Annotated in this window: 97 protein-coding genes, 1 tRNA gene, 5 pseudogenes, 3 riboswitches and 1 other annotated feature (1 of these 107 running past the window's edge); of the genes and pseudogenes, 15 read left to right on the forward strand and 88 right to left on the reverse strand. The window is 34.1% G+C overall.

From position 1 onward, the window contains the following. The 4 genes from HFD15_RS09355 to HFD15_RS09370 all read right to left on the reverse strand — a co-directional run. A partial coding sequence (locus HFD15_RS09355; RefSeq protein WP_167595008.1) for a bacteriocin occupies positions 1–170 on the reverse strand: 170 nt, incomplete at its 3' end. Between the two features lie 104 nt (positions 171–274). After that, positions 275–348: transfer RNA gene (locus HFD15_RS09360), tRNA-Met, on the reverse strand. Positions 349–918: 570 nt separating this feature from the next. After that, positions 919–1776 (reverse strand): aldo/keto reductase, encoded by an 858-nt coding sequence (locus tag HFD15_RS09365; RefSeq protein ID WP_023189246.1) that lies wholly within the window; start codon positions 1774–1776, stop codon positions 919–921. A gap of 16 nt (positions 1777–1792) precedes the next feature. Then, positions 1793–2266, reverse strand: a complete 474-nt coding sequence (locus tag HFD15_RS09370; protein ID WP_029343960.1) for a flavodoxin family protein — start codon at positions 2264–2266, stop codon at positions 1793–1795. A 215-nt stretch (positions 2267–2481) separates the two neighbouring features. Here HFD15_RS09370 and HFD15_RS09375 point away from each other — a divergent pair, with 215 nt between their 5' ends. The 3 genes from HFD15_RS09375 to HFD15_RS09385 all read left to right on the forward strand — a co-directional run bounded on the left by HFD15_RS09375 (position 2482) and on the right by HFD15_RS09385 (position 6110). Further along, a complete protein-coding gene (locus HFD15_RS09375; protein ID WP_023189244.1) occupies positions 2482–2883 on the forward strand; it encodes a MerR family transcriptional regulator in 402 nt (133 codons plus the stop codon). A 490-nt stretch (positions 2884–3373) separates the two neighbouring features. Beyond that, positions 3374–5131 (forward strand): CocE/NonD family hydrolase, encoded by a 1758-nt coding sequence (locus HFD15_RS09380; protein WP_167593605.1) that lies wholly within the window; start codon positions 3374–3376, stop codon positions 5129–5131. 67 nt (positions 5132–5198) lie between these two features. After that, positions 5199–6110: a LysR family transcriptional regulator gene (locus HFD15_RS09385; RefSeq protein ID WP_010905843.1), complete on the forward strand. Its 912-nt coding sequence runs from the start codon at positions 5199–5201 to the stop codon at positions 6108–6110. Between the two features lie 269 nt (positions 6111–6379). On the opposite strand, the gene HFD15_RS09390 is transcribed toward HFD15_RS09385, so the two are convergent. The 6 genes and pseudogenes from HFD15_RS09390 to HFD15_RS09415 form a co-directional block, all read right to left on the reverse strand. Next, complete coding sequence (locus HFD15_RS09390; RefSeq protein WP_023164174.1) at positions 6380–7309, reverse strand: N(5)-(carboxyethyl)ornithine synthase; 930 nt, start codon at positions 7307–7309, stop codon at positions 6380–6382. A gap of 38 nt (positions 7310–7347) precedes the next feature. After that, positions 7348–7551 (reverse strand): annotated as a pseudogene (locus tag HFD15_RS09395) (CorA family divalent cation transporter); the annotation flags it as partial. Between the two features lie 133 nt (positions 7552–7684). Beyond that, positions 7685–8236 carry an Asp23/Gls24 family envelope stress response protein gene (locus HFD15_RS09400; RefSeq protein ID WP_003131027.1) on the reverse strand — a complete coding sequence of 184 codons (552 nt, stop codon included), beginning with the start codon at positions 8234–8236 and terminating at the stop codon, positions 7685–7687. Between the two features lie 20 nt (positions 8237–8256). Next, the gene (locus tag HFD15_RS09405) at positions 8257–8445 is read right to left on the reverse strand and encodes a DUF2273 domain-containing protein (RefSeq protein WP_010905844.1); all 189 of its coding nucleotides are present in this window, start codon (positions 8443–8445) and stop codon (positions 8257–8259) included. A gap of 9 nt (positions 8446–8454) precedes the next feature. Continuing rightward, positions 8455–9015 (reverse strand): alkaline shock response membrane anchor protein AmaP, encoded by a 561-nt coding sequence (gene amaP / locus HFD15_RS09410; RefSeq protein WP_003131026.1) that lies wholly within the window; start codon positions 9013–9015, stop codon positions 8455–8457. Positions 9016–9049: 34 nt separating this feature from the next. Then, on the reverse strand, positions 9050–9292 hold the full coding sequence (locus HFD15_RS09415; protein WP_003131025.1) for a GlsB/YeaQ/YmgE family stress response membrane protein: 243 nt from the start codon (positions 9290–9292) through the stop codon (positions 9050–9052). 493 nt (positions 9293–9785) lie between these two features. Here HFD15_RS09415 and HFD15_RS09420 point away from each other — a divergent pair, with 493 nt between their 5' ends. After that, positions 9786–10628 (forward strand): aldo/keto reductase, encoded by an 843-nt coding sequence (locus tag HFD15_RS09420; RefSeq protein WP_003131024.1) that lies wholly within the window; start codon positions 9786–9788, stop codon positions 10626–10628. Positions 10629–11100: 472 nt separating this feature from the next. On the opposite strand, the pseudogene HFD15_RS09425 reads toward HFD15_RS09420, so the two are convergent. The 7 genes and pseudogenes from HFD15_RS09425 to HFD15_RS09455 form a co-directional block, all read right to left on the reverse strand. Continuing rightward, a pseudogene (locus HFD15_RS09425) lies at positions 11101–11837 on the reverse strand (MIP/aquaporin family protein). Positions 11838–11887: 50 nt separating this feature from the next. Further along, positions 11888–13717 (reverse strand): type 1 glycerol-3-phosphate oxidase, encoded by a 1830-nt coding sequence (gene glpO / locus HFD15_RS09430; protein ID WP_058208368.1) that lies wholly within the window; start codon positions 13715–13717, stop codon positions 11888–11890. Between the two features lie 36 nt (positions 13718–13753). Further along, entirely contained in the window at positions 13754–15250 is a 1497-nt protein-coding gene (gene glpK / locus HFD15_RS09435; protein WP_003131019.1) for a glycerol kinase GlpK, read from the reverse strand. 367 nt (positions 15251–15617) lie between these two features. Next, the gene (locus tag HFD15_RS09440; protein WP_025017083.1) at positions 15618–17084 is read right to left on the reverse strand and encodes a helix-turn-helix domain-containing protein; all 1467 of its coding nucleotides are present in this window, start codon (positions 17082–17084) and stop codon (positions 15618–15620) included. Between the two features lie 269 nt (positions 17085–17353). Continuing rightward, the gene (locus HFD15_RS09445) at positions 17354–18061 is read right to left on the reverse strand and encodes a hypothetical protein (protein WP_058208367.1); all 708 of its coding nucleotides are present in this window, start codon (positions 18059–18061) and stop codon (positions 17354–17356) included. A gap of 329 nt (positions 18062–18390) precedes the next feature. Beyond that, positions 18391–20340, reverse strand: coding sequence for a sodium:proton antiporter (locus HFD15_RS09450; protein WP_058208366.1), 1950 nt, complete (start codon positions 20338–20340; stop codon positions 18391–18393). 216 nt (positions 20341–20556) lie between these two features. Beyond that, complete coding sequence (locus tag HFD15_RS09455) at positions 20557–21459, reverse strand: hypothetical protein (RefSeq protein WP_058208365.1); 903 nt, start codon at positions 21457–21459, stop codon at positions 20557–20559. Between the two features lie 237 nt (positions 21460–21696). Between HFD15_RS09455 and HFD15_RS09460 the strand changes: the two genes are divergently transcribed. Continuing rightward, positions 21697–23172, forward strand: a complete 1476-nt coding sequence (locus HFD15_RS09460) for an alpha-amylase (RefSeq protein WP_017864530.1) — start codon at positions 21697–21699, stop codon at positions 23170–23172. A 60-nt stretch (positions 23173–23232) separates the two neighbouring features. Here HFD15_RS09460 and HFD15_RS09465 read toward each other — a convergent pair. The 16 genes and pseudogenes from HFD15_RS09465 to wecB form a co-directional block, all read right to left on the reverse strand. Beyond that, a pseudogene (locus tag HFD15_RS09465) lies at positions 23233–24333 on the reverse strand (lactate oxidase). Between the two features lie 261 nt (positions 24334–24594). Then, the gene (locus HFD15_RS09470; protein ID WP_017864532.1) at positions 24595–25617 is read right to left on the reverse strand and encodes a 3-deoxy-7-phosphoheptulonate synthase; all 1023 of its coding nucleotides are present in this window, start codon (positions 25615–25617) and stop codon (positions 24595–24597) included. 362 nt (positions 25618–25979) lie between these two features. Continuing rightward, entirely contained in the window at positions 25980–26831 is an 852-nt protein-coding gene (gene metF, locus HFD15_RS09475; protein ID WP_021723445.1) for a methylenetetrahydrofolate reductase [NAD(P)H], read from the reverse strand. Then, positions 26821–29094 (reverse strand): 5-methyltetrahydropteroyltriglutamate--homocysteine S-methyltransferase, encoded by a 2274-nt coding sequence (gene metE, locus HFD15_RS09480; RefSeq protein WP_058208364.1) that lies wholly within the window; start codon positions 29092–29094, stop codon positions 26821–26823. The genes metF and metE overlap by 11 nt, the downstream gene beginning before the upstream one ends. A 155-nt stretch (positions 29095–29249) precedes the next feature. Then, entirely contained in the window at positions 29250–29903 is a 654-nt protein-coding gene (locus HFD15_RS09485) for a metal-dependent transcriptional regulator (RefSeq protein WP_167593604.1), read from the reverse strand. Positions 29904–29996: 93 nt separating this feature from the next. After that, on the reverse strand, positions 29997–32729 hold the full coding sequence (gene mgtA, locus HFD15_RS09490) for a magnesium-translocating P-type ATPase (protein WP_081042654.1): 2733 nt from the start codon (positions 32727–32729) through the stop codon (positions 29997–29999). Positions 32730–32987: 258 nt separating this feature from the next. Continuing rightward, positions 32988–33148: riboswitch (M-box (ykoK) riboswitch) on the reverse strand. Between the two features lie 63 nt (positions 33149–33211). Next, complete coding sequence (gene dltD, locus HFD15_RS09495; protein WP_058208362.1) at positions 33212–34498, reverse strand: D-alanyl-lipoteichoic acid biosynthesis protein DltD; 1287 nt, start codon at positions 34496–34498, stop codon at positions 33212–33214. Beyond that, a complete protein-coding gene (gene dltC / locus HFD15_RS09500) occupies positions 34488–34727 on the reverse strand; it encodes a D-alanine--poly(phosphoribitol) ligase subunit DltC (protein WP_003130226.1) in 240 nt (79 codons plus the stop codon). Before dltC ends, dltD begins: the two co-directional genes overlap by 11 nt. A 42-nt stretch (positions 34728–34769) precedes the next feature. Beyond that, positions 34770–35993, reverse strand: a complete 1224-nt coding sequence (gene dltB / locus HFD15_RS09505; protein WP_029343965.1) for a D-alanyl-lipoteichoic acid biosynthesis protein DltB — start codon at positions 35991–35993, stop codon at positions 34770–34772. Then, a complete protein-coding gene (dltA, locus tag HFD15_RS09510; protein WP_017864536.1) occupies positions 35993–37492 on the reverse strand; it encodes a D-alanine--poly(phosphoribitol) ligase subunit DltA in 1500 nt (499 codons plus the stop codon). The genes dltB and dltA overlap by 1 nt, the downstream gene beginning before the upstream one ends. 24 nt (positions 37493–37516) lie before the next feature. Then, positions 37517–37648, reverse strand: coding sequence for a teichoic acid D-Ala incorporation-associated protein DltX (dltX, locus tag HFD15_RS09515; protein WP_003130223.1), 132 nt, complete (start codon positions 37646–37648; stop codon positions 37517–37519). Positions 37649–37837: 189 nt separating this feature from the next. Further along, a complete protein-coding gene (gene thiE / locus HFD15_RS09520; RefSeq protein ID WP_058217057.1) occupies positions 37838–38485 on the reverse strand; it encodes a thiamine phosphate synthase in 648 nt (215 codons plus the stop codon). After that, entirely contained in the window at positions 38475–39278 is an 804-nt protein-coding gene (thiD, locus tag HFD15_RS09525) for a bifunctional hydroxymethylpyrimidine kinase/phosphomethylpyrimidine kinase (RefSeq protein ID WP_167593603.1), read from the reverse strand. The genes thiE and thiD overlap by 11 nt, the downstream gene beginning before the upstream one ends. Before the next feature lie 13 nt (positions 39279–39291). Next, positions 39292–40044, reverse strand: coding sequence for a hydroxyethylthiazole kinase (thiM, locus tag HFD15_RS09530; RefSeq protein ID WP_058208360.1), 753 nt, complete (start codon positions 40042–40044; stop codon positions 39292–39294). 80 nt (positions 40045–40124) lie between these two features. Continuing rightward, positions 40125–40227: riboswitch (TPP riboswitch) on the reverse strand. A gap of 101 nt (positions 40228–40328) precedes the next feature. Beyond that, positions 40329–42803, reverse strand: a complete 2475-nt coding sequence (locus HFD15_RS09535) for a glycosyltransferase (RefSeq protein WP_167593602.1) — start codon at positions 42801–42803, stop codon at positions 40329–40331. Then, positions 42793–43881 carry a non-hydrolyzing UDP-N-acetylglucosamine 2-epimerase gene (gene wecB / locus HFD15_RS09540; protein WP_021722875.1) on the reverse strand — a complete coding sequence of 363 codons (1089 nt, stop codon included), beginning with the start codon at positions 43879–43881 and terminating at the stop codon, positions 42793–42795. Before wecB ends, HFD15_RS09535 begins: the two co-directional genes overlap by 11 nt. Positions 43882–44420: 539 nt before the next feature. On the opposite strand from wecB, the gene HFD15_RS09545 reads away from it, so the two are divergent. Beyond that, positions 44421–45098, forward strand: a complete 678-nt coding sequence (locus HFD15_RS09545; RefSeq protein WP_235586278.1) for a hypothetical protein — start codon at positions 44421–44423, stop codon at positions 45096–45098. 111 nt (positions 45099–45209) lie between these two features. Here the strand turns inward: HFD15_RS09545 and rplL are convergent, their stop codons facing one another. The 19 genes from rplL to gltB form a co-directional block, all read right to left on the reverse strand. After that, on the reverse strand, positions 45210–45575 hold the full coding sequence (gene rplL, locus HFD15_RS09550; protein ID WP_003130214.1) for a 50S ribosomal protein L7/L12: 366 nt from the start codon (positions 45573–45575) through the stop codon (positions 45210–45212). Between the two features lie 69 nt (positions 45576–45644). Continuing rightward, a complete protein-coding gene (gene rplJ, locus HFD15_RS09555; RefSeq protein ID WP_003130213.1) occupies positions 45645–46160 on the reverse strand; it encodes a 50S ribosomal protein L10 in 516 nt (171 codons plus the stop codon). 25 nt (positions 46161–46185) lie between these two features. After that, positions 46186–46311, reverse strand: a sequence feature (ribosomal protein L10 leader region). A gap of 70 nt (positions 46312–46381) precedes the next feature. After that, positions 46382–46570 carry a hypothetical protein gene (locus HFD15_RS09560; RefSeq protein ID WP_058208815.1) on the reverse strand — a complete coding sequence of 63 codons (189 nt, stop codon included), beginning with the start codon at positions 46568–46570 and terminating at the stop codon, positions 46382–46384. A gap of 15 nt (positions 46571–46585) precedes the next feature. Next, positions 46586–47341: a helix-turn-helix transcriptional regulator gene (locus HFD15_RS09565; RefSeq protein WP_058208816.1), complete on the reverse strand. Its 756-nt coding sequence runs from the start codon at positions 47339–47341 to the stop codon at positions 46586–46588. Between the two features lie 120 nt (positions 47342–47461). Continuing rightward, positions 47462–49288 carry an ABC transporter ATP-binding protein gene (locus HFD15_RS09570; protein WP_167593601.1) on the reverse strand — a complete coding sequence of 609 codons (1827 nt, stop codon included), beginning with the start codon at positions 49286–49288 and terminating at the stop codon, positions 47462–47464. Next, complete coding sequence (locus HFD15_RS09575) at positions 49272–51089, reverse strand: ABC transporter ATP-binding protein (protein ID WP_023189208.1); 1818 nt, start codon at positions 51087–51089, stop codon at positions 49272–49274. Before HFD15_RS09575 ends, HFD15_RS09570 begins: the two co-directional genes overlap by 17 nt. A 148-nt stretch (positions 51090–51237) precedes the next feature. Beyond that, complete coding sequence (locus tag HFD15_RS09580) at positions 51238–51858, reverse strand: ECF transporter S component (protein WP_003130203.1); 621 nt, start codon at positions 51856–51858, stop codon at positions 51238–51240. Between the two features lie 114 nt (positions 51859–51972). Continuing rightward, a riboswitch (FMN riboswitch) is annotated at positions 51973–52109 on the reverse strand. A gap of 97 nt (positions 52110–52206) precedes the next feature. Next, positions 52207–52926, reverse strand: coding sequence for a pseudouridine synthase (locus HFD15_RS09585; RefSeq protein WP_003130202.1), 720 nt, complete (start codon positions 52924–52926; stop codon positions 52207–52209). After that, the gene (gene scpB, locus HFD15_RS09590; protein ID WP_003130201.1) at positions 52913–53479 is read right to left on the reverse strand and encodes an SMC-Scp complex subunit ScpB; all 567 of its coding nucleotides are present in this window, start codon (positions 53477–53479) and stop codon (positions 52913–52915) included. The genes HFD15_RS09585 and scpB overlap by 14 nt, the downstream gene beginning before the upstream one ends. Further along, positions 53472–54200: a segregation/condensation protein A gene (locus HFD15_RS09595; RefSeq protein WP_029343969.1), complete on the reverse strand. Its 729-nt coding sequence runs from the start codon at positions 54198–54200 to the stop codon at positions 53472–53474. The genes scpB and HFD15_RS09595 overlap by 8 nt, the downstream gene beginning before the upstream one ends. 29 nt (positions 54201–54229) lie before the next feature. Continuing rightward, positions 54230–54946 carry a site-specific tyrosine recombinase XerD gene (xerD, locus tag HFD15_RS09600; RefSeq protein ID WP_058208818.1) on the reverse strand — a complete coding sequence of 239 codons (717 nt, stop codon included), beginning with the start codon at positions 54944–54946 and terminating at the stop codon, positions 54230–54232. Beyond that, positions 54924–55385 carry a cyclic-di-AMP-binding protein CbpB gene (gene cbpB, locus HFD15_RS09605; protein ID WP_010905865.1) on the reverse strand — a complete coding sequence of 154 codons (462 nt, stop codon included), beginning with the start codon at positions 55383–55385 and terminating at the stop codon, positions 54924–54926. Before cbpB ends, xerD begins: the two co-directional genes overlap by 23 nt. 30 nt (positions 55386–55415) lie before the next feature. Then, entirely contained in the window at positions 55416–55919 is a 504-nt protein-coding gene (locus HFD15_RS09610; RefSeq protein ID WP_058208819.1) for a metallophosphoesterase, read from the reverse strand. Between the two features lie 53 nt (positions 55920–55972). Next, positions 55973–56578: a nucleoside-triphosphate diphosphatase gene (locus HFD15_RS09615; protein WP_003130194.1), complete on the reverse strand. Its 606-nt coding sequence runs from the start codon at positions 56576–56578 to the stop codon at positions 55973–55975. Next, entirely contained in the window at positions 56579–57394 is an 816-nt protein-coding gene (gene racE, locus HFD15_RS09620) for a glutamate racemase (RefSeq protein WP_003130192.1), read from the reverse strand. Positions 57395–57548: 154 nt separating this feature from the next. Continuing rightward, positions 57549–57788, reverse strand: coding sequence for a YneF family protein (locus tag HFD15_RS09625; RefSeq protein WP_003130191.1), 240 nt, complete (start codon positions 57786–57788; stop codon positions 57549–57551). 151 nt (positions 57789–57939) lie between these two features. Beyond that, entirely contained in the window at positions 57940–59199 is a 1260-nt protein-coding gene (locus HFD15_RS09630; RefSeq protein ID WP_058208821.1) for a diaminopimelate decarboxylase, read from the reverse strand. 115 nt (positions 59200–59314) lie between these two features. Further along, on the reverse strand, positions 59315–60754 hold the full coding sequence (locus HFD15_RS09635) for a glutamate synthase subunit beta (RefSeq protein ID WP_167593600.1): 1440 nt from the start codon (positions 60752–60754) through the stop codon (positions 59315–59317). Further along, complete coding sequence (gene gltB, locus HFD15_RS09640) at positions 60754–65214, reverse strand: glutamate synthase large subunit (RefSeq protein WP_058208823.1); 4461 nt, start codon at positions 65212–65214, stop codon at positions 60754–60756. Before gltB ends, HFD15_RS09635 begins: the two co-directional genes overlap by 1 nt. Before the next feature lie 168 nt (positions 65215–65382). Between gltB and HFD15_RS09645 the strand changes: the two genes are divergently transcribed. Beyond that, a complete protein-coding gene (locus HFD15_RS09645) occupies positions 65383–65994 on the forward strand; it encodes a sugar O-acetyltransferase (RefSeq protein ID WP_058208824.1) in 612 nt (203 codons plus the stop codon). 32 nt (positions 65995–66026) lie between these two features. On the opposite strand, the gene HFD15_RS09650 is transcribed toward HFD15_RS09645, so the two are convergent. Beyond that, positions 66027–67049: a branched-chain amino acid aminotransferase gene (locus tag HFD15_RS09650; RefSeq protein ID WP_023189202.1), complete on the reverse strand. Its 1023-nt coding sequence runs from the start codon at positions 67047–67049 to the stop codon at positions 66027–66029. A 160-nt stretch (positions 67050–67209) separates the two neighbouring features. On the opposite strand from HFD15_RS09650, the gene HFD15_RS09655 reads away from it, so the two are divergent. After that, the gene (locus HFD15_RS09655) at positions 67210–67956 is read left to right on the forward strand and encodes a mechanosensitive ion channel family protein (protein WP_003130180.1); all 747 of its coding nucleotides are present in this window, start codon (positions 67210–67212) and stop codon (positions 67954–67956) included. A gap of 111 nt (positions 67957–68067) precedes the next feature. On the opposite strand, the gene HFD15_RS09660 is transcribed toward HFD15_RS09655, so the two are convergent. The 7 genes from HFD15_RS09660 to HFD15_RS09690 all read right to left on the reverse strand — a co-directional run bounded on the left by HFD15_RS09660 (position 68068) and on the right by HFD15_RS09690 (position 75860). Beyond that, positions 68068–69468, reverse strand: a complete 1401-nt coding sequence (locus HFD15_RS09660; RefSeq protein ID WP_058208825.1) for a glutamate decarboxylase — start codon at positions 69466–69468, stop codon at positions 68068–68070. 19 nt (positions 69469–69487) lie between these two features. After that, entirely contained in the window at positions 69488–70999 is a 1512-nt protein-coding gene (gene gadC / locus HFD15_RS09665) for a glutamate:gamma-aminobutyrate antiporter (protein WP_023189201.1), read from the reverse strand. A gap of 142 nt (positions 71000–71141) precedes the next feature. Next, on the reverse strand, positions 71142–71972 hold the full coding sequence (locus HFD15_RS09670; RefSeq protein ID WP_021722855.1) for an XRE/MutR family transcriptional regulator: 831 nt from the start codon (positions 71970–71972) through the stop codon (positions 71142–71144). Positions 71973–72523: 551 nt separating this feature from the next. Then, positions 72524–73300, reverse strand: a complete 777-nt coding sequence (locus tag HFD15_RS09675; RefSeq protein WP_058208201.1) for a ribonuclease HII — start codon at positions 73298–73300, stop codon at positions 72524–72526. A 119-nt stretch (positions 73301–73419) separates the two neighbouring features. Continuing rightward, positions 73420–74268, reverse strand: a complete 849-nt coding sequence (gene ylqF, locus HFD15_RS09680; protein WP_081042640.1) for a ribosome biogenesis GTPase YlqF — start codon at positions 74266–74268, stop codon at positions 73420–73422. Positions 74269–74490: 222 nt separating this feature from the next. Then, positions 74491–75036 (reverse strand): GNAT family N-acetyltransferase, encoded by a 546-nt coding sequence (locus tag HFD15_RS09685; protein ID WP_003130171.1) that lies wholly within the window; start codon positions 75034–75036, stop codon positions 74491–74493. Positions 75037–75128: 92 nt separating this feature from the next. Continuing rightward, the gene (locus HFD15_RS09690) at positions 75129–75860 is read right to left on the reverse strand and encodes an alpha/beta hydrolase (protein WP_058206445.1); all 732 of its coding nucleotides are present in this window, start codon (positions 75858–75860) and stop codon (positions 75129–75131) included. 195 nt (positions 75861–76055) lie between these two features. On the opposite strand from HFD15_RS09690, the gene HFD15_RS09695 reads away from it, so the two are divergent. Then, positions 76056–76817: a DeoR/GlpR family DNA-binding transcription regulator gene (locus HFD15_RS09695; RefSeq protein WP_058208741.1), complete on the forward strand. Its 762-nt coding sequence runs from the start codon at positions 76056–76058 to the stop codon at positions 76815–76817. Continuing rightward, a complete protein-coding gene (locus HFD15_RS09700) occupies positions 76810–78195 on the forward strand; it encodes a Xaa-Pro peptidase family protein (RefSeq protein ID WP_167593599.1) in 1386 nt (461 codons plus the stop codon). Before HFD15_RS09695 ends, HFD15_RS09700 begins: the two co-directional genes overlap by 8 nt. Positions 78196–78293: 98 nt before the next feature. Here the strand turns inward: HFD15_RS09700 and HFD15_RS09705 are convergent, their stop codons facing one another. From HFD15_RS09705 to HFD15_RS09780, 17 genes and pseudogenes are all read right to left on the reverse strand, one after another. Further along, positions 78294–79868: a zinc ABC transporter substrate-binding protein AdcA gene (locus HFD15_RS09705; RefSeq protein WP_167593598.1), complete on the reverse strand. Its 1575-nt coding sequence runs from the start codon at positions 79866–79868 to the stop codon at positions 78294–78296. Positions 79869–80107: 239 nt separating this feature from the next. Further along, positions 80108–80503: a hypothetical protein gene (locus HFD15_RS09710; protein ID WP_058208738.1), complete on the reverse strand. Its 396-nt coding sequence runs from the start codon at positions 80501–80503 to the stop codon at positions 80108–80110. 25 nt (positions 80504–80528) lie between these two features. Beyond that, complete coding sequence (locus HFD15_RS09715) at positions 80529–82277, reverse strand: metallophosphoesterase (RefSeq protein ID WP_167593597.1); 1749 nt, start codon at positions 82275–82277, stop codon at positions 80529–80531. Between the two features lie 206 nt (positions 82278–82483). Further along, the gene (locus tag HFD15_RS09720; RefSeq protein WP_167593596.1) at positions 82484–84478 is read right to left on the reverse strand and encodes an alpha-glucuronidase; all 1995 of its coding nucleotides are present in this window, start codon (positions 84476–84478) and stop codon (positions 82484–82486) included. Positions 84479–84506: 28 nt separating this feature from the next. Beyond that, positions 84507–85133 (reverse strand): polysaccharide deacetylase family protein, encoded by a 627-nt coding sequence (locus HFD15_RS09725; protein ID WP_167593595.1) that lies wholly within the window; start codon positions 85131–85133, stop codon positions 84507–84509. Positions 85134–85146: 13 nt separating this feature from the next. After that, positions 85147–86280, reverse strand: coding sequence for a glycosyl hydrolase family 8 (locus HFD15_RS09730; RefSeq protein ID WP_167593594.1), 1134 nt, complete (start codon positions 86278–86280; stop codon positions 85147–85149). A gap of 12 nt (positions 86281–86292) precedes the next feature. Then, entirely contained in the window at positions 86293–88707 is a 2415-nt protein-coding gene (locus HFD15_RS09735; RefSeq protein WP_167593593.1) for a glycosyl hydrolase 115 family protein, read from the reverse strand. A 22-nt stretch (positions 88708–88729) separates the two neighbouring features. Further along, positions 88730–89428 (reverse strand): DUF624 domain-containing protein, encoded by a 699-nt coding sequence (locus HFD15_RS09740; protein WP_167593592.1) that lies wholly within the window; start codon positions 89426–89428, stop codon positions 88730–88732. Between the two features lie 114 nt (positions 89429–89542). Then, positions 89543–90310: a hypothetical protein gene (locus HFD15_RS14530; protein WP_255457175.1), complete on the reverse strand. Its 768-nt coding sequence runs from the start codon at positions 90308–90310 to the stop codon at positions 89543–89545. 32 nt (positions 90311–90342) lie between these two features. Beyond that, positions 90343–91179, reverse strand: coding sequence for an extracellular solute-binding protein (locus HFD15_RS14535; RefSeq protein ID WP_255457176.1), 837 nt, complete (start codon positions 91177–91179; stop codon positions 90343–90345). 72 nt (positions 91180–91251) lie between these two features. Further along, positions 91252–92115 carry a carbohydrate ABC transporter permease gene (locus tag HFD15_RS09750; RefSeq protein ID WP_167593591.1) on the reverse strand — a complete coding sequence of 288 codons (864 nt, stop codon included), beginning with the start codon at positions 92113–92115 and terminating at the stop codon, positions 91252–91254. A 10-nt stretch (positions 92116–92125) separates the two neighbouring features. After that, positions 92126–93016 carry a sugar ABC transporter permease gene (locus HFD15_RS09755; RefSeq protein WP_167593590.1) on the reverse strand — a complete coding sequence of 297 codons (891 nt, stop codon included), beginning with the start codon at positions 93014–93016 and terminating at the stop codon, positions 92126–92128. Between the two features lie 63 nt (positions 93017–93079). After that, positions 93080–94933 (reverse strand): sialate O-acetylesterase, encoded by a 1854-nt coding sequence (locus HFD15_RS09760; RefSeq protein WP_167593589.1) that lies wholly within the window; start codon positions 94931–94933, stop codon positions 93080–93082. Positions 94934–95138: 205 nt separating this feature from the next. Next, a complete protein-coding gene (locus HFD15_RS09765; RefSeq protein ID WP_167593588.1) occupies positions 95139–98222 on the reverse strand; it encodes an HsdR family type I site-specific deoxyribonuclease in 3084 nt (1027 codons plus the stop codon). 16 nt (positions 98223–98238) lie between these two features. Then, on the reverse strand, positions 98239–99507 hold the full coding sequence (locus HFD15_RS09770; protein ID WP_167593587.1) for a restriction endonuclease subunit S: 1269 nt from the start codon (positions 99505–99507) through the stop codon (positions 98239–98241). After that, positions 99504–102019 (reverse strand): annotated as a pseudogene (locus tag HFD15_RS09775) (type I restriction-modification system subunit M). The gene HFD15_RS09770 and the pseudogene HFD15_RS09775 overlap by 4 nt, the downstream one beginning before the upstream one ends. Positions 102020–102078: 59 nt before the next feature. Next, positions 102079–102318 (reverse strand): helix-turn-helix transcriptional regulator, encoded by a 240-nt coding sequence (locus tag HFD15_RS09780; RefSeq protein ID WP_023164221.1) that lies wholly within the window; start codon positions 102316–102318, stop codon positions 102079–102081. Positions 102319–102605: 287 nt separating this feature from the next. Between HFD15_RS09780 and HFD15_RS09785 the strand changes: the two genes are divergently transcribed. Further along, positions 102606–103715, forward strand: coding sequence for an SLC13 family permease (locus HFD15_RS09785; RefSeq protein ID WP_058208047.1), 1110 nt, complete (start codon positions 102606–102608; stop codon positions 103713–103715). Between the two features lie 39 nt (positions 103716–103754). Here the strand turns inward: HFD15_RS09785 and HFD15_RS09790 are convergent, their stop codons facing one another. From HFD15_RS09790 to HFD15_RS09810, 5 genes are all read right to left on the reverse strand, one after another. Further along, entirely contained in the window at positions 103755–104351 is a 597-nt protein-coding gene (locus tag HFD15_RS09790; RefSeq protein ID WP_058208048.1) for a histidine phosphatase family protein, read from the reverse strand. Between the two features lie 199 nt (positions 104352–104550). Beyond that, positions 104551–105354 (reverse strand): HAD family hydrolase, encoded by an 804-nt coding sequence (locus HFD15_RS09795; RefSeq protein WP_058208049.1) that lies wholly within the window; start codon positions 105352–105354, stop codon positions 104551–104553. 270 nt (positions 105355–105624) lie between these two features. Beyond that, complete coding sequence (locus HFD15_RS09800) at positions 105625–106431, reverse strand: Cof-type HAD-IIB family hydrolase (RefSeq protein WP_058208050.1); 807 nt, start codon at positions 106429–106431, stop codon at positions 105625–105627. Between the two features lie 37 nt (positions 106432–106468). Beyond that, complete coding sequence (locus HFD15_RS09805; protein WP_152994062.1) at positions 106469–107095, reverse strand: sugar O-acetyltransferase; 627 nt, start codon at positions 107093–107095, stop codon at positions 106469–106471. 17 nt (positions 107096–107112) lie between these two features. Further along, complete coding sequence (locus HFD15_RS09810; protein ID WP_023164227.1) at positions 107113–107514, reverse strand: VOC family protein; 402 nt, start codon at positions 107512–107514, stop codon at positions 107113–107115. 233 nt (positions 107515–107747) lie between these two features. Between HFD15_RS09810 and HFD15_RS09815 the strand changes: the two genes are divergently transcribed. Next, positions 107748–108716, forward strand: coding sequence for an ROK family protein (locus HFD15_RS09815; RefSeq protein ID WP_167593586.1), 969 nt, complete (start codon positions 107748–107750; stop codon positions 108714–108716). Positions 108717–108795: 79 nt separating this feature from the next. Here the strand turns inward: HFD15_RS09815 and HFD15_RS09820 are convergent, their stop codons facing one another. Continuing rightward, the gene (locus HFD15_RS09820) at positions 108796–110442 is read right to left on the reverse strand and encodes an alpha-keto acid decarboxylase family protein (RefSeq protein WP_167593585.1); all 1647 of its coding nucleotides are present in this window, start codon (positions 110440–110442) and stop codon (positions 108796–108798) included. A gap of 134 nt (positions 110443–110576) precedes the next feature. Between HFD15_RS09820 and HFD15_RS09825 the strand changes: the two genes are divergently transcribed. Continuing rightward, a complete protein-coding gene (locus tag HFD15_RS09825; RefSeq protein ID WP_058208053.1) occupies positions 110577–111047 on the forward strand; it encodes a helix-turn-helix domain-containing protein in 471 nt (156 codons plus the stop codon). 50 nt (positions 111048–111097) lie between these two features. Further along, on the forward strand, positions 111098–111784 hold the full coding sequence (locus HFD15_RS09830; RefSeq protein WP_235586220.1) for a LysR family transcriptional regulator: 687 nt from the start codon (positions 111098–111100) through the stop codon (positions 111782–111784). Between the two features lie 174 nt (positions 111785–111958). Here HFD15_RS09830 and HFD15_RS09835 read toward each other — a convergent pair whose 3' ends face one another. Together HFD15_RS09835 and HFD15_RS09840 are read right to left on the reverse strand one after the other, a co-directional pair. Next, on the reverse strand, positions 111959–112732 hold the full coding sequence (locus HFD15_RS09835) for an alpha/beta hydrolase (RefSeq protein ID WP_058208054.1): 774 nt from the start codon (positions 112730–112732) through the stop codon (positions 111959–111961). A 106-nt stretch (positions 112733–112838) separates the two neighbouring features. After that, positions 112839–113036, reverse strand: a complete 198-nt coding sequence (locus tag HFD15_RS09840; RefSeq protein WP_012897925.1) for a hypothetical protein — start codon at positions 113034–113036, stop codon at positions 112839–112841. A gap of 203 nt (positions 113037–113239) precedes the next feature. On the opposite strand from HFD15_RS09840, the pseudogene HFD15_RS09845 reads away from it, so the two are divergent. After that, a pseudogene (locus HFD15_RS09845) lies at positions 113240–113775 on the forward strand (ClbS/DfsB family four-helix bundle protein). 55 nt (positions 113776–113830) lie between these two features. Here HFD15_RS09845 and HFD15_RS09850 read toward each other — a convergent pair. The 3 genes from HFD15_RS09850 to pabB form a co-directional block, all read right to left on the reverse strand. After that, the gene (locus tag HFD15_RS09850; RefSeq protein WP_033898988.1) at positions 113831–114154 is read right to left on the reverse strand and encodes an arsenic metallochaperone ArsD family protein; all 324 of its coding nucleotides are present in this window, start codon (positions 114152–114154) and stop codon (positions 113831–113833) included. Between the two features lie 58 nt (positions 114155–114212). Next, positions 114213–114584, reverse strand: coding sequence for an ArsC/Spx/MgsR family protein (locus HFD15_RS09855; RefSeq protein ID WP_017864571.1), 372 nt, complete (start codon positions 114582–114584; stop codon positions 114213–114215). 186 nt (positions 114585–114770) lie between these two features. Further along, positions 114771–115343 carry the 3' portion of an aminodeoxychorismate synthase component I gene (gene pabB / locus HFD15_RS09860; RefSeq protein ID WP_058208055.1) on the reverse strand. The gene runs 1314 nt beyond the window's last position, so 573 of the gene's 1887 nt are visible here — the last part of the coding sequence; the start codon falls outside the window, past its right edge; it ends in the stop codon at positions 114771–114773.

Consider the following 115343-nt stretch of genomic DNA (forward strand, 5'->3'; position numbering starts at 1 on the left):
AGATTTTCATGAGGATTTGCTTTAGCAAGTGTCAAGGTTTCTCTATCCACAACTCTGACATCATGGTTTTCTAATTCTACAATTAATGCATTCTTATAGAGATTAACATCTCCAGAAACGACTGTTGCTTGTTCCCCATTAGATAATGTAATTTTATCTCCTGTTTTCATTTTTCACTTCCAATCTAGGCTTTGCCTATTTAACGAAAAAATTTTACTACTTAAGGGTGAGTTCTATATAAGAAAAATAAGGGCTCCCTAAAGCCCTTAAAATATTGCGGGAACAGGATTTGAACCTATGACCTTCGGGTTATGAGCCCGACGAGCTACCTAACTGCTCCATCCCGCTTCGCAAGTATAACACTAATATCAGTTAAAGTCAATTTAACCCTTAAAGTTCAATAATTATTTAACTAAAAAGGATTTTTATGAACAGAACTCAAAATTTTTCTCACATCAGAAAACTTATTACTAGGTATATAACTAATATGCTTACTACAAACCCAAAAAATAGTAAGCTTATAATCGCTTTTTTCTCTTTATTTTTATTCGTTAGACATTCCTCACTCTTATTAGCGACTTAATTCTTTATCACTACACATTATTTTAAAAAAGCTACTCACAATTGAGCAGCTAATGATGAAGGTGTGGTGCTTTCGCTAAACCACCCATGAGCTAAGTATATCACTTTAATTCGAAATTACAATAGTAATCAAAAATAGAAACCAATTTTGGTTTCTATTCCACAACAGAGACTGTGATCTCATAAATTTAAGTATAGCACCATATAAAAGTTAATACTAACTATTAGTTTATTAATGAGTACAACTACAAGACTAACTACTGCAATAATATTGGAGACAATGCTTCCAATAAGTTCGATGAGTGTAAAAAATATATTTTTATATTGATTTATATATCAAATTTCTCGTTCTTTAACAAGTTTTTCAAAAAAGTCTACAGTCTTGGGATCATCATGATCAAAGAACTGGCTACCAGATGTTTGTAAAGTACCAATTTGTTCCTTATCTTCTGATGTTAAGCTGAAATTAAAGATATCAATATTTTGTTTCATGCGATCTTTCTTTACTGATTTAGCAAGACTGACAATCCCTCGTTCATATAACCAACGTAAAATGACTTGTGCGGGACTTTTGCCGTATTTTTTGCCAACAGCTAATAAAATTTCATTTTTAAAAATGCCATTTTTCCCCTCTGCAAATGGTGCCCATGCCTCTAATTGTACATTCCCACGTGATAAAGCGTTTTGCAAATCCTCCTCTCTTTGATGAAACGGATTGATTTCAATTTGATTTATCTGTGGTACAGTATCTTGAAAAGCAATAATATCTGCTAAACGTAGTTCATTAAAATTAGATACACCAATAGCTCGTATTTTACCTTCTTTTTGCAAATCTACAAGTGCTTTATAGCTCCCAAATACATCCCCAAAAGGTTGATGAAGTAATACTAAATCAAGATAATCAAGTTTCATTTTTTCTAGTGATATTTTAATAGAAGTTTTCGTATTCTCATATCCATAGTTACTGAGCCATACTTTAGTGGTGATAAATAAGTCTTCTCGAGGAACAATGGTTTCGGCAATAGCATCACCAACTTCTTCTTCATTAAAATAAGATTGAGCTGTATCAATGTGTCTATAACCTACCTCAATTGCATCTAATACAGCTTGTTTCGTTTGTTCCTGTGGAATTTGGAAGACTCCAAAACCCAATACAGGAATTTCTACCCCATTGTTTAATTTAAATGTTTTCATTTTTTATCTCACTTTCTTAAATTCTGTTATTTTTTTCAAATTTGACTTTTAATAGATGCAATTCTCTCTCATTAGTAGCTGCACCTTCCCAAATCATTTCTGTTTGAGTTGCAAATCTTCCCATAGTGTAGAGGATTAATTCCTTTGAAAGTTCAGTCGGAGCTGAACCTTGGAGGAAAAAGTATAGATGTTTCCCTTTGAAGGGATTTTCCAGACTGCTTTCAGAACTTCTATCTATGAACGTTTTTAATGCACCACTCATATAGTGCCAATAAACTGGAGTTCCAATGATTAGTACTTTACTATTTTTAATTTCAGTAAATATCTTGTCTAACTCATCATTATTATCACTTTGCCCTAAAAATCCGACTTTATAATTTATTAAGCTCAAAGTTTTGTAATCATATTTTTTTAGAAGTCTCATCCCCATCTGGACTGTATTTCCGTTCAGGTGCTGACTTGAATTAATAAACAATATTTGATTATTCACATCGCCCTCCGTTCATTTTGATTGACCTAATATAGCAAGCCACTTTACTTAATGTCCCCAAGCTGATGAGGTCATTATAATTAAAATACCTAATAATATAAATAAGTGTATATCACATCTCCTTGTTTATATTATTAATTTCTGGTACTATTTAAGTATACTACTCGTGTGTAACACCCGGTCAAGTAATAAATATTATTTTAGGAGATTTTTTTATGTATACTATGAAAGAAGTTTGTGATTTATGTGATATGACATATGATACACTCAAATTTTATTGCAACAAAGGATTGATTCCTAATGTTAAAAGAGATAAAAATAATTATAGAGTTTTTAGTAAGCATGATGTAGATTGGATTAATAGTCTTTCATGTTTAAAACAGTGCGGAATGTCAATTATAGAAATGCAACAATACTTGGAATACTGCCTTAAGGGACAAGATACAATTAATGAACGAAAAATTATGTTGGCTAAGAAAAAACAAGAGCTTTTGGCTAAACTTAAAACAGTTGAGGATTCAATAGAATATATTGATAATAAGCAAAAGTTCTATAATGATGTACTTAATGGTACTATAAGATATGAGAGCAATCTCATAGCCGAAAGTAAAGAGTAAAAAATTATATTTAAAAAAATGACTACAATTATGCAGTCATTTTTTAGTATTTTAAATTATTTAGATTTGTTGAATTTAATAAAAAATATAAATAGATTTTCTCTAAGTAGTTCTTTAAAGTACCAAAGATAGATTGGGACTTTCCGAGTACTTCCTTGATACGAAAGATTCTTATCTTATTTTTAACGATTAAAATAATAACGCTCTCTCATTTTTTGGTATATCTTTCCGAAAAAGTTTGCTTTTTCTCATATTAATTTGATTAATTTTTGTAGATACAATACCGACTCTAATACCGACCTTAATACTGACTTATTTTAGAGATTAAGTTTTTGTCAGAAAGTTTGAACCTTTTTCTGCAATTTTTCTTAGCACTATTCAAAAATTGAATACCGAGTTTATATTTACAAACATTATTCATAATTGGTATTTTACAAGTACCGGTACACCACTTATAATAAGCTTATAAAATAAAAGTTGGAGGCCAAATATGGTTGTGAAAATTACAGATAAAATGAAATTTAGTCGTTCTTTCGATTATGTCGATAATGGTATAGAACATGGTGTGTTAAGTAAGTTTGAACCTAAAGAAATTTTATTAAAGAAAGGAACGCTTATTGCTGAAGGTTTTAAACCGTTGGATTGTGATATCAAAATGCTTAAAGATGTCCCTGTGAAATTAAGAGACGGTGTAACAATTTATACAGACATATACTTACCAAATAACTGTAAAAAAGTTCCGACACTTATTGCTTGGAGTCCCTATGGTAAGAGTGCTGGGACTGCACCTCGCTATAAGAATCTCTTCAATATGCTTGGTATGGGAAATGCATGGAATTCTGGTCTAACAAAATTTGAAGCACCAGATCCTTCATATTGGTGTGCACATGGGTATGCTGTATGCAATCCGGATATGAGAGGGATTGCACATAGTGAAGGGAATACCACTATGGTAGGGTCTCAAGAAGCCCAAGATGGTTATGATTTAATTGAATGGATTGCTAGTCAAGAATGGAGTAATAGTAAAACAGCACTTACTGGCACCTCTTATCTTGCCTTTTCTCAATGGTATATAGCTGCTGAACAGCCTCCTCACCTTACTTGCATTAATCCTACTGAAGGACTCTCAGATGGTTATAGAGATTTGGCTTTTGTTGGAGGAATTCCCGATAAAAACTTCATTGAGAGATTACAAGTTAATCATGTAAGTGCAAAAGGAGCGAAGCGTGAAAATTTAGTAAAAGAGATGGACTGCTATCCTTTAGCCACTGCTGAAGTTTGGAAAGATAAAGTGGCTGATACATCAAAAATTACTGTACCTGCTTTTGTCATTGCAAGTTATTCTAATACACTTCATACGATGGGGACTTTCCGCTCTTGGAGAAACTTAGGTTCAAAAGAAAAATGGTTGAGAATTCACGATAAGCAAGAATGGCCATACTATTATGATAAAGATAATGTTGAAGAATTGCGTCGTTTCTTTGATTATTACTTATTAGATAAAGACAATGGTTGGAATAAAACTTCACAAGTTCGTTATTCATTAATAGATTTTCAAGGAAATAATACTAACGATATCTCAACGGGCACATTCCCACCCTCAGAAACCTCAAATACAAAATACTTCTTTAATCCACTTACTAGAACTCTGCAAGATAATGCGGGGAAAACGGATGTTGTATTACGATACGATACTCAAAGTTTGCCAGGAAAAATTTCCTTTCAGAAAACTTTTGATAAGAAAACTACGTTTGTAGGTTATCCTAAGCTCAAATTATACATGGAAGTTGAAAATTATAATGATATGGATGTTTTTGTGTGGCTACAAAAACTAGATAAATTTGGTAACGTACTAAGTGAATTTGTTGTACCTAATCACGGTGCAGTATTGCAAGACTTTACCCAAAATGGTGCCTCAGCACTCCGATATAAAGGTGCTTGGGGGAGGTTAAGAGCTTCAATGCGCCATCTTGATGTAGAACATTCAACTGACGAAATCCCTGCTTATAGTTTTGATCGAGTTGAAAAACTCTCTGAGAAACAAATAGTAGAACTTGATATTGTCTTAAGCCCAATCGGTCTTTCATATGATAAAGATGAAACGCTTAGAATCGTTATAAGTTCAAAGGATGAACTCGGCTCAGTAATGCCAGGCACACCTGGTTGCACACCTGATAATGGAGGGATTCACATTTTGCATACTGGAGGTATTACTACTTCTTATCTTCAACTTCCTCTTCTAAACTAATTATTCTGCCTTTTACCATATGACTTTAGGGATCATTTATGATATTCTAGTAATGATCGGAGGCCAGATGAAATTATCAACTCTACGATATTTTGTTGAGGTAGCAACTGAGAACAGCTTCACAAAAGCTTCACAAAATTTATTTATCTCTCAACCAACTTTAAGCAGAAGGATTCAAGAATTAGAGTCAGAGTTAGGGGTAACACTCTTTAACCGCAATAACACAAATAATATAATCCTTTCCCCAGAAGGTAAACAATTACTGGTGAAAGTTAGAGATGTTTTAGATCAAATTGAATCTATATCAGGGATGTTTGATCCTGAAGGGCCTAACAAGAACAATAAGGCATCAATTAAAATTGGATGTTTAACCAATTTTGACTTTAGTAAATTGTACGATTTAATAGAGCAGTTTAAAACACAATACCCAAACGTAAAATTTATAATTGAACAAGGTTCTCCCATGGAGCTAAATGATGGATTATTGAACAGGACGTATGATTTGGTACTTAATTTAGATAATTATATTTCTAATAATGATGTGCTCAAAACTTCTTTATATAAAAATAATAATTTACAAGTAGCCATTCAAAATAATCACAGATTAGCATCAAAACAAGAAATACAATTTTCTGATTTAACTGATGAAACACTTATTCTCATTGAAAGAAATAAATCCCCTCTGGTATTTGATTATGTAATCAATCAATGTTTGAAACATGGTTTTCATGCAAAAGCTAATTATTATGTTAAGAATTTAGATGAGGGACTTTCTAAAACATCACTTGGAGAAGGGATTTCATTTCTTTACTCAGGCATGGATAATGGTTATTTATCAAAAAAATATCGTGTAAAATTTTTAAATTTGAACGAAGAGAAAAGTTCACAAAATTTGGTTTATGCTTTTCAAGAAAATAATAATCCTATGTTGGATGAATTTTTAAACTTCGTTCATCAAAATAGATCTGATTTATATTAAAAACTCATCTTGCTATTCATTGCAAGATGAGTTTTTGACTGACCATAATTATTTTATATGTTATTAATACCAATCCGCTTTGTACAAGCTTTTTTTATATAAATTAGTAAACAAAAAGTACCTAATTGCGACAGTCAATTTTTTACATACATTTTATTATGCATAAAGCTTATTTTAATGTAATTGGTGATAGAATGAGCTAATATATTTTTTGCTACTATTGCTGCTGCGGCAATGGAATTAATACTCAAAGAAATATAATTGTTTCTTCAAGATTTAATACTTAAAAATCGTGAACAATCTTCACTAAAGATATTCTCGCTCAAAATCTTACTTAAATCTTGACTCACATTTCGGTAGATCAGTGATGGAGTATTAGGAACAACATAATAGTATTTTCCATCATTTTCGTAGATGGGGTCATCCATACTAGTAAAATGCGTTCCTTCAATAGTATTTCCAGCATCAGCTGCTACATCAATAATAAAAGTCCCTTTTTTCAATGATTTTTGTTCTGAAAAGCTTAAAATTGGATCATCCTCTTTCCCAATTTCAATTCCATTGATGATGATGTCGTACTTTGTATAATTTTCTTTGAAGATGGACATTGTTTTTCGATAATACATTCGGATGTTTGAGGAATATTTTGAGATACTACTAAAGGCCCCCTGTGCAACATTTCCGGAACCTAAAATAGCTATTTTTGTCTCTTCAGTTGGAATAAATCCATATTGCAATAAAGCATCAAGGACACCTGCATAGCCTGCGTAAAAACTATTTTTATATAAAAGTCCCTTCGGAATACCTGATTCAAATATCTCATTTTCATAATAAATACAAGGTGAATTACTATCTAAATCTACTACAATTAACTTTTTAGGTAGAGCTTGCTCTTTCATGAATAATCGTCCTGAACCAAAAGGATGTGTCCACCCTATAATCATCTGCCCCTCTCTAAGATAAGGGTAATCAGTAGGCTGGATGAGTTTTAGTGAGAAGATTGCCTCTGATTCCGAAAAAACCTCAGCTCTTGATAAAATATGACATCCTTTATCAATGTATTCTTGATCATCAATATCTAAAAATTTTCCAAACCCCTCCTCTACTAATATTTCATTTTTAAAATCTTTAATGTCTTTTGGTAGAAGTGGGACTCGTCTCTCTCCTGGGAAGTTTGCTTTTACTAGGCCAATTTTCATAGTTTTTCCTTCTTCTTTCTATAATTTTATAAATTTCTCTAAAAAGTTTTTTTCTTTTTTAACCAGTACCAAACTAATACACTGATTAGAAGCGAAACAACCACTACAAATAACGAACGATAATGGACGACTTGAAAAGGCAACTTGAGATTTCCCCAAAACCCGTAAGTAATTGTTGGTATTGTTAAGACAATGGTAAGCTCAGTTAATATTTTCATAATATTATTCGACTGCTTCGATATAGTCTATCATGAAAGATTTCCTTAGACCTATTGACTTGATACTTCTATCTAAATAAAAAACTATATAATTGAAGTAACTTACTAAAAAAGCCTCACAATAGAGGCCTTTGTTCATCAGGATTTATCTAGAAATTTATTTAACTCTAGCTTCTTTATCTGTACTGTCTTCTACTTTGTCTTTTACTTTATCAACTTGTTCAGAGGTGAATTTTCCAGTCGTTTGAGCCGCACTAGTCACTCGATCTTGAATACTTACATCATCATCTTTTTGTTGCTCTTTCGTTTTAATATCTGTGACTGTTACGTTAACTTCAACAACATCTAATTCTGTCATTGCCGCAACCTCTTTACGAATGACTTCTTTAATTTTTTCATAAATATCAGGCACATTCTTATGATATTCTGTAACTACTTTCAAGTCTACTGCAACTTGTGTTTTACCAACTTCTACGTCAACGCCTGTTGTAACATCATCAGTATTAATAAGTTTTCCTGTTAGGTTTGAGAAGAAGCCACCTTCTACGGAAAGAAGTCCATCCACTGATTCTAATGCTAGTCCTACAATCTTTTGCACCACTTTATCTTCATAAGTCAAAGCCCCCTTAATTTCTGGTTGGGTTTCCTTTGTTTTAGGAGTTTCTTTTTCTGCCATTGTTCCAAATGCTTTCATGTTTTCTTGTACCATAATATTCTCCTTTTATAATGTTATTTACGATTTATAAATAGATCAATGATTCCTGTCCTCTTTAAAAATAGACCAATATAAATTCCTAATCCAATTAAAAATAAAACCAGAATCATTTTCCAAAATCCAATAGTGAAGATACACAGAGCAATGAGTGCACCTACGATTCCTCCTATAATCGGGTATCGATTTTTTTCGAGATAATCCATTGATCCCTCCTATATAACACGTTGTCGTTTAGGGCTATCGTCTTTACTTAATGTATTGACTTTTACTTTAAGTTTAACTGTATGTTCCAATCCAAAGAAACTTTTTAACCCTTCAATAATTTCCTGTTCCAGAACTTGGGCTTTTTGTGCCACTTCAACTCTAGGAATAATCTCACCTTTTATATCAATTTTTATCTTATTTTTAAAAAGTGAAACAGTAATTTTTGAGTTTTTAAGGTAATCATTTTCTTTTACTTTTTCACCTACAAAACCTTCAATGGCAGACTTTTTTAAAGTTAAATCTCCATTATTTGAAGTGAGTTGTACATCCATATAGGTTAGAGGGTAAAAAAGGATTACAATCAAGGCGAGAATTAATATGACTGTTAAAACGATGTTCCCCCAAAACAAATAGTCTGTCATATATTTGCCTATGAAGGGAATGTTACTAGAGGTCGTTGTCATCCAATCATATTCCATGAAATTGTAATAATCCCAAGTCATTGGTAGAACAAGTGTAAGTAAAAGGAGATCAAGGATAATTAGTATTATTTTCTTTCCAGTTGCCAAAATTCCTCCTTTCTAGATCTTAAAATCTTAAGATCTAATGATTCATTCTAGATAAAAAGAAAGAAACTACAGCAACCACAATCACTGCTCCAACAATGGATGGTATTAATGCCATACCAGCTAGCGAAGGTCCCCAAGTTCCAAGTAATGCTTGACCCACAAAAGATCCAACTAACCCTGCTAAAATGTTAGCAATCCAGCCCATTGAACTTCCTTTATTTGTAATCGCACCAGCGATTAATCCGATTAATGCACCAACAATTAATGACCAAATCATAAGCCACCTCTTTCTTTAGAATACATTTTATGATCTAACTCAAATCTAACACAATTAGAAAGCGCATTCAAATGATATGACTTATTTTATAATTTATTAATACTATATTTAGCTTCAACTATCTCAGAAAGACTATTAAAGAACTGAATAATGTCCTTTACTTAACCCTAATTTTTATTATATCTCTCATTTTTTAAGCACGATAATATTATATGCTACCATCAAATCGCATGTTTTAAAAATCTTTTTTTAATATCTAAATTTGCATCAAAGATTTGCTCCTGGTATGATAAAACTTATACAATAGAGGTAAAGCTTATTGGAAAAACAATAATAAACATATTATTTCACAATTGAGTATAGTTACGTTAAACTTTGTACTATACAGTTAACGATTAGATATTCGATTAACTTTGAAAACCTGCAAAAGTTTAGTATTATTGACATAATATTCATAAACTTAAACAATCAGAAAGGAAAATAGAACAAGAAAATGATTGAACAAGAAAAATATACGCTTAATGATGGACATTTGATTCCTAAAATAGGGTTAGGAACATTTCAGATTCGTGGATATGAAGGGGTGGAGCAAATTTTAACGGCTATACAAAGCGGTTATCGTTTACTTGATACCTCAACTAATTATGATAGCGAAGGAGCAGTTGGAGAGGCAATTCGTCGTTCTGGCATCCCTCGATCAAATTTTTTTGTGACAACTAAGCTACCTGGTAAATATCATCATTTTGAAGATGCTTTGAAGATGATTGAAGAGTCTTTATTACGAACAGGATTGAGCTATTTTGATCTTTACTTGATCCACTGGCCACTACCAAAGCGAGATAATTATGTTGAAGCTTGGAAAGCACTAATTGCAGCAAAAAAAAGGGGTCTTGTAAGATCAATTGGGGTATCTAATTTTGAGGAAGACCATCTCGACAAAATAATTCAAGAAACTGGTGTTATACCAGCAATTAATCAAAATGAGATTCACCCTTACTGGCCTCAAGAAAAGCTATTAAAAATTAATAAAAAGTATGGCATTTTAACTGAGGCATGGAGCCCTTTAGGCCGAGGTAGTAAAGAGCTTGAGGAAAGCCTGATTCAAAACATAGCTCAAAAATATGGTAAGGATACTGGGCAAATCATTCTAAGATGGCAAGTTGAAAGAGGTATTATACCTATTGTTAAAGCAACTTCTCCAGAACACCAAAGAAGAAATATAGATATTTTTGATTTTTCACTTTCTTCTGAAGAGATTAATAAAATCACAGCCTTAAAACAAGAAAATGGCAGGGTAGATAATCAAGATCCTAATGAGTATGAAGAATTTGTGTAATTGTATTACTCTGCTCTTGAATAATTAATTTCAATTGAATATATGAAGAATTGTTTCAAAAAAAACCACTAAAATTTTCAAGTGGTTTTTTAGCTTCTATTTTGAATCATTTTAAAGGAATCCTCCAATATTCCCATATTCGAAATAAAAAAATATATGACATGCACAACTAAATAATATATCCCCCCTTACAGAACATCTATATTGTAATCATCAAACATATCTATGGAATGGCCTTAGATAACTACCAATACCAGGTTGTATAATCTAACAGTAGAAATCAAGTACAAGTAGGAAACACTTAAACATGCTGGGCAGACTTTCCATAATCATCAATAATTATATTTGAATTAAATTTTTTCTCAATTGATTTTGTGACTTTGATTATAGAAAATTTTTTCTTATGGCTCATTTATTTTTAATAAAAAGAGTTAGAACTTTGTCTAACTCTTTTTTTGTATATTATTTCAGTTTATTTACTTGCAAATTGAATAACCATGTTAAAGAGAAGGGCGCCCAAGCTACCTCCAATGATTGGACCTACGACAGGAATCCATGCGTAAGACCAGTCTGAATCCCCTTTGCCTTTGATAGGCAAGATAGCGTGCATGATACGGGGACCTAAGTCACGTGCGGGATTTAAAGAGTATCCTGTTGTTGCACCAAGTGATAAACCAATAGCTGTGATGATAGCACCCACTAAAAGAGGTGAAACACCTGAAGTTTGCGTAATTGCGTATTGACCAAAGGCCAGAATACCTGTCGTTAAGACTGCTGTTCCCACAATCTCACTGATTAAGTTTGAACTCGTCTGGCGAATGGCAGGACCTGTAGAAAACGTGCCCAAGATATCTGCTGGATTCTTTGTTTCAGCATAGTGAGGGTAAAACATTAGGTAGAGGATAATGCTGGCTACCATTGCACCAAGCATTTGCGCAATAATATAAGGAAGAACCAAACTCCAGCTAAAGCTCCCAATCATTGCCATTGCAATTGTTACTGCTGGATTCAAATGGGCTGGCGACATAAATCCAGAAATGTAAACCCCATCATTACTGCAAATCCCCAACCGAGAGTGATAGCAACCCAACCCGCTCCTGTTGCTTTCGTTTTGTTCAGGACAACGCCTGAAACGACCCCGTTACCAAGAAGTATTAAGATAAATGTTCCTAAAAATTCACCAAGTAGCTGTACCATTTCTGAGTGCATATTGACCCCTTATTTCTATTTTTTATTTGTTTCAATCATTTTTGCATTTTTTACTTCTTCAAATCCGACAAGTCCGATTCACGAAGTGCTTCTTCCAAAGCTTTTTCTTGTTCTGCCTTTTCTTCTGCAGACCAGCCAAGGTCGTCCGCCATGGCATTGACAACATGTACCTTGATAGCATCTACTCCTTCACGCATAAACAAGATGTGGTTGGTACGACGAAGCAAGTAGTCCACTGGTGTTAAGATCATTTCATCCTCAAGCGCATAGCGAAGACGTGCGGATTCGGCTAGAGATAAGCCTTCATAAGCTTCCATTTCAGAAGCATAGGCAAAGACTTGGAGTGCATTCATACCATAAAAGTCAGCAATGTATTTTGCTTCTTCTTCTGTAAGACCTGCAGCGACACCAACTTTCATGTTTTCAGCAACAACTTCTTCAACTTTAGTTGGGTCAAATTCGCCACCAGAGATTTGGTATTTTTTAGAGTCAATAGGTTCGTATTTCAAACCAAAGTCCTCCTCAAGCAATTGGCAAATAAGCTCCATCGCACCTGCCGCCATTTTACGGTAGTCCGTGATTTTACCACCCGCTAAAGTAATCAAACCATCGCTCTCGCGTTCAAGTGAGCTGCCACGAGAAACGGAAGATGGTGCATCTCCTTTTTCGGAAAGGCTTGATTCCATATTGTTCAACAAATACTCCACTTCGGCTTTTGTTGCTGTTTTATTTTTATAGCGGAGCACCGCCTCAACGACAGCGTTAAAGCTGGTTTCAGAGACCGCACCATTATCACCGCCGTTATAGTCTGATCCAGAATTTCCGCCTAACAATGGACGCAATCCTGCCCATGAAGCTTCGATGTCATTAATCGTAATATTTGCTTCTGGGTAACGGAAATTAATAACATCCAAGAGGTAATCTACATCTTCTTGAGTTACTTTTGGATCGGTAAAGTCGCCATGATAATCCGTATCTGTCGTACCAAAATAAGTTTTATTTTCACGTGGAATGGCAAAGACCATGCGTTTATCGTGTTTGCCTGTATCAAAATAAGTTGGTTGTGGTACAGGCAATTTGGCCGCATCTACTACAAGATGGACACCTTTTGTTGGACGCATTTTGGGCACGATGGGACGAGTGAAGTTCAGGTAACGGATCTTATCTACCCAAGGTCCACTTGTGTTAATCACAAGTTTAGCTTTGACTTCAATGACTTGATCTGTCAACAAATCACGCGCACGAATACCAGAAATTTGTCCATCCGTATAGATAAAATCAATCACTTTCATCTTGCTTATGGCTTGGGCACCGTCTTCCACAGCTTTTTTGATGTTATCAATCACCAAGCGGGCATCGTTGTTACGGTAGTCAAGATAGACTCCAGCCCCTTGCAAACCTTTTTTCTTGATGAGTGGCTCGCGGCGCAGGACTTCTTCTGGTGAGATAGTGTAGTTGGCATATGGCGAATCTTCATCCACACCGGCCAAACGGTCATACAAATCCATCGCAATTTTCACAGAAAACATATCAAACGTTGTCTTGCCTTCATCATCGTAGATAGGAAGTAACATCGGATCTGGCTTAGGAATATGTGGCGCAATGCCTTGAACAACAGCGCGTTCTGAAACTGTATCGGAAACGACTTCGACATCGAAGTTTTTGAGGTAACGGATGCCACCATGCACGAGTTTTGTTGAGCGTGAGGATGTCCCTTCTGAGAAATCCTGCATTTCAAGTACAGCAACTTTCATGCCAGCAGCCGCCGCTTGTAATGTCAAACCAGCACCAGTGATCCCTCCTCCGATAACGAGTAAATCCATCTCTTCATTTTGAATTTTTGTGATTGCTTCTTGTCTTGTTTTTTTAGAAAAAGCCATTTCTATTCTCCTTTTAGATTACTGTCTGATTGATTATTATTTGAAAGCACGTGTCGCATTCACGGCTTTTTTCCAACCGGCATAGAGTTCTTCTCTACGTTCTTCTTGCATCTGAGTTTGGAAAATTTTGCCCGGTTCATAGGATTCTTTAAGCTCTTCTAAGTCTTTCCAGAAACCAACGGCAAGTCCTGCAAGGAAGGCTGCACCAAGTGCTGTCGTTTCCAAATCTCCCGCACGTTGGATTGGGATATTCAAGATATCAGCTTGGAACTGCATCAAATATTCATTGTTTGCAGCGCCACCGTCTACCTTGAGCACAGACATATCAATTCCTGTATCTTCTTTCATGGTGCTGACTACATCACGAACTTGATAAGCTATCCCTTGTAAGGTTGCTTTCACAATATCTTCTTTTGTTGTTCCACGTGTCAAGCCAAACATCGCACCACGCGCCTCTTGGTCCCAATACGGAGCACCAAGGCCGACAAAAGCTGGCACCACATAAACTTCATCTTGACTCCTAGACTGGAGTGCCACTTCTTCGGAATCACTGGCACGTTCCAACATTTTCAAACCATCACGTAACCATTGGATAGAGGACCCCGCAACAAAGATGCTTCCTTCTAAGGCGTAATAAACTTTTCCATTAATGCCATAACCAATCGTTGTAAGCATATTATTTTTCGAAATATGTGGTTTCTCACCTGTGTTCATGACGATAAACGAACCTGTACCATAGGTATTTTTAATCATTCCAGGTTCAAAGGCCATTTGACCAAATAATGCAGCTTGCTGGTCCCCTGCCATACCTGAGATTGGTACTTCAGAGCCAAAGAAATGGAAACCTTTAGTCACGCCGTAAACTTCTGAGTTGGACTTGACTTCTGGAAGCATTGAAGCTGGGATATTAAGAATTTTCAGGATTTCTTCGTCCCATTTCAACTCATGAATGTTGTAGAGCATGGTACGGCTGGCATTAGAATAGTCAGTATAGTGTGCATCACCATCTGTCAACTTCCACAAGAGCCATGTATCGATGGTTCCAAAGAGGAGCTCTCCGCGTTCTGCACGCTCTTGTGCTCCTTCGACATGGTCAAGGATCCAACGAATTTTTGTGGCTGAAAAATATGAATCGACAATAAGTCCTGTCTTTTTATGGAAGAGTTCCTCATGTCCTGCTTCTTTAAGACCATTGGCAATATCGGCAGATTGACGAGATTGCCAAACAATAGCATGATAGATTGGTTTTCCTGTTTTCTTGTCCCATATAATGGTAGTTTCACGTTGATTAGTAATACCGATACCCGCAACCTGTACAGGCTTAATCCCCGACTCGATAAAAGCCCCTGCGATAACAGACTGAACAGAGTTCCAAATTTCGTTGGCATCATGTTCCACCCAACCTTCTTTAGGAAAGTACTGTGTAAATTCCTTTTGGGAGCTGCCGATATGTTTACCATGTTTATCAAATATAATAGCTCTTGAGCTTGTTGTACCTTGGTCAATTGCCATAATGTAAGAAGTTTCTGTCATGTTGTTTCTCCTTTGTAAACGTTTTCTATGATTTATATTATAGTATTTTAAAACGAATAGAAACTTTCATTTTTTATCAAATTCAAAAAAAAATTGGCAGTCGAAAATAAACAACAGATTCGCATAGAAAAATTACTTGAATTTGGGCAGTTTGTGCTTACTAAGAAATAATGAGAGAGGGAGTCTCTACCCCAATTTAATTTTAAACTTATTTGAGTTGCTATTCTTAATTCTTCATCTATTCTGTAATAAATTCAGTGAGAAAATGCTAAATAATGGGACCGCAGTAATATATTCATAAATGTAAAATAATATTCACGTGAAAACATAAAAAAAGAGGAGAGCACCCCTCTTTCGTGTTTCATTCTTAATTCAAAATTGCTTTTTTTTGAAATTTTTCTTTTTTTAAGTTTTCAATACGCGACAATAACTCTTCAAAATCATAATCACTGGAAAACTCGGAAAGTATATAGACAAACTTTCGACTGTCATTTCTTTTACTTGAGATAAGTAGATCATAACTCTGGCTTTCTTGATAATGCTCTAATTTTATCTTTTCAACAGATCTGAGGTGATTTTTCAGATAGTGTTCCATCGGGATTTGATAGGCAGGTGTATCAGACAAATCATAAGCCACCGTCAATTGTTGAGCAGATAAGAGCTCCAGCAGCATCAAGGCATTGCGATAACCAAAGATGAGTTCTGGCAAATCCTGCTCTTTGGGTATATAACTTAAAGCAATATCTTTGAGGTTATCGAGTAAATCTTGAAAACTCTTATCGACCCAGTTTTGTTTATGTAGCATCAAATCTTCTTGAATTTTGGTAAAGAGGCTACCTTGGAAAAAGGTGAATTTATTGTTTACTTGAGCTAACTGATAACTGATGGATTTCTCCTCTTCGAAACCTAAACGATGGGGACGATAGTGGTTTAACATTCGCTCTCTTAAAGAAATATTCAAGAGAACAGTTGGAATTTTTTTACTGCGATAAATATCAAAACGGTAATAACTTTCTTTATCTAGAATGAAAAAAGATTGGAGAAAACCGTAGAAAAAAATTGTCTCACAGTTATCCTTGCTCTGATTATCATAAATATGTTGATAAAAAAGAGAATCCAATAGTTGATAGAGATGGTCATCTTGGTATATTTTCTTCATTTCTAAAGATTTAGTAATTTGGATATCTGTAAGTTTCCGCCTTCTTTCTGTGATTGCCAACCACCGATAAAGTTTATCTTTGCTACTTTCGGAAAAATTTACTTTTAATGTTTCTTCAAGTTGCCGTACAAATTCAACCTGAAATTTAGTGACTTGCAGCAAATCTGGTCGAAATTTAGGATGAAGCGAATCAAATAGCAGATAGTAAAAATAGCGAATTTGACTTTCTTCTCCGATCAATTTATTATTTTTGATTTGAATATCAAATTCCAATAAAAGTTTATTGAGTTCTTTGATTTTGCGAAACAAAGTAGATTCACTGAGTAGCAAGAGTTCTGCTAATTCAAAAATCATGTAATTTTTTTGTTCTAAAAATAAGAGAATCAGGCGATATTTGACACTATCTTGGATTAAAAAACTGATGACTTCATCTAAGGTTTGTGATTCCGACATGTTTAGAACGAGTTTATTGTTCTGACGAATAACTTCCATGGGTTTCCCAATCATCCGTCCTATATAAGATATATCCTCCAAATAACTCTGAACTGAAGGTCGAGAGAGGTTTACCCAATCACACAGTTCCTGCGCAGTTAGCTTATCATGTTTGAGGAACAACTGACGTAAAATCTTAACCTGTATTTGTTCTTTCTTTTCAAGTAAAACTTCAATATTCACAGCTGTTCCTCTTTTTCTAAATTAATATTTTTTGTAGGAGTTTTCATATTCTCATTCTATTTTATCACTCCCCTATATTTTGTTATTAAAAATTGCTCAGTATGAACATAGTAAATTGGACACTAAAAAGAATATGACCAAAAGCCTTATTCTTCTTTTAAACTTCTATATTTTGCGACTAAACTATAAAAGTGATTAGATAAACTTAGATTATAATCTGTTTATCAAACACTAAACATGTTTTATATTAATTCACGATAATATATAAACTAATATAACCAAATCCCTTTTAGTAAATATACCAATGAATCAATAAAAAAATAAATACCAATACCTAATATAAATAATGATATTATTATTCTAGTGACATTACTTAATTTTTTTCTTCGGTTATTTTTATCTAAATAACTACTTGCTATTTTAATCAATTTTTCATAGACATTAAATATTAATGATACTACTAAAGTATATAAAGGAATCTGTCCTAACAACATCCAAATTGTTAAACATAATATTGTTAATAGTATATTCCCCTCTTTTGCACTTAGTGCAACCACTGCCCAAAAAGTCGGATCTGACATAGCCCAAAACCCAAAAATAAAACCTGCAAGTGGCATACTTCTCTTTGCAAATTTCATAAATTTCGATTCTTTCTGATCATCTACTCTTTCTTTATTTCCTTTTAGTAAGGTAGATCTTATAAACCAAGCTACACATACAATGGATATCAAAAAACCGGTAAATACATAAGCCATATCTGGAATATGATTCATTATATCTATAAAATAATTCAAGCTTATACTAGTACCGTATGAAAATATTAATCCGAAAACAACCGTGGAAAGTAGAGTCATCAAAGAAAATAAATATACTTGTTTTTTCTTTGTTCCATTTGCTAGTGCAGCCATTATAAGCACTGCTCCCACTGGATCAAATCCACCGAATCCTAACAAAATTGATGATAGTATTAATTTCATCTATCATTACCTCCATGTATCAATTTCTCTAGCAACAATCTTTTAAATTTTTGTAAATTCATTAGGCATCCATTACTTGTTACAGACTGATTTTATTATTATCAATGAAATAATAAAGACACTCCAACATCATAAGCTCTTGTCCAACACAAGCATATTCTAGCAAATAGAATTGATAATTACCAGTAATCAACTGAGTTCTAATAAAGAGGGTAATGATCCTACGGCTGTTTGATGGAACATAATCGTTTATCGTTGCTATGAACCATGCGAATCAACTTTATTGGTAATATATTTAGTTACTTTAGAAAAAAGCCTCAATAGGCTTTTTATTGTTTCTGTAATTGTAAAACTTGAGCATTATTTATCTCTTTAAAAAGTTTATTACTTGTTTCTTTAGAAATTACATCAGTTTTTACCTGGTTCAATATAAATTGATATTCAAGTTGAAAAGCCTCTATGAGTAATTCGTTTGGAATAATTGTATCTTCTTGAATTTCGTTACGAATACGGTAATGTCTATTTTCCAAAATATGTTTTACTTCTTCAATATCACTAAAGTCAGTTATCTTATTTTCTAATCGCTCTTTTTCAAGAGAACTTAATTTTTCGATTGTTTGTTGATATAAACTGCTTTCTAGTCGGCTTATATCAGTTCTTATTGTCGCAAATTCTTGCATTTCTACTGAATCTACTCTTCTGCCACGTCGTCTTTTGGAGAATAATCGTCTTATTTTCTTACTAGTTGAATGTTTACTACTGTTTTCTAGATAAATTCTAAAATAGTCAATAACTTTAGATGAAAATTGTGCTTTTATAGTTGTTGTATCAAGTAATGTTTCCTGCCAACTTATTATCTCGTCCATTAATTTACTACTCTTAGTGTGGTCAGGGATTTGTAATCCTTTTTGTGATTGTAGTTGTTTGGTAAGACTACTACGAACTTTACTATCCTCAATTTCTTCTACCATATGAAGAATCGCATAATCAACCATATCGTTACGAACCTGATTTATATTATCAGTACTTTCACCTCCAAGTGCCGGTAATAATTTTGGCAGAATCAGTGTTGGTACAATAAGACTTAAAAGAATAACAATAGCGGCCATTGTAATAATAATTTCCCTATTCTCGTTGCTCAAAATACTAGTATTCAAAGGTAAAGAGAAAGCCATTGCTAATGTCATTGTTCCATGGGCTCCTGACAAAGCAAAAATTGTTGAATCACTATTACGCTCTTCTTTTACATCAGAGAAAAAGTGTTCGATTGATCTATTTCCTTTTCTATTAGTCCAAAATTTTCTTATGAATAACATAAGTAAATAAACTAAAACGCTTATCAAAAATAGAACAATTGATTCTTTCCAACCAAGTGATTTAAAAATGTCCCAAATTCCAAATAGACTTACACCCAAGAGAATGAAAACAAAGTTATTCAGAATATCGCTTAAAATCTCCCAGATTGTATTATTCGTTAATTGAACATTTGTTGAAGTCAGTTTGAGCATATCTCCTTCAAAATTATGAATTAACCCAGCAGCAACTACAGCTAAAACACCGGAAGTTCCAAAATGTTCTGCTAACAAATAAATAAAGAAGGGGGTCAGAATTGAAATAGGAATTATGGTAGCTTCTGGCCGAGTTGCTCTGAGATTGATTGCCGTCCTAATTCGTACCAGTAGAGCACCGACAACTAAACCAATTATAATTCCACCAATTGAGACAAATATAAAGCGACCAAGTCCTTCCCAAATACTGAAATGCCCACTCTCTAAAACAGATAATCCTAAGCTCAGTAAAACTAACCCTGTTGCATCATTAAATAAAGATTCAAATTCAACTGCTTCATTAACCCCTTCGGGCATTTTCTTTCCAGAAATTATTGATTTTACAGCAACTGCATCTGTTGGCGTTACAATTGCTGCAAAACAGATAGCTAAAGAGAAAATCCAACTACCCATTATATTATTCGTAAGCACTGCTACTAAAAGTACAGTCACCACTGCTAAAGTAATTGATAGAAAAAATATTCCTCTGAAATTTTTCCGTACTTTTTTTAATGAAGTTTTACTTCCCTCATAAAACATTAATGGAGCAATGATTAACATCATAAAAAACTCTGGCTCCAATTCAAAATTTTGAAATTCTGGTAGGAAACTCAAAATAAGGCCCACACCAATCAAGATAAAAGTTTCTGAAATTTGTGGAAAAAACTCTTTGATTATATTTGCCCCGATAACACCAATCATCATCACAGCAATAAAACTAATAGCTGACATAATACACCATTTCCTAATTTTTATACTCTTACAGTATAACATGTTCAAGATTGGGTTTCCAAGACTAGTATTAAAATTTATGAAATATACAAGACGATTTGTCATTTTCATAGTATATAAAAGTTATTTAGATTATTAATATAATGATAAAAAGACATCTATTTTGACGTCTTTTTATTTATTTTGATTTGGTCATTAGTAATTTTGCTGAACATTTTAACCATCCAGTAAACTATCACGATATTCAATATTCAGTAATTCTTTTTCAGGAAATAAGAATCTGTCAAACCAGTTTTTGCTTTCAAAAAAATTGATTTTATCATGTTCTAGCGGATGATAGTCTTTTTCCAAAAAATTAGATAAGTTCTCTATTGAGTCCTCTCCTAAAATAAAAATATTATCAGGATGATAAAATAGGTAATGCTTGATGGCTTTATTTGTTGTAACTAATTTTTTCTTAAAGAAAATAGCCTCCATTGTTCTCAAGGTCAAACCTGTCTGGTTTTCTTGCATAATTTCAAGAATACCATTACTATTAATTAAGAACTCTAAAAATTTTGGATAGGGTAAATATCCTTTATTTTTAAAACCTTTTTCTCCATTAATGATATAAAGTAATATTGAAATATCTAAACTGGCACATTTATCTAAAATAACATGCGCAAGTTGAGTTCTTCCTTTATCATTTCCTCCAAAAAACAAATCATAATCTGGTATTTGAAGAGGTAAATTTATACAAGGAGTATAAAAAGTAGAATTATGATAGAGCCCATATTTTTTTGCTTCAATAGGGTCAAAACTATAGTAGGAATCAATTACTCCTATTTCTCTAGAGGTGTGTAGCAAATCAATATATTTTTGAGTCAAATGATTCCAAAAAAATAGAATCATCTTTGCCTCGGTAAAATCCTTTATAATATTAGGATAGTTAGCTTTAAAACCAGAATCTAAAAATATAATAAGCTGATAACGGGCAAGCCGATGCTTTCCCAAATCACTTTTTATAAAATGGACTAATCGGCGTCCTGAAATTACATCAATATTATTTAAGGAATCGAAAAAATAAAGATGTGCATTTTTAGCTACTAAGAGTATTTTGCTGTAAGAAATTTCTTTCATGTTCTAACTCCTTTCAATTCAGTATAAATTCATTGTATGACTAAATTTCAGAATATTCAAAAATATCGTCTTACAAAAAATACATTCACCAATGATGATAGTATTATATTTTTGAATATTCTAATTAATTCTAAAACATTCTGCTGTCCTTCAGATTCCTTTTTGTGTATACTAATTATTAATAGCGCTAGTTTTTAGAAAAGAATTGTATCAATTTGAAAAAGGAGAAATGATTTTATGAAAACAATCCTTCAAGCTTTTGAATGGTATTTACCCTCAGATTCTCAGCACTGGAATAATATAAAAGAGAATATTCCTGACTTAGGAAAGTTAGGATTTTCAGGATTGTGGTTACCTCCAGCTTCCAAGGCAGCTTCTGGAGTTGAAGATGTTGGCTATGGGACCTATGATTTATTCGACTTAGGGGAATTTGATCAAAAAGGGACAATTCCTACAAAATATGGGACTAAAGATGAATATCTTGATTTAATTAATACACTACACCACAACAATATTGAAGTGTATGCGGATATCGTTTTTAATCACATGATGGGTGCTGATGAAACAGAAACTATTGAAGCTGATATTAAAGCAGAAGATAATCATCTTCATAACATCGAAAATAATAAAACTGTTGAAGTTTGGACCAAATTTACATTTCCAGGAAGACAAGGAAAATACGACAATTATATATGGACCTGGCACAACTTTACGGGAATTGATTATGATGAAAGGAAAAATCAAGAAGAAATTCTTGAATTTGAAGGACATGAATGGGATGAGAATGTAGATTCAGAGAATAATAATTTTGATTATTTAATGGGGGCTGATCTTGATTTTAGTGTTTCGGAAACGGTAGAACAACTTGAAAAATGGGGACATTGGTTTTCAGAAATGACAAAAATTGATGGTTTTCGATTAGATGCAATTAAACATATTGATTTCAAATATTTTGATAAATGGCTTGAGCAGAGAGCAAAGCAATTGGATAAAAAACTTTTTATTGTTGGCGAGTACTGGTCTGATGATCTTGGCAAATTAGAGTATTATCTAGAACAATCCGGTGATAGAATACAATTATTTGATGTACCACTACATTTTAATATGAAAGAAGCCTCTTCAACCAATGGAGAATTTGATATGCGTACTCTTTTTGATCACACACTCACTGCCAGCCAGCCAGAACTCTCGGTCACTTTTGTTGATAACCATGATACTCAAGAAGGACAGGCTCTTCAATCTTGGATTCCAGCTTGGTTTAAAGAGCACGCTTATAGCTTAATTTTACTTCGCAAAAAAGGAACTCCTACTGTCTTTTGGGGAGATTTATATGGAATACCCTCACATAATGTTAATCCTGTAGGTGATAACTTAAGAACTATGATAGCATTACGTAAGGACTCTGAGTTTTTAAGGGAAAAAGATTATTTTGATCATCCTGATATTATTGGATGGACAAATATTTTAAAAATAGATAATAAGGAATATGGATTATCATGTATTTTAACTAATAAAAATGGTGGCTCAAAATATATGATAATTGATAAGGCGTATGCAGGTAAAGTTTATATAGATTTATTTGGAAGACACGAAATACCTATTACGCTGGATCAAAATGGTGGAGCTGAATTTTATGTCAATGATGGAAGTGTTTCGGTTTGGGTAGATAAGGAAATTGTTTCAAAAATTGATCAAATGAACTTTCAAAACTAACTATTTTATCAAATAGGATAAAAAAAGTACCTCTAATAAGGTACTTTTTTATTTGAACTATTAGTCAATCAATGAGGTATGTTTGATTTCTTCAATATTTTTTGTTCCAGCAAGTTGCATAGTAATACTTAGCTCTTTGTTTAAGTGTTCAAAAACAGATTGAACACCTTTGGCTCCCCCTAAATTCAAACCATAAAGAACTGGACGACCTACCGCAACAACATCTGCTCCTTGTGCTAAAGCTTTGAAGACATGTTCCCCACGTCTAATTCCACTATCAAAAACAATAGGAACTCGATGATTAACACTTTTGGCGATGAGGGGTAGGACATCAATTGAAGCAGGTCCTCCATCTAATTGTCGTCCCCCATGATTTGAAACCCAGATACCGTCTGCCCCAGCGTTAATGGCATCATCTGCATCAATAGGAGATTGAACCCCCTTAACAATTACAGGAAGATTAGTTATTTTTTTAATTTTTTGAATATCTTCTAAAACAAGACCTTGTTTTGCTGCTGCATAGATTTCGCTGATTCCCTTGCCCGTTCCATCACTTTCTGAAAAAGCAGCTAGATTTGGCATTGGTAAAGGAAATTGGAAATGATTGACAATGTCTTCTTCTCTATAGCCACCTAATGTTGAATCAGCGGTTAAAATAATCGCCTTAACTCCAGCTGATACAGCTTTTTTCAAAAGAAATTCATTAAATTTGTCATCTTTACTCATGTATAATTGGAAAAATTGCGGTGCACCTGGTGCTGCTTTTGCGGCGTCTTCCACTGATGTACTTCCGTAAGTACTAATTGAAAAGATTTAGCCAACTTCAGCCATCGCTTTAGCAGTTGCAACTTCTCCTTCTTCATGAGCAAGGCCTTGGGCGGCAACTGGCGCTTGGATAATTGGTGTTTTTAGTTTTATACCAAAGAGTGAGGTACTTAAATCCGCAGAATCAATTCCTCTTAATACTCGAGGCATAATTTGTTTTTTGTTAAATGCTGATGTATTTTCATTCAGTGTCCACTCATCTTCAGAGCCACCACGAATATAGCCAAAGGCACCTTTATTTCCCGCAGCCTCCATACTTTGTTTCACTTTACCTTCAAGTGATTTAACATTTACAATTTCTAACGCTTTGTTTTCAGTACTAGTTTTATAAGTCATCTTAGTTCTCCTATTTTTTAAAGTTTACATCTGTAGATGATAAACACATTATACATCTTATTTTTAAAAAATACACAAATGAAAGATTTATTTTTTTATAAACTAAAACTTATATAAAAAGATAAATTAAAAAAGTAGCAAAACTACGCTTTTATATTATTATTTTAAAAGGTGGTACGATATAGAAAAATTTATTTTCTATTTGAACAGAATATGAAAATATTCTATTAAGTTTCTCACTCATCCCTTCTCATTTTACAATCACGAATTATAAATTTCATTAATAAGTTCTTCTGTTTTATCCCAACCCAAACATGGGTCAGTGATTGATTTTCCAAATACTTCTGGTTTGTCTTGACGACCGTCTTCAAGATATGATTCAATCATAAATCCTCTAACATATTTATGAATTTGTTCATCCCAATTACGATTGACTAATGTTTGACGAACAATTCTTATTTGTTCCATATACTTCTTCCCAGAGTTATCATGATTAGTATCAATAACAATAAATGGATTTTGTAAGCCCATTTTTTCGTATATTTCGATACTTTCAAGAAGATTATCTGTATAGTAATTTGGATGGTTTTTACCATTTTCATCTTGTCCACCACGAAGGATGGCATGAGCTAATGGATTTCCTGATGTTTCTACTTCAGCATTCCCAAATAGAAAATCTTGAGATTGTTGGGCTGCATACATTCCATTAAACATAACTTTTAAATTTCCTGATGTCGGGTTTTTCATTCCTGTTGGGGCATCTATTCCTGAGGCAACAAAGCGATGTTGTTGATTTTCAACTGAGCGAGCGCCAACTGCATAGTAACTTACTAAGTCATCAACTAATGGTAGATTTTCTGGGTATAGCATCTCATCTGCTGTAGTCAGACCAGTTTCAGTAATTACTTTATAGTGAAGGTCACGAACCATTTTTATCCCATTGATAAGGTCTGTATGTCCATCTGCATCAGGTTCATGAATGAGACCTTTATAGCCATCTCCGTTTGTCCGCGGTTTTGCAGTATAAACACGCATTACAATAAAAATTTTATCTTCTACTTCTTTTTGAAGTTTTGACAATCTGTGAGCATATTCTAGAACTGCAGCTTCATTATCTGATGAGCAGGGGCCAATGACTAAGAGAATTCTATCGTCTTCACCCTTAATTATCGCTTCAAGTTCCTTATCACGTTTTTCTTTCTTTTCTCGTTGCTCATCATTTAAATGATTTAGCTCTTTTACATCTTTAATGTTAATTTTGTTACTGAGTTCTTTAAAAGTCATCTTTTACCTTTTTTCTATAGTTTTTTAGTAAAAATACTTAATAATATTTTACTTGCAATAAATTTTTTCTATTTTACTTTTTATGTGCCTCCTTTATAATAAAAAAGACGTCCCAGGGGACGTCTTCTTTATCCCCTAGATGATTAACGAACATCAAAGAGGACCCACATTTTATTAGCCAAAAACTAATGTGGATCATTCATAAAGAAAAAATAAAATTTTTTAAAGTTGTTAATCATTTTGGAACCTCGATATTTAATATTATTAGTTAGTATAATTAAAATTTTTTGATTTGTCAATTATTTATCTATTTTTTCTTAATTTTATTTCAAAATTTCTTTTTACATAACTTTTATTATGTATCAAACGGTAAATAAAGAAGAAATTGAAGCATGGATGGAGTGTGCTGTATTTGCATTATTCATCGTATAGAGGTGAATTCCAGCAACATCCTCTGTTACTAAATCAACGATTTGATCGATGGCGTAAGCAATTCCAGCATCCCTTAAAGCGATAGGGTTATGTTCATATTTTTCGAGTATTCTAATAAATTTTGCTGGTAATGGCGTATTACAATTTTTTAATAAACGAAGAATTTGATTTCGATTGATTACTGGCATTATTCCAGCGAATATTGGAGTATTAATCTCAGCAATTGCACACCGTTCTTGAAAATCATAAAAACTATCATTATCAAAAAATAGTTGCGTGATTAATCTGTCACAACCAGCATCTACTTTTTCTTTCAGATAATGAAAATCACTCACTCGATTTACTGATTCGGGATGAATATCGGGGTAGCAAGCACCTAAAACTTCAAAACTATCATCATAATCTTTGATAAATTTAACCAAATCACTTGCAAATCTAAAATCATCTTTCATCGGTTCATCGCTGATATCACCTCTTAAAGCAAGAATTTTTTTGATTTGTTTATCTTTTAACCGTTCCAAAATTTCGATCACTTGAGCTTTATCTAAATAAGCGGCAGGTAAATGAGCAACCGCTGGAATATCTAGTGTATTGTTTACATAATCAGCAAACTTTATAGTTGTATCTCCAATATTATCATAATTATTGTTACTACAAGTTACACTGATAAAATCTGGCGAGAGAGTTCTTAGGCTATCCAAGGTCTTTACCAAGTTGGTACTTCCAATTTGAGTTGTAGATGGAAAAACTTCAAAAGAAAGAATTTTGGAATTACTTGTCATATTCAACCTTTTCCTTTCTTAACACCCTAGTTGCCTCAACTAAGTGTCTTAAACTAGGAATGGTTTCGGCATTACCACGTGTTTTAAGACCACAATCAGGATTTACCCAAACTTGTTCAATTGGTAATTTGGCCAATATTTTTTCTAATTGATTTTGTATTTCTTTTACGCTAGGTATTCGTGGAGAATGAATATCATAGACTCCAGGTCCAACCAAAGTTTTAAAATGGTGAGCTTTCAATGCATCGATAATTGATAGCTCACTTCTACTTGCTTCAAAAGAAATTACATCAGCATCCATTGCGTCAATTGATGGAATAATATCTTCAAATTCAGAATAACACATATGCGTGTGAATTTGCGTTTCCGGTTTTACTTTAGAGTGAACTAAACGAAAGGCAGGGATTGCCCAATCTAGATATTCTTTATACCAATCACTTTTGCGAAGTGGTAACTTTTCTCTCAAAGCTGCCTCATCAATTTGAATAATCTTAATGCCAGCTTTTTCTAAGTCAAGAACTTCTTCTTGAACAGCTAATGCCAATTGCAAAGTACTTGCTTTTAATGAAATATCTTCTCGCGGAAAAGACCAATTTAGAATCGTTACAGGACCTGTCAGCATTCCTTTTACTGGTTTAGATGTTTGAGATTGAGCATAGGCTGACCAACGGACGGTCATCGCTTCTGGTCTAGTGACATCAGCCCACACGATTGGAGGTTTGACACAACGTGTTCCATAAGATTGAACCCATGCTTTTTGAGTAAAAACATAACCTTCTAACATTTCTCCAAAATACTCTACCATGTCATTTCGTTCAAATTCACCATGGACTAAAACGTCTAATCCAATATCTTCTTGGAGTTTAAGACATTCTTTTATTTTTTCTTCTAAGAATGTGTCATAATCTGCTTGGCTTAATTCTCCTCGCTTATTTTGTAGCCGAACTTTTCTCACTTCTGCCGTTTGAGGAAATGAACCGATGGTTGTGGTTGGTAAAAGCGGTAAATTAAGCGATTGAGATTGACTTGCTCGTCTTTCGACTAGTGACGGTTGTCTAGTAAAGTCTTTTTCTGTTAAATGATCAAGTTTTTGCTTAAGTTTAGAATTTTCACGAACTCTTTCATTTTCAAAAAGTTCGACATTCTTCTTCAAAAAAGAAGTGTTTTTATTAAAATAAATATCGGAAATTTCATCAATTTCATTTAATTTTTCTGTGGCAAATGAAAAGTGTTTAAGGATTTCTTTTGATAATTTAGTTTCGCTTTTAACTGTTACTGGAACGTGTTGTAAAGAGCAGCTTGTATTAATTACGATATCTACTACTTCATCTAAAGAGGCCAGTAGCTCAAGTGTCTTTTGATAATTATTACGCCAAATATTCTTTCCATTTACTAATCCTGCAAAAAGTATTTTCTCTTTGGGAAAACCGTATTTTTGAATAAGAGCTAAAGAATCTCTTCCTTCTATAAAATCAAGACCAATACCATCAAAATCAAGCTTTATTATTTCTTTATAGCTATCACGAACATCTCCAAAATATGTTTGAAGAAGTATCTTAAGGTTGTTTTTACTCTTAAGTAGTTCTTCATAAATACTCACAAATAATTTTTTTTCTTCTTCAGTTTGGTCTAAAACAAGTGCTGGTTCTTCAATCTGTAACCATTCTACTCCTAGTTGATTAAGTTCTTTTAGTAGTGTTTGAAAAGCTACAATAACATCAGATAATACTGTATCTTTCGTGGCTCCTGACTTGTAATCTGCTAAAACTAAAAATGTATATGGGCCAATAATTGTTGGTCTGGTTTCAAACCCAGCAGATTTTGCTTCCTTATATTCATTTAATAATTTTGAAAAATTTGCTTTAATAATCGTATCTTTGTTAATTTCTGGAACTAAATAATGATAGTTTGTATTAAACCATTTTTTCATTGGTCTTGCTTTTACGTCATTTTGTTCATCTTGGAAACCACGCGCTAATGCAAATAAAGTATCTAGTTCATTTAATTCTAAATTTTTATAAGACTCTGGAATTACACCAAGAGCAATTGATAAATCTAAGGTTTGGTCATAGAAAGAAAAGTCATTGGAAATAGGTGAGTCAATTCCAGCTTCTTTTTGACTTTTCCAATTTTCCAACCGAATTTCTTTGGCTACTGTTTGTAATTCTTCTTCTGTAATTTCTTTACGAAAATATTTTTCAAGAGCAAATTTTAATTCACGGTTTGAACCGATACGTGGGAAAGCAATAATTGATTTTTTCATAGTCATAGTCTCCAATTTTTAATAGGTCTATCTTATCAAATTTAATAAAACTTTAATAATACATTTTTAATATGATGACCTATAGTTTAAAACTATATGAAAACTCAAAAATAAAAAGTCCAAATAAATTTCTTGGACTTTTAGTGTATCTTATCTTATCTTCTATGCATGAGATGAATTTTAGATTGTAAAAATGGTGGGATTACAATTGTACTTTCTCGATCTTCTTTAATAATTATTGATTTATCTTCTAATTTATCGATTACTTTAATAAGATGTGGAAGAGAAATTTCTAATTTTTTGAAAAAGTTTTTTCCTTCTTCTTCTATAGTAGTAACGTGGTAAGTCTGATCAACTTGTGCTTCATCAAGTGTGAGTTCCACTTCATTTTTCAGCCAAAATGATTCTGTAGGAATTTCTGAGCCGTGAGGGTCAGTTGCTGGATAGCCCATCAGGACATACAGAGATTCAATCAACCTTGGTGATGAAGCATGTTCTAAATTTTCGGCTTCATCGTGCACTTCCTCCATTGTATATCCAACCTTCTCAAAAAGAAAAGTTTCCCAGACCCTATGACTTTTTAAAATAAATCTCGCTTCGTGATTTCCTAAGTCTGTAAGTGATACCCCATAATAAGGTTTATGAATAACAAGTTCTTTTTTGGCTAATCGTTTAATCATTTCAGTGGCGCTTGGTGATGATACTGATAATTTTTGAGCAATGGCATTAATACTAACAGATCCATTATTTTCATTTTTTAGGCTATATATTGCCTTTAGATAGTCTTGTTCATTTTTTGATGTTTTCATTTTTTTACCTTACTTTTCTTGATTTAATTATAGCATAGACTATACCAAAGTAAAATAAAAGTGGGATAAATTATCACCACTTTTATTTTTTATTTAAAGTAATTCACCGTATTTTGAAACAAATATTTTTTTAAATATGGTGACAAGCATCATATACATCACTACTGTTAAAATTAGCCATGGGAAAAAGTTAATTGGTAAAGCCATTAAACCAATTGAATCTCCAAAGCTTGTGAATGGAATGATTGTGAGTCCAATGATTCCCATGAAAGTTAAGATTGTTAATGGAGCCGAAGCACGACTTTGTAAAAATGGAATTTTAGGAGTACGAATCATATGGATAACCAAGGTTTGAGTCCACATTGATTCAACAAACCAGCCAGTATGGAAGAGCGCGATAAATCCAATATATGCTGTACTTCCAGGAACAAGAGAGCTAAATGGTCCAAATGTTGCTGGACAAATCACAAAGAACATTAGGAGATAAGTTGTAATATCGAATACGGAACTTGTTGGGCCAATCCACAACATGAATTTACTTACAGAACTTGCATCCCATTTTCTTGGAACAACCAAATATTCTTCATCGACATTATCCCAAGGAATAGCGGTACAAGAGAAATCATAGATTAAATTAAGTAAGAGAATATGAATAGATAACATTGGAATAAATGGTAAAAATGCACTAGCGATTAGAACTGAGAACATATTACCAAAATTAGAGCTTGCTGTCATTTTTATATACTTAATCATGTTAGCATAGGTTTTTCTTCCTTCAATAATTCCTTTTTCAAGAACCATTAAATCTTTTTCTAACAAAATTACATCAGCTGACTCTTTGGCAATATCTACAGCACTATCTACTGAAATTCCAACGTCAGATGATTTCATTGCTGCTGCGTCATTAATACCATCTCCCATATAGCCGACACTATTGCCTGAATTTCTAAGTGTTGTTACTATTCTGGCTTTTTGTTGAGGTGATAACTTAGCAAAAACAGAAGCTTCCTTGGCAACCTTTGCCAATTCATTATCATCTAATTGGTCGATATCAGAACCTAAAATAGTTTTATCAACTGGAAGTCCTACTTGTTTGCAAACTGAACGAGTAACTTTATCGTTATCACCAGTCAAGATTTTAACTGATACCCCATATTTATTGAGTGCTTTGATTGCTTTTGCTGTAGATTCTTTGGGTGGATCAAGAAAGGCAAGATAACCCATTAACACCATTTCAGATTCATCTTGAACCGAGAATGTATCTACTGGTGAAGGATTTGTTTTTTGAGCGACTAAAATCACGCGCATTCCTTCTTCGTTAAGTTCATCAACTTTTTTCAGAATGTATGCTCTGAGTTCAGGAGTTAAATGAACAACATTTCCCTTATCTTCGACTAAAGTACAGATGTCTAACATTTCTTCAGCCGCACCTTTAGTAATCATTTGCGTTTTTGAAGTCGCTCCATTAGTATTGCTTTTTACTACAACACTCATCCGACGTCTTTCAAAATCAAAAGGAATTTCATCAACTTTTGTATATTTACTACTTAGACCACCCAGTTCAGGATTTTTATCTTGCTTGGCTTCGGCTCCTTCGATAATTGCCAAATCCATTAAATTCTTTAAACCAGTTTGGTAGTAACTATTCAAAAATCCATGTCTTAATACTCGAATATTTTCTTGCCCATGAATATCTAAATGACGCATTAATACTACTTTATCTTGTGTTAATGTTCCAGTTTTATCAGTGCAGAGAATATTCATTGAACCTAGATTTTGAATAGAATTTAGGTTCTTGATGATTGTTTTTTCTTTTGACATTGTGACTGCACCTTTTGCTAGGCAAGTTGTCACAATCATTGGTAACATTTCTGGTGTTAAACCAACAGCAACTGCTAAAGCAAATAGTGCAGCTTCCATCCAATCACCTTTAGTGAAACCATTGATCAATAAGACAAATGGAACCATAACTAACATAAAGCGAATAAGGACCCATGAAACTGAGTTAACGCCTTTTTCAAAAGTTGTTTTAGTTGAGTCTTCGGTTACACTTTTTGCCATTTCACCAAAAATGGTCGCATCTCCAGTTGCAATTACAACTCCATAAGCACTACCAGAAATGACATTTGAACCCATGAAGGCTAGGTTTACTGACTCTGTGATTGAATCATCTTTTTCATCAGTAGCTAAATCTAGTTTTTCTACTGGTTCGCTTTCACCAGTTAAAGAGGCTTGGCTGATAAATAAGTCTTTTGCTTGAATAATCCTAAGGTCTGCTGGAACCATGTCTCCAGCTGATAGATGGATAATATCGCCTACGAGAACTTCTTCAATAGGAATCTCTTGACTTCCTGATTCTAATCTATGAACGTTTGTCGTCGTCGTAATCATTTTTAAGAGATTCTCAGCAGCATTTCCACTTCTAGTCTCTTGAACGAAACGCAGAATTCCTGAGATTAAAACCATTGTAGTAATGATAATGAGTCCTTGGGGATTTTTCTCACCAGGAGCTGCTAAGATAATATCCGTAAAAGCTGAAACTAATGCTAAGACAAACAATATAATGGTAAAAGGATTGATGAACGCTTGATAAAGCCGTTTAATAAGTGAAGTTTTTTTACCACGCGTAATCGTATTATCTCCATATTGTTCACGAGAGATTTCTACTTGTTCTTCACTTAATCCTTTATTTGATGTTTTAAATTTTTGAAATAGCTCCTCTTTTGTAGAAGTTTTTGCAAATTCTAATCTTACATTTATTTCATTGTTATCTACAAATGTTGTAGCTCTTTTTGTGTTTTCGAGTGTTTTTCTAATTTTTTTCATTGGTCTGTACCTCATATTCTATAATATTTTTGCGTGTACAGTCCCAAACGTTAGGCACTTTAAAGAAGGTGATAAAAACGGAAAGCTGCTCTTATCACGTTAATTATCTGCGGCCTATCAGGCTCGGGACTATTAATGGTCTGGGATTCCATTTCCGTTTTTCACCTCCTTTTTTAAATACAAAAAACCTTGCCTACAAAACTTGAACGTAGGCAAGGGAATAATTCCAAAAAAGATATCACTATTATAGAGCGAATCAGTTACAAGCTATCGTTCAAGCTTTAGCTCCGCAGGGCGATGTTGTTGCACTATTTCACGCCTTGTTTTTCGACGTGAACTGTTGGCCCTCTCATCGTGTCTCCACGACTCTGCGGCAGCAACCCGTATCCCTGCGGTAGCCTCACCTACCGACGGCTATGCTTATGGCATAACCAAAACAATTATAACTGTTCTTTCTATTTTTGTCAATCTTTTTTTATTATTTAATTTATGATAGACTCTGTTGCACCATTCATTGCCCAATCTTTTGATAAAAATAACGAATTATCAATATGATATTTGACCTTACTTGGTGTCTTCATGAATTTTTCAATTGCTTTGTCTGTAGCCAACCAACCTTTAGTACCAAAGTGGACAGTGTCACCAGAGGCATAAGGCGTGTTATACATATCTGTTAAGTCAGCAATTTGATAAAAGCCTTGACTGCGCAATTGTGTTTTAATTTTAGAGCTGAAATTTTCGAGTGTTGCTTTTGATACTCCAGTGTAAGATGACCATGAGCCATTTACTGGTTGAATAACAAATAAAACATCATTATTATTTTTGGCAAACACATTTAAGAGCTGTTGGAAATCCTGATACTCTGGGCTTTCTAAATAGGTAACATGCTTTTTAAAATTTTCAAGATGTTTGTATTTGGATTTTATTTTCTTATCCCAAACTTTATTATTGATTTGGAAAGGATTGTTATTTGAACTATCTTTTCCTTGATCAACTGCCAATTTTTCTAAGTTTTCAGAGGTTGGATCATTGGGTAATTCTTTAGCAAACTTATTAATTTTTGGTGTAAGTCCAAGAGGTTGTGCTGTGAATTGTGAAACACTTGAGAAGAGTAAATCTTCTTTTCGCCAAAATTGAAGATTGGTCGCCACAGTCATTTTTTGTAGAGTGGTCAGTGGTTTTTTATCTGCTAGACGTTCTAGAGAATTATAAATCGTCTCTTCAGATTTAAGCGATCTAAATCTTAATAAATGTTTTGCAAGTTGGGTGGTGGTATTTTCTTTAGGATCTGCTTCTTTTAACCAACCGTAAATCTCACCTTTGGATACAAAGTTTTTCAATTCACTTTCAACAATTCCTTGTTTTGAAAACCATTGTGGACTAATGACAAAAACAATTTTACGATTTTTTAACTCATTTGCCACAGAGTTCATGTAGAAAAAGTGGGTTAAAGTAGTTGTTCCTGGTTGTCCTACTAAGAATGGCGTAAAACCAGAATTGTATTTTTTGAAATAGGCACTTGGGTGAAAAGAATCCACATGTTCCATTTCTGATGAACCAAGAACTGGTAAAAACTCGGGGTCTGAATAGGCTTGTTTTTTAATTGAATAGCCTGTAAAGCTTGGAGTATTTAGTGGTGATTGAGCAAATTTAATAAGTTGGTCTTTTGAGTATTTCATACCAACATTTATTGGGAGAAATATCAGTAAGCCAACAAGGGCTAAAGCTGCAATTAATGGGCCAATGGCTCTAAAAATTTTAATTTTCATCCTTTTTTTCCTGAACGCGTGCTGCTATTTTATTTGCTGTATTCCAATCTTCACGGTCCATTTCTGATGGTGGAAGACTGATATCAAAAGCGCCTTCTAATTCAACAATGAGCATGATGGCTCTCATTGAATCAAGAATTCCTTCTTCAAATAAATCCATGTCTAAGTCTTCACGGAATTCGTCTGTGCCTGATACGGTTTCGATAATATCAAAAATTTGTTCTTTCATTTTGTTTCTCCTAATGTTTTTTTATGATATGCCTAACGCCTTTTAGAAGTTAGGAAGTGGGAAATGTGGATCTATGCAGTGCATAATGATGTGATTTGGTATTCCTGAGAAAATAAGGAAACTGATAAATACTAGATTAAATGTAATGAAAATACTTATAGCACTTGTCCATTTATTATCTGCAATTTTCCAGTTTTTACGTTTCTTCAGACGTTTCCATGCGTCATACCCAATCATTAACATAGCGTGGTAGAAACCATAAAGGATGTAATACCAAGTTAAACCATGCCAGAATCCCATGAGTAACATATTTGCGAGGTAACCAACATTTGAGATGGTTATCATATTTTTCGACCATTTTTTAACCATGAATGTTTTCACTAATCTCATGAATACAAAGTCACGGAACCAAAAACTCAAAGTCATGTGCCATCTTTGCCAAAAGTCATGAATATTTTTAGCTAAGAAGGGTTTGTTAAAGTTGTGTGGGAGGTCATATCCCATTAAATTGCTGACACCAATGGCAAAGAGTGAGTAGCCAGCAAAATCAAAGAATAGATAGAGTCCGTAAGCATACATTGATGATGAAACATTCAAGAAGCTTGGGTGTATCGTTGCAGAGATTGCAATGCCATGTAGCCAATATTGGTCAATCAAGTATCCGATGATGAATTTATAAAGGAAACCTTGGAAAATTCTAAAGACACCTTTATTTAATAAATCAAGGTATTTCTCAGTGACAACTGGCGCTTTTAGTTCTTTAACAAAACGTCGGAAGCGGTCAATTGGTCCTGATGAAATCGTTGGATAGAAATAGAGGAAATATAGAAATTCTTTAAGAGGAACGGCTTTAATAAGTCCGTCTCGTATTTCCATAATCATGGCTACTGTCTTAAAACTGATGTAAGAGATTCCTAAGAATCCAAGAATTGAACCTGGTCCAGGTCCTGGATTGAACAGAGGATGCACTTTGACAATCACTAATGGCAAAATAGAGAGCAGAATGATGAGGTAGAAAACAAAACTCTGATTCTTGTTTTGTTTTACTCGATACCACTCATAGAATTTTACAATGATGGTCTGGAAGACTCCGAAGCCGATTAATGCCCAAATTGTCACTGTTCCCGAAAATGTCAGCCAAAGAAAAGCGATGGTCAATAGGACTTGATACCACATGAGTTTTTTGCCCAGAAGCTGGGCAATAACGATAGGAATTAAAGCAAGTCCTAAAATCACGAAGTAAAAGGGTGTTGAATAGGGTTGCACTAGTTGTCACCTCGCTCTTTTTGGGCGAGTGCCTTGCGGTCAACTTTGCCATTTTGATTCAATGGGAACTTTTTAAGATAAACAAACTTAGTTGGCATCATGTAATCCATAATTGTTTTTGAAAGTTCAGCTTTGAGTTCTTTTGTGAAGGCGCGTTCGGCTGCACGGTCTTCAAATGTTTTTTCTGTTTCTAAATAAGCGATTAATGCGGTGACTTTATGCTGGTCATTTGTTTTCGGTAAGACTACCGCTTTTTCAATCTCTTTTAAGTTTTGAATATTGGCTTCAATATCTTGAAGTTCAATACGGAATCCATTAAATTTAACTTGAAAATCAATTCGTCCTTGGTAACGGAGCATTCCGTCAGCGGAAATTGAACCGGCATCTCCTGTATGATAAGCGGGTTTTCCGTCGACTGTGAAAAAGGCTTGCTCAGTTTTTTCTGGATTTTCAAAGTAACCTTTGGCTACCGAATCACCAACAATGATGATTTCCTTATCCATAATTTTTAAGTCAACACCTGGTTTGGCAAAACCAATTGGGACACGATCATTTTCTGTCAGTAATTCTTTCGTGATTTTTACTGACGAAATGGCTCCTGTTGCTTCTGTTGGACCATAGGTATTGTATATAGTTGCTGACGGAAAAGCTGTCAGTAATTTTTCTGCTGTTTTCTTTGTTAATTCTTCACCGCAGAAAATAAATTGAACTAATTGAGGGTGTTCTTTCTCAGTGAACGAAGGGTCCAATAAGCAAATATCAACAAATGATGGTGTTGAAATCCAAGTATTAATGACCGTTTTGTTCAAACGCTCAAAAAGTAATTTGAAGTTGGTTGTTTCGTCACGTGAGAGTGAAATTAATGTTCCGCCAGTTGTAAGACTTGGATACAAGCTGAAAATTGATAAATCAAAGCTGTAAAGGGCTTGTGACAAGATTTGATTATTTTCAATTTTCATAAAATCATTGTTCATCCAATTGGTGAAAGTCACAAGATTATCATGACTGACTTCAACACCTTTTGGTACTCCTGTTGTTCCAGAAGTATAAATAATATAATTGCTGTCATTTCCAGAAACAGCTTTAGAAAAATCAAGTGCTGGAAGTTTGTCAGTCAAAATCTGGTCAGTAAGTTCAAGAGAAATTCTGTCAGTAAAAAGTGCTTCAAAATCTGCTGACAGCTCAACTGTAGTGAGTACCGCCGCTGGTTTTGCCGCTGATTTAATCATTTCTGTCCGCTCAAATGGTGTGTGAGCATCAACAGGAATATAAGCGTGACCAGTTAAATTTGTCGCAAGCATGGCTGCTAAAGTGATAAAATCGTTTTTACCGAAAATCAAGATTGGACGCTGATTTAAATTGCGTTCATTGATTTGTTCTGAGATATGTGAAACCGCGGCAAATAATTGACGGTAAGTAAATTTCTGCTCACGCTCGGCAAGTACAATAAGGTCTGGTTCTTTTTTTGCAATTTCAAAAATTTGTTCTAATAATTTCATAATTAACTCCTTCGATAATTCTCTCTAAAATTCGTTATAGATAAAGTGTGCTCCGCCAGTATGACTGTAGGAATAAAGATAGAGCAGAATTAAAATAATTATAAAGTAAAATACTGTTTTAGCCAAAAATAGACGAATTTCTTTTTTCTTGTCCATTGGAACTCCTTTTAAATATAAAGTAATAAGAGGTTTTTAGAATAATCAGTTAATCTCATATCATTTATGACTCTGATTATAACATTTATTAAAGAAAAAAAACTTACATTTGTGTAAGTTTAATTTATATAATAAAAAGAAAACGGAATCATTTTGTTTTGTTGTATTTTTAAGGGTACAACATCTTTTTCATCTAATATTTTGCTTAATTTTTTGAACCATATTTTTGTAATTTTCGGATTCTGTCAGCAAAGAAATTACCGCAACTCCACCCAGACCAATTTTTGAAAGCTCTGTCAGTGAATTTTCAGTAATTCCACCAATTCCAACAGTTGGTAATTGATTATGCTCAAGCATTTTTCTTAAATGGTCAACCCCAATTGGTTCTGCTGCGTCGGACTTGCTATTTGTTGGATAAATTGGACCAATTCCCAAATAGTCAGCTCCACTTTTTTGAGCGCTTTCTAATTCCATATCATTACTGACAGAAAGTCCTACCCACATTTCTTGTCCAATCAGCTCACGAATTTTACTGACAGAATCATCGTCTTGTCCGACATGAATCCCGTCAGCTGACAGTTCACGCGCTAATTCAACATCATCATTCACAATAAAAGAAACAGCCGCTTTCTGAGCTACTTCTTGTAGTCTTTTTGCTACTTCTAATCGTTGATTATTATTTTTATAAATTGTTCCCTTATCACGAAATTGATAAACCGTTACTCCACTTTTTATGATTACAGAAATTTTATCGATTGCATCATCAATTGAAAGTTTTGGAAAATCTTGTGGGCCAGCAATAAAATACGCCCTCAGGTCTAAAATTTTATTTTTCATTAATTGTCACCCAATGGTTTAACGGTCCATGACCGTGACCAACATTAATTGTTTGTGAAATAGCTTCAGTAATAAACAATTTAGCTTTTGACATCACTTCTTTTAAATCTTCTCCTAAAGCTAAATGAGCTGTAATATAAGAAGAAAGTGTATCTCCGGTTCCGTGTGTTCTTTCTGTCAGTAATCTTTTAGAGTCATAAGTACTGACAGAACCATCTGTCATCAATAAATAATCTCTGACCAGTTCTCCATTACCATGTCCCCCTTTAATCAGCACATTTTTAGCACCTAACTTTTGAATATCATGAAGGGCTTTTAAAATTTCCTTTTCGTCAATAATTTTATAGCCACACATAACCTCTGCCTCTTCCAAATTGGGAGTGACCAATTCTGCTAAAGGTAACAATTCATTTTTTATCAAATCAATGGCTTCTCTTGTCAAAAGAATTGCCCCGCCTTTAGCCACCATTACTGGATCCACCACCAAATGCTTCGGTTTATATTTTTTCAAGCCTTGAATTACCGCTTCAACTTGAGCAGTATCAAAAAGTGCCCCCGTTTTAGCTGCCGAAATTTCCAAATCAGAAAATACTGAGTCAAATTGAGCCAAAATAAAAGCTTTATTTGTCGGTAAAATTTCTTGTACTCCATAGGTATTTTGCGCTGTCAACCCTGTCACAATTGTTGCCGAATATACTTTTTGATTATGAAAAGTTTTTAGGTCAGCATTAATACCGGCCCCACCAGAAGAATCAATTCCAGCGATTGTCACAACTTGAGAAACATCAATCATTTCTTTTTCTCCCTTATATAACCTCTTGCGTCGCTTGATAAATTTTATCAAGAAGACGATTCACAAAATTTCCTGGTAGATTTTCTACTTGCTCAGTAGCTTTCACACCAGATTCACCGAAGAATTCTGTCGCTTCATAAGCCGCCTTAAATAAATCATCAGATACAGCCGCAAAAGTTCCAACAATTGCTGACAACATATCCCCACAGCCAACATTAATTTTAAAAAGTGGACTATCAGTTTCAACAAATAGTTCCTCAAACCCATTAGAAATAACATCAACTTTTCCAGTTTGAATAATGACTGCCCCTGTTTTTTGAGCAGCAACTCGCGCGTGCTCAACTTCTAAATTTGACTCAAGTGCATCAATTCCTTTGTTCAAGCTTTCTTTATCAGCAAACCAAGCAATTTCCGCTGAATTCCCACGAATGATATCAAATTTTACCTCTTGCATTAATCTTTTGACAAAATTTGCTCTAAAAGGGACATTGATAGCAACTGGGTCCAAAATTAAAGGTTTGTGCTTTTGATTTGCTAACTGACAAATAGTCAAAAAAAGCGGATAATCCTTTTCTGAAATGGTTCCAATATTAACCACTACAGCATCTGCAATTTCAACTAAAGTTTCACTTTCTGAAATTTCCGCAGTCATTAATGGTGAACCACCAGCAAAACTAATCGCATCCGCAACTCTTTGTGGAGTTACAAAATTCGCTAAATTTAAGATAAGTGGTTGTTTTTCTTGAATCTTTTCTAAAATTGACATCAAAAAACTCCTTTATAGACACAAGGAGGGCTCTAGTATGATAAGAAAGTAAGCTAAAAGATTTTCATAAAGAAAATACAATTAAAACTCGGACACATTCTTACGCAGGTCTTAACCTGTTCAAGTCTGATGGTCTTTCTCAACCGGTAATTTTAGTTTTTACCAGTACCCATTGTGTTATTGATTTATTTTTAAAACTACAACTACTTTAACATATTTAAACTAAAAAAACTAATTTCGCAAATATACAAAAGAAAAAACCTAGCCCAAAAGGCAGGTTTTTCTTATTTTTTATACTCATCAATATGAGGGTCAACACTTTCTTCTTGACGATTAGTTTTTACCCAATCATTTTTAGAGTTGAAATATCGAATGGCTGACTGTGGATAAATTTGAGTTAAAATAAGTAGAAATTTCGTCAGATTAACCGTATCTTTCACTACATCCCACACCCTTGTTTTTTCTTGAGATTTTCCTTTGTTATAAAGAATAGCCCATACAAAATTCACAAAGATAATATAAATTGACATCACGATAAAAAGCACAACAACAATTTTAAGTGATTGAGTAATCCCTGATAGGATAGCAGAATTAACAATCATAATCAGTGTATAAATTACAATGATATATTCAATCCCCATTAACCAAGGTTTCAGTAGGGTCATCAATAATTCAAACTTCTGTTTATTCTGCAATTTTTTTGACCGAATCGTCGGTAAAATATATTTTGAAGATTGGATATTTCCCTGCGCCCATCGCACTCGTTGTTTAACCAAAGCTTCATTATCATTGATAATCCCTGTTTGTTCAATGTAAATATCATCAAATTGAGCATTTTTAACTTCAATATCTGACAGAAACAGACGGGTTGATAAATCAAAATCTTCCACAAGAGAATCTGTCCAAGGGTCTTCATTCAATGCCTGAAGAGTACTTAATTTACAGAACTGTCCATTTCCACCAAAAGCAACTGTATTGGTCAAAGTCCGAAACATCTGTGTCGCATTGATAATTTCAGAAAATTCCAAGTCTTGTGAAGCATCTTTAAGCAAATTGGCAACACGAACCTTGGATTGCAAACCATTAAGCTTAGCATCATGATTGAAAACCATATTTACTTTTTCAAAATAATTGTTATCAAGTTTTGTATCGGCATCAATTATCGCAATAAGAACATCCTCCGGAGCAATTCCAGCTTCTTGAATTTGCTCACTAATTTGATAATAAGCCCAATTCAAAGCCGTCCCTTTTCCTTTTTGCGCATTAGGTTTAATACGTCTTAGAACATTCAATCGAGAATCTTGAATTTCAGAAATTTTTTCTAAGCTCCGATCATCACTTGCATCATCAATAACAGTTACTACCAAATTCTCATAATTATTTTTCAAAATACTTTTCAAAGTTGTTTGAATAACCAATTCTTCATTCAAACACGGAATCAAAACATAAATATGAAATTGTTTTTTTATTTTCTCATCTTTGAAATCTAATGCTGTTATCTTTTGTCTTTTATTATATGAATACCACAAAATAACGACTTCTACCGTATAGTAAAGAAATACGAAAACTGAAAAAATAAAGAAAATATAATTGATACGGTCAAAAATATCAAAAACCAAATAACTTTGTTTCCAATAATGATATCTTACAATATATAAATAGAGGAAAGGCAAGCTTGAACCAATATATAGCAATATCTTCGTTCTTGGTCTGATAAATTTTTTCAAACCTGTATAGATTGTCAAAAGCATAATCACAACAACTTCAAAAATTTGTAGCGCAAAATAACTATTGAAAATTTTGTTATTAAAATGAATAAAATTAGTTGGTGGATTAAGAAGGAAAAGATAAGCATAAACTCCCAGAGCAACCAGTATTAATACATAAATTGGTTTTAATGACAGTATCTTTTTCTTTGATTTTTCTCCCTTATATCCAATAACTAAAGCAAAAGCAATAATTGGTAGGACGAATTGAGAAAATACAGTCAATCCTTCTATCCAATGTGCCAAAAAGACATTATAGTTAAGCTCAATGCTATTAAAGAAACCTTCTTGAGCAAAATTAAAGGTAATATTTACTTGAGTTCCTGAATAAACGATTAATGCAACGATGTAGACAACTAAGAGCACATAAACCGTATATTTGATATTCTTTCCTAATTGTTTGGCATCAATCCCACTAAATTTACAAAAACTCAAATACATGATTGGCATAAATGGTACAATCAGATACCTGATATCCATATTACTGACAAGCGAGAAATCAAACCCTTGATGTTCAACCAAGAATTTAATAATGAATTGAATCGTTATAATTGGCAATGTAACGAACCACAAAGAAGCAATCAATGTTGCTAATTTATAAATTAACCTCTTCTTTGTTGAAACATAATAAGCTAAAGCACAACAAAGTAAAATGAAGATAGCAATCAAAAATCGGAAGGGAAATAACTGTGGAACAGCATGTTCCCCACCTATAAGGTAAGTCAAGGAAACGATTAAGCGATTGGAACCATACATCAGGAAACCAAAGACACCGAGAATACTCAAATTTCTAACTGAATTCGGAATTTTTTCGCTATCCGTAATGATAAAAAATGAGCTAAGCATCAAAGGAGCCACAAAAAAGAAAATGGTAAAGAATTTTTCTCTAGAAGTAAAATTTGATAAGCGGAAAATAAACTCAAAATTAAAAAGGAAGATAAAAATGAGACAGACAGACTGGAAAGACTTTAAATTAATTTTTTTATTTTTCATTTAGAATATTAACAATCTGCAAGGAAGTTGTTCCGTCACCATAAGGATTCTTACTTCCTGACATCCTTTCATATTTAGTCTTGTCTGTCAGTAAAGTCCGAGTCTCATTAACAATATTTTCTTTTGAAGTCCCCACAAGTTTTAAAGTACCAGCCAGTACACCCTCGGGTCTTTCAGTTGTATCACGTAAAACAAGCACTGGAATCCCTAAGAAAGCCGCTTCTTCTTGAATTCCACCAGAGTCAGTTAAAATCAACTCGGCATGACGCATCACATTATGAAAGTTAATTGTATCCAGCGGGTCAATGATTTTAATATTACTATGTTCCAGTAATTTTTGCGCTTTTTCACGAATGATTGGATTCATATGAATTGGATAAATGATTTTATGTGTTTCTTTAAATTCATCAGCGATCTCTGCAATTCCATCAAAAATTTCTTCTAAATCACTCAAATTTTCACGACGGTGAGCCGTCACTAAAATCATTTTCTTATCAGCTTGCCATGATAAAGCTTCATTTGTATAATCATCCTTTAAAGTATACTGAAACATATCTATAGCACTGTTTCCAACTACAAAAACCTGTTTTTTGGGCTTACCTTCTTTTAAAAGATTTTCTTTCGTCATTTCCGTTGGTGTAAAATGATAATCAGCCATTAAACCAACAATTTGACGATTCATTTCTTCAGGAAATGGTGAAAATTTATTGTAAGTTCGCAAGCCTGCTTCAATATGTGCCAACTTTATCTGATTAAAATAAGCAACCAAACTTCCAGCCAAAGTAGCTGCAGTATCACCATGAACTAAGATGACATCTGGTTGTTCCTTTTTAATAATTGGGTCAAGACCGCTAATTGATCCTGCCACAATTTCTGATAAACCAGAATATTTTTCCATGATTTTTAAATCGTAATCAACTTCCACAGAAAATTCATCTAAAAGTTCATTGAGCATTTCTTTGTGCTGCCCTGTGTTAACCAGAACAATTGGATTGCCTTGCCTTTTCGCCTCTTGGATTACTGGATAAACTTTAATAAATTCTGGCCTAGTCCCAAATATAAAGAGTAACTTTTTCATCTCTACCTCACCATCTATTTTTATAAATATACTTTTTGCTTCATCTAAAATTATTCCTGTTGTAGTTTATTACCTACTTCACTTCTATTCTAATAGATATTGGTTTCAAGAGCAAATATATTGCATGGAATAAGATTAAATTTGGAATTTATTAGCCTATTAATCTATTAATAAAATACATAAATCAATTAATTTTGTAATTATTAGCTGACAATTATTGATTAAATCTGACAAAATAGATTTTCATTAGCACTTTATTCATCTTTTGTAGACAGTCATTGTCAAAAAAAAAAAAAAAGAGAAATTCTCTTTCTTTAAAATATATTCAATTGAAATTTTGTGAATTTTGATTTATTTTTAAGTCTGAAAAGACAAGATATTCTTTAATCTCTAAACAATTATTGAAATTAACAGTAAGCTCTTAACATTAAAGATACACAAATCATTATCGTTTATAATAAAAATATTATAAAATAAGATTATAATTATAAATTGTAGTTTTACTTTTTAATTTTTGAATGATGAGAAAGGAGTCTCCTATGAATCCAAACAAGCAATCAACAACTTTTAACTATTATTTTAACATCACTGATAAAATGAAAAACTTTATTAAAAATAGTGGCACTAGTCCATCTGTCAAGTTTGAAAATAGACAAGATTATCAGCCTATTTTTGAAAATAAGCGACAAGTCGGATTGACAATTAGTTCAAACGTTAGTCAAACAGAACATGAAATTGCTGATTTTTCGCTCACTCTGCCTGGTTACCACTTTGAAGGTTGGAAAATTGTTCGCGATAGTCATTATGTGATCCCGCATAATATCTCCCGCGAGCAAGCTGCACTCTATGCTGGTGCAAATTCTGCCTTACACAAAACAGGAATAAGCCCCGATTTCCTTTGGACTGCAGGTGATTACCTTCAAAATGTTGGTAAAGAATATGATTTATATGCCCAGTGGACACCTTTAGAATACGAAATTCGCTATTCTTCTCGTACAATAAACAAGGTCGAACTCTCTTGGACCCACCCCTCAGATGTACGAACAGTTGAAAAAAATTTCATTCCCTATCTAAAACCCGAGTTGCGTGGCTACGAGTTTGCCGGTTGGACAAGTATCGTCGATTCAACTGAACAAACAATTTTTGAACCATATACGATTATTCCTGCTGGTATTGGGCCAGTTAAACTTATTGCTCTATTTGAAGAAGTATTTTGAAAATTTGAGACTCATAGATAGCAAAAAAAATACTACCAAGAAAAGACTTGGTAGTATTTTTAATAGAAAATCGATAATATTCAATTTTCTTTTTAAACAAGAATAAAATTCTTATTTAAGTGTGATTGAAGCACCAGCTGCTTCAAGTTTTTCTTTAACTTCGTTAGCTTCTGATTCAGAAAGACCTTCTTTGATCATTGTTGGTGCACCATCAACGAGTTCTTTAGCTTCTTTAAGTCCAAGACCAGTGATTCCACGTACTTCTTTGATTACTGCAACTTTTTTGTCGCCAGCTGATGTCAATTCAACGTCGAATGAATCTTTAGCTGCTGCTGCATCACCAGCACCTGCTGCTGCTGCAACTGGAGCTGCTGCTGTTACGTCAAATTTTTCTTCGATTGCTTTTACAAGTTCAGAAAGTTCAAGGATTGTTGCGTTTTCAAGTTCAGCAACGATGTTTTCAATGTTCAATGCCATTTTAATATTCTCCTATTAATTTTTTAGTTTGTTGCGTAAATCCGCCGATATAAGTAATGTTGCTTATAATTAAGCAGCTGATTCTTCTTTTTCTGCAACAGCTTTGACTGCAAGAGCCACATTGCGGACAGGTGCTTGAAGCACTGAAAGAAGCATAGAAAGAAGTCCATCGCGGCTTGGAAGAGACGCAATAGCTTGGATTTCTTCTTTAGAAGAAACTTTACCTTCGATAACACCAGCTTTGATTTCAAGATTTTCAGCATCTTTTGCAAAGTCAGCCAAAACTTTTGCTGGTGCTACAACATCTTCGTTAGAAAATGCTACTGCTGATGGGCCAGAGAATGCTTCTGACAAACCTTCAAGACCAGCTTTTTCAGCTGCACGACGCAAAACTGAGTTTTTAACGACTTTGAATTCAACGCCTGCTTCACGAAGTTGTTTACGAAGTTGAGTATCTTGATCAACTGACAAACCACGTGAATCTGCAACAACGATAGATGCTGCTTCAGTCATTTTTTGTGCGTAAACATCAACCAATTCTGCTTTCTTAGCAATTGTTGCTTCATTTACTTTGTAATCGCTCATTTTTTTACCTCCATTTTATTTTGGTTGTAGAAATAAAAAATCTCTACACACAAAAGACATAGAGAGTTCAATTATCATTTTGATATTTGTCCTCGGTAGGAAGTTTATGACTTTTGTCCCCTACTGTCTTCGGTCAGTTCTTTTAGAACCATAAATAAGTATATCAAAGTTTTTCTGAAATTGCAAGACTAAACTTATTCTTTTTTCTTTTTTATTTTAGTTCATGCAATGTTCTTTTGGTTTTTTGAAAGATGAAAAAATTTGACGTTAACAATCTTTTTTTCTTTTTTTCTTTTTTCTTTGCTATCATTTTCTATCAATTTCTGTGAAAGCCATAAAACTAATTCATAAGCAATTGCAAAAAATGATCCAATTCCCAGTATTGGTAAAATTTCTCTTATCCAATTCATTTTTAAGCCCTCATTTTAATCTATAATCTGTGATTCTTCAATTTCTTCAAAATTATCAACTACTGGTCCAATAATTCGGAAATTATCTTCCTGTCCTAGATAAAAATCCTTGTATTGTGGATCTGGATTGAGTGAATGAATTCTAAACTGTCCATCTTCTTCAAATACTTGTTTGATATACAAACGTTCTTCGCCCAAATCTCCTTCAGCAATGGCGTAAATATCACCACTCCGACCAAAACCAGTGTGTAAGAATGTTGCAATAGAAAAATTAGGGAATTCAGGTTCCATCGATTCCCCTTTTACTCTGGCTGCACCATCATATCGCCCAAGAGTTTCAGACGTGTAAGCTTTGTAGTGGCCTCCTGTATTGCTTTGAGATTGACCAAAACCTGCCGATAATTCTTCATCTTCAACAATGGCATAATCTAAAGAAGAACGTCTGTAGGTTTTCAAATTAATAAGCTCTGTTTTATTTTGTTCAATGAGAAAATCCGTAAAATTAATAACTGATTCTTGTTGTTCTCCTGTCAGTGAACGATAATTATCGATTAATTGTTTTTCTGCATTATTATCAGTTTCTTTGATTAATTCTTGAATAGGTAAATCATAGATATCTGCTAGTTTTTCTAGTAATTCTAACGTTGGGTTGGTTGATTTTTGTTCCCAAAGTACATAAGCATTTTGCTTCATTCCTAGCTTTTCTGCTAATTGACTCTGTGTCAATTTTGCATTTTTTCTTAATTTTTTTAAGTTCTGACCAAAATTCATAAACTCTCCCTTCCCGATTCTTTATCAATCTTTCTTATATTATATCGCTTATTTTATTTTTTGTCAATATTTTTTATCAGAAAAACTGATAAACAAAAAACCACTGCTAGCAGTGGTTTTTCATAGCTCTTTTTGTAAAGTTTGAATTCGATACATGTCTGCATAATAACCATTAAGCTCTAAAAGTTGGTCATGATTTCCTCGCTCAATAATTTCTCCCTTGTTCAGGACTAAAATTTGGTCAGCATCTTTAATTGTTGATAAACGGTGAGCAATTGCCATTGTCGTTCGATTTTGCCGCATATTTGTCAGACCTTCTTGAATAAGCGCTTCAGTTTCAGTATCAATATTGGCTGTTGCTTCATCTAATAAGAGAATTTTTGGATTACGCACAATCGTTCGAGCAAAGTTAATTAATTGACGTTCACCGGCCGAGAAGGCAGCTCCACCTTCAATTACTTTGGTTTCGTAACTATTTTCCAAATCCTTGATGAATTTGTCAGCTTGAACAAATTGAGCCGCTTCTTTGGCTGCTTGGTCAGTAATCTGTGGATTCATCATTTTGATATTGTCAGTAACTGACGCAACAAACATAAAGGAATCTTGCAATACTAAACCAATTTTTTTCCGAAGTTCTTCTTTTGAATAACTTCTAATGTCCTGATCATCAATCAAAACTTGACCTTCTGTGAATTCATAGAAGCGCATGAAAACATTAATAATACTCGATTTTCCCGAACCTGTATGACCTACAAAAGCAAGCGTTTCTCCAGGATTCACAATGAATGAGATATTTTTCAAAACTTGATGTTCTCCGTCATATGAAAAACTGACATTGCGAAATTCAATTTTTCCTTCTTGAATGATTGGAAAATTGCTGACAGATTTTCTGTCATTAAATTTTTCATCAACATTTTTACTGACAGAAGTTGAAATTCCTTGTTGTGGCGCAAATTCTTTTTCTTCCATGATTGTCTTGATACGACTAGAGGCTACCAATCCATTTGAAAAGTTTGATAAAGAATCCATCAATCCTGAAATAGGATTAAAGTAAATTTGTACATTACTGATGAAAGCATAAATTAAACCAGCCTCAACCACTGCATGTAGACTTCGATTAGAATACATCAACAAGACAACAACAATTGAGATGGCCATCAAAAAATTAACCAAAGGGCTCAACAAAATCCCATTAATCTGAATCACTCGTTTTCGATAACCATAATATTCATCATTTGTTTTTTCAAATTCATTTCCTAGTCTGCTCTCTTGACGAAATTGTTGAATAATTCTCATCCCAGAAATGTATTCATTTAATTTCGTATTCAATTCTGAACGCTTAGCAAGCATGGCTTGATAAACTTTTGTACTCACTTTTTGATAAATCAATACTGCCAAAATCAATAGGGGAAGAATCAACAACATCACAAGCGCAATTTGGTGGTCAATAATAAACAAAGCAATGAAGGCAATAATAATAGAAAGCAAACTTGTTAATGCATTAAACAAAGTCTGCCAGAAATCAAATAAATCGGTGTCATTTGTGATTCTGGTGATTAACCAACCCGTCGGTTTTTGGTCAAAATATCGCATGCCTAGCTGATGAATTTTTCGATAAACTTTCTTACGAATGTATTGATTAACAAAAATCGAACCATTTTGCAGATAATTCCATTTGAAAAAGAAAGCAATTGAATTGATTATTGCTAAAATCAAATAAAGACCTGCAAAATAGAAAATAATCTGGTCAGTCGCTTTCATAGGTGTCAAATAAGAATCCATAAAAACGGACAAAACAAAAGGCATAATTGAAGCCAGAGCAGTTGTAATTACACTAAAAACAAAAGCCCAAACGAAATACTTTTTGAAAGGTAATAAGAATTTGAAAATAAATTTAAAAACTTGCCAACTTTCTCTGACAGACATTTTGTCAGTAGATTTCTCCATTTTCTTCTCCTTCCCGATTTACTGACGAACCTGTCAGTAAATTCTCATCTTCATCATTCGCTGTCAAATGACTTTCAATCTGTTGCATTTGCCACATTTGAGCATACCAACCTCCAGATTTAATCAAATCTTCATGCAAACCACGCTCAATCACTTTTCCTTCATCTAGTACGAGAATTTCATTAGCTTCCATTACTGATGACAATCTGTGACTGACAACTAACGTTGAACTTTCATGACGTAAGGCCTTCAAATTTGACAAAATTAACTGTTCAGTCTTGGCATCAACAGCTGACAGCGCATCATCTAAAATCAATAATTTAGGCTGAATAAGTAGCGCCCTCGCAATAGATAACCTTTGCTTTTGTCCACCAGAAAGTGAAACGCCACGCTCGCCAACCAAAGTATCATAACCTTCAGGAAAAGCAATAATATCATCATGAATTCCAGCTGTTTTAGCTGCAATTTCAACTTCTTCTTGACTCGCTGACATCTTAGCAAAGCGAATATTATCTCTGACAGACATCGAAAATAGAAAATGTTCTTGCGGAACATAACCAATCGCTGGCAAATATTCATCTAATTGATAATCCATAATATCATGGTCAGCAAAAGTAATATGTCCTTTGTAATGGTCAAACTCTCTCATTAAAAGTTTAATAATCGTTGATTTTCCTGCACCTGTTCGTCCGACCAAACCTAAAACATGACCTTCTTTTAAATTAAATTGAACTTTCTCCAGATTGCGCCCTTCATTCTCATTTGGATAAGTAAAACTTTCAATATCAAAAAGGAGTTGACCTTCTTTTGGCATTTTCAAAGTACCTTCAGAAATTTTTGATTCCGCTTTTTGAGCTAATAATTTTTCTACTCGACTGTATGAAGCTCTTCCACGTTCAATAACATTAAAAAGAACACCAATAGCAAACATCGGCCAGACCAAATTTCCGATATAAGTCATAAAAGCAACTAACTGACCAATCGTTAAAACATGGTGAACAACATAGTAGCCCCCTAAAAGAATGGTTAAAGTATAAGATAAACCAACAATTAAAGTGATTAAAGGATCGTACATTGAGTCAATCCAATTGACCCTGATAAAGGCTTTATCAATATTATCTAACTTAACTTGGAAATCAGCCATATCTTGTTCTTCTTCACCAAAAGATTTGATTGCTTTCATTCCTGTAATCGATTCTTGGACTTTATCATTCATTTCAGAGAAGGTTTCTTGGGCATGTTCAAAACTTACATGAATTTTATCCCCTAAAACTTTAGATACTAGCGCGAGTAAAGGCAAAGGAAGGACAGCAATAATTGTCAAACGCCAGTCGATAAATAAGAGCATAGCAATGATTGTCATCCCGCCCGTCATTAAAGAATCTGCCCAAGTCAAAACACCAAGTCCAGCAACACTCTGTATCGCTTGTAGGTCATTTGTCGCATGAGCCATCAAATCGCCAGTCCGATTTCTCTGATAAAAAAGGGTATCCATTCTTAAAAAATGCCTAAAAAGCCGACTACGGATTATTTTTTCCAGTTTAAAGGCTTCACCCCAAATATTTGTAGACCAAAGAAAACGAAAGCCATATTCAACGAGTGCAGTGATCAATAAAATACCAGAAAAACTCAAAATTAAGGGTAAAGTCAGGTTACGCTTAACAATATGGTCAATAATTTTTCCGATAATTAAAGGCGGAATCAAGTGAGTTAACGAAACAATAAAAAGGGCTAATAGACCAACGCCATAACCTTTTCTCTCTGCCTTAAAAAACCACCATAAATCTTTAAAAATTTTCATACAGTCTATTCCATTTTATTTTATAATATTCTAAATATTAGTATACCATAAAGAAAGCGTTTAAAACAGACTATATGAATTGAGATTCCCACTTATTTACTATTTAAATAAAAAAAGAAACTTCAAATCAATGAAATTTCTTTTTTTATTAAGCATTATAAAATTTTACGACTTTGTTTTTCTTGAACACTGCAACAATCAATCCAAATACCAGAGCAAAGATGATGTACTGCAAAGCATTAAAAGGTAAAACTACTGTTAAAAGATAAGTTGGATTCAAAGTAACTGATAGAGAACCCATATTAAAAAGATGAGTTGCTCCAACAAAAATCTTATCAACATCGAAGCCAGCAGCTAAACGATAGAGAGGGAGTGCGTAGAAAACATTCAATACCATCATCACAAGAACTGATGCGATGGCTGCTAAAACCACACCAACTGTATAGTTTTTGATTGAGAATTTTTTCTTTGTAAAGAACCAAACAATTGCCATGAAGATTCCCAAAGCAATGAAGTTCATCGGCACACCAATCCAAGTTGATGGCCCTTGATTAAATAGGAGATACCATAAGATAGAGCGAATAAAGAGGATTATAAATCCATCACCCAATCCCAAAGTAAAGACTCCAATAAGTACTGGAATGATTGAGAGTTCAACTTTCATAAAATCAATTCCAGGCAATAGCGGAAACTGCAAAATCGGCAATAATAAGATTGTTGATAATGCAGCAAGCATGGCAATTAACACCATCCGACGTGTTTTAGACATAAAAAAACCTCCAAATATGAGAAAATAATTCTTCAAATTTCGAGGAAGTTGATAGACATTTTTGGTTTGGCTAAAAACAGTAATCCAACCGAAGTTGATTACACTACAAAAATTGTTCATCTTCTTCCATCCAGACTTTACTGTCGCTAGCAGATTCTCACTGCTTCAATCGCCGTAGCGAATCGCGGAGTCATAAGGTCAAAGCCCTATTTACCGCCGGTCCCGAATTACACGGTGCCCTGAAGATATTTTTATTATAGCACAAAAATAGTTTGCTTATCAAGAATAAGATTTGCTTAAGAAATAAAAAAACAACTCTTTACCAGAATTGTCTTTTATAATAATCACTTAATTTCCTTGGGCTGCATTAATCAATTGAGAAACTTCTTTTTTACTCAAACGACGAAATTGTCCTGTTGGAAGTCCATCCAATGTAAGAGTTCCATATTGAATACGACTCAATTTTTGTACTGGAAGTCCTGCAGCCGCAAACATTTTTTTAACTTGATGATTTTGTCCTTCATGGATAGTTAAACTAACAATCGAATGATTTTTTGTTTTCTCTTGTTTGATAATCTCATAACGGGCGGGACTAACTTTTTTACCTTCAATAGTCATACCTAAAGTTAAAGGACGCAAGTTTTCTTTGTTCGCTTGGCCTTCTACCTTAGCAACATAGACCTTATCAACGCCATGACGTGGGTGAGTCATCATATTCGTAAACTCACCGTCGTTTGTAAGCAAAAGCAAACCGCTTGTGTCCCAGTCCAAACGTCCCACAGGGTAAATCCGTTCTTTAACTTGAGGCATTAAATCCATTACCGTTTGACGTCCTTTGTCATCGCTAACTGAAGAAATATAGCCTCTTGGTTTATTTAGAAGATAATAAACGGGTTCTTCGTTATAAACTGCTACTCCATTAACTTCAACGATATCTCCAGTTGAAACTTGATAACCCAAGTTTGTCATTGGAACATTATTTACCGTTACTTTTCCCGCTAAAATTAGTTCTTCTGCTTTACGTCTGCTTGCCACACCTGCATGGGCCAAATATTTATTGATTCTCATTTTCTTCACTTTCGTTAAATAAGGTTTGTTCTTCTGCGATAAATCTTGACTCATCTATTTCAGGTAATTCATCTAAATGATTAATCCCAATATAGTCTAAGAAAAAATCAGTTGTTGCATAAAGACTTGGACGTCCTGGTGCTTCAACTTGCCCGACCTTTTCAACCAAATCAAAAGCACGAAGTGTTGAGAGAACACCTGAGGAATTCACTCCGCGGAGCTGATCGATTTCGAGTCGAGTTAAAGGTTGCTTATAAGCAATAATTGATAAAACTTCAAGAGCTGATTTTGACAAAGATTGATTAAGAGGAGTTTTGGCATAGTTTTTAAGAATTTCTGCAAACTCTTCTTTTGTAGCCATACGATATTTACCTGCAGTTTCAATAATCGTCAAAGCAGATTCTTCATCAGAATGATATTTTTCTTTTAAGTAATCAATTTGTTGCTGACAAGCTTGTTTAGACATTTCTGTCAATGCTGACAATTCTGCCAAAGTTAAACCAGCTTCGCCAGATACAAAAAGTAAGAGTTCACAACTTGCTGTCTTATTCACTAGTTTCTTTTCTTTCTAAAATAATTTCTCCAAAAAGCTCTCCTTGAGAAAAAGAAATCTGTTGATTTTTGATTAATTCTAAAAGAGCCATAAAAGTGGTGACGAGTTCATCTTTATTAGTAGAGTTAGAAAACAAATCTGAAAATTTACATATTTTTTGTTCTGTAAATCTAGTACTTAACTCTAAAATCTTATCAGCGATTGTAAATTTCTCAGCTGCTATTTTTGTGTTCTCGTCTTGAAAATGTTGTCTTTGCAACTCAAGAATCTTAGTAAAAGCTAGAAATAAATCTAAAGCAGATTTATCCTGCAAAAGTACAGTTTCATCAGTGATAATTTCTGTCTTAGCTTTTGAATAAAAATGACTACGTTCCTGATGAAGTTCATCTAAATCTTGTGACAACATTTTATATTTCCGATATTCATCAATTTGAGCCAATAAATCATACTCAAGTTGTTCTGTATCTTCAATAAAAGTTTCGGTAACTGTCGGTAAAAGTCTTCTTGATTTAATTAACATCAGTTGACTTGCCATTAACATGTACTCTCCAGCTACTTCCAATTCAAGTTCTTTCATGGTTTGAATATAGATAAGATATTGCTCAATAACTGGTACCAATGGAACTTCAAAAATATCCATTTCATACTGACTTACCAAATGCAATAAAAGGTCGAGAGGACCCTCGAAGTTTTTAATTTTTATATTGATTTCTTTAATCATAGTTTACATAATAAAAATAGTGTAAATTCCTATCTATAATATTTTTCAAGCGTTGTAATAGTTGTTAAACCAAGTAGAGTTGCCAGTTCATAAATTGACTTCCCTGCTTTAACCTGATGCAAGATATACTGTTCTCTAATTTCTTTGGAAGAATAGTTCGTAAATTTTTTCAATTCAGTATAAAGAAATTGACGAGATTTTGCGAATAATTCATCAGCATTATTAATGGCTTTAACTCTTATGGCAAATTTTTCTCTAATTGGTAAAACTCGTTTTATTCCGGCTTTTTCAATCGTGAGATATTTAAAGTTCCAATTAAAATTTTCCCATTTCAATTTTTGTATCTCAGCAAAATTTAAACCAAATTCTAAAATTAATAAGGCTAAAAATTGTCCTGGACAGGTCAAAGGACCATAGAACTCAGGAAATTCCTTAATCATTGGATGATAACTTTGAGCAGTCTGTGATTTTTTTTGAACGACTTGTTTAATTTTAAAGTACTGGTCAACTTTTTGTCTTTGATACAGGAAAAGCAAATATTGATTTGCACTCGAAATCTTCCTTCGCTGTGCTGCTGGCGAAAGATTACTAATTTTAATTTTGTAAAGTTCTAAGTTTTCTGTTGTGAGTGACTTATCTTCAAAGAAAGCCTGCAAAGAAACTAAATCATAATGGTAATTTGAACGAGTATTCTCTGAAAAATTTCTGCTTGCTAAATACTCGTCAATCTCGTTTGGTAATTTCATAATATTTTGTAAAGTCGTGAGCAAAGGCACTAAAGGCCTTTAATATTTCTTGCCTAACAACAATCCCCATAAATTCCTGTCTTTTGACTACTGGGAGAAATGGCTCCTTAATTAATTTGTGCATCATCTCTTCCAAGGTTACTGATGGTCCAACTGTTTGAACATCTTTATTAACTATTTCCGAAATTGATGTATTATGTAATTTTTCAAAAAAGAAATTCTGTTCCATTTCAAATTCAACGATTTCTGTTAAACCCAAAACACCAACGTATTCTTTTTTTTCATTTAAAACTGGAACTCGTGAATACTTATACTGACTAAGCATCAGTTTGGCATGAGCAATATTATGCTCAGCATAAAGTACAGCAACATTTGAGGCAGGAATCATAAAGGTTTCACTTTGATTCAAGATAAAATCCTCAATCTTTTTATCAATCATGCAAATTACTCCTTAAAGAGCTTTGTAGACTTAGAGTCTGAACTGTAGTTCTGGGATAGGTTCATGTTGCAGATTTCGATATGAAACTTTGAACTCTTCTCCTTCAATCTCAATTATAGCATACATTTTGATATCATACTTCCCTCTAGGTTGTGCAACTGATCCTGGATTTACATAAAGTATATTATTAATTTTTTGTGCTACTGGTTGATGGATATGTCCAAAAAGCGCGATATCTGCGTTCTTTTCCTCAGCAAAATAAGAATAACGGTCTAATCCTAAACCAACATAAAAAAGATGACCATGTGTAATTAATACCTTTTTTCCTTCAACTTCTGGAGTAAGAAAATCATGATATCCACTATCATAATCACAGTTCCCAGCAACAACAGTTATTCCTTGCCAAATTTCATCAGAACTAGGAAGTTCAGAATCTCCGCAATGAAAGATAGCAGTTGCTTCATTCAAATATTTTGATTTTATGGATTCAACCACATCGCGGTCATAATGTGAATCAGACATTACTACAAACATAAGCGCCCCTCTTTTACATAATTATAATTATATTTATGTTAATTTATTTAAACTTATTTGTCAAGCCACTCAGGAAGTTCAGCCATTAATTTTCTCAAGGCTTGTCCACGATGAGAGACTTGATTTTTTTCTTTTTCTGATAATTCTGCGGCTGTTCTAAAGGCATCAACCATGAAAATAGGATCATAGCCAAAACCATTTTCTCCTTTAGGAGCGAGAGCAATATAGCCATCCCAATCTGCTTCTACAACTAAACTCTCACGGCCTGGTTTTGCCGCCACAAGCGTAGTATGAAAATGTGCGCTTCTACGTTCTGGAGTAATTGCCGTTGGAGCCAGTTCATGCAAAAGTTTTGCGATATTTTTCTCATCAGTAGGATCTGGAGCTGAGAAACGATGCGACCAAATGCCAGGCAAACCACCAAGGACATCAACACAAAGTCCTGAATCATCGCCAATAACTACTTGCCCAGTAATTTCAGCGATTTGTTCTGCTTTTAAACGAGCATTTTCTTCAAAAGTAGTTCCAGTTTCTTCAATTTCAGGAAGTTCTGGATAATCTGTTAAATCTTTGATTTCATAACCGAAATCAGCAAATAATTTCTTAAATTCTTTTGTTTTTCCTGAATTTCTTGTTGCGATTATAAGTGTTTTTTCCATTTATTTTTCCTTATTGAAATTCTCTATTTCAGTATGTTCAATCTGAAGTTGTCCGATGTTTAACCATTTTTCTGCAATTTCTCGAAATGAATTAACGCCCGCAGTAGTATAGAAACGATGCTCTAATGGTTGACGTTCTTGTCCATTTATTGAAAAATAGTTGAGCAGAACAGAGATATCTCGTACAGCTTCTGCTCCAGAATCAATCAAACGCACCTCTTTTCCCATTGTTTCTTGGATTAAGGAACGTAAGAGAGGATAGTGAGTACATCCGAGAATTAAGGTATCTACTTTTCCAATTAGTGGAACAAGACTTTCTGATACAACTTTTCTAGCAATTTCAGATTCCATTTCATTTGATTCCACGATTGAAACAAATTTTGGACATGCTAGGCTATATACTTCTACTGCTGATGATTTACGAGCAATTGTTTTATGATATTCATCTGAACGAATCGAAGCTTGAGTGGCAATTACACCAATTTTGTTTGTTTTTGTTTTTTGAATCGCTGAGCTTGCTCCGGGTAGGATGACACCAATCACCGGTATATCTAGTTTTTCTTTTACAATTTCTAAGGCCATCGCTGTTGCTGTATTACAGGCCATTACAATCATTTTCACATCTTTTGATAGTAAAAAATTAACCATGTCCCAAGTGAACGCTATGATCTGTTCACGACTACGCGGACCATAAGGAGCTCTTCTTGTATCTCCTATGTAGACAATTTCTTCATTTGGGAGTTGTCTAAGGAGTTCGCGAGCAACAGTCAGTCCACCAACACCAGAATCTAAGAGGCCGATTGGTCGATTGTCCATTTTTCTTCACCTTTTTAAATATCTAATTCAAATTCTTTCTTATCCAAAATCTGTATTTTTTAATATAATGGATACTTTATTTATGATGATAAAAGCAAACGCTGAGAGAGTTTAGAACTTGTGTTCTACTGCTTCGCTCAGCGTATATAATAGCTTATTTTTTGTTTGTGTCTGATTGCTTTGCAGCAGCACGAATTTGGCGAAGAACTTGTTGGACTTGAACTTCACTTGGTTTACGTCCCATAGATCCCATCATAAGACGAACAGCATCTTCATTAAGGGGTGGGTTATCCATAAGTAATTTTTTTGTTTGGCGTTGTGAGAACCATGTTCCCAAGAAAAAACCTGCCAAAAGGCATACAACCATAAGCAAAATTGCTAAGATTAAATTCATTTTGAATCTCCTAATTTTGGCGAAACGCTTTCGCCATTGATGACATCTTATTATATCAAATTTTAGTCCTTTTGTCAGCACTTTATATTACTGATAGAAAGGATAAATGAGGCAAAAGTTACTGACGGAGCTGTCAGTAACTTTTTATTTCTCAAATTGTAAAATCAAAACCATCTAATGTTGCAAAATAATCAGCTGGCTTCTCTGCTCGACGAATTAAACGAGTCTTTCCATCTTCTTGAAGCATAACTTCGGAACTTCTTAATTTAGCATTATACTGATAACCCATTGAGAATCCATGCGCACCAGTATCATGAATCACTAATAAATCTCCTATTTCTATTTTAGGAAAGGCTCTTTCTTTTGCAAATTTATCATTATTCTCACATAAAGAACCTGTAATATCATAAATTTCAGTCGCTTCATCATTTTCTTTTCCAGCAACTGTGATGTGGTGATAAGCATCATAAAAGGCTGGACGCATCAAGTTAACTGCTGATGCATCAACGCCAACATATTTTCGATAAGTTTCTTTAAGATGCAAAACTTTTGTAATCAAATGACCGTGTGGAGCAAGCATAAAACGTCCCAATTCGGTATAAATTTTTAGATTTTCTATTCCGTTAGCGCTCAAAACTTCATCATAAGCTTCATGAACACCTTGTCCGATTTTTGCAATATCATTTGCCTCCTCATCAGGACGATAGTTCACACCAATTCCGCCTGATAAGTTAATGAAATCAAGGGTAATTCCAGTTTCTTCTCTAATTTCTAAAGCAAGCTTAAAGAGCTTGCTGGCAAGTTCTGGGTAATAATCATTTGTCACTGTATTTGAAGCCAAAAAACTATGCATTCCAAATTTTTTCACGCCTAATTTTTGCAAATCTTTAATTCCTTGGATGAGTTGGGCTTTTGTCATTCCGAATTTAGATTCTTCTGGATTATCCATAATTTTTGTTCCCATAGCAAAAACTCCACCGGGATTGTATCTCAAACTCATTGTTTCCGGAAAAATAAAATCTGTCAGATTTTTCAAAAATTCAATATCTTCATAGGCATCAAGATTGATAGTCGCACCCAATTGATTAGCAAATTGAAATTCTTCAGCTGGAGTATCGTTTGATGAAAACATCATCTCAGAGCCGTCAAACCCACATTTTTCGGAAAGTAACAATTCGACATAAGAGGCGCAATCAACTCCACACCCCTCTTCATGAAGAATTTTTAAAATAGCTGGTGTGGGTGTCGCTTTCACAGCAAAAAATTCTTTAAATCCTTTATTCCAAGCAAAGGCTTTGTGAAGGTCACGCGCTTTTTGACGAATTCCTTTTTCATCATAAAGATGAAATGGTGTTGGAAATTCCTTTGTGATTTGTTCTAATTGTTCTTTTGTTACAAATGGTGTCTTCATCTCTCACCTCATTTTTAGATTATTTATAAGTATAGCATATCATCAAAAGCTTGGACACAAAAAAGTTCCTGCCATTTTTACTGACAGAAACTTTTTTTACTGACAGAATGATAAATTATGCTGTAGCGACTTTTATTAATTGTTCATCAACAATTTCGGCTGTTTTTCTTCCTTCACGGATTGCCCAAATAACCAAAGATGGACCTCGTCTGGCATCGCCTGCAACTAGAACTTTGTCATTATTTGTTCGATAGTCATCATAAATTTCTTGAACACCAAATTTATCCAGTAATCCTGTGTCAGTCCCAATAAATCCCATAGCAAGTAAGACTAAATCCGCTTCAATTACTTGTTCTGTCCCTTCTACTGCCTTGAAGTCAGGTCCAACTTTGGCTACTTTTAAACCCGTAAGTTGACCTTCAGCATTTGTTTGAAAAGCTGTTGCAGTCATTTGATAGGTTGTCAAATCAGTGTTTCCCACAAATTCTGCTTCTTTTTGCCCATAACCTGCTCTCAAGGTCATTGGCCACTCAGGCCAAGGGTTGTTATCTAAACGATCAGTGGGTAAACTTGGTGTGATTTCTAATTGAGAAACCGAAGCTGCTCCTAAACGAACTGCCGTTCCGATACAATCGTTCCCTGTATCTCCGCCACCAATGACTACTACTTTTTTTCCTTTTAATGATTGACTAATATTATCTTCGCCCTCTTCAAGGACAGTTTTAGTCGTTTCAGTCAGAAAATCAATGGCAAATCGAATTCCAATTGCTTCACGACCTGAAATATTTAAATCACGTGGAATTCCTGCACCAATCGCCAAAATAATTCTATCAAAATTTACTGACAGGTCTTCGTAACTGATTGTCTTTCCAATCTCAGTATTCGTGACAAATGTCACACCAAGTTCTGTCATTAAATCAATCCGTTTTTGAACGACTTTTTTATCCAATTTCATATTTGGAATGCCGTACATCAATAAGCCGCCCAAACGATCTGATTTTTCAAAAACAGTAACGCTATGTCCCAATTGATTAAGACGCCAAGCAGCTGACAGACCGGCAGGTCCAGACCCAATAATCGCTATTTTATAACCTGTCGGCTCCGCCGCTTTGCCAATTTCAGCCACCCAACCTTCATCATTTCCTAAATCACCTAAGAAACGTTCATTATCTTTAATGGTTACTCCTGCACCGTTTAAGGCCTCGGCACAAGATTTTTCACAAGGAGCAGGACAGACTCTGCCAGTAAATTCTGGAAAAGGATTGGTTAAAATCAAACGTTCATAGGCTTTTCTTTGTAGTCCTCGATAAATCAAATCATTCCACTCTGGAATATGATTATCATTTGGACAACCTGAGACAGCCCGTTTGCCCCCATAAAATATCCCTTGATGGCAAAAAGGAACATCACAATGCATACAACGTGCCGCTTGTTTTTGTCGTTCTTCAGTAGATAAGGGAACTTGCAGTTCAGCAAAATCCTTTATCCGCTCCGCTAATTCACGGTAAGGATTATCATTTCTTGGATAATTTAAAAATCCATTTGGATCAGCCATTAGCTCACCTCCGTTACTTTTTTAAAGGTTGTCATCGTAAGTGCTTCGCCTGACAAGCCTGTTTTAGCCAAATCTTCTTCAACATTTTTAATATGATGATATTCTCTTGGATAAACTTTGACAAATTTTTCGCGTTCTGTTTGCCAATGTTCTAAAATAAATTTTGCTTTTGCTGAATCAGTATAATTCAAATGTTTCTTCAATAATTCTTCTAAAACTTCATCACCTGAAGTTTCATCTAAAGCATAAAGATCTACCATTTCCCGATTCACTTTATTTTCAAAATTGCCAGCGACATCATAAACATAAGCGATACCACCAGACATCCCAGCCGCAAAATTACGACCTGTTGTACCAAGAACAACAGCGATACCACCAGTCATGTATTCACAACCATGGTCACCCGTTCCTTCCACAACAAAATGCGCTCCTGAATTTCGGACACCACAGCGCTCACCTGCACGACCTCGGAAATAAGCTTCGCCACCGATAGCCCCAAAGAGCGAAACATTCCCAACAATAGAAGTATTTTCAATATCATAAGCGGCATCTAGAGGTGGTTTTACAATCAAACGCCCACCTGACAATGATTTTCCAATATAATCATTGGCTTCGCCAATCAGAGTAACCTCCATACCAGCGGTTGCGTAAGAGCCAAAGGACTGGCCAGCAACCCCTTCATATTCATAGCAAACAGAAGCATCTTTTAGACCAAAATTACCATAACGTTCAGCAATCCAACCTGCCATCCGCGCAGTCGTTGTTCGATTAATATTTTTAATCGTGCCATGAACCGTTGCTTGAGAACCATTATTAAGTGTAGCCTCCGTAAATTGGTCTAACTCTTTCCAAGCACGAGGATTAGCAAAAGGATCACTATGTCTTGTTGCAATCGGTAAGGCATGACCAAGCATACGGCTAAAGTCCAAACCTCGCATTTTAGCTGGTAAATCTTCTTTAGCTTGCAAGAGCTCGGCATGACCTACCAATTCATTGATTGTTCTAAAACCAAGTTCGGCTAAAAGTTCACGAACTTCCTCAGCCATAAATTCCATTAAACGTACAATGTGCTCTGGTTTTCCAGCAAAATTTGCTCTTAATCTAGGATTTTGTGTGGCAATACCTACGGGACAAGTATTTAAATGACAATTTCTTGTCATGATACATCCAATCGCAACCAAAGCTAAACTACCAAATGAATATTCTTCAGCACCTAGCATTGCAGCAATCGCAATATCTCGACCTGTGACTACTTTACCATCAGTTTCCAAAATCATTCGATCACGTAAATTGTTCAAACTAAGCGTTTGATGTGCTTCTGCCAGTCCCATTTCCCAAGGGAGACCTGCATCTCTTGTTGAGTTTCTAGGACTTGCTCCAGTTCCACCATCATAACCAGAAATAACAACTTTATCAGCTCCTGCCTTAACACATCCTGTAGCAATTGTTCCAACACCAGTCGATGAAACCAACTTAACGTTGATTTTTGCATAAGGATTAATTTTTTTCAAGTCAAAAATAAGTTGCGACAAATCTTCAATGGAATAAATATCATGATGAGGCGGTGGTGAAATTAAACTTACCCCTGGAGTTGAGTTTCGAACTTCTGCCACCCAAGGAAAAGCTTTTTTACCTGGCAATTGCCCACCTTCACCTGGCTTAGCACCTTGCGAAATTTTAATTTGAATCTCTTCGGCAGACATTAAATAAGCAGCTGACACACCAAATCGTCCAGAGGCGACTTGTTTAATTTTAGAATTATTGATTGTGCCATAACGTTTTGCATTTTCACCACCTTCACCCGAATTGGATTTTGCACCAATAGAGTTCATGGCTTGAGCAATACATTCGTGAGCTTCTTGTGATAATGAGCCAAATGACATGGCCCCAATTTTGAAACGTTTAACAATTTCACGAGCTGGTTCTACTTCGCTCATCTGAATGGACTTTCGATCAGATTTGATTTTCCAAGTGTGACGTAAGCTTGTCGGCGTTTTTAGAGCACTATCATTTAGATACTGACTATATTTTTTATATTTTTCAAAATCATTTTGACGGACAGCATTTTGAATTTGGTAAATCATTTGTGGGTCATAGATATGATGTTCTCCTTCATCCGCCCGGTATTGGAAAGAACCGCCTGTTTCCAATAAATCCTGTGCCCGATGTCCATAAGCTTTCTCATATCGCAAACGATATTCGTCCTCGATTTGGGCAAGAGAAAGTCCACCAATTCTTGTACTCGTACCTGTGAAGTACTTGTCAACGACTTCTTTAGATAAACCAATTGCTTCAAAAAGTTGAGCCCCTTTATAACCAACAATTGTTGAAATTCCCATGCGGCTCATGACCTTAACAATACCTTTTTCTGCCGCATGACGGAAATTTTCAAGTTGTTCAGGTGCTCCCATACCCCAGTCTGAAAGGGTTGCATATGCACCATAAGGATGGATTCCTGAAACCCCATAGCCTACAAGCGCTGCAAATTGATGAACTTCGCAGACCTCAGCTGTATCTACAATAATTGCAAATTTAGACGCATTATGACGTCCTAACATATAATGATAAAGTCCTGACAAAGCAAGTAAAATAGGCATCGGCACTTTATTTTCAGCAAAGTCACGGTCAGAAAGCACGATAATAGTTGTTCCTTGATTAATCAAACTTTCTGCCTTATAAAAGAGTTTGTTCAATGCATTTTCTAAAAGGTCATCCTTATCATAAAGGGTGGAAATAATTTCTGTATGATAATGTTCTTCCTTCAATGCTAAGATTTTTTCAAAGTCAGCCGTTGAAAGGACTGGACTGTCTAATTTTAACTTACGGACATTTTCACCTGTGATTTTTGCTGGATTCCCATCTTCTCCCAAATAGGTTTCTGTTCCAATGACAATTTGTTCCCTAATCGCATCAATTGGCGGATTGGTCACTTGAGCAAATTGTTGTTTGAAGAAATTATAAAGTGATTGAGATTGATCAGATAAAACTGCCAAAGGAGCATCAAAGCCCATTGAAATTGTAGGTTCATTGGCTGATTCCGCCATTGGTAAAAGCACTGTCCGAATGACTTCGTCAGTATAACCAAATAATTTCCATAAGGTATTCATTTTTGCTGACGGAATTGGATTTGTTTTTTCACTTTCTGTCAGTGCTGACAGTTTTTTCAAACCTGCTGACAGAAATTCTTGGTAGGGATATTTATTAGCATAATAACTCTTAACTTCTTCATTACGAATAATTTTTCCTTCGTCAGTATTTACTAACAACATGTTACCAGGTCCAAGAACTGATTTTTCAATGATTTCATCGGCTGGGATATCAACCACACCAGATTCGCTTGACAGAATGATAAAATTATCCTTTGTCACAAGATAACGACTTGGTCTTAAACCATTCCGATCAAGTCTTGCCCCAACGGTTTTTCCGTCAGTAAATACTAAAGCTGCCGGTCCATCCCAAGGCGCAATATGAGCAGTTGAATATTCGTAAAAAGCTTTTAATTCTGGACTTAAGCCAGTTTGTTCTCCCCAAGCCTCAGGAATCATGGTCAGTAAACTTTCTGGAAGTTCTCGACCATTTCGATAGAAATACTCCATACAATTTTCTAATTTGGCTGAATCAGAATTTTCTTCATTGTACATTTCAATATCGTTGACTTTCATCCAGTTTTCAGCTCCGCGAAGCGTGTTAATTTCGCCATTATGTGCTAGAAAACGAAAAGGTTGAGCCCGATTCCAAGAGGGAAAAGTATTGGTAGAAAAACGGCTATGTGTTAGTGCAATATGACTTTTGAAATCTTCATCAGACAAATCAGGATAAAAGAGTTTTACTTGATACGCGTGAAGCATTCCCTTATAAACAACCGTCTGACTAGATAATGAACAAATATATAATTCCTCTTCGTCAAAACGTTTTTCAAGATTTCGTCTGATAATAAATAAATCATTTTCAAAATTAGAAATTTCGATGACAGCTTTTTCAGATGATTTTTTCTCAATAAAAACTTGAACAAAAGACGGCATAATTCCTTGAGCCGTTGCTCCACATGCTTCAAAATTAAAAGGAACTGTGCGCGTGAATAAGACTTCATATCCTTGAGCCTTAACAGCTGCCTTAATTGCTTCTAATTCTTGATGTTTTTTATTTTCCTTACGTGATAAGAAAAATTGCCCTACGGCATAATCACCAAGTTTTGGTAGTTCTACATCATGTTCTTTTGCAATTTTACGAAAGAATTCGTCAGGCAAAGCAAGTAAAATACCTGCCCCATCTCCGGTTTCTGGTTCAGCACCCGTTCCACCACGATGATTCATCCTTGTTAACATGGTCAGGGCTCTCTCAACTAAAAGGTGACTAGCTTTCCCGTCAATTTGGGCAATGAAGCCCATTCCACAAGCATCCGATTCAAAATCAGGCTGCCAAAGTGTCGTTTTCATGGCTTGTTTAGCTTTTTTATTCATAACACAACCTCTTTTATTTTACAATTTGGTTCTTTTATTCTACTAAAATTTCGATGAAATATCAATATATTCTGACAATTATATATAAATGTAATTTTTAGTAGCTTTATCAAAAATATAAAAACCCTTACAATTGACTAAAAGAGACTAAAATTGTAAGATAAAAGAATGAATAAGAAACAATTAAAGACACTAATTAATTCAGGAAAAACATACGATGACGCCGATTTAGACTTGTCTGAATATCGTAACCATGCCCTTTTTGAAATCCGCCGTTATAATCAAAAAATTAATAACAATGAGGGTTATCATCCAGAAATCTTAGAGAATCTTTTTGAACATTTAGGTAAAAATCCTTATATTGAATCTAATTTTCGCTGTGAATTTGGCTTCAATATAAGAATTGGCGATAATGTCCTCATTAATCATGATATGATTATTTTAGACTGTAATCAGGTCACGATTGGCAATAATGTTTACTTTGGCCCCCGCTGTGGTTTATTTGCTGCCAATCATTCGGAAGATCCAAGTTTAAGAACTGCTGGTGGGGTCTATTCAAAGCCAATTACGGTTGGGAACCAAGTCTGGTTGGGGGCAAATGTCAGCCTTCTTCCTGGTGTAAGCATTGGTGACAATAGTATTATTGGTGCAGGAAGCGTCGTTACCAAAGATATTCCAGAAAATGTGATTGCTGCTGGTAATCCTTGCCAAGTGATTCGTCCAATTCGAACAGAGGATCAAGAATGGATTAAAAAAGATAAATTATTTATTTCAAAATAAAAAAGCTAAAGAGTATTCTTTAGCTTTTTAAATTAATCAACTTTAACAATCCAGCCTTCTGGTGCTTCAACATCACCAAACTGAATGCCAACCAATTCATCATATAAACGTTTAACCGTTGGTCCTACTTCTGTTTCTGAATGGAAAATATAAGAATCTTCTCCATCGTCAATACGACCAATTGGAGAGATAATTGCCGCTGTTCCACAAGCTCCTGCTTCAACAAATTTACCTAAATCTTTAGCATAAACTTCACCCTCAATCGCTTTGAGTCCCAAACGATGTTCAGCTAAATAAAGAAGAGAATATTTAGTAATTGAGGGTAAGATAGATGGGCTCAATGGCGTGATAAATTCATTATCAGCTGTAATTCCAAAGAAATTTGCTGCCCCGACTTCTTCAATTTTAGTATGTGTGCTTGGGTCAAGATAAATTGCATCTGCATAGCCTGAAGCTTTGGCACCAACTTCTGCTTGTAAAGAAGCTGCATAATTTCCTCCAACTTTGGCACCACCTGTACCAAGTGGAGCTGCCCTATCATAATCTCTTGAAATTACAAATTTTGAAGGAGCCAATCCGCCTTTAAAATAAGAACCAACCGGCATAGCAAAAACAGTGAAAATATATTCATCAGCAGGTTTCACCCCAATAACGTCACCAACCCCAATCAAAAGTGGACGGAGATAGAGCGTTGCACCCGTTCCGTAAGGAGGCACAAAATCTTCGTTGGCTTTCACCACTTGTTTAACTGCATCAATAAACATTTCAGTTGGAACTTCTGCCATGCAAAGTCGACGCGCCGTATTTTGCAAACGAGCAGCATTTTGGTCAGGACGGAAAAGTTGGATTGAACCATCCTTTGTTCGATAGGCTTTTAATCCTTCAAAACCTTGTTGACCATAATGCAAAGCAGGTGATGATTCACTAATATGAAGTTGATTATCTCCTGTTAGTTCTCCAGCACTCCATTTTCCATCTTTAAAACGAGCGATAAAACGAAAAGGTAAGTTCCGATAGCTGAATCCTAAATTTTCCCAGTCTAAATTAATTGCCATAACATCCTCCAAATTTTTTTGTTATAATAGATTATATTATTTTCTGTAACATAAAACAAGAAAATATTCATGAAATTCAGTAAAAGTTCAAACAATTTTTTCAAATATAGTCAATTTCTCTATAAATGAATTTATAAAATTACTGAACAAAGGAGCAAAAATGAACTTATTAAAAACAAACTGGGAAGACTTTGGTTTATTTTTATTAGATAAAGCAATTACAATTTTATTAATTAGTATTCTTTTTTTTATTCTCTATCAAGCTGGCTCTCGTATCGTTAAACGCTTATTTAAAAATTATAGTGAGCAAAAATGGACGGATACTTCGAGAATTTTAACCCTCTCTCGACTGACAACCAGTGCCATCCATTATCTTACAGTTTTTCTTTATATCTATACTGTTCTAGGAGTCATCGGAATTCCTGTTGCAAATATCCTTGCTGGTGCTGGTATTCTCGGAGTTGCTCTAGGTTTTGCTGGGCGAGATTTAGTCGCTGATATTATCAATGGCTTCTTTATTATCGTTGAACATCAAATCAACGTTGGAGATACTGTGGCTTTTGCTGGCCTTGACATCGAAGGGGTAGTAAAAACTGTAGGAATTCGTTCAATTACAGTAATTGGCGCTGATGGCGCAACGACTTTTATTCCTAATCGAAATATTGCTGCCCTCAAAAACTACTCATACAAAGAAAGAACTGTTAACCTTGATGTGCCAGTAACAAGTGAGAATCTGATTGAAAGAAAAAATCAGATTATGGAAGTTAATGCAAATTATCCTCAACTTAAATATTTAGGAATTATCAACATTGAAGACAAACTCTTCTTAAGAACAAGTTTAACAGCCCCATTATCTAAGATTACTCCTTTAAAAATGGAGATTTTAGATAAATATTATGAAAAATAATCACTGACAGACTTATAACTAAATAGAAAAAACAAAAATTATCATCAAAATAAAAGCGATATAGATTAACTATATCGCTTTTATTTTTTCCTAAGATGAATATCAGCTTTTTTAGTGAGTAAAACCATATGTTTTATTTTCAGGTTCCTCATGGTATAGAATATGAGCCTTATTTAAAGCCTCAATTGCTTCTTGCATATCTTGAACATAGTTAAATGCCATATTCATCCCAAAATCTGCTCGAATCACTAAACGTTGAATGATTTCATTTTCCAAATTTTTAGGAAGTGGATAAGCAGGCACTTGCCATCCCTTCATTAATAAACGGTCCGCCAAATCATAAAGATTCCAACCCCGATTTGAATCTTCTTTTAATTTATAGCAGACAATTGGCAATTGTGACCCATCGTTCATAATTTCAAACATTCCAGTTTTTTCAATTTCTTTTGCTAAAAACATGGCTACTTTATGTGTTCTCTCATGAATAGCTTTATATCCATCAAATCCATAACGTACAAAATTATAATATTGACCAATTAATTGAGAGGCACTGTGAGAAAAATTAATGGCCATCGTTGGTAGTTCTCCTCCAAGATAACTTACTTTAAAAATTAATTCTTCTGGTAAATATTTTTTGTCACGCCACAAAACCCAACCTACACCAGGATAAACTAAACCATATTTATGGCCTGAGGTATTGATTGAAATGACATTTTTCAAACGGAAATCCCACTCAAGTTCTGGCTCAACAAAGGGAGCATAAAGTCCTCCTGAAGCAGCATCTACGTGAATATAAACTTTATAGTCTGTCTGTTTATTATATTCTTCAATCAAATTATCAAAAGCTTTGATATCATCATAACGACCAGTATAAGTAATCCCCATAATACCAACTACACCAATCGTGTACTCATCAACATAATCCATCACCTTGTCCAAATTGATTGACATATGTTCTTTATCCATTGGCACTTCTCGCATTTCAATATCCCAATAAACACAGAATTTTTCCCAGCAAACTTGATAACCAGATGAAATAACTAAGTTTGGCTTTTTCGCATTAATATCTAATCCCAATTTTTCTGCTCGCTTGCGCCAAGAAAACTTCATGGCCATTCCACCAAGCATACAAGCTTCTGAAGAACCAATTGTTGAAGTCCCCATAAATTTTTCTTTTTCACTCGCATTCCAAAGGTCAGCGATCATGTTGACGCAACGGTTCTCAATTTCAGTTGTTCTTGGATATTCCGATTTATCAATCGCATTTTTTTCCAAGGTCTGACTCATTAGTTTGACTGCTTCAGGTTCCATATAAGTTTGACAGAATGTGGCTAAATTTAAACGAGCGTTCCCTTCATCTAACATTTCATCTTGAACTAACTGATAGGCCACTCGAGGCTCAATTGATTTTTGAGCTAATTTATATTTAGGCAAATCCACTTGTTCACTTTCTGAACCAAAAATTGGTTCCAAGAACTCTGCTTCATCGCGATTTTCTTTTCCGTATAACATAGGTACATCCTCCAATTTTTTAATGTTTTAAGATATGTTCTTCTTTTTTAATAATATGATGCTCACCACGAGCTGCTGGATAAATCGCGGGGTTCACATCTCTTGCTTTAAAGTGCCTTGGTTCTTCAATAGTATCATGTCCCCTTTTATCATGCAATTCATAAACAATAAATGGCAAGATAGCAGTCACAACAAAACTTATAAGAAGTATCATTTGGTAAGTATGAGTCTCATTTTTCGCAATTGATGCTGGAGGAACAAAGGAAATAAATAGAGCAAAAATTGATAATAAAAATCCAATTCCCGCAATGATTGTTTTTCCAACTCTTTTACCTGGAACATTATAAGTGCGCTTTAAATTTTGTTTTTTATAGATTAAAACAAAGTAACCAATAAAGAATAAGAGATAACCTACCAAATAAATCACTACTGTCAGTGAAATGGCAACTAAGAAAGATAAATTATTTCCTCCTCCTCCAAAAGTTAATACAGCGCCCCAAAGTGTAACAATGATTCCTTGAATCATAACTAAAGGAACAGGGACTTCATGCGTATTTGTTTTACGTAAAAATTTTGGTAATAAGCCTCTTTGTGCTGCTGCAAACATCCCTCTAGAAGGACCAACAACCCATGAACTCACTTCTCCCATAACCCCAAAGGCAATCATTAGTGCAATTACTTTAACTAACCATCCCAAATGATGATTAAAATGTAAGATTAACGTTTGAAAAGTTTGAATTACCCCTGCACTTAATGATAAGTCTTTTTGAGGAATAACCGCTGCTACAGAAAATCCACCTATGGCATCTAAAGAAATAGCTAAAATTACTAATAAAATCATTGCTAAGGGATAATTTCTCTTTGGATTTTCAAGTTCATTAATGTGCGAAGCTGAAGCTTCTACCCCCATATAAGCAAGAATAAAAGAAACAAAAACTACTAAAGTTGATACTTGTGAAAAATCTGGTACAAAAGCATGCTTATTAATTGGTATCTCTATAGGATTACCTCCGATAAAATATGCCGCAGCTAATCCAAACAAGATAATGGATGGAATCACTATTCCAACTACGAAACCAGCTTTTACCAATTTAGCAGTTCTTTGTGTCCCACCTAACTGAGAAAATGTCAATCCCCAAAAAATGATTAGTAAACCAATAAATTTAATCAATGGATCTGTATTAAGTGCCTGAAAATTTAACACATAAGAGAGGGCCCCTAAAATGAAATAGATCATAGTGACAAAGCCAACTGTAATTTGAAACCACTGAAAAAATATGGCTGCAAAACCAAAGCGCTCCCCTAAAGTTTGGCTCACCCAACTAAAAATTCCACCATTTTTCCAACCTTCAACCGTCGCCATTTCTGCTGCACAGAGCGCTACGGGCAAAAACCAGAGTAGTCCTCCGAGAAGTAAAAAGAACACCAAATGTAATTTTGACGTGGCAAAAGTTGGATACTCATAGACAGTCAAAACCATTGAAGCGGTTAATGCAAAAAAACCGAATAATGATAATTTTTTTTGATTCATCATACCTCCTTATATTTATGATTGAATTTTTTAAAAGACATGTTATATAGCCTCATACAACTCATCTTCATTTTCTAGTATATGCTCCAGAATAAAAAAATCTCTTTTAAACTGTTGCTTTAAAGCAACAGCTCAAAAGAGACTAAATTGACTTTTTCAAATACTTTTCCATTTTTTTCTGATAGAATTCTTTTATCTTCATTCCTCCAAATTCTTCCAAAGTTTCAAGCGCATAATTTATTTTTTCTTCTCCCACTTCTGCATTTTCAAAATTAAAAATAATGATACCTCTGGCAAGATGTCTTAATACTTCAGAATATAAATCGACACCTACAGTCCGATATTTTTTAGTCATTTCTAAAATATTTTCGGCTTTTGCTCTTTCTCCATTAGCCGCGTATATCGCAACGCTTTTATAGGCTATTTGCAATAGTCTCCTTCTATATTTTAAGACTCTACAGTAATTTTCACATCTTTTGTCAAAGTTAAAAAGCAACAATTCTAATTGGTTGACATTGAGATAATCAGATACAAAATAGAATAAAGTTAGTTCAAAATATCCCCACTCTTCAATATTACAAAGATAAGTTTCAATTTCCTTAACTTCTGTCTGACTAATAGTCCCAAGCTTCGTTTTAACGGTAATCGTCAGTAAATGATTCCCTGTTTCTTTAACCTCAGAATATAACTCTTTTATTTTATCTCGATTTTGACTAAATTCAGCTTTTTCCAATTCTAATATAAAAAATTCTTGGAAATTCGGCATATAATTATTTACTATCAATTCGTACTCAGCTAATGGCACTTGCATTTCTTCTAACATCAAATCTATGCGCTCAAAACTCATCATACACTTTCCATGTTCAAATCTAGATATATTTGAACGGTCTATTCCTAATTTACTAAAGTATGATAATCCTAAATTCTTTTGGTTTCGTAACTTTTTAAAACAATCTCCATATTTTTTATACATTCTCAACATCCCCCAAACTATTATTTTTATTGTTTTTCAAGATTTATAACAGTTCATTGGCTATACTCTTTAATCAGTATGTCAATGTAGCTGTTATTTCTGGATTTAAGAAATTACGCAATTGAGATTATAACTTATTTAGGACTTAATCGTCAAATTTATACCAGTTCATACAAAAAGTATATCTTACATAATTTATAATAAAAAACATTTATATTACTTTATATTTCTCTTAGGATATTAAAGAAAACAGTATGAAAGCTTATACTTGGCTCATCATCTGCTCTACCAAAATTTTGATATAAGTCTTTTGTTAAAATAATTATTATTAAAAAATATTGGAAATTATAACAGATGTAACTATACCAATTTCGAATATTTTATTAGTAACTAATTCTATAAAAAACTCTCTTTATTTATTATGTCATTTAGGTTAATATAAAATTAGTTTTTTATTAAAAAAGAATAGTCTAAATAATTACTGACAGACCTGTCAGCAAAAAAACGTGAACAGATAACGTTCACGTTTTACATATTTTTACTGACAGAATCTACGATTTAAAATTGACCATTGTTTTAATCGGCTCATAGGACTTGCGATGAATTCTTGTGATACCATATTTTGTTAGAGCTTCAAGATGTTTTGCTGTTCCATAACCTGCATTATGTTCAAAATCATACTCAGGAAATTCAAGAGCAAACTCTTTCATCATTTCATCACGAGTTACTTTAGCAACAATTGAAGCTGCCGCAATCGAGGCTGAACGAGCATCTCCGTGAATAATTTTTGTCTGTGCAATAGGTAAATCCAAAACCATAGCATCAATTAAGAGATGCTCAGGTTTAACAGATAATTTTGATACTGCCTGAATCATTGCAATTTTTGTTGCCTCATAAATATTTACTTCATCAATTTTTTCCGCATCAACAATCCCAATTCCTATTGCTAAAGCTTTTTCTTGAATTTCAGATAGAATAGCATGATGTTTTGATTTTGGCACTTTTTTACTATCATTTAAACCCCGAATTTTACAATTTTTAGGTAAAATGACTGCCGCAGTCACTACAGGACCAGCAAGTGGTCCACGACCAACTTCATCAATACCTGCAATTAATTGAATTTCTTGACCGTAAAGTTCTTTCTCAAATTCCAACATTTGTTCCAAACGAGCCTCTTCTGCTAACTCTGCTAAAATTTGTTTTTTCCTACTTTTAAGTGCTGCTTGAACCCCAGCCCGTTCATCTGCTTCATACTCTAAGAATTCTTTTGCTGACAAGTCTGTCAGTTTGGCTAAGGTCGCTTTAATTTCTTTAATGGTTTGTCCTATTTTACTCACCAACTCTCAAAAATTACTGACAGCTTTTCTGTCAGTAATTTTACATAATATTATTTATGTTATTGATACTGAAAATCTGTCAGTAATCACACAATCATAAAATCATAAAATCAAAGTCCGTCAACTCCGACTTCGTCCAAACAGAACAAGCCCAGTTTTCCATCTCGAACATCTTTGACAAACATATTATAGAAACGATCATAATCATCACGGAAACCAAATCTTGCGGTCAACTCCATAATTAAGTCTGGAATTTCAAGCTCCAAATCTTCTTCTGTCATTCGATATCGTTTCATTGTGACTGTTCGATAGTTCTTCAAAAAATAATTTAATCCAAAAATTGTTACCTCATCCATTGGCAATAAATCATCCTTAATTGCCCCAGTCAAAGCTAATTTTAAACCAACAAGTTGATCTTCAAATTTTGGCCAAAGAATACCTGGTGTGTCCAATAATTCTAATTCTTTATTGGTTCGAATCCATTGTTGACCCTTAGTTACCCCTGGACGGTTCCCAGTCACTGCAACTTTTTTACCTGCTAAGCGATTCATCAAAGTTGACTTCCCTGCATTCGGAATTCCGATAATCATTGTTCGCAAAGTAGTATGAGCAATGCCGCGCTCCTTATCATGAGCGACCTTATCAGCCATCAATTTTTTAGCAGCAACAGTTAATCTTTTTGCTGTATATTCTTCTTTAGAATTAATGGCTAAAGTTACAAAACCTTGTTCATCAAAATATTCGATCCATTGTGCTACTGCATTAGAATCAGCTAAATCAGCTTTATTTAAAGCAATAATTCTTGGTTTATCTCCAATAATTTGCCCCAACATCGGATTACGTGAAGAAATAGGGAGACGAGCATCAACCAATTCAATCACAAAATCAACATATTTTAAATTTTCTTGCACCTGACGACGTGCTTTGGACATATGCCCAGGAAACCATTGTATTACCATATTAATACTCCTCAAATCAACTGTACATCTCGACAGATTTTATATATTTCTAATTTAACATTCAGATAAGAATCAAGACTTAGCTGAGTTTTTATTCTACTAAAAGAATACAAATTTGAATTCTAATTTTTGCCCTCTTTTAAACCCAAAAGAATATAAAAAGGGACAAAGATTACCTTATCCATTTTAGCATTTTTCAACTTTTTTTGTAATCCTCAATTTTCAGGATTCAGATTTTCCGATTTTTAATAAATCAAGACCCAAAGTTAATTCTCTTAAGACCTTTTTAAAAACCTCTACGGAGAAAAAGGGTGATGTTGTCAAAGTTAAGAAAGTTTCTCCCCGATCAGTAATCGTGTAGTCTGTATCATAAAAACCATTCTTTTTATAGAATTTTAGACGTTTTACTCTCTGTTCATAATTATCTGCACTCGGATCAAGTCTCTCAATGTTCAAAGTAATATTTTTACCTGAAAATTTTTCTTTTAAAGTTTCTAAAATCGCTGAACCATAACCTTTAGACTGAACCTGATTATTAACTGCTAAATATAAAACAAAAGTCATCTCTTCATGACTCACAAGGTAAGAAACACCACAAAATTCATCATTTTGATAGTAAGCCCAGAAATGTACATTTTTCTTCAAGGCCCAAAGTTTTAACAGCCAAATTGGATATTGTTCTTCTTTAGGAAAAGAATTTTTAACTAAATCTATGACTTGACGATATTCCGGTAAAGTTTTAGATACATTTTTTATTTCTAAATTCATTATTTCTCCTCTACTTTAAGGGTAATATATCGATTATATCAAAAAAGATTTAGAGGTCATAATGAAGTCCTTTTACTATTAGTATAAAATATCTAATCTAGTCTTATAAGCCAATTCTTTAATGTTTGAAAGATTGCTTCTTGCTGTTGAAGATTAGAAATTGACGCCTTTTTATCTCCTTTTTGAAAACCATAGCTCCCAAATCCACTATGGTTTCCACCTTCTATAGTAATATACTTCGTTTGTTGTGGAAGATATTGTTTCGCCTTTTGATATGATGACCAGTTTAGGACCCCATCTTGAGAACCAACTATAGATAATATTCCTCCATTAAAATTAGTTAGACTTCCTTTTTTATCAGGATAACTAGCTAAAAAGAAAACTCCTTTTAATGATGAATCAGATATTCTTTTTTCTGCAAACCGACTTGCAATTACCCCACCTAATGAATGGCCACCGACCACATAATTATTAATTTTATTCGTTTTAATAATTGAGGAAGCTTTATCTGGATTAAACACTGCTAAATTTAAAGGTTCTTTTATTAGATAAACCGTATATCCTGCTTTAGCAAGTTTATTTGCCCAAATACTATAACTCTTATTATCTACTAGAGCCCCCTGATAAAAGATAATGCTTGTTTTTTTAGGATTTCCTTTAAATACAAGGGTATCATTCTGAACTTCAGCTTTTTGTGAAATTTTTAAAGCTTCAGAAGTGGGATGATAGCTATTCGTCTTAAGGTAAAAAAATATAAACGTAGCAATTATCAGTATTACCACTCCCGAAAAACCTAAAATTTTCTTTAACTTACTTTTTTTCATTCTTACTTCATTCTCCATATTGATATTATAATTATTATAACATGACAACAAAAACTAAAACGATTATATATTTATAATAATAAGATAAATAAACATTTTGCATTAACTTGCATTTTTGGCATATTTTCGATCAAACAATTGCAACTTATTGCTTATTTTCGTGTGCTGTGTTATGATAGTTAAAAAGGAGAGAGAATGTTATTAGAAGAAAGACTATCCCAAATTAGCCAAATCATTGATAAAGAAGGCAGTGCCACAATTGATTTTCTAGCTCAAAAACTTGAAGTTTCAAAAGATACAATTAGGAGAGATTTAATAAAGTTAGAATCCAGAAAAAAATTGCATCGAGTTCATGGTGGAGCAATTCCAATCGGCAAAGAGGCTGAGATTTTGAATTATGAAGAACGCTCAAATATTTCCAGCAGTTTAAAGAAAAAAATAGCAAGTAAAATAAAAAATCTCATAAAAGATCATAGCACTCTTATTTTTGATTCATCAACAACCGTCGAAGCTGCTATAAAACAACTTGATAACTTCTCTATCTCAACCATCACAAACTCCCTCACCAATGCAATATTACTTTCGAAGTATGAGAAGGCAACTGTACAACTTCTTCCCGGAAAATTAAACAAGAATCAACTATTCTTGTACGGCGCGGAAACCATTGAAAAACTCTCTCAATATCAAGTTGATTTTACAATTTTAGGCGTTTTCGCTCTTTCTAATAATGGTTTATTCATTCATACTGAAGAGGAAGGCCTCGTCAAAAGAAAAATGATTCAACAAGGAAAGCAAGTCATAGCCTTAGCAGATCATACCAAACTTAATAAAGAAGGATTCTTTAAAATTTGTGATTTAAAAGAAATAGACTATCTCATCACCGATGAAAAAATTGAAGGTGAATTGATGAATAATTTAAATGATAATAATGTGAAAGTGGTGACTATAAATGAATAAAGAAATTATTTACGAAAAAATAAACGAACCAAAGCTCTTTAATAATGTTCCACCGGTTACACTAACTGACAAAACATTAAAGGACCGAAAAGAAAAGCTTTTAACAATAATGGCTAAAGAACAATACGATGCATTAATTATCTATGCAGACAAAGAACATGGCAGCAATTTTGAATACTTTACTGGATTTATTCCTCGTTTTGAGGAAGGATTAATCATTATTGATAAAAATGATAAAGCCACGCTTGTTTTGGGTAATGAGAATTTAAAAATGTCTAAACACTCAAGAATTGAAGCTAACCTTATTCATTCCCCTCAATTTTCTTTGCCAAATCAACCCATGGATAACGAAAAAAGTCTAACTCAGATTTTTAAGGAGTTAGAACTTTATAAAAACAAAAAAATTGGCTTGATTGGCTGGAAGATGTTTACAACACAAAATGAAGAGCCTTCAGAATTATTTGATCTTCCCTACTTTATCGTAGACGCAGTAAAGAATTCACTCTCAACAGATACAATTTTAACTAACGCTGCTCAACTCCTCATTGGTACAAAAGGAATTCGGACGATAAACAATGCAAACGAACTCGCGCATTATGAATATGGAGCTAATCTTGCCTCTCGTTGCATTCTAAATGCCATGAATCAGCTTAAAATAGGAATGAAAGAAAGTGAAATTGGCGCAATACTCTCTGACGAAGGGCAAGCCCATTCTGTAATTACAATTGCAGCTGCTGGAGAAAGATTTAAAAAAGCCAACTTCTATCCCAGTTATAAAGAAATAAATTTTGGAGAACCAATTTCAATGACAACAGGTTTCAAAGGAGGCTTGTCTAGTCGAACTGGTTTTTTAGTCAATGAAGAAAAAGATTTGCAAGATAATCAAAAACATTATCTTACTGATCTTGTCATTCCTTATTATAAAGGAGTCGTTTCTTGGCTAGAAAATATTTCCATCGGGATGTTGGGAAATGATTTCTATAAAATGATTGATAAAAATTTGCCAAAAGCAAAGTATAATTGGCATTTAAATCCAGGGCACTATGTCGCTGATGAAGAATGGATGGCCTCTCCTTTCTATAAAAATTCAAAAGTGAAAATTGCTAGTGGAATGATTTTTCAAATTGATATTATTCCATCTGTAGAAGGTTTAGCAGGCGTAAGTGCTGAAGAATGCGTAGCTATTGCTGATCAGTCACTTAAAAATGAACTTAAAAATGAATATCCCGAACTATGGCAAAGAATTATAACACGAAGAAACTACCTCATAAATGAATTAAACATCAATTTAAGTCCAGATGTGCTTCCTTTATCAAATACAGTGGGCTACCTAAGACCTTTCCTCTTAGAAAAGTCGAAAGCCTTGAAAGTCAAATAAAGTTAATACTTATAAAAAAGAAGAATTCTATTCGGCAGAATTCTTCTTTCTTTTTTTTAATATGTTTGAATATTTACGTAGACAAATAACTACTACTTCTAATGTGCAATCATTTCTTGAGCAATCTCAAAGCCCGTCAACTTTTTCGGATAATAAGTTGGCCAATTTTCTAATTCAGCCAAAACTTTTTCTTGGCTTTCTCCACCATGGAAAATATGAAAATGACTTGTCTTTACGGGGCTAATATTATGATCACTAAATTGAACATATTTAAATTCACCAGCTTTGGGATCATTTGATTCAAATAAATAGCGAACCCCTCGGTTTCCTTTACTATAGTTTAGAATTTTGAAGCCTTTATATTGATATGTATAGCTCTCTTTTACCCCATTTTTAACGAAACTCATCGTTTTATCATCTATTAAAATTTGGTCAACATCCGTTTTATAACCCTTTGTGTAATAATCCTTATAGTCAGCAGCTGACATTTCCTTATTAATTTTTGATTTAAGCTCAAACACTTGGTCTAATGTTCCTTTTTCCAAGAGAGGATAGACAGATTGCCAATTTCCACTATAATCACTTAAGGAACGGTTTTTTACATCAGCATCAGAAAAATAACCATTGGCAACCGTTTTTACTTCTTTACTTTTCTCCTCTGCTTGAATGTCTTTTCCTTCAGTTTCTGTTGTTTTCTTAAGTGCTATTAAATTTTGTTCCATAACTTTGATATAATTCCCACCTTCTGAAAGTTCTTTCTTCGTCAAACTTTCTAATGGATTAAGCACCTCAACGTTTACTTTTGCTTCTTTGGCGAGTGTTTTGGCAAATTTATCATTAGCATTTTTTTCAAAATAAATATACTGAATACTATTAGCTTCAACATATTTTTTTAATTCCCCCAATCTTTTAGCTGAAGGCTCTTTGTCAGGATTTAAACCTGCAATAGACACTTGATTAAGACCATAGTCCAATGCTAAATAGCGGAAAGCAGCATGTTGAGTCACAAAATTTTTCTGCTTAGCATCTTTTAGTTCTTCACTGTATTTTTGATCAAGTTTACTTAATTTTTTAACATATTTTTCAGCATTTTCACTGAAAAGATTAGCTTGTTTAGGATAGAGTTTTTTTAATTGAGCTTCAATTATCTTTACTTCTTTAATCGCCATCTTTGGTGAAAGCCAAGTATGTGGATCATACTCATGATGATGATCACTTTCGTTTTCTGAGTGTTCATGCTCATCATCAGAACCTGGAAGTAAAACAATTTCTCTTGTTCCTTCGATGATCTTGGGCGATTTTTCTCCCAAAGTATTTTTCAACTTTCCTACCCAAGTTTCCATATTATCATTATGATAAACAAAAAGATTTGATTGATTAATTTTCAACATATCTTTTGCTGAAGGCTCATAATCATGAGGCTCTGTACCTGCTGGTACTAATAGTGATACTTCTCCAGCCTCACCCACAACATTCTTTGTGAATTCATAAACGGGATAAAAAGTGGTAACAACTGATAGTTTTGAACTGGCGTTTTTTTCATTTTCTTTTGAATTTGTATTCTGACAAGCAGCTAAAAATATTAAAGCCACTAATCCTAAACATACACTAATAATCCATTTTTTCTTATACTTGATTAAGTTCACTCTTAAAATCCTCCTAAAAATAATCATCTTTACTCATTTACTCTAGAGATAAATATCAAACCAGTTAGTAGTTGATTAACCGGTTAACTTTATAGTCAAAAAAATATTTAATTTCTATTAAATTTCACTTTTCAAAAGACACCTCCTTATATAGTTAACCAGTTAAGTATATCTAAAGTTTTATAATTTGTCAACCGGTTAAGTAATTTAAGTTTACAAAAAAAGACTTAATTACAAAGTCTTTTTAGATTATTCATTTAATTTCTTCATTGACCTGAAAGCACCTTTTTCAAATTTTCATTGATAACAGAGGTATCTTCAGGATGTTGATTGACTAATTCATTAGATTTAAAGATTGCGGCAGATTCAGGTGATTGAACTGCCTGTTTGATATGCGGATCACTTATCGAATTAATGTAATCTAATTCATCTTGCCACGCCTTTTTTAATTGAACATAGTATATATTTTCTGAGCTTTGTTGCCTACTACTGCTACTCAGTTCTGTTGAACTAGCTTGTTTTGTTTGAGTCTCTTTGGAAGACTCTTTTATCAATTTTGTCGTACTTTGACTGCTATCTTTTGATGAACTATTGGTCTTACTGCAAGCCGTAACTGTAAAAAGTATGAGTAGTGAAAGTATCCCAATAAAAAATTTTTTCATTCATCCTTCTCCTATAAATATTTTATTAATTTTTATCTTTCTTAAGTCCTAAAGGTTTCTCCATATTCGTATCAGGTAACAATTTTGCAAGCTCAAATCCTGTATTAATTTTTGAATAAATAGAACAAACTACAAAGATATTTTTGTTAGAAAATTTGACCATTTTTGATTGACCTGATGAGGCTGGAATGTGATGGTGGCCATGAATGGCTCCAATAATATTAAAATTTTCGAATAAATCCAATATCCCCCTATGAGCACATTTATAAGATTTGTTATAGGAGCTGCTCTTTGGTGAAAGCATACTTAATTCATTAAATAATGGAGCATGAGAAACAACTACTGTTGGAATTTGTTTATCTTGAGCAAGAAGTCTTTTCAGTTCAATAGCAATAAAATTTTGCAGTTCTTTCTTTCGCTTCGCAAGAGCCACTGGTATGGTTAAGCCAATATAACGCACCCCCTCATAAATCACCGATTCATTATTTAATATCTTCATTTTGGGATAATTTTGCGCTAACTCCTCTTTTATGAGTTCGTAAAAGGAATTATCCCCTATTGGTAATTTTGGCCATGCCTGATCTGGGTCTAAAACTAAATCCTTAAACCATTCTTTTTCTCTAAAATCATCCCATTTACTTTTAGAAAAAATCTTTTGTTCTGAAAGAATATCTGCTAGCTCATGATTTCCAATAACATAAATTCCTTGTATTTTTGAATCTGAAACTACAGAATCAGAGATATTTCCTACTAAAATATTGAAGTTAGGATTAGAGAAAGGAAGTTTTCCATCCTGACTATCAATATCTGAAATAACATTAATTTTATTATTATTTTCAGTAGAATGAACATTTTCAAAGTACTGCTCAAGGTCTTTAGGATTTTGACTATGTGCAACATAATTTTTCCGTAAATTCCTCAATTGATTACCCACATTTGATTTCAGTAGTGGTTTGGTCACCACTTCTTTAATAGGTTCAGCAATTTGAATGTTTTCAATTTCTACTTTAAGTGGGGCAGGAAGATTTTCTAAACCAACTTTCAAATCTGACTGACTTGAAAGTGCTAAATTCTTGCTTTGGTCAAGATAAACATTTTCTTTTGGTTGTTCATGGGCAGAATCAAGCAAATGAACATTTTTACCATCCGTTGAAATCGGTAAATTCTGCGTCACTTCAACAACAAATTTCAAGTATTCGGCTAAATAAGGCGAAATTCCAGTTTTTCTATTTTCACTGTGTAAAAATTTTCCAGCCAGATTAGCAGAAAGAGGGCCCGTTTCATCATGTTGCATCATCCTTCCCAAGACTTGCATTTCAAACAAAGGGTCCATAAAAATTTGTTGATAAGCCTGCTTTACTTCATTGGAATCAAGTGCAACTCTTTGTCCTGTTAATTGAAAAATAGATAAAGCCAAATATTTTTTTAGATTATTTTCATGACTTTCAATATATTTTCTTGTTTCATTCGGATGCAAGATTGCTTGAATAGAGGCTTTCTGTATATAATTCCTTCCTGTATCATAAGGAATTGCAGAGTAGATTAAATCCCCCTTACTCTCAATTATTAAAGATTTGTGATTTAAATTATAAACTAATTGAAAATACTGGCTCTGATAAATAACTTTATTGACTGAACGACGACGATTTTCTGGATAAAGTTCAAATCGACCTTCTAATAAATTTTGACTGATTTCAAGATTATTTTTTTTAATTTCTATCGCAGTTTCTACGGTTTCTTTTCGCTCTTTAGAAATTTCATTTTTAGCTTTCAAGTCATCTAAACCCTTCTATTTTTTTTAACTAACCTTAATAAATTTAAGTCTTTGGCATCAGTAAAATTTTATTAGATTTAATTAAAGATTATGTCCTGTTTTTATCTAAATCCATTATATCAGATAAGCAATTTAAAAATGCAGGTAAGATCAATCGTATAAACTAAAAAATAGCTAGTATATGATACTAGCTATTTTTTTTTAAATCATCGATAAATCTCCCGACCTATTTCATCGGGAATACCAGACATTCGATAGAAATATGTATTAACTTGGTCTCGCCAATTTTTGGCATTTTCTAATTGCAACTTCAAACGTTCAAGCACATTATTATATGTCAGCTCATCAATTTCTCCAATTAATGTCTGCCAACTTTTAAGATAAGACTCCACTCGCTCAAAGCCTTCAAAATGCTGGTCATAAATGGTCTGAATTAGTGTTTTCCCATTCTTTAAAAGTTGTCCATATTCGACATAATGGAAAAAAAGTAGAATTTCATCTGGAGTTTGACTTTTATCTTCAAAAATCTTGGCTACTTCCGGGGCATAAAGACTAACATAGCCAGTTCCTGTCGCACTTGTTCGATCTATTCCAAGACCATTGCGGTCAGCAAAATGATAGGCTCCCCAACGATCATATTCATAACCATTGACGGAAGGGCCATAATGATAATGAGGAACCATCATTGAACCCACACCAAGTGGTGCATTGTAGAGTTCATATGTTCGATTAGAATCAATCAGGAGCTCAAAAATTTCTTTTCGTACCTCTTCTTTTACCTCTGGAAAAGTCAACGCAATCCATTCTTGCAAAATCTTAGCTGCTGTTAAATCATTGTTCCAACCCATTCGACCAAAACCATAAAAATTTGCTTGGGCTAATTTGTTGCCACACCAATTTTCATCCATTCCCACGTTACCAATGGCTACGAAACCTGAGTTTGTCGCTATAGGAGAATTTACTTTGATTGTATTCTTTGGCTGACCATAGTTATCAAAATGAATCATTTCCAACCATTGAGGAAGAACATAGTTCAAGTCAATTTGATGTCCTAAATACTCGGCCGTGATTTGAAATTCCATTAATTGATTAGTCTTTTTAAGTGCTCCAAACAAGGGCATCAAAGGTTCTCTCACTCCAAAATCAATAGGACCAAATTTAATCTGTAAAATTACATTGTCCGCAAAATCACCATCAAGAGGCATAAAGTTTTCATAAGCTGCCTTAGCTCGGTCATTCTTACGATTCCGCCAGTCCGTTTGCGAATTATATACAAAAGTTCGCCAAATGACAAGTCCTCCATATTTTTCAAAAGGCTTAGCAAGCATATTGGCTCCGTCCGCATGATTTCGACCATATTGATAAGGACCAGGTTCACCCTCAGAGTCTGCTTTAACAACAAAACCACCAAAATCAGGAATGACATTATAGATATGGTCAATAGTTTGTTGCCACCATGAAGACACTTTTTCATCCAAGGGATCTGACGTTTCTAGTCCACCAATTAATTTTGGTGCTGCCCAATTAATAGCTAAGAAGGTCTTGAGACCAAAAGTCGCAAAAATTCTAGCAATCTCACCTACTTTTTCAATGTAAGGCGAGATAATCAGGTTTGTTCCCAAAGCTCTAACATTCACATTATTTAGTGAAATTGCGTTAATTCCAATGGAAGCAAGAAAGCGAGCGTACATTTCTAAGCGCGTGAAATCATTACGAAAAATATCTGTTCCAATGTCTTTGACAGCAAAGGATCCTGTGTCTGTGTTATCATTTGAACCGAAGCGACCAAAGAAAATAGACTCACCAGCATAACCACGCTCAATAGTACCATCCACTTGGTCCCAGTGATTTATCATCCGCAAAGCTTGATTAGGTGCTGATTTTTCAGATAATTTGGCCCCTGTTAGTTTTAAACGCAAATAAGCATAAAATCCATAAAGCAAACCAACTGACGAAGCACCAATAATCTCATTTTCTCTGATTTCATAAGCTTCTAAATTATCATCCAGATCACTTTTTACTGACAAGACCACTGTTGCTTCTGACTTTTCTCCTGTCAGTTGATAACCTAACCATTCACTGATTTCTGAGCGCAAACGAAGCGTGATTTTATCTTCAAATGTCACATCAACATAAAAAATCTCCTCGGCCAGTCGTTCTTTCAAGACTGAAGACTTCAGCCACATTTCATCAATCGTCATTTTCTCCCTTTCTTATCTAAACTTACGGTCAAATACCTTTAAAACCAACTTTTTCTCGTTTATCCCTTGAGTAGTAGATATAAGCTTCATCATTAAGTTGAGTCCCCAAAAGCTCAGGAAGCGATTTAAAAGTAAACTCCTCTTCTTGTAAGTAATCTAAAATAGCAGACAAAGCAAAAACATCAGCTTCTTGAAAATCATGCATCAAGACAATATCGCCATCTTTAGCATTATGGATAGCTTCAAAACATTTAGCCGGATCACCATGATTCCAACTCATTGTATCCAAAGACCAACAAATTAACGGACGATTAATGAGAGATAAAGTATGAGCATCACAATCCCCAAATGGTGGACGAACAAAATCAAAAGTCATACCTGTCAGTCGGTAAAAGAGGTCATCTGTCCTTTTTATCTCAGACAAAACTTCTTCTTCCGATAAGTCAGCCAAATGAGGATGACTATATGTGTGATTTCCAAAAGTAAAAAGATCATTTTCTACCGCTGCTTTCATAATTTCAGGATAATCTGCCATATGCTCACCCCATATCATGAAAGTTGCTGGAATTTGTCGCTTAATGAGTTCATCATGCACCCAAAGCGTCCTTGCTCCCCAAGGTCCATCATCAAAAGTTAAAGCAATTTCTTTAGTCATTCTCTTTCTCCTTTCATGACCACTCTTTTTGATAATTTCTAGATAAAGCAAGAAGAGCAAAAAGGTAAAGCAGATTATCATAATAACGATATTTCCCTCTTCTAAGTTTCAAATTCCAGAAGTATTTGAGATATTTCAAAGCTAAAGTGGAATCAAACTCATTGGTGACAAGTGAGGCTTGAGCTAAAGTTGACCAAAGACCAATCGGATGATGAACTTTTAGCGGTGGAAAGCCTTCCGCGGTCTGTTCTTCTTTCCTTAAAGGCTGACCATCAATTTTAAAAACAGGAATTTCTTCATCATTTTCAAGATAAGGCTCAAAGAATTTTTGGATATTTACGGCAATCTGACTTTGTCCAATCTCTTCGTGCTCCCAAAGCCAATCTAAGCCAATGTTTGCAACCGTCCGATAAGCATCACTAAAGAAGGTCCAATGACCATCAATATCATAAGGCTTTCCCTCATAATCCGCATATTCTGGTGTCAATCCAGTCGTAGCATTTGCTGATTTGAGCCAAAACTTACGAGCTTCCTCTTCAGCTCTGAGAAAGAAGGCCGAATCTTCTGGATTGCCATATTTGGCATAAAGTTGATAGAATTGAGGTAAATGATAGGAAGGGTCAGTCATATAAAGATGAGCCACAAACTTTATATAAGTATTTTCTGGTTCAAACATAGGATAGCCATCTTGATTCTCCCCTTTATGAACCATCGCATGAAGTAAAGCTCTCGCTTCATCCCCATATTCTTTGATTTTCCATCTCTTTTCAGCCAGTAATAACGCTGCGGCAAAATATTCTTCCCCATCTGGAGCTGGACCATCACTATTAGCTTGGCCATTAGGTGCACAAGACCAGATAAAATATCCCTCATTTTCATGACCTTTAGGCACTGTCATATAGGTTTTCACCCATTTCCATAACCGAGAAAACATTTCTGGTTTGTCCAACTGCAAAGCAATCATCATCCCATAAGACATTCCTTCCGTTCTGACATCATCATTGCCTGTATCAACAATATATGCCATATCATCTTCTTCAAAATAGATGCGTTCAGGAGAATTTTGGCCAAACAGCGTTTCAAAGACATGCTTTAGTTTCTTGTCGATTTCTTCTTTTGGTGCAATTTTTAGTAATAAGTTTTCCATGTCAGCCTTTCTCTAAATCAACCAAGTATTAATAAAATCAGAATGATTTCTTCCCAAATAAGTTTCTTTTATCTCTCCAAAATGAAGTACAATTTTTTGCAAAATCACATCTGGTGTTTTAGCATAAAATAGCAAGCGATGTTTACCTTGTTCTAACTTAGTAACTGTCAAACTTCTGATGATTCGTTCAGCTTGCCAATTTCCTAATTCTCCTTTGTAAATTCCATTAAAATTGACTTCTATTTCTGCCTCACCATCAATTTGATAACCATAAACTAACCCGCTATTATTCCAATTCAAACTTGGTGAGAGAAAAACCTCAACTTGAAATTCTCCAGAAGAAACAGTCTCAAAATCATAGCAAACAAAATCATTGTTACTTGGAATAATGGTATTAGGTAGAGTGGTAATCGCTGAGACAGTTTTTCCCATATCAGCTATCTCTGTCCAGACAACTTCTCCTTGAGATTTTTCATTAAAGTCGCCTGCTTCAATAACTATTGATTGGTCTACTTCTTTTGAGATGTTTATTTCTGATTTAAGATGACGAATCTCTGGCATGATTTGATACTCGGGTTCTTGCCAGTCATGATATCCAATATGAGTTTGACTCATCATATGCTCCCATTTCCCATCATTCAAAGAATGATAATGTGAAGTTAATTCAGTATCTCTTTTAAAACACCACTCTACTTTATCCGCGGCTTGGTTGACTATTGTTGCATTCTCAGATTTCCAGTTTATGGCTTGAGCATAATACATTTCATAAAGATTAGCAGTTGCGACAAGCGGATAATAGATTAATAGTTCATAGACTTGCCGATATTTCTCTGGCATTAATACATAAAGCTCCCCGGCTTGATTAGACAAATCTCGATAATGTGCAAGAACTCGCTCAAACTCATGATCGTTATCTAAACTAAATGTATCTTTATCAAGCAATTCAGGGCTTACACTCATATTTAATTTACTATAAGTTGCAAGAAGCTTACTTGCATCCTCAGTATAATTTTCTCCTAATTGTTTTCCTACCCAGTTTTTAGTGTAGCTTTCCATTTCCTCAAGTGATTGCTCAGAATTCCACGCTAAGTCCATAAAATAAGAAAGGGGGTATTCTTGACCTTTCAAATCTCCAACATTTACTACCCAAAGTTTTCTAACTCCATAGTTATAAGCTAATGTCATTTGTTCCCAGGTTCTTTGAATCTGAGAAACATTAATCCATTTACTATTTCGTGGACCACCTACATAATCATAATGATAATAAATTCCGTAGCCACCTTTTCTATCTCGGTTTTCTAGACTTGGAAGCTTCCGAAGATTTCCCCAATTATCATCGCATAAAAGTAAAGTTACATCATCCGGCACGCGCATTCCTTTATCATAATAATCTTGAACTTCCTTATAAAGTGCCCAAATCTGTGGTGTCTCTTTAGCGGAACGTCCTGTCACTTCGGAAATAATTTTCCTTTGCTTATCTATAATTTGCTCTAAAAGAGTAATATTTTCTCCCTCCCTCATCGCTTCATCACCATTGCCACGCATTCCAAGTGTGAAAATATCTTCTGTCTGATAGGAACGCTCAATTCCTTTACGAAAATATTTATCCAAACCATCTTGATTATTTTCGTAATCCCATTCTCCATTACCATATTGTTCATGATTCCGAATCCATTCTTGATGATTACGTCCCATAGGTTCATGGTGTGATGTCCCGACAATTACTCCCATTTCTTGAGCTAATTTTGAATTTTCAGGATCATCAGCATAAAAAGCTGATCCCCACATGGCAGGCCAAATAAAATTCCCTTTTAAACGAAGTAATAAATCCAATAATTTTTCATAATAAAGGTGATTAAAGGAATTCATTTTTTCACCCTTTTCATTCATTAAATGTCCAAAATGTTTAGTTGCCCAATTTCCTGCTGCCGGCCATTCATCATTAATAAAAAAACCACGTTTTTCTACTTTGGGAGCATCGATCAAAAAGAATGACTCATTTAGATAAATTTTTGATTGTTTCTTAATCGGCACATCCATCCAGTAATGCCACGGAGAAACACCAATCTGACTTAAAAATTCATAAATTGCATAAATCGTTCCTCTTCTATCACTCCCAATCAGCTGAAGTTGTCCTTCAAAAACGGTGATAATATATTGCTCTTTTTTATTTAGAGCCTCTCTTAAAAGCTCATAATTTTTTTGTGATTTTGCTAATGAAGTATCAATCGTTGAAACGATAATCTTAGAATTTTTGCTATCAGTTGCAAGAATTGCTTCATTATCTAAAACATTTGCCAAATCATTTTTTAAATTTATTAAAGCATGCTTAGTTATTGCTTCATCGTCTTTTCTGTCGTATCCGATTTTTACAACGCCACTAATAAACATTGAAGTTGGTTTTTTACTAATTAATTGATTTACCATAAATAAAAATTTCTCCCAGTTTTTATAGTTCCGTGTTACTCTTGCCTTCCTGAGTATAATTTTTCCAAACCCAGTCCAACATTTTGCTCAATTCATGGCAGATAAGATAAATATATGTGCTGGTTAAAACAAAAATCAGAAAGCCACTCACAAAAAACATAATTCCTAATAATCCTAGACTTAAAATAATCACTTTAATTACTGAACTTGGAAAAGTCATTGACCAAACCATACTTATTTTAAACATATCCCGTATTCTAAATTTGAATTTAATATTAATCAACCCAACAAAAACAGTAAATACTAATAAAACAAGGAGCAATAAGATAAAGAACCAAGAAAATATAGGTGTCGAAGACTTTTGCATTGAAGCAATATCAATCAAAATAATTGAAGTAGCAAAAATGACTGGAATTCCAATTTTTAAAGCATCTAAAAATAACTTTCTATATTGTTTCCAAAAATATATCCCTAAATGTTTTACATCCTGGCTTTCTAAAATATAAAGTGTTGATGAGCTCAAGGCTGCTAAGGCTGGCACTGCTAGAAAAAATAAAGGAGTCATAAAAATGAAATTATTTATCTCGTATCTAACAAACAAAAATGAGACTAATATCGGAAAAATACAAATGATGAACATTAACTGTAAAAATATAATATGTCCAATTTGTCCAGCGAGTTTATAATAAATTGATTCAGTAACATCTTTTTTAGGATTCATTTTTTCCTCTTTATTTAGAACTTTTTAAAACAACCTTTAAATCAACTTTTTTAAAGGCTGTCTTAAAAAATTAAGCCATTGATGTTTCCTTTTGGCTTAATTATCTAATAATACTTATTTTGCTGCTTTATAGGCTTTGTTAACCATATCAATGAGTTTGGATGAATTCTTCGCTTGCACTTCTTTCACATAAGAACTCCATTGTGACATTGGACGTTGTCCACTGACAAAAGCTTGTGTTTGTGCTGTAACAAAGTCTTTCAATGGTGTATCAAGTAAAGAAAATTGTTCAAGGTCTGTTGAACTCATTCGATAAACAGGTGCTGGTGAAACTATTTTTGCTTTCTTATCCATTGCTTGTGAAAATTCTTTAGTCACATCATTATATTGAGAGTAAATCAAAGCTTTTGAACCGGAACCAACAGCATAGAAGACGCCATTACGGAAACCGAAATCTTTTTGAAGGTCTTTTGTACCACTTGGATTTAAACCTAAAGTATTGACATCTTTTGCTAAAGTATAAGTATCACCAGATTTAGTGTAAGTTGTGCCTTCAACACCCCAACGAGCAAAGGTTTGGCCTGAGTCTGAATAGAGTAACCAGTCAATGAATTGAAGAGTCGCAAGGAAATGGTCACTATCTTTCAATTTAGAAGATAACATCATACCAGCAACGGCCGCAATCCGATTATCTTGGACCATCAAACCATCTTCCCCAGCAGGGACAGTCATCATTGCTACTTTTTCATCTGGGTGTTTTGCTTGTAAGTTCTTTTGTAAAGTCGTGTATTCAGAGCCATTTGTTCCGATGACAAAAGATTGTCCATTAATAAACTTCGCTGTTGCTGTATCATCTGTTTGAGTTAAAGATTCTTTATCCATTAATCCCTTTTGGACTAAATTACTATAATAACTTATAAATTTTTTATACTCAGGAGTTGTACAGTAAAGACAAATTTGTTATCTCCCTTATCATAAGTTGCATTTGAATATCCCCAACCAGCACTGGTATTAAATTGTGGTGCAACAATATTTGGAATAGCATTAAACTGCCAACGATCTGAATATGGTGTGACACTTGGATATTTTTCTTTAAGTGTTTCAAGAGCTTTTGTAAATTCATCTAAAGTTGTTGGAGCTTTGATACCAGCCTTTTCAAAGATATCTGAACGATAGGCAAAAGTATAATCATAAGTTGGAACTTCACCAATTTGAGGCAAGATATAAACTTTTCCGTCTTTTTGCTTGTGAGAATTGAACAAGTCTGTCAATTTCCATTCTTTCAAACGTGCAGAAAGATTAGGCATATATTTTAGATAATCTGAAATAGGTAGAATTTGTCCACCAGCTACGAACTGTGTTTCTTCACCAGGTGCAACCGCTGTGACAATATCTGGGGTTTGACCTGCTGCAATCAAAGTCGAACGTTTTTGTGGGTAATCAGATAAAGGAATATCTGTTCTTTTGAAAGTGACGTTTTGATTTTTTTCAAGTTCAGACCACAACATCCAACTGTTTTTAACTGGATAATTAGGTGAATCTCTATACATCATTGAAAGGTTTAATGCTGAAGTTGCTTTAAAAGTTTCATCAGCCTTGAAGTCTTTCATATAACCTTTTTGGCTCGACATATTAATTGAACCATCTTTTTTTGCATCTGATGTTGATTTACCGTTAGATGAACAGCCAACCAACATCACTGAAGCGCCAATCACTGCCGCTCCAACCAATAAATTTTTCCAAGATTTCATTCTTGTGCTCCTTAAGTATTTATATAATCTGAACTAAAACTTCATAGTCCTAATTCAAGAAACTAACTAAATTTATCCCTTAACAGAACCAATCATGATTCCATTAACAAAGTATTTTTGACAAAATGGATAGACAACAAGTACAGGTAATACAGTTAAGACCATAGTTACTGCTTTAATATTTGAGCTCACCTGACTCTGTTCATCCGCACTTTGCGCCTCGGCACCCGTTGCCCCTTTGACCAGATTTCGTAAATAAACCGAAACAGGGAAGAGATTTTTATTGTCCATGTAGAGGAAAGCACCGAACCAAGCATTCCATGCTCCAACTGCGTAGAATAAAACCATGGTTGCCAATATTGGTTTGGATAATGGCAAGATGATTCGCATTAAAATTTGAAATGGAGTTGCTCCATCAATAATCGCTGCTTCTTCTAAGGCATCTGGCATTGATTCAAAGAAAGACTTCATAATCAACATATTGAAAATGGATAATGCTCCTGGTACTGTGACCGCCCACATCGTATTCATCCACCCTAATGATTTAATCAATAAGTAGTTTGGAATCAATCCTCCAGCAAAAAACATAGTAAATACAGACAACCCAATGAAAAATTTACGTCCTGGTAGATACTTCTTTGACGTGACATAAGCAAGTGTCGTTGTTAAAAATAGGGAAATTGCTGTTCCTACAACCGTATAAATAATTGTATTTTTATAATTAATCCAGAAAATGGGATCATTCATAACGTACTTATAGGTTTCTAAATTGAAACCAACGGGTGTTAAAACAACATTTCCTGCTGTAATTGCATTTTCGCTTGAAAATGATTGGACGACAACATTCCAAAAAGGATAAACTGTTGCAATGACAATCAATATCAGAACAATTGCATTAATCACTTTAAAAACTTTATAACCGATACTATCTTTCATTTTATCCTCCTTACCATAGTGAAGTTTTGGTAATCTTCGCAGAAATTCTGTTAGAACCTAATACTAGAACCAAACCAATAATTGCTTCAAAAATTCCAATCGCTGTCGCATAAGAAAAGTTTGATGACAGAATACCTACGCGATAAAGATAAGTAGAAACAACATCTCCTGTTGAGTAAACTAAAGGGTTTTGGAGGAGGAGAACTTTTTCAAAGCCAACTCCTAAAATAGAACCAACATTTAAAACGAGCATCGTAATAATTGTAGGTAAAATTCCAGGAAGTGTGACATGAAGCATTTGTTGCCAACGATTAGCTCCATCCATTTTAGCTGCTTCATAGAGCGTATCATCAATATTTGTCAAAGCTGCCAAATACAGAATTGAACCCCAACCTAAAGTTTGCCAAACTTGCGAAATGACATAAATCGGTTGGAACCATTTTGGATCTTGCATAAAGAGAATACGACTTCCACCAAAGAAATGAATGGCATTATTAATAAAACCACTGCTTGACGTAAAATCTAAAATCATCCCCGCAATAATAACAATTGATAAGAAATAAGGAAGATAGGAGGCTGTTTGAATGAACTTTTTAAAGATTCTATTTTTAACTTCATTTAACAAGAGGGCAAAGATAATAGGTAAAGGAAAAGTAAAAATCAATGTCCAAATTCCAATAGAGAGTGTATTAAGAAAAACTTGCCAAAAAGTTGCATCTCCAATAAACATCTGGAAATATCTGAGTCCAACCCAATCCTGTCCCAAGACAGAACCTCCCGGTAAGTAAGTTCTAAAAGCAATCACATTTCCTATCATCGGAATATAGCGAAAAACTAGAAGGTAGACTGTTGGTATAGCTACAATTAAATATAGCTGCCAATATTTTTTAATAGATTTCATATTAAAAATTTTCTTTCTAAAATGAACTGATTTTTTTCAGTGCATTTGTATATTTGTTTTGCTTTAACTGATTTTGAGTTTGAATGGAGCTGCTGCTCTACCATCATCATCAGTAATTAACACTTGAGGATCATTAGACCAATTATAAGTAATATCTGAACCTATCAACTCTAACCCATCAGGTAGAATAATTTTTATCTGATTACCTAGCAGCTCAACATTTGATAATTTCTCTATTCCCCTATTTCTGGATATTTCAAAAAATATATGATTTCTCAACTTTAACTTTTTCCCATAAGTTTGAAAAGAAACAAATAGGTTATTTCCAACTTGATCTACCCTCGTGGCGTGTGGTCCGCTACAGTAACCCCAAATATGTCTATTATTTATCTGTTTATAGCATTGATAAATTTTTTCAGAGATTACCTTCTTATTTGTTGGGTGTAAATCATCTGACTCACCATCTCCAATACTTACAACCATTCCTGTATAATTCAAATCTAAAGCTTTAGTTTGCTCCTCACGCAACTCAGCCCAATTCTTACCTCCAAATTTTTCATTACAATTTGGAAGTTGGACAAAAATAAATAGAAGTTTTTGGTTATTGAAAATTTCTCGCCATTCTTGTATTAATTTACTAAATTTCATTCCATAGCTACTATATTCATGTGAATCGCTTTCTCCTTGATACCAAAAAATTCCTGAAATTTTTAATTTTGATAATGGAGAAATCATTCCATTAAAAAGGCCTGCCGGTTCATATTGAGGAAAATATTGTGCTTTTCGTTCAGGAAAATAACTGGCTCGTTTAATTTTCCATCCCTCTGAATCATCAAGATTTATTATTTCTCCTTCTGTACTAATAATATGTTCTTTAGTTTGTGTGACACCTCCCTGTAGTTGATAAATTTTTAATCGAATAGCTATAGTTAATACTTCTGATAAATTTTCTATTTCATATATTCTTGGAGGGTACTGATAATCTATTCCTCCAACTTTTTGACCATTAACAAATGTTTCATCTGCATCAATCATTGTACCTAGATTTAATAGAGCCTTTTTACCAATCAGATGAGTTGGAACGTTAAATTGCTTTCTTAACCAGACGGAACCTGGATTTTGATAATGTTGTGGCCAACTTTTATTCAAGTAAACCCTACTCCAATCTTCATCGTTGAAATCACTATTTTGCCAATTTTCTTCAACTCCAATATCATTCATTTCAAATAGCTTTTGATAGTTTTCTTGATATCTTTCATCTGATTTTTTAAGTTTTTCATGATAATCGGTATTTTTTAACTCAGTATAGTAATCAGGAAGTAAGTTAAGTTCTCTCAAAACTTCTTGGTTCAACCAAGCATTGATTGGACTTCCTCCCACTGCTGTACAGATGATTCCAACTGGCACTTGGTCTTCTTCATATTTTTGTTTAGCAAAAAAATATCCTATCCCTGACAAATTCTTTAAATCTTCGCCAACTGCTCTTTTCCATTGTCCTGATGTTAATTCTGCTTTAATGTTATCAAAAGAAGGCTCTTGTGGCACCTCAAAATAGCGAATCCAAGGATTTCTGGCTTGTTCTATCTCATCAGGATAGCGTGTTTTGAGACGTTCCATCCAAAGTTGCATATTGGATTGACCACCAAGCAGGAACACATCACCAAAACAGATATCTTTGAGAATAATTTCTACATCAACAGTTGAAATTTTGAAGTCAATGCTCTCACTTGTTTCGTGTGTTGGAAGAATAAAATTGAATAAACCTTTTTCATCAGATTTAGTTTTTAAAATTATCTCTTCATACGACAATATGACTTCCTGTTCTGAACCCGTATATCCCCAGAAATGGTTCCTTTGATTTCTTTGTAAGATTACGCCATCTCTTAGAATATATGGAATAAAGATAGATGATTTCATGGTTAATCTCTTTCGTTTGTTACAAAACTTATATACAAGTTTTTATCTAAAAATAAATATAGCGCTTTCACGTTTTGCTTTTCTGATTTTTTCTTGCGATGTGAACTAGGAAATGTTGTGTTTAGGGTTTTTAGTGAAAGGAACATAAAAATAAAAAAAAGGACAAAAGAATTATTTCTCCTGTCCTTTTTCGTATTTATTCTTTTTATGATAATCGACTTTTTATTTTATACATCCAGTTAGGGAGGGCTTTTCCTAACTCAATAATGTGTTTTAGCCGACCTTTATTCTCTTTATTTAGAGCGATTTCATGGTTAACGCTAGTATTTATTTCTTCAATGTAAGGAATGATTTCTGGCTGACTATCGGAATACAAATTTACAGACCTATTAAGAGTATCAATATCTTGAATTCCCCAATAATCCGCGAATTTTTCTATCTCTACTTGGAGCTTCTCTTTTTTCCAGTTATCGAACGCCTCATCAAAGTTGATTCTTGAAGATAGATGTCCTGTAAAAAGCTCATCTTCTACAAACTCACGGAGTAAATCAGCAGTTACTGCCTCCCCCATGTTACTAAGTTCTTGAATCTGCTCAAAAATAATCCGTTTTGTTCCCTCATCAACTGTCTGAATTCCATCTGTAGAACCTACTCTTGCACCGATTAAACTTAAGATATGAGCAGCATCAATTACTTGAGTATTGGTCAGCTTCGTCTTACCTTGAAGTTGTTTTATGGTCTGAGGTCCGGGTCCTTCTGGTCTAGGAAAAAGGTTTTTATAGGCACCGATATACTGAAGCCAAGTATGCTCAGTCATGCCAAAAGTTTCATCATTCCACTGATATTCATAATATTGTTGCACTAAATTCATCTGGTCGCTTGCTGCAAAGAAAGCTATCTTAAACTCTTCTTTCTTATCGTCATCATCTTTTATTTCAGCCCACTCCGATGGTTTTGATAAGGTCAATACCAACTCACCGAGCAATTTCTTCAACTTAATCACTGCGACCTCATAATGGTCAACGATTACCCGACTGCTTTTACCGCCACTGCCATAAAGTTTTAGGGCATCATTTACAATTTCTTCGGTAATCCTTGGGTACTGAAAGTTAATAATCGTTCCGAATTCCTTAGTCGCTCCAAATACTCGGTTCGTTCTCGAGTAAGCTTGAATCAGTCCTTGCAACATCAAAGGGCGATCTACATATAATGTATTTAAGCGTTTAGAGTCATAGCCCGTTAAAAGCTGGTCTGCTACAATTACGAGGTCAATATTCTTAGGATTTCGTCCGCTCCCGCCACGTGTTGCACGCTCAACCACATCTTCAAAGTAGGCATCTTCTCCATGTTTCTTGTCACCAGCTATATATTCAATACCCGTATATTGGCTATAATCCTTAAACATCATCGCCGCTTCTTTTGGTGCTGGATTTTCTGGATCATTTTCGTTGCCAAAGCTGAAAGTCATGGCAATATTAAGACTTTCATCACGCTCAATCAACTGTTTTTTAAATTCTTTATAATAGGCAATGACACGCTTTTTACGAGCAACTGTCAAAATCGCATTAAATTCACGATTTTGGGATTGACTTTCCCAATTCTCTAAAATCTCTGTCACTACACGTGGAATATGCGTTTCATCTTGATAGATCAAGACTTCCTGCTTAGCTGCTTCTTTTTCCACTTCTAGCTCGGACATCACTGCATATTTACGTTCAAGCTCTTTTTTATTGACATCTGGATTTTCTATTAAAGCTTTATCCTGCAATTCTTCACGCAAATCTTCATAACTCTTGAATTCACCCGTATTGATGTAATCCACATGGAATCCTAAGACGTTCCCATCAGAAATCGCTTGGTCTATCGTATATTGATGAAGTTCAGGCCCAAATAGTTTTTCAGTCGTATTGATGAGTTCACTCTTTTTATTGATTTTGCCTTTGACCTTATTTTCATCAAAGAGGGGTGTCCCTGTGAAGCCATAGAACAAACCATTTTTTCTGAAATAGTCTTTGATATTTCCCATCATTTGTCCCATGGTTGTACGGTGGGCTTCATCGATGATAAAAACAAAGCGTTTCTCTGAAAGACTATAGTCTTGATTCTTTTTCAGATCATCAATCAGATTATTAAGCTTAAAAGTAGTTGTTACGACAATGCCATTTTTTACATTCCCGAGTTTCTTCTTCAATTGATAAGTTGAGCGGGCATCATCGACATCTATCGGTTCATAGGCAGCGTATGCTTTGAAATTTTCCCCTGTACGACTATCTAACTCTCTTCTGTCAACGAGGAAAATCACTTTATCAAAACCCGCTCTTGTAGATAAGAATAGAGCTGTCTTAAAGCTGGTGATTGTTTTCCCTGAACCAGTGGTATGCCAAACAAAGCCACCATGTGGAATCTTTTCGTCATTATCCCAACCAAAGGCTGCCCCTTCTATGGATTGAAGAGCATAAACTTGATAAGGGCGCATGAGCATGTGCCTACGGTTCTCCTCTTCCTTGGCTTCATCAATCACCAAGTAATCCCCCACCATTTGGTGCGCCATTGGAATCATTAAAAAGTGTTCTATCACCTTTTTCCAGTCATTAATGCGCTTATTATCTCTGTCTGACCAGTGAAAGACAAAGGCGGGATTGAAGTCATTGACAGTTTTGGGCGTGGCAAAATATCGCGTTTCGATTTCTGTCGTAACCACCATCATCTGTGAAAAGGCCATGAAGTTATTGGTATATTCACCATCACGATAATAGCGCTGGAATTGTCCAAAAGCTTCATCAATCGACTTGTCTGTCCGCTTTTGCTCGATATTTATCAGTGGCAAGCCATTGATTAAAAGTACAATATCAAAGCGATTGTCATTAGGCGTCTCCACTTCACGCGCCACCTGATAGCTTGATTCTCCGCCACGTACCTCTGCTTTTTTAAAGATGGTTAACGTGATTTGCTTGCGAGTGACTTGCGGATGGCTATCTCGATAAATTCCGTCAATCTTACCTTTTCCTTCCTCCATCGCCAGCACTTTAGCTGCCTCGTAGGAGTTGCTAATCTGTCCAACTTTTGACAGCACTTGAGCAAACTCCCCATCTGTCAAAGAAATCCCCTCAAGTTGGTCATTATTCAAGCGATTGAGCTCACTCCGCCAATTATCAATGAGGCTTTGAACCGTAACTTTTTGCTTGTTACCATTCAAAAAGTCAGGTGTTTGCCATTTAAACTTTGCCAGTTCAGCTACAAAGTTCTCTTGATAGGCTTTTTCACTCGCATCTTTAGGTGCATTACTCACAGCTTACGCTCCTTTCTTAAATAAACATCTCATTGAGGTATGCTTTTTTAATGTTTTGTAGTTTTTCCAGCTTCTGTTGTTGAAAAGCGATGGTGGTATCTAACTGCTTAAAAAACTTAGAGATTTTATTATGTTCAATATGATTTTTAGGAATTATAATATCTATATCTTTTATCATCTCTACAGTAATATTGGCATGTGATGATGTCTTGGTTGATTTTCTAAATTGCCTTTGACCAAATTCTGATGTTAATTCGTAAAGTATGAATTCTCCTTCTTTTAAGTCATTTAGCTTACAAATTCCAACTGCGCCGCCTATAAAAGCTTTTTTCACATCATTGTATAAACCTAGATTACCTATCTTTCCTGAAATTGTTACTAATAATGAAGGTTGATCTAACAATATTCTAGGGAATTTTTCAGCAATCTTAACAGGAATGTAAAAATCAGTATTTAAATTAATATTGAAACCAGAAAAATCTTTATTTTGTATAAATGAATAAGTAGAATCATTTTTTTTATTAATTAAAGAAGGTTTTATAGTAGCTGAATAATCAAATCCTGTTTGTTTTGTAATTAATGAACACATATCTTCTAACTTACACTGTTTCCAATCATCAGTAAAGCCTGGAAAACGGCGTTTTGGCTTACGCTCACCTGCAGCAGGAAACATTTCTGACAAATAAGCTGATTTCATCGACTTCATCTTCTCAAGCTTTCGCTGTTGAAAAGCGATGGTTTGGTCGAGATTATTGAAGAACACTCCGATTTGTATTTGTTCTTCTTTTTTGGGAGTATATATTAGAAATTTTCCAACCTGCTCCAAAGACAAATTTGGTTGAGCTCCAATTGTTGGATTTCTACGAATAAAGTCTTTTACCGCTTTTCCATTAAGAGAAGTCAATAGGAAATCTTTATCAAAATCATAGCCTCTAATTATAGCCAAAGCTTGGTTGGTATTTGCTGGAAGTATCGTTTTATCAACTACACCAGTTCTTCCCAAAGTTCCTGCAATCGAAATTAAAATATCGTTTTCTTTTAATTTTGACCTTTGTAGATAGCCTTCATGTTCATCTTCAGATATCTTCGAGACTGGTGAAATGATTCCATCTGAGATATTTTCTACCTTTATGAAATTTATGCTTCCACTTCCAGACTTATCTCTAGGTGTTGTTCCTTTAGTAATCAGACTTACAAATTTACCCAACTCACGCTGTTCCCAAGCATCAGTATTTTGAAACTCCTTAAAGCGTCTTTTCGGTATTAATTTTTTATTTTCGCTCATTGATTCACCACCAATTCACTCGCAAGGGCTTCAAAGGCTTTTTCTAGCTCTGAAACTTGTGCATCAATTTCATTGAATGTTTGAGCATAACGATTTTCAAGAAGGGCGATCGTCGAAAGCTCTGCGCGCAAAGGTTTTTCAACTAGCCCTACAAGGGCATCTACTGTACCCGCAAACCACTTCTCAAACACTAGCATATCAATCTCTTCATTTGTCAGGTTTTCGATTCTTACTTCAACCGCTTCTTTGAGTTGTTTTTCTTTTTCTTTGACGGACTTATTCGTTGAACTTTTATCCGCCAGAAGTTTTTCAACACGCTTTAGCCATTCAAATTCAGATGTTCCTTTTTCTGCTATTTTCAGCTCAGCCTTGATCATTTTAGCTTCAAAAGCATCCTGTGGCTCGTCATCTTCATTCTTCTTGAGCGATTCGTAAAGGGCCTCATATTCTTCAGAGTCCTCGACTTTGGCAGCTTCTACAAGCTCAGACAATTCGCTGTCAATTTCTTGAGCTTTATTTTTCAACGCTTCGATTTCTTCTTGTTCTGAAGCAAAAAGACGTTTGGCTATCAGTTCATTTGGCACAAGCATACCAATCCAGCCATCTTGCTCTTGGCGTTTGTTCTTGCCTGACCCTTTTGTCACCATATTTGGCTCACGCGTACGGCCAATGGTATAAAAATCACTTGCTGCAATCAATTCACTGTCTTTAGTCAGACTGTCTTTCCAGATTTCAGCCACGATTTGGTAAGCACTATATGCGTCTACAAATTCAATACTAGAAACCTCTGTCTTTATCTCAGAAAGCATTTCTGACATGAGACTAATCAAATCACTATCAGGATTGACCTGACGGAGAATATGCCAATACTTAGCAACGAAACTTTCAGCAACCTTTCTCAACTCATCATTCTTTGCCAAAACTTGTGGGGCATTGATAACTTCTTCCGTCAGTTGCTCCATGCTCTTATTTAGCATCAGGTAGCCCTCGCGCAATACTTCAAATGATGAGTTTATCACTTCGGGAACACTCTTATTTAATACCAACAGTTCATCGATGTTGGACTTAGGAATTCCACCATATAAATGCGCATCTACATCTTGAGCAATCTCATCATTATCAGCTGCCACGTATCTTGGGATGTTCATATTCCACTCGTTAGCAATAATTTCCTCATGGGTCGCTAGGTGGCTATAGCCTTCAATCTCATTACGTGATGAATAAGTATCTACGATTTTGGCAATATCTTTTTCTTGTAGAACGTTTTGCTTGCCAACTTTGACAAAACCACGAGATGCATCAATGATTAAAACGGGTTCTCCAACTGGACGATTTTTCTTCAAAACCATCACGATGACTGGAATACCCGTATTGGTAAACATTCCGCTCGGCAAGACAATGATGGTATCAATTTGATTTTTCTCTAAAAGTCTTTGACGAATATCACCTTCTGAGCCACCTCTAAAGAGCACACCGTGAGGCAAGACAATCGCCATTGTACCATTTGTTCCCAAGTGGAAAAGGCCATGCAAAAGGAAGGCAAAGTCTCCCTTAGAATCAGGTGGTAATGTCCCTGCAATCTCAAAGCGAGGGTCACTAACTTTTAAGCCAGCTTTATTCCAATCCTTGAGTGAGTATGGTGGGTTCATAACAACCGCATCAAACTGTACCCCAACATTTGCTTGACTCGGATCTTCAGGCCAGTCATGAGATAGAGTATCCGCATTTCTTACCGTCATCTTTTCTGGACGTACCCCATGTAAGAGCAGTTCATACGTGTCAGGTTATAAGTGGCTGTATTTTTTTCTTGACCATAGTAAGATAAATCTTTTTGCACTTCTTTGCTCAGATGTTTTCCAACAGTTAATAAAAGTGAGCCAGAACCAACGGTTGGGTCATAGATCGATTGGATATTTGAGTTCTTAGCTGCAATTTGCGCCATTATTTCTGAAACTTGTCTTGGCGTATAGAATTCTCCGGCCTTTTTTCCTGATTCCATGGCAAACTGACCAATCAGATATTCGTATGCATCACCAAGCACATCACTCTTTTGCAAAGCAACCATATCAAGGTCAGCAAATAGATTGATTAGGGCTTTAATGCTTTTGTTACGCTCATTTAAGTTGCTACCCAAAGCAGTATCAGTCAAATCTAAAGTCGAACTTGAGAAAAGACCTTTAAAATCATCGGAGTCACCTGTTACGGCAATAGTCTTTTCGAAATTATTTAAACTATCCGTTACTTTTTGAACTTCAAAATCCCCTGTGTTGATATCCTTTACCCATTTTTGATACAGGTATTCAGGTGCTACAAAGTAGCCCAAGACTTGTTGAATCATCTTATCCAGTTCTTCCCCTAATTCTTCACGATTTTGGGTGTACTCTTCGACTAACTCTGATTCTGATATTCTGCCTAAGCCCGCAGTATTTCTAAATGTCTCTAAGGTTTTATCACTTAAAAATTTGTAAAACATTAAGCCAAGCATATAGTCCTTGTAACGGCTGGCATCCATTGAGCCACGAAGTTCCGTCGCTCCGTCCCATAGTCTGCTTTTAATTTCTTCTGATGTAATCACGCTTGTTCCCCCAGTTGAGTTGAATCTTCTTTTTTGCTACTTTCTACTTCACAAATATCTTCTATCTTACATTTTAATGCATCGCAAATCTTAGATAATGTTTCGGTCGTCACCGATTCGCCTTTATTTAGTTTATTCACGGTGTATTGGCTAATCCCAGCAAGTTCAGCTAATTGCTTTTTGCTGAGTTCCCTATCTATCAACAGCTTCCAAAGTCTTTTATAAGAAAAAGTCATAACTGCATTCCTTTCAGTTCTTTGTAAATGAATCTTTTAAAATTATATCATAATAACGATGCTTATAGGCTATAAAATAGAGCAAATACTAAATTTAGATGGTCAATGTTTTCGTTACAGTTTATAATTATCTTAATAGTGAGGGAGAGCTTATAAAATGTTTGGCGGCTCACAACAAAAATAATCTTTTTACTAGAAACAGTTAAATCTTGTAGTTTTAAAAAGAATAACAGATGTTAGTTTTATGCTAAAATTAATTAAAAATAACTTCCTGATGAGGAACTTTCATGACTACTACCTTAAAACGTATTTTTTCTGATAAAACTTTTTTATTTACTTTCGCTTTAGCGCTTTTTTCTCTTATTTTTGGGACGGTCAGAGCTTCTGATATTGATTTGAAAACCATTTTGGCTCTTTTGAGCTTGATTATTCTTATTTCTATTTTTGAAATTCTTGGTATTTTAAAATATTTTGCAGCCTTTATTATTGATAAATGTCAAAACTTGAGACAAGTGGCTTTAGTGGTGCTGCTTTTGTCTTTCTTTGGTTCGATGTTTTTTACGAATGATGTGGCGATTTTAACTTTGGTGCCGATTGTTTTTAATATAAACCGAAAAGTGAAGTTACCTAAAATTGGCTTGATTAGTTTGATGACCATTTATGCCAACTTAGGTAGTGCGATTACACCTATTGGAAATCCTCAAAATTTGTATTTGGTCTCTTATTATCATTTAAAACTTTTAGACTTTTTCAAACTCTCCATACCTTTAGGATTGGTCAGCTTATTGACTTTATTTTTATGTGCCTTATTATTTTCAAAGAAAACTGTCAAACAGCTAGAAAACAAGGTGTTTTCTATCAAAAGACGAGATCTTTACTTGTTAGGATTCACGACCTTAATTGTACTTTTGGGTGTATTAGCTCTGATTCCTGTTTGGATTTCTTTAATTGCAAGCTTGATCTGTGCTTATCTTATCGAGAAAAAAGTTTATCAAGAAGTGGATTATGGAATCATCTTAACTTTTATCAATTTCTTTATTATTGTTGGCGCGCTTGGGCGTATTCCTTTGATTCATGATTGGCTTCATCAGCTGATGAATAATGACCTCTCTATTTTCTTTACCTCTATCTTATCTAGTCAGATCATCAGCAATGTTCCTGCTGCTGTCTTGCTATCAAAATTTACCGGACAACTTTCTCCTTTATACTTGGGAGTGACAATCGGTGGTTTAGGAACACTAGTGGCTTCTTTGGCTAACTTGCTAGCCTTAAGGCAATATCAATTGAATGTTAAAGACCAATCTACATTAAAATTTTTCGGTCTTTTTACGTTTTTAAATTTTCTCTATCTACTTGTTTTTATCGGAATTGGGATTTTATTTCTTCGACAGTATTGATAAAAAAATCAAATCAATTTCTGATTTGATTTTTTATTATTAATAATGTGCCGTAGAGTTTAAGAGTTTTAATTTTGCTTTATTATTTTCTACTTCTATGATACTCAATGATGTCGAGCTAAGATCCATCTCACCATAAAGTTCTTTGTTGTTTAATAAGAGAGAAATCAGCATTCTAATCGTTATGCGATGAGAAACGATTGCGATTTTGCCTGAACGCTCCCTGAGTCCTTCTTCTTTGATAAAAACTTTTAGTCGAGCTTCAAGTTGGGCAAATGATTCACCATCTTTAGATGGAAAGTAATTAAAGGGGTGATTGAAGAAATTATTCCATTCTAGAGGAGCGAGCTTTTCAATTTCTTGATAAGTTTTTCCTTCCCACGCGCCCATAGCGATTTCACCTAGCAAATCTGATGAAGTTTTCTTTTTATCACCAAATATTAGTCGAGAAGTTTCCAGAGCTCTAGGACTTGTACTTGAGTAAATATGATTAAAATAGTGTTTATTCAGCTCTTTACCTAATGATACTGCTTGCCCAACTCCTTCAACTGTCAAGTCAGAATTGAGTGAACCTTGCATTTTCTTTTCGAGATTCCACTTTGTTTGTCCATGTCGTATTAAATAAATTTCTAGCATTTTTTTACCTCAAAAATTATTTTAGTAAAATAAATAGCTTTTTAAAAATACATTTTAATTAAGCAGATATAAGAAAAAGTTATGAGTCTTGCTATCAAAAGTAATGTAGTAGATAATCTTTAATAATAAAACATAAAAAGGACAATAGGTGTTATTGTCCTTTGCATTTTAATCAGTTAACTTAGATCTATGATTCCTTTCATTTTTGTAAAAGTAACAACTTTTCAATTGTTTGAAGGACGCCACTCTCTTCATTTGATTTTGTTATGAAATCAGCTTTTTCTTTTACGATGTCAAAGGCATTATTAACGGCAAAGCTACATCCAGCGGCTTCTAATAGTTCAATATCATTGAGCCCATCGCCGAATGCAATTGTTTCTTCTTTCGTTACCCCAAGAATATGTTGTAGTGCTTGAACGGTGGTTCCTTTGTGGACATTATAGTTGGAAATATCAATCCATGCTGCTTCTGAGGCCACGATATAGGCTTGTGCTTCAAATTCGGATAGCTCTTTAACATTTTCAAATGCTCTCAGTTTTTGATCAAAAACGGTTATTTTTACAAAGTCTTCCTCAATATTTTGTAAATCTGTCTGTTTTTTGACAACGGTATAGGACTTTCTTATTTTTTGAGCATCCTCTTCAGAGACTGTTGACTTGATATAGGCAGCAGTTGGGGTACAAGCGATAATAATATGATCTGATGCAATATTTTCTAGTTTTTCAATAATTTGAAGTCCTAACTTGTTTGGTAATAAGGACTCATAAATATATTTACCTTCATGTTTAATTCGTGTTGCACTATCACCCAATATCCAGATATTTTTAGAAATATCCGTATCAAAGAGTTCTTCAACCCGCTCGCATTGTTTACCAGTACAGGGGGCAAAAATAACATTATTCTGGTCCATCATTGTCTTTACCTTCTCGTAGTAAGACTGATCAAAACTACCGCTTTTGTTTAAGAAAGTACCATCTAAATCTGTAAGTACAAGTTTAATCATATTATTATCTTTCTTTTATTAGTATTTCTTTGTTCAGGAATCTGAGTTAAGAACTAGCCACTTCATTTTAAGACAGTAAATCAAATTGAAGAAAAGATTTATTGCTACTTAGATCTTTATAATGCGCCTTATGCTTGGTGAGAGCTCTACAATAATGTTTCTATAGGAGGTCAAAATTATAGTTGTTCATTATAATATCAATTATTTACTCTTAAGTTTACTGCCTTAGAATGAAGTGGTTTTTACTTGTTCCTTCCACTTCATAAAGTTTTAGCCTAATTTATCAAATAAAGCATTGATAGTAGAAATTACTCCGTTCTCATCATTTGATGGTGCTTGATATTTTGCTACTTGATTCACTTGTTCACTTGCATTAGCCATAGAATAACTATAGCCGGCGAGCTCTAACATTTCTAAATCATTATTGCTATCACCAAAAGCTAGAAATTGTTCGGGCTTAATTTCCCATTGATTCAATAAATGCTTAAGTGTGTTCCCTTTGTTTACTTCGTTTGCAATCAAATCAACACTTCCATGTCCACTATATACGGCTTTTAGTTGAGAATTATTCTTTTCATTCATTAAATCAATAATCGAAAAAGCATTTTTATCCTCTAATTGAAGGGCGATTTTTACCCATTCATCATCTGGAAGGTCTTGAAATGAATCGATTTCTTTGAGTGCAAAATAGTATTTTGCTGCTTCTTTTTTCAAGTCAGTGTTTTCGCTCTTGAGGATATAGGCAGATTGTACACCACAAAGAATAATTCCAACTTTGTAGGAAGTATTTTCTAAAAGAGTCAAAGTATCCTGAATAATTGGTTTGGCAATGATATTTTTTATTAATAAATTTCCCTTTTCAAATACGAGTCCGCCATTTTCTGAGACAAATGTTATTTCTCGCCAAATTTCTGGGAAAAAAGAACTTATTTGAGCGTACTGATTTCCACTTGCTACCACAAATCTCACATCTTTCGCTTTTAATTTTTTAAAGAGTTCAAGGAATGCTTTTCTGTCGTAGTCATTATTTGAATTAAGAAAGGTTCCATCCATATCCACGGCGATTGCTTTAATCATACATTATCTCCAATTTAAAAAATATATTGATTTATTTCTATTTTTCTTTTAATCTTGATTGATATTCTTCTTTTTTCTTGTTCCAATAGCGCTTGTCCTCTTCATTGATTGCTCGGATAAGCTGAGCTGGATTTCCTCCGACAATTGTATTGGCTGCAACATCTTTCGTTACTACTGCGCCTGCAGCAATGATTGAGTTTTTACCAATGGTCACTCCTGGAAGGATAGTGGCATTCCCACCAATCCATACATTATCTTCAACCGTGATAGGCAAGCCAAATTCAAGTTCTTCTATTCTAATTTGAGGATCTATTGGATGACCTGCCGTATAAAAACTGACACGTGGACCCACCATAACATTATTGCCAATCTTTATTTTATTAACATCTAAGAAAATACAATCCATATTTGCATAGAAATTATTTCCAATTTCTACGTGTCGGCCATAATCCACCTGAAATGGGGGAGTTACATACAGGTTGTCCCCTGTTTTCCCAAAAACTTGCCGTTCTAAAGCAACGATTGTTTCTTTTTCTTCAATCGGAGTATTATTGATTTTTTGGATAATCTTCTTGCCGTGGATAGATTTGTTTTCTGGCAAAATATTCCCAGCAAGGTATAAGTTACCTAACAACATCTCTTGATAATCAAAATCAACTGCCAAAACCTCTTACCCACTCTCTATTTTTTATGTTCTTCATCTAGTGTTGTCGTGAGTTCAATCAAATTCCCTTCAGGATCTTGAATAACTGCTTCATAATAGCCATCCCCCGTAGTACGAGGGCCGTTGAGTAATGGATAACCATCTTTTACAAATCTTTCAGCATATTCATCTACTGCTTGTTTATCACCTACTGCAATGGCGATGTGGGCATATCCTAAACTCTCAGCAATTCTATTTGATAAGAATTTTTTTGTTGTGACTTCCATTCGACTTCCTGAGTCAAAGGTTAAAAAGTAAGATTTGAAGCTTGTTTTTTGATTATGGTATAAATCACTTGAAGTGACATTAAAATATTTTTCATAAAAAGCTTTTATTTTTTCAATATCCTCAGCATAAATCGCTACGTGTTCGATGTGCATTCTGTTTCTCCATTTTCTAGCTAGCTTTATCCAATTGCTGGATAATCTTTTAAAAATAGTGGTATAATGATTCTAATGGCAATGATTGCTCCTTTTATTAAGAATAATAAGAGCAAGCCGATTTTTTTAAATAAACTTTATTAACAAACTTTAATAAGTTGATTTCATTATATCTTTTTTATCAAAATTAGTAAAGCGTTTTTATTTTGAAAAATGATCATATAAGGAGAATTATGAAAGCCTATAAACCTAAAAATATCAAAGAACACAATAAGGAACTAATTTCTGATTACATTAAAAATGCTCATTTACCACTTACAATTCGTCAAATATCAGATGGGACTCAACTCAGTGTTGTAACAATTAATAAACTTATTGTGGAACTGATTGAAAGTGATACCATTAAATCTCTTGATAAACATGCTAAAACTGGCGGTCGTTTCGCAACAGCCTATGAATTTAATGCTACTAAGGAATTAATACTAATCCTTCAATTTATCGAAAATGATAAAAATTTAGTGGTCAATTATCATATTGTCGATCTTCTGGGAAATGTCATTGAACAAAAAAATTTAAAGACTAATAATTTAGACGAGCTTCTGCTTAATATTAATCATTTTAGAAGTGTTTTTCCTCAAATCGTTTTAATTACTTGTGGTATTACTGGGGTTGAGATTGATGGAGAATTACGTATTATGGATTTTTCACCGCTTAAAAATGTCAATCTCGCTAAAGAAATTAGAGATTCAACTCAGATTGAAACCATTATCGAAAATGATATTAATGCCGCTACTCTAGGCTATGCTTTAGAGGAGAATGAAGTTTTATCAGGCGTTTATTTTCCAGAAAAATTTCCGCCGGGTTCTTCTTTGATTATTAATCAAACTATTTTTAAAGGAAGTAATAATATCAGTGGGGAAATAAAATATCTTCCTACTTTTAGAAATGCTGAATTTCCATTGAGTCAAAAAGAGATTTATCTAAAAGTATTTGATTCGATTCAAACAATTATCGCAATGTATGCCCCTCATCAATTAATCATCTTTATTCCTCAGGTTTGGGAGAAACTCTTAAATATAGACAAGATAAAGGATGAACTCAGAGAGATTTTTCCTAAAGGAACTCTTCCGCAAATGGAATTTTCTTCCAACTTCTCTAGTTTATATTTGGCAGGCTTAATTAAGTTGTCTTTGAGAAACTAAGGTTTTCTAAAGAAAGAGGGATTGATTTAGTCAACAAAAAAACATTAGGTATTTCCTAATGTTTTTTACTATTTATAAATTATGATTTATTTTGTTCAGCAAATAGTTTGCCCATTTTTTTCAGTACTTTTGGTGCATCTTCTTTTGCCAAAATTAACTCAATCCAGTACATTCTATTTGGATCTGCTTGAGCTTCTTTCATGACAGACACAAATTCATTTTCAGTTCTAACGATTTTTGAGACTACTCGATCTTCTGTTGCTCCAAACGATTCTGGTAATTTTGAGTAATTCCACATTGGAATATCATTGTAGCTTTGATTTGGTCCATGAATTTCTCTTTCAACTGTATAACCATCATTATTGATAATAAAGCAAATTGGATTAATTTTTTCTCTGATTGCTAATCCTAATTCTTGCACTGTAAGTTGAAGTGAACCATCACCAATAAATAAAAGGTGTCTGCTTTCTTTATCTGCAATTTGGCTTCCTAATGCTGCTGGGAATGTATATCCAATTGATCCCCATAAGGGTTGACCAATAAAATGACTCTTTGGTTTTAAGAAAATTGATGAAGCGCCAAAGAATGATGTCCCTTGTTCAGCAACGATTGTTTCATTGCTTTGAGTTAGGTTTTCAACTGCTTGCCATAGGCGGTCTTGTGATAAAAGCGCATTTGATGGAACAAAGTCTTCTTGCTTTTTATCGATATATTTTCCTTTGTATTCTATTCCGCTTAGGTCTAAGAGAGAGGAGATGAGGGATTCAAAATCAAAATTTTGGATGCTTTCGTTAAATATTTTTCCTTCATTTATATTCAGTGAAATCATTTTATTTTCATTTAAATGATGAGTGAAGGCTCCTGTTGAAGAGTCTGTGAGTTTAACTCCAAGCATCAGGATGAAGTCGGCTGATTCCACGAATTCTTTAAGATTAGGTTCTGAGAGTTTACCATTATAGATTCCTAAAAATGAAGGGAGAGTTTCATCAACTGAACTTTTTCCAAAGTTTAATGTCGTAATAGGGAGTTTTGTCTTTGAAATAAATTGAGTGACTGTTTTTTCTAAGCCAAAACTAATTATTTCATGTCCTGTAATCACGATTGGTTTTTTGGCATTTTTCAAGCTTTCTTGAATTTTGTTCAAAATCTCTTGGTCACTTGTATTTGAATTTGGATTTTCTTTTTTCAAAGGGAGTGAGGGTTTCTCTGCTTTTGCAGCAGCAACATCAACTGGTAAGTTGATATAGACAGGTTTTCTTTCTTTTAGTAGTACGGAAAGTACTCGGTCAATTTCAACGGTTGCATTTTCTGCTGTCAGTAAAGTTCGAGCTGCTGTAACAGGTTCGTGCATTTTCATAAAGTGTTTAAAATCACCGTCAGCCGGCGTATGATGAACAAATTTTCCTTCATTTTGAACTTTTGATGTAGGTGATCCCACTATTTCTACTACTGGTAAATTTTCGGCGTAACTTCCTGCTAATCCATTAACTGCACTCAATTCACCTACTCCAAAGGTTGTAAGAAATGCGGCAGCTTTTTTAGTACGAGCATAGCCATCAGCCATATATGAAGCATTTAATTCATTAGCATTTCCGACCCATTTCATATCCTTGCGGGAAATAATTTGATCTAAAAATTGTAAGTTATAGTCTCCAGGGACTCCAAAAATTTCTTCAATTCCTAACTCGTGTAATCGGTCTAATAGGTAATCTCCTACTGTATACATCGCATTCCTCCATATTTTATTATATATTGGTCAATCAACTTGACATTTATAGAATAACGCTTTTCTTTAAATAAGTCAACGATATTGACTTATTTAAATTATCAAGTATAATAGACTAATAAAAGGAGTGAGCTATGACTAAAGAAAACTCAGGAATAGACGATAACTTAAATTTTACTAGAGATTTGGCTTTATTTTACTTCGGATACCGTGCATTTATTAAACAAGAGGACGACCTAGTACTTTCTTACGGAATTCGTCAAGTACATCGGCGAATTATATTTTTCATCGGAAGACTTCCTGGCTTAACTGTTAATGAATTACTTGAAGTGCTTGATATTTCTAAACAAGCTTTGAACGGTCCTATGAATGATTTAAAAGAAAAAGAGTTGGTTTATTTCAAGCCAAATGAAAATGACAAAAGAATCAAACAGCTTTATCTGACTGAACAAGGAATTATGTTAGATGAACGTATGAATGAAAATCAAATCAATAAAATGAAGCAATATTTTAGTGAATCTGGCGATAAAGAGGGCAGTTTTTGGACTAAGGTCATGGAATTATATGCCAATGAAATTGGTGAAAAATATGTCAATCGTTTATAAGGTCTTAATCAGACTACTATCAATTACAAGTGAAAGTTAAATAGATATCAATGAATACACATCAGCTTGAAATTTTTTATCATGTCGCAAAATTTCAGTCAATATCAAAGGCAGCCGAGGCACTTTATATCAGTCAGCCAGCTGTCAGTAGCCAAATCAAAAAGCTTGAGTCTGCTTATGGCGTTCACCTAATCGAAAAAAATGGTCAGGGAATCCAGCTGACAGCTCTTGGAATTCAGCTTTATGAAATTATTCGCTCCTTTTTTGAGAACGTCATTGTTTCCGCAGAATCGCTCTTAAAAAATTCTTCTGTTCTCCGGATTTCAGGAAATTTTTTAATAACAAATTTTGTAATTCCTCAAATTTTCGATCATGAAACTAATCAGGCTAACTTAATTATCAAAAGCACTTCTTCTTTTAATGCGCTGACAGAATTGAAAAATGGTTACTGTGATTTGGCATTGATTAGTGCTTCTAGTCAGCCCGTTCTGTCAGCAGATATTTCGGTCAAAAAAATTTTTGATGATGAAATTATTTCTGTCAGTAAAAAACCACTAGAAAGAGAAGTCACTTCTCTTATTGTCAGTAAAAGTAAAATTGATGTTTACAAAATATTGGAAAAAAATAATCCATTATTTTCACACTTACCTTATACTGCAGTTGAGTCGACTCAAGATGCCTCTCAAATATTAATATTAATAAAAATAGTGCAACTTTCATTTCTGCTCGTTTTCTAAAATATTTTGAAAAAGATTATAACTATCACTATACTGGAGTTAAAAATGGTTTTTATGCCCTCTATAAATCAAACAATTTTCATACTGATGAAATTTTAAAGCTTATCGAAATGATAAAGTCTTCTACTAAATAAATTAAAAAACAATCAACTACTGAGTTGATTGTTTTTATCATTAGATATAACGTTTCAAAAAGTTTAAAAGATTAGGCCAAATGTCATCAATATAAGCTTCCCCATGTCGTGAACCGCTAAGTAGGCAAGTTTCTACGGGAATTTGCTCTTGTCGCAATAGTTCTGCTAATTTTTGATGTTCATAAGCAGGAACTAGCTCATTCATCGAGTTGCAAAGCAAGGCCGGTCCACTCTTTTTAGTTACTTTAGAAAAAATAGAGGCCTTTTCTAAACTATCATCATTTATTGACGCCAGTAAGTTTTCGATAATCCACTTATAGTAAGAATCATTGGCTCCCGCTTGGTCAATCTTCTTACTGGGTAAGTCTGGGGCAATGATTAATTGTTTAGGAATCGTTTCCTTATGATTTTCATAAAATCCCTTTAAATCTAAAAGTCCTGACAGACTGACAAAGGGGCGACCTTTTGTCAGTCCCAAATAAGCAGCTAAATGTCCACCTGTTGAGCCACCAATAAAGGCGATATTATCAGCCTTGAAATCTGGGACATTTTTAAGAAGCCAAGTGTAGGCAGCTTCAACGTCCTCATCTTGGGTTGGAAAAAGATTTTTAGCTTGTGTGGCCAAACGATAATTCAGAGCTGCAACCTGATAACCTTCGGTAGCTAATCCTGTAGCAACTTCTTTTTCTTTGCCTTTGTCTCCTTGCCACCAACCACCGCCATGAATCAATACTAAAGTTTTTCCGTTCCATTCTTTTGGCTGATAGAGGTCAAGCGCTTGTAATTCATCTTCACCATAATTAAAAGTTTTCATCTTATTTCCTCCTAACTAAATTGTATTTCTAATTCAACTATCACAAGACCTCCTCAAAGTTAGTTTGAGAAGGTCATTTTGTTTCTTAATTTCGTTTGTAAATAGATTATTTGTTTAATTTGAAGTACAAATCAGCAATATTACCTGTAAAATCATAAGGTTTTTCATCGATAAGAACTTCAACTACTTTTGCAGAATCATCAATTGCTGGAATTTCAAGGTTTTGTTGACGAATAAAGTCATTAGCATCAATAAATTCTTTGTTCAATGTGCGACCATCCAAAGTTTTAAATGTAATTTTCATTTTATCACCTCTTTCTAATTGATTATAGTCCTAAAAAATGATGGAGTCAAATAATTACGAATATTTGGTTTAGAGAGAACATCCAACTAAATCTAAAAGAAAATTATCGATAAGCTCTTGTGAAAATCTTAATTTTGGATGTCATTTTGAAAAGGTATTCAAAAATGATAAAATGTACTTAATATATTCAAGGAGGGATTATAATGGCAAGAGCCCAATCCAAAGAGGAATTAATTACTTTTTCTGAAGAAAGTTGGCAGAAATTATGTTCACTAATCAATTCATTAAACGAAGAAACAAAAAATACAAATTTTACCTTTAAAGTTGAAGATAAAAAAGAAAAGCATTGGGCAAGAGATAAAAATCTAAGAGACGTCATGGTTCATCTCTATGAGTGGCATCAGTTATTAATCAACTTTGTCAAAAAAATAAAAGAGGAGAGAAAACGCCCTTTCTGCCCTCTCCTTATAATTGGAAAAATTATGGTGAAATGAATGATAATTTTCAAATAAATGGGCAAAAAAAATCATTATCTGAGATAACACAACAACTTTCTGAAAGCCATATGGAGCTAATCACCCTCATTGAAAATTTTTCAAACAAAGAATTGTTCACAAAAAAATATTTTGATTGGACAGGTTCAACTAGTCTGGGTCAATATTTTCAGTCTTCTATGTCATCGCACTACGAGTGGGCTTATAAAAAAATTAAATTACACAAAAAAACCTCAGAACTATGAGGTTTTTTATTTTTATTATTAGTTTCTTGAATTTAATCATTTCTGTCAGTAAATTTTACTGACAAGAACAGTCCTGACAGTCTTCTTCACATCCGAGATTTTGAAAACTTAAGCCCGTGATTTCTGTCAAATCTTCCACCGTTGGATAGTCACCAATCAATGTAATTTCTCCATCTACAAGGGTCAGAGGTAAAACATCCTTTTTTTCCAACATCTGTGTCACTTGAGGATAGTTTTGAAAAATTTCCGGCTGATTTTTTAAATTGTAACGTGCCATTTGCAAGTCTTCACCACATTTAAAAGTGGCAAAAACTTGGGTTAATGTCATCATTTCATTACTAAATTCGGGAATATCTTCCTCAAAAAGTTCAATTTTCATCTTAATGTCCTGTCTTTTGTCATTAAAATTATTATATCAAAAGAGCAGGTCAAATTCACTAACGGAGACGCCAAGGAATAAAGGTCCGAATATCTTCGTTATTATAACCTATAAGTAAACGACGGTCATCAAAAGTAATTGGTGAACGTAATAATTGCTGATTTTTCAAAATAAATTGAATCATTTGTTCCGTCGAAATTTGGTCCATATCACAAGAACTTCTTAATTCTGAATAAAGTTTGGGTGCTTTTGATTCCGAAACAATAATTTCCTCAAAACCTTTATTTGAAAGCTCTAAGACTCTGACAATATCTTCTTTACACAATGAAGTTTTGGAAATGACAACATAAGGAATATTTCGCTTTTTAAACCAACTGGTAACGCGCTCAGCTGACTGGTTTGAACTTGATTTTTGGTAGATTTTAATCATCTTCACGCTCCTCTCCTTTATAAAATCTATTGTAACTCATTTTTGCGATTAAAAATTCAGACTTGAGATGTATTTCTTAATTTTAATTTATTTTTGTCAGTAAATTTTTAGAATATTTTTACTGACAGATTCTGTCAGTAATTTTTGCCCCAAAAAAGCCCTGGTTAGTAAAACCAAGGACTTATATTAGGAAATTCCATCAATTTTTATTTCAACTAATCCTCTGACAGCATTTGTCATATAAAAACGATCGTAAGTTTTCAAATCAGAAAGGGCAATATCTTTATATATTAGCGTATGATTTTTCGCAAATAAATCTAAAAAAGTTCCTTTTAGAGCATATTTGGCTGGCGTTTCGTACTGATTACCCTTTTTTGCCACAAAATTTCCGATTGATAATTCACTGACCAAACCATCTGTATGAAATAGAATATCTTGAAACCCTTCTTTTTTCGCTTCTAAGACTTCCTGACGAAAGACCTTTTGAAAATCTGGGCCTGAAAGTTTAAAGTTAGACAAAAGACTAGGTTTGTCATTAATTGACGACAGTTTAACTCGATAGGCCTCATTTGAATGCGTCAGCTGACGAATCTCAGGGGTCAAAGAATCTCCGTCAGTACTGACACGTAAAACTCCGTCAGTAACATTTTGGGCAAATTTTCTCAATTTTTCTTCCAAATCTGGATGATGGTATTGTTTTTTCAAGCGATTGATATGACCCTCTAAATTTAACAATTCACCATTTTTTACAAGACCTGT

Origin of the sequence: Lactococcus sp. EKM203L, assembly GCF_011800585.1 — a bacterium.
GTDB classification, from domain to species: domain Bacteria; phylum Bacillota; class Bacilli; order Lactobacillales; family Streptococcaceae; genus Lactococcus; species Lactococcus lactis.

Bases quoted from the DNA above. Each gene is read 5' to 3' on its own strand.
- HFD15_RS09420 (WP_003131024.1), top strand. From the start codon at position 9,786: ATGATTGAACAAGAAAAATATACGCTTAATGATGGACATTTGATTCCT.
- HFD15_RS09385 (WP_010905843.1), top strand. From the start codon at position 5,199: ATGAAATTATCAACTCTACGATATTTTGTTGAGGTAGCAACTGAGAAC.
- HFD15_RS09375 (WP_023189244.1), top strand. From the start codon at position 2,482: ATGTATACTATGAAAGAAGTTTGTGATTTATGTGATATGACATATGAT.
- HFD15_RS09810 (WP_023164227.1), bottom strand. From the start codon at position 107,514: ATGCACATCGAACACGTAGCGATTTATGCTGAGGATATTGAAAAAATA.
- HFD15_RS09850 (WP_033898988.1), bottom strand. From the start codon at position 114,154: ATGAAAATTGAACTTTTTGAGGAAGATATTCCCGAATTTAGTAATGAA.
- HFD15_RS09445 (WP_058208367.1), bottom strand. From the start codon at position 18,061: ATGAAATTAATACTATCATCAATTTTGTTAGGATTCGGTGGATTTGAT.
- HFD15_RS09685 (WP_003130171.1), bottom strand. From the start codon at position 75,036: ATGAATTTAGAAATAAAAAATGTATCTAAAACTTTACCGGAATATCGT.
- HFD15_RS09840 (WP_012897925.1), bottom strand. From the start codon at position 113,036: ATGAAAATTACATTTAAAACTTTGGATGGTCGCACATTGAACAAAGAA.
- mgtA (WP_081042654.1), bottom strand. From the start codon at position 32,729: ATGAAAAAAATTAGAAAAACACTCGAAAACACAAAAAGAGCTACAACA.
- racE (WP_003130192.1), bottom strand. From the start codon at position 57,394: ATGGACAATCGACCAATCGGCCTCTTAGATTCTGGTGTTGGTGGACTG.
- dltA (WP_017864536.1), bottom strand. From the start codon at position 37,492: ATGAAATTATTAGAACAAATTTTTGAAATTGCAAAAAAAGAACCAGAC.
- metE (WP_058208364.1), bottom strand. From the start codon at position 29,094: ATGAAAAAATCAATTATTGCTTTCCCACGTATCGGTTCAAACCGTGAA.
- HFD15_RS09755 (WP_167593590.1), bottom strand. From the start codon at position 93,016: ATGAAATCTATTAAAAAATATTGGCAGCTATATTTAATTGTAGCTATA.
- gltB (WP_058208823.1), bottom strand. From the start codon at position 65,214: ATGAATAAAAAAGCTAAACAAGCCATGAAAACGACACTTTGGCAGCCT.
- dltD (WP_058208362.1), bottom strand. From the start codon at position 34,498: ATGAAAATTAAAATTTTTAGAGCCATTGGCCCATTAATTGCAGCTTTA.
- glpK (WP_003131019.1), bottom strand. From the start codon at position 15,250: ATGACAGAAACTTCTTACATTATGGCAATTGACCAAGGTACAACAAGC.
- HFD15_RS09485 (WP_167593604.1), bottom strand. From the start codon at position 29,903: ATGAAAACATCAAAAAATGAACAAGACTATCTAAAGGCAATATATAGC.
- rplJ (WP_003130213.1), bottom strand. From the start codon at position 46,160: ATGAGCGATTACAAAGTAAATGAAGCAACAATTGCTAAGAAAGCAGAA.
- HFD15_RS14535 (WP_255457176.1), bottom strand. From the start codon at position 91,179: ATGAAATCTTGGAAAAATTTATTGGTTGGAGCGGCAGTGATTGGCGCT.
- HFD15_RS09615 (WP_003130194.1), bottom strand. From the start codon at position 56,578: ATGGAAAAAACACTTATAATCGCAACAAGAAATTCAGGAAAAACAAAA.
- HFD15_RS09770 (WP_167593587.1), bottom strand. From the start codon at position 99,507: ATGAGCGAAAATAAAAAATTAATACCGAAAAGACGCTTTAAGGAGTTT.
- HFD15_RS09635 (WP_167593600.1), bottom strand. From the start codon at position 60,754: ATGGCTGATCCAAATGGATTTTTAAATTATCCAAGAAATGATAATCCT.
- HFD15_RS09415 (WP_003131025.1), bottom strand. From the start codon at position 9,292: ATGATTTGGTCATTAATTGTTGGTGCATTAATCGGATTAATCGCTGGT.
- HFD15_RS09610 (WP_058208819.1), bottom strand. From the start codon at position 55,919: ATGTTTGTAGTAATGTCTGATTCACATTATGACCGCGATGTGGTTGAA.
- HFD15_RS09575 (WP_023189208.1), bottom strand. From the start codon at position 51,089: ATGAAAATTTTTAAAGATTTATGGTGGTTTTTTAAGGCAGAGAGAAAA.
- HFD15_RS09690 (WP_058206445.1), bottom strand. From the start codon at position 75,860: ATGAAAAAAAGTAAGTTAAAGAAAATTTTAGGTTTTTCGGGAGTGGTA.
- HFD15_RS09695 (WP_058208741.1), top strand. From the start codon at position 76,056: ATGTTATTAGAAGAAAGACTATCCCAAATTAGCCAAATCATTGATAAA.
- HFD15_RS09470 (WP_017864532.1), bottom strand. From the start codon at position 25,617: ATGACTTTTAAAGAACTCAGTAACAAAATTAACATTAAAGATGTAAAA.
- HFD15_RS09625 (WP_003130191.1), bottom strand. From the start codon at position 57,788: ATGAATTTAATCTTAGCAATTTTGCTTATGGTTGTATGCCTTTTGGCA.
- HFD15_RS09580 (WP_003130203.1), bottom strand. From the start codon at position 51,858: ATGTCTAAAACACGTCGGATGGTGTTAATTGCCATGCTTGCTGCATTA.
- HFD15_RS09630 (WP_058208821.1), bottom strand. From the start codon at position 59,199: ATGAAGACACCATTTGTAACAAAAGAACAATTAGAACAAATCACAAAG.
- rplL (WP_003130214.1), bottom strand. From the start codon at position 45,575: ATGGCATTGAACATTGAAAACATCGTTGCTGAACTTGAAAACGCAACA.
- HFD15_RS09705 (WP_167593598.1), bottom strand. From the start codon at position 79,868: ATGATTATTTTTAGGAGGATTTTAAGAGTGAACTTAATCAAGTATAAG.
- HFD15_RS09790 (WP_058208048.1), bottom strand. From the start codon at position 104,351: ATGCTAGAAATTTATTTAATACGACATGGACAAACAAAGTGGAATCTC.
- cbpB (WP_010905865.1), bottom strand. From the start codon at position 55,385: ATGATTGATAAAAAGATTGAGGATTTTATCTTGAATCAAAGTGAAACC.
- HFD15_RS09750 (WP_167593591.1), bottom strand. From the start codon at position 92,115: ATGAAAGATAGTATCGGTTATAAAGTTTTTAAAGTGATTAATGCAATT.
- HFD15_RS09645 (WP_058208824.1), top strand. From the start codon at position 65,383: ATGAATAAGAAACAATTAAAGACACTAATTAATTCAGGAAAAACATAC.
- thiE (WP_058217057.1), bottom strand. From the start codon at position 38,485: ATGAAAAATAAAATTTTAGACCTGAGGGCGTATTTTATTGCTGGCCCA.
- HFD15_RS09365 (WP_023189246.1), bottom strand. From the start codon at position 1,776: ATGAAAACATTTAAATTAAACAATGGGGTAGAAATTCCTGTATTGGGT.
- thiD (WP_167593603.1), bottom strand. From the start codon at position 39,278: ATGATTGATGTTTCTCAAGTTGTGACAATCGCTGGAATTGATTCTTCT.
- metF (WP_021723445.1), bottom strand. From the start codon at position 26,831: ATGACAAGTAATTCCAAAATTCTTTCTTTTGAAGTTTTTCCATCTACA.
- glpO (WP_058208368.1), bottom strand. From the start codon at position 13,717: ATGGCTTTTTCTAAAAAAACAAGACAAGAAGCAATCACAAAAATTCAA.
- HFD15_RS09720 (WP_167593596.1), bottom strand. From the start codon at position 84,478: ATGACGATTGATGAAATGTGGCTGAAGTCTTCAGTCTTGAAAGAACGA.
- HFD15_RS09800 (WP_058208050.1), bottom strand. From the start codon at position 106,431: ATGATTAAAGCAATCGCCGTGGATATGGATGGAACCTTTCTTAATTCA.
- HFD15_RS09570 (WP_167593601.1), bottom strand. From the start codon at position 49,288: ATGGAGAAATCTACTGACAAAATGTCTGTCAGAGAAAGTTGGCAAGTT.
- wecB (WP_021722875.1), bottom strand. From the start codon at position 43,881: ATGAAAAAGTTACTCTTTATATTTGGGACTAGGCCAGAATTTATTAAA.
- HFD15_RS09835 (WP_058208054.1), bottom strand. From the start codon at position 112,732: ATGAAAACTTTTAATTATGGTGAAGATGAATTACAAGCGCTTGACCTC.
- HFD15_RS09660 (WP_058208825.1), bottom strand. From the start codon at position 69,468: ATGTTATACGGAAAAGAAAATCGCGATGAAGCAGAGTTCTTGGAACCA.
- HFD15_RS09710 (WP_058208738.1), bottom strand. From the start codon at position 80,503: ATGAAAAAATTTTTTATTGGGATACTTTCACTACTCATACTTTTTACA.
- HFD15_RS09830 (WP_235586220.1), top strand. From the start codon at position 111,098: ATGAATACACATCAGCTTGAAATTTTTTATCATGTCGCAAAATTTCAG.
- HFD15_RS09760 (WP_167593589.1), bottom strand. From the start codon at position 94,933: ATGAAATCATCTATCTTTATTCCATATATTCTAAGAGATGGCGTAATC.
- HFD15_RS09780 (WP_023164221.1), bottom strand. From the start codon at position 102,318: ATGACTTTTTCTTATAAAAGACTTTGGAAGCTGTTGATAGATAGGGAA.
- HFD15_RS09795 (WP_058208049.1), bottom strand. From the start codon at position 105,354: ATGATTAAACTTGTACTTACAGATTTAGATGGTACTTTCTTAAACAAA.
- HFD15_RS09740 (WP_167593592.1), bottom strand. From the start codon at position 89,428: ATGAATCCTAAAAAAGATGTTACTGAATCAATTTATTATAAACTCGCT.
- HFD15_RS09655 (WP_003130180.1), top strand. From the start codon at position 67,210: ATGAACTTATTAAAAACAAACTGGGAAGACTTTGGTTTATTTTTATTA.
- HFD15_RS09460 (WP_017864530.1), top strand. From the start codon at position 21,697: ATGAAAACAATCCTTCAAGCTTTTGAATGGTATTTACCCTCAGATTCT.
- HFD15_RS09380 (WP_167593605.1), top strand. From the start codon at position 3,374: ATGGTTGTGAAAATTACAGATAAAATGAAATTTAGTCGTTCTTTCGAT.
- gadC (WP_023189201.1), bottom strand. From the start codon at position 70,999: ATGAATCAAAAAAAATTATCATTATTCGGTTTTTTTGCATTAACCGCT.
- HFD15_RS09785 (WP_058208047.1), top strand. From the start codon at position 102,606: ATGACTACTACCTTAAAACGTATTTTTTCTGATAAAACTTTTTTATTT.
- HFD15_RS09585 (WP_003130202.1), bottom strand. From the start codon at position 52,926: ATGAGAATCAATAAATATTTGGCCCATGCAGGTGTGGCAAGCAGACGT.
- HFD15_RS09450 (WP_058208366.1), bottom strand. From the start codon at position 20,340: ATGTCAGCTATTAGTTTTATTGCTGTGATGATGATTGGTGTTATCGGG.
- HFD15_RS09700 (WP_167593599.1), top strand. From the start codon at position 76,810: ATGAATAAAGAAATTATTTACGAAAAAATAAACGAACCAAAGCTCTTT.
- HFD15_RS09820 (WP_167593585.1), bottom strand. From the start codon at position 110,442: ATGTATACAGTAGGAGATTACCTATTAGACCGATTACACGAGTTAGGA.
- HFD15_RS09725 (WP_167593595.1), bottom strand. From the start codon at position 85,133: ATGACTAAAGAAATTGCTTTAACTTTTGATGATGGACCTTGGGGAGCA.
- HFD15_RS09815 (WP_167593586.1), top strand. From the start codon at position 107,748: ATGAAAGCCTATAAACCTAAAAATATCAAAGAACACAATAAGGAACTA.
- HFD15_RS09650 (WP_023189202.1), bottom strand. From the start codon at position 67,049: ATGGCAATTAATTTAGACTGGGAAAATTTAGGATTCAGCTATCGGAAC.
- HFD15_RS09560 (WP_058208815.1), bottom strand. From the start codon at position 46,570: ATGAATTGGATAAGAGAAATTTTACCAATACTGGGAATTGGATCATTT.
- HFD15_RS09405 (WP_010905844.1), bottom strand. From the start codon at position 8,445: ATGGATTATCTCGAAAAAAATCGATACCCGATTATAGGAGGAATCGTA.
- HFD15_RS09595 (WP_029343969.1), bottom strand. From the start codon at position 54,200: ATGATTAAAGAAATCAATATAAAAATTAAAAACTTCGAGGGTCCTCTC.
- HFD15_RS09730 (WP_167593594.1), bottom strand. From the start codon at position 86,280: ATGGAAAACTTATTACTAAAAATTGCACCAAAAGAAGAAATCGACAAG.
- HFD15_RS09545 (WP_235586278.1), top strand. From the start codon at position 44,421: ATGAATCCAAACAAGCAATCAACAACTTTTAACTATTATTTTAACATC.
- HFD15_RS09855 (WP_017864571.1), bottom strand. From the start codon at position 114,584: ATGATTAAAATCTACCAAAAATCAAGTTCAAACCAGTCAGCTGAGCGC.
- HFD15_RS09825 (WP_058208053.1), top strand. From the start codon at position 110,577: ATGACTAAAGAAAACTCAGGAATAGACGATAACTTAAATTTTACTAGA.
- thiM (WP_058208360.1), bottom strand. From the start codon at position 40,044: ATGTCAATTTTAGAAAAGATTCAAGAAAAACAACCACTTATCTTAAAT.
- HFD15_RS09735 (WP_167593593.1), bottom strand. From the start codon at position 88,707: ATGGTAAATCAATTAATTAGTAAAAAACCAACTTCAATGTTTATTAGT.
- HFD15_RS09455 (WP_058208365.1), bottom strand. From the start codon at position 21,459: ATGAAAGAAATTTCTTACAGCAAAATACTCTTAGTAGCTAAAAATGCA.
- dltX (WP_003130223.1), bottom strand. From the start codon at position 37,648: ATGGACAAGAAAAAAGAAATTCGTCTATTTTTGGCTAAAACAGTATTT.
- HFD15_RS14530 (WP_255457175.1), bottom strand. From the start codon at position 90,310: ATGGATAAAGAATCTTTAACTCAAACAGATGATACAGCAACAGCGAAG.
- HFD15_RS09400 (WP_003131027.1), bottom strand. From the start codon at position 8,236: ATGGTACAAGAAAACATGAAAGCATTTGGAACAATGGCAGAAAAAGAA.
- HFD15_RS09535 (WP_167593602.1), bottom strand. From the start codon at position 42,803: ATGAAAAATAAAAAAATTAATTTAAAGTCTTTCCAGTCTGTCTGTCTC.
- HFD15_RS09565 (WP_058208816.1), bottom strand. From the start codon at position 47,341: ATGAATTTTGGTCAGAACTTAAAAAAATTAAGAAAAAATGCAAAATTG.
- dltC (WP_003130226.1), bottom strand. From the start codon at position 34,727: ATGAAAGAACAAATTTTTGATATTATCGAAACCGTATCAGGCACAGAC.
- xerD (WP_058208818.1), bottom strand. From the start codon at position 54,946: ATGAAATTACCAAACGAGATTGACGAGTATTTAGCAAGCAGAAATTTT.
- HFD15_RS09390 (WP_023164174.1), bottom strand. From the start codon at position 7,309: ATGAAAATTGGCCTAGTAAAAGCAAACTTCCCAGGAGAGAGACGAGTC.
- HFD15_RS09670 (WP_021722855.1), bottom strand. From the start codon at position 71,972: ATGTATAAAAAATATGGAGATTGTTTTAAAAAGTTACGAAACCAAAAG.
- ylqF (WP_081042640.1), bottom strand. From the start codon at position 74,268: ATGGTAATACAATGGTTTCCTGGGCATATGTCCAAAGCACGTCGTCAG.